The 115,343-nt window shown below is 67.0% G+C and carries 82 protein-coding genes (1 of these 82 cut by a window edge); 45 read left to right on the forward strand and 37 right to left on the reverse strand.

Annotated features, from left to right (window positions below; all coding sequences use genetic code 11):
* From F2Q65_RS04570 to F2Q65_RS04595, 6 genes are all read right to left on the reverse strand, one after another.
* Positions 1–1,277: the 5' portion of a GTPase/DUF3482 domain-containing protein gene (locus tag F2Q65_RS04570; RefSeq protein WP_150090887.1), read on the reverse strand. It extends 175 nt beyond the left edge of the window; only the first 1,277 of its 1,452 coding nucleotides appear in the window; its start codon is at positions 1,275–1,277; its stop codon lies beyond the left edge, outside the window.
* Positions 1,277–3,508, reverse strand: a complete 2,232-nt coding sequence (locus tag F2Q65_RS04575; protein ID WP_150090889.1) for a DUF2868 domain-containing protein — start codon at positions 3,506–3,508, stop codon at positions 1,277–1,279. The genes F2Q65_RS04570 and F2Q65_RS04575 overlap by 1 nt, the downstream gene beginning before the upstream one ends.
* Positions 3,509–3,673: 165 nt before the next feature.
* On the reverse strand, positions 3,674–4,300 hold the full coding sequence (locus F2Q65_RS04580) for a Rieske 2Fe-2S domain-containing protein (RefSeq protein ID WP_150090891.1): 627 nt from the start codon (positions 4,298–4,300) through the stop codon (positions 3,674–3,676).
* A gap of 464 nt (positions 4,301–4,764) precedes the next feature.
* On the reverse strand, positions 4,765–6,921 hold the full coding sequence (locus F2Q65_RS04585) for a nitric oxide reductase activation protein NorD (protein ID WP_150090893.1): 2,157 nt from the start codon (positions 6,919–6,921) through the stop codon (positions 4,765–4,767).
* Positions 6,922–6,929: 8 nt separating this feature from the next.
* Entirely contained in the window at positions 6,930–7,748 is an 819-nt protein-coding gene (locus F2Q65_RS04590; RefSeq protein ID WP_150090895.1) for a CbbQ/NirQ/NorQ/GpvN family protein, read from the reverse strand.
* Between the two features lie 106 nt (positions 7,749–7,854).
* Positions 7,855–9,267: an FAD-dependent oxidoreductase gene (locus tag F2Q65_RS04595; RefSeq protein WP_150090897.1), complete on the reverse strand. Its 1,413-nt coding sequence runs from the start codon at positions 9,265–9,267 to the stop codon at positions 7,855–7,857.
* 372 nt (positions 9,268–9,639) lie between these two features.
* On the opposite strand from F2Q65_RS04595, the gene ileS reads away from it, so the two are divergent.
* Genes ileS through F2Q65_RS04620 form a run of 5 tightly spaced genes read left to right on the forward strand, consistent with a single transcriptional unit; the run spans position 9,640 to position 16,177 of the window.
* The gene (gene ileS / locus F2Q65_RS04600) at positions 9,640–12,513 is read left to right on the forward strand and encodes an isoleucine--tRNA ligase (protein ID WP_150090899.1); all 2,874 of its coding nucleotides are present in this window, start codon (positions 9,640–9,642) and stop codon (positions 12,511–12,513) included.
* 28 nt (positions 12,514–12,541) lie between these two features.
* Entirely contained in the window at positions 12,542–13,069 is a 528-nt protein-coding gene (gene lspA, locus F2Q65_RS04605) for a signal peptidase II (RefSeq protein WP_150091092.1), read from the forward strand.
* Positions 13,066–14,184 (forward strand): transporter substrate-binding domain-containing protein, encoded by a 1,119-nt coding sequence (locus tag F2Q65_RS04610; protein ID WP_150090901.1) that lies wholly within the window; start codon positions 13,066–13,068, stop codon positions 14,182–14,184. The genes lspA and F2Q65_RS04610 overlap by 4 nt, the downstream gene beginning before the upstream one ends.
* A gap of 42 nt (positions 14,185–14,226) precedes the next feature.
* Positions 14,227–15,132, forward strand: a complete 906-nt coding sequence (gene rimK / locus F2Q65_RS04615; protein ID WP_150090903.1) for a 30S ribosomal protein S6--L-glutamate ligase — start codon at positions 14,227–14,229, stop codon at positions 15,130–15,132.
* On the forward strand, positions 15,119–16,177 hold the full coding sequence (locus tag F2Q65_RS04620) for a succinylglutamate desuccinylase/aspartoacylase family protein (protein WP_211353946.1): 1,059 nt from the start codon (positions 15,119–15,121) through the stop codon (positions 16,175–16,177). The genes rimK and F2Q65_RS04620 overlap by 14 nt, the downstream gene beginning before the upstream one ends.
* A gap of 35 nt (positions 16,178–16,212) precedes the next feature.
* On the opposite strand, the gene F2Q65_RS20150 is transcribed toward F2Q65_RS04620, so the two are convergent.
* Positions 16,213–18,927: a mechanosensitive ion channel domain-containing protein gene (locus F2Q65_RS20150; RefSeq protein WP_150090905.1), complete on the reverse strand. Its 2,715-nt coding sequence runs from the start codon at positions 18,925–18,927 to the stop codon at positions 16,213–16,215.
* 252 nt (positions 18,928–19,179) lie between these two features.
* Here F2Q65_RS20150 and F2Q65_RS04630 point away from each other — a divergent pair, with 252 nt between their 5' ends.
* Positions 19,180–20,244: an AI-2E family transporter gene (locus F2Q65_RS04630; protein ID WP_150090907.1), complete on the forward strand. Its 1,065-nt coding sequence runs from the start codon at positions 19,180–19,182 to the stop codon at positions 20,242–20,244.
* Between the two features lie 383 nt (positions 20,245–20,627).
* On the opposite strand, the gene F2Q65_RS04635 is transcribed toward F2Q65_RS04630, so the two are convergent.
* The 5 genes from F2Q65_RS04635 to F2Q65_RS04655 all read right to left on the reverse strand — a co-directional run bounded on the left by F2Q65_RS04635 (position 20,628) and on the right by F2Q65_RS04655 (position 29,314).
* Entirely contained in the window at positions 20,628–21,794 is a 1,167-nt protein-coding gene (locus F2Q65_RS04635) for a phospholipase A (RefSeq protein ID WP_246155971.1), read from the reverse strand.
* Positions 21,795–22,064: 270 nt separating this feature from the next.
* Entirely contained in the window at positions 22,065–25,190 is a 3,126-nt protein-coding gene (locus tag F2Q65_RS04640; RefSeq protein WP_150090909.1) for an efflux RND transporter permease subunit, read from the reverse strand.
* Between the two features lie 4 nt (positions 25,191–25,194).
* A complete protein-coding gene (locus tag F2Q65_RS04645; protein ID WP_150090911.1) occupies positions 25,195–26,316 on the reverse strand; it encodes an efflux RND transporter periplasmic adaptor subunit in 1,122 nt (373 codons plus the stop codon).
* Positions 26,317–26,630: 314 nt separating this feature from the next.
* Entirely contained in the window at positions 26,631–28,163 is a 1,533-nt protein-coding gene (locus F2Q65_RS04650) for a GntP family permease (protein ID WP_150091098.1), read from the reverse strand.
* Between the two features lie 92 nt (positions 28,164–28,255).
* Entirely contained in the window at positions 28,256–29,314 is a 1,059-nt protein-coding gene (locus F2Q65_RS04655; RefSeq protein ID WP_150090913.1) for a patatin-like phospholipase family protein, read from the reverse strand.
* Between the two features lie 255 nt (positions 29,315–29,569).
* On the opposite strand from F2Q65_RS04655, the gene F2Q65_RS04660 reads away from it, so the two are divergent.
* The 3 genes from F2Q65_RS04660 (at position 29,570) to F2Q65_RS04670 (ending at position 35,423) form a co-directional block, all read left to right on the forward strand.
* Positions 29,570–30,433 carry an alpha/beta fold hydrolase gene (locus F2Q65_RS04660; RefSeq protein ID WP_150090915.1) on the forward strand — a complete coding sequence of 288 codons (864 nt, stop codon included), beginning with the start codon at positions 29,570–29,572 and terminating at the stop codon, positions 30,431–30,433.
* 7 nt (positions 30,434–30,440) lie between these two features.
* The gene (locus F2Q65_RS04665; RefSeq protein WP_150090917.1) at positions 30,441–32,726 is read left to right on the forward strand and encodes a putative bifunctional diguanylate cyclase/phosphodiesterase; all 2,286 of its coding nucleotides are present in this window, start codon (positions 30,441–30,443) and stop codon (positions 32,724–32,726) included.
* Between the two features lie 138 nt (positions 32,727–32,864).
* Complete coding sequence (locus F2Q65_RS04670) at positions 32,865–35,423, forward strand: ATP-binding protein (protein ID WP_150090919.1); 2,559 nt, start codon at positions 32,865–32,867, stop codon at positions 35,421–35,423.
* Here F2Q65_RS04670 and F2Q65_RS20370 read toward each other — a convergent pair.
* From F2Q65_RS20370 to F2Q65_RS04690, 5 genes are all read right to left on the reverse strand, one after another.
* Positions 35,420–35,593, reverse strand: coding sequence for a mechanosensitive ion channel domain-containing protein (locus F2Q65_RS20370; protein WP_386116070.1), 174 nt, complete (start codon positions 35,591–35,593; stop codon positions 35,420–35,422). The two genes, F2Q65_RS04670 and F2Q65_RS20370, sit on opposite strands and share 4 nt — an antisense overlap.
* A complete protein-coding gene (locus F2Q65_RS04675; RefSeq protein WP_150090921.1) occupies positions 35,571–37,772 on the reverse strand; it encodes a cation:dicarboxylate symporter family transporter in 2,202 nt (733 codons plus the stop codon). Before F2Q65_RS04675 ends, F2Q65_RS20370 begins: the two co-directional genes overlap by 23 nt.
* Before the next feature lie 284 nt (positions 37,773–38,056).
* Positions 38,057–40,807: a hybrid sensor histidine kinase/response regulator gene (locus F2Q65_RS04680; protein ID WP_150090923.1), complete on the reverse strand. Its 2,751-nt coding sequence runs from the start codon at positions 40,805–40,807 to the stop codon at positions 38,057–38,059.
* Positions 40,808–41,136: 329 nt separating this feature from the next.
* Positions 41,137–42,543: an alpha/beta hydrolase family protein gene (locus tag F2Q65_RS04685; RefSeq protein WP_170265519.1), complete on the reverse strand. Its 1,407-nt coding sequence runs from the start codon at positions 42,541–42,543 to the stop codon at positions 41,137–41,139.
* Positions 42,544–42,551: 8 nt separating this feature from the next.
* Positions 42,552–45,083: an alpha/beta hydrolase gene (locus F2Q65_RS04690; RefSeq protein WP_170265520.1), complete on the reverse strand. Its 2,532-nt coding sequence runs from the start codon at positions 45,081–45,083 to the stop codon at positions 42,552–42,554.
* An 86-nt stretch (positions 45,084–45,169) separates the two neighbouring features.
* On the opposite strand from F2Q65_RS04690, the gene F2Q65_RS04695 reads away from it, so the two are divergent.
* Together F2Q65_RS04695 and F2Q65_RS04700 are read left to right on the forward strand one after the other, a co-directional pair.
* Positions 45,170–46,312, forward strand: coding sequence for an alpha/beta fold hydrolase (locus tag F2Q65_RS04695; RefSeq protein WP_150090928.1), 1,143 nt, complete (start codon positions 45,170–45,172; stop codon positions 46,310–46,312).
* The gene (locus tag F2Q65_RS04700) at positions 46,305–46,922 is read left to right on the forward strand and encodes a hypothetical protein (RefSeq protein ID WP_150090930.1); all 618 of its coding nucleotides are present in this window, start codon (positions 46,305–46,307) and stop codon (positions 46,920–46,922) included. The genes F2Q65_RS04695 and F2Q65_RS04700 overlap by 8 nt, the downstream gene beginning before the upstream one ends.
* 107 nt (positions 46,923–47,029) lie before the next feature.
* Here F2Q65_RS04700 and F2Q65_RS04705 read toward each other — a convergent pair whose 3' ends face one another.
* From F2Q65_RS04705 to F2Q65_RS04740, 8 genes are all read right to left on the reverse strand, one after another.
* Positions 47,030–48,421, reverse strand: a complete 1,392-nt coding sequence (locus tag F2Q65_RS04705; protein ID WP_170265521.1) for an OprD family porin — start codon at positions 48,419–48,421, stop codon at positions 47,030–47,032.
* Positions 48,422–48,859: 438 nt separating this feature from the next.
* Complete coding sequence (locus tag F2Q65_RS04710; protein ID WP_170265522.1) at positions 48,860–52,162, reverse strand: mechanosensitive ion channel domain-containing protein; 3,303 nt, start codon at positions 52,160–52,162, stop codon at positions 48,860–48,862.
* Between the two features lie 227 nt (positions 52,163–52,389).
* Positions 52,390–54,267, reverse strand: a complete 1,878-nt coding sequence (locus F2Q65_RS04715) for a glycine betaine ABC transporter substrate-binding protein (RefSeq protein ID WP_170265523.1) — start codon at positions 54,265–54,267, stop codon at positions 52,390–52,392.
* The gene (locus tag F2Q65_RS04720; RefSeq protein ID WP_150090937.1) at positions 54,264–55,829 is read right to left on the reverse strand and encodes a BCCT family transporter; all 1,566 of its coding nucleotides are present in this window, start codon (positions 55,827–55,829) and stop codon (positions 54,264–54,266) included. The genes F2Q65_RS04715 and F2Q65_RS04720 overlap by 4 nt, the downstream gene beginning before the upstream one ends.
* A gap of 318 nt (positions 55,830–56,147) precedes the next feature.
* The gene (locus F2Q65_RS04725; protein WP_150090939.1) at positions 56,148–57,563 is read right to left on the reverse strand and encodes an NAD(P)/FAD-dependent oxidoreductase; all 1,416 of its coding nucleotides are present in this window, start codon (positions 57,561–57,563) and stop codon (positions 56,148–56,150) included.
* A 220-nt stretch (positions 57,564–57,783) separates the two neighbouring features.
* Complete coding sequence (locus F2Q65_RS04730) at positions 57,784–59,316, reverse strand: esterase/lipase family protein (protein ID WP_150090941.1); 1,533 nt, start codon at positions 59,314–59,316, stop codon at positions 57,784–57,786.
* Positions 59,317–59,394: 78 nt separating this feature from the next.
* On the reverse strand, positions 59,395–59,628 hold the full coding sequence (locus tag F2Q65_RS04735) for a glycine zipper family protein (RefSeq protein ID WP_150090943.1): 234 nt from the start codon (positions 59,626–59,628) through the stop codon (positions 59,395–59,397).
* 67 nt (positions 59,629–59,695) lie between these two features.
* Entirely contained in the window at positions 59,696–60,082 is a 387-nt protein-coding gene (locus F2Q65_RS04740; RefSeq protein ID WP_170265524.1) for a Rap1a/Tai family immunity protein, read from the reverse strand.
* Between the two features lie 376 nt (positions 60,083–60,458).
* On the opposite strand from F2Q65_RS04740, the gene F2Q65_RS04745 reads away from it, so the two are divergent.
* The 6 genes from F2Q65_RS04745 to ppk2 all read left to right on the forward strand — a co-directional run bounded on the left by F2Q65_RS04745 (position 60,459) and on the right by ppk2 (position 70,850).
* A complete protein-coding gene (locus F2Q65_RS04745; RefSeq protein WP_150090945.1) occupies positions 60,459–61,988 on the forward strand; it encodes an alpha/beta hydrolase in 1,530 nt (509 codons plus the stop codon).
* On the forward strand, positions 61,988–62,692 hold the full coding sequence (locus F2Q65_RS04750; protein WP_170265526.1) for a DUF481 domain-containing protein: 705 nt from the start codon (positions 61,988–61,990) through the stop codon (positions 62,690–62,692). The genes F2Q65_RS04745 and F2Q65_RS04750 overlap by 1 nt, the downstream gene beginning before the upstream one ends.
* A gap of 48 nt (positions 62,693–62,740) precedes the next feature.
* Entirely contained in the window at positions 62,741–64,687 is a 1,947-nt protein-coding gene (locus tag F2Q65_RS04755; RefSeq protein ID WP_246155973.1) for an autotransporter assembly complex protein TamA, read from the forward strand.
* Entirely contained in the window at positions 64,687–67,299 is a 2,613-nt protein-coding gene (locus F2Q65_RS04760) for a translocation/assembly module TamB domain-containing protein (protein WP_150090949.1), read from the forward strand. The genes F2Q65_RS04755 and F2Q65_RS04760 overlap by 1 nt, the downstream gene beginning before the upstream one ends.
* 97 nt (positions 67,300–67,396) lie before the next feature.
* Complete coding sequence (locus F2Q65_RS04765) at positions 67,397–69,658, forward strand: ATP-binding response regulator (protein WP_150090951.1); 2,262 nt, start codon at positions 67,397–67,399, stop codon at positions 69,656–69,658.
* A 247-nt stretch (positions 69,659–69,905) separates the two neighbouring features.
* The gene (gene ppk2, locus F2Q65_RS04770; protein WP_150090953.1) at positions 69,906–70,850 is read left to right on the forward strand and encodes a polyphosphate kinase 2; all 945 of its coding nucleotides are present in this window, start codon (positions 69,906–69,908) and stop codon (positions 70,848–70,850) included.
* A 95-nt stretch (positions 70,851–70,945) separates the two neighbouring features.
* Here the strand turns inward: ppk2 and F2Q65_RS04775 are convergent, their stop codons facing one another.
* Positions 70,946–72,145 (reverse strand): alpha/beta hydrolase, encoded by a 1,200-nt coding sequence (locus F2Q65_RS04775; RefSeq protein WP_150090955.1) that lies wholly within the window; start codon positions 72,143–72,145, stop codon positions 70,946–70,948.
* Positions 72,146–72,480: 335 nt separating this feature from the next.
* On the opposite strand from F2Q65_RS04775, the gene F2Q65_RS04780 reads away from it, so the two are divergent.
* Positions 72,481–73,278, forward strand: coding sequence for a substrate-binding periplasmic protein (locus tag F2Q65_RS04780; RefSeq protein WP_170265527.1), 798 nt, complete (start codon positions 72,481–72,483; stop codon positions 73,276–73,278).
* Between the two features lie 63 nt (positions 73,279–73,341).
* On the opposite strand, the gene F2Q65_RS04785 is transcribed toward F2Q65_RS04780, so the two are convergent.
* The gene (locus F2Q65_RS04785; protein ID WP_150090959.1) at positions 73,342–75,180 is read right to left on the reverse strand and encodes an SLC13 family permease; all 1,839 of its coding nucleotides are present in this window, start codon (positions 75,178–75,180) and stop codon (positions 73,342–73,344) included.
* A gap of 125 nt (positions 75,181–75,305) precedes the next feature.
* Between F2Q65_RS04785 and F2Q65_RS04790 the strand changes: the two genes are divergently transcribed.
* From F2Q65_RS04790 to F2Q65_RS04835, 10 genes are all read left to right on the forward strand, one after another.
* A complete protein-coding gene (locus F2Q65_RS04790) occupies positions 75,306–77,660 on the forward strand; it encodes a putative bifunctional diguanylate cyclase/phosphodiesterase (protein ID WP_281290991.1) in 2,355 nt (784 codons plus the stop codon).
* A gap of 81 nt (positions 77,661–77,741) precedes the next feature.
* The gene (locus tag F2Q65_RS04795; protein WP_150090963.1) at positions 77,742–79,163 is read left to right on the forward strand and encodes a dihydrolipoyl dehydrogenase; all 1,422 of its coding nucleotides are present in this window, start codon (positions 77,742–77,744) and stop codon (positions 79,161–79,163) included.
* 595 nt (positions 79,164–79,758) lie between these two features.
* On the forward strand, positions 79,759–80,421 hold the full coding sequence (locus F2Q65_RS04800) for a Na+/H+ antiporter subunit E (RefSeq protein ID WP_246155980.1): 663 nt from the start codon (positions 79,759–79,761) through the stop codon (positions 80,419–80,421).
* Complete coding sequence (locus F2Q65_RS04805; RefSeq protein ID WP_150090967.1) at positions 80,418–80,696, forward strand: MrpF/PhaF family protein; 279 nt, start codon at positions 80,418–80,420, stop codon at positions 80,694–80,696. Before F2Q65_RS04800 ends, F2Q65_RS04805 begins: the two co-directional genes overlap by 4 nt.
* 1 nt (position 80,697) lies before the next feature.
* Positions 80,698–81,054: a cation:proton antiporter gene (locus F2Q65_RS04810; RefSeq protein ID WP_150090969.1), complete on the forward strand. Its 357-nt coding sequence runs from the start codon at positions 80,698–80,700 to the stop codon at positions 81,052–81,054.
* Positions 81,051–82,052 (forward strand): hydrogenase subunit MbhD domain-containing protein, encoded by a 1,002-nt coding sequence (locus F2Q65_RS04815; RefSeq protein WP_150090971.1) that lies wholly within the window; start codon positions 81,051–81,053, stop codon positions 82,050–82,052. Before F2Q65_RS04810 ends, F2Q65_RS04815 begins: the two co-directional genes overlap by 4 nt.
* Positions 82,049–82,414 carry an NADH-quinone oxidoreductase subunit K gene (locus tag F2Q65_RS04820; protein WP_150090973.1) on the forward strand — a complete coding sequence of 122 codons (366 nt, stop codon included), beginning with the start codon at positions 82,049–82,051 and terminating at the stop codon, positions 82,412–82,414. The genes F2Q65_RS04815 and F2Q65_RS04820 overlap by 4 nt, the downstream gene beginning before the upstream one ends.
* Positions 82,411–84,042 carry a complex I subunit 5 family protein gene (locus tag F2Q65_RS04825; RefSeq protein ID WP_246155975.1) on the forward strand — a complete coding sequence of 544 codons (1,632 nt, stop codon included), beginning with the start codon at positions 82,411–82,413 and terminating at the stop codon, positions 84,040–84,042. Before F2Q65_RS04820 ends, F2Q65_RS04825 begins: the two co-directional genes overlap by 4 nt.
* On the forward strand, positions 84,039–85,724 hold the full coding sequence (locus F2Q65_RS04830) for a complex I subunit 5 family protein (RefSeq protein ID WP_150090975.1): 1,686 nt from the start codon (positions 84,039–84,041) through the stop codon (positions 85,722–85,724). Before F2Q65_RS04825 ends, F2Q65_RS04830 begins: the two co-directional genes overlap by 4 nt.
* 357 nt (positions 85,725–86,081) lie before the next feature.
* A complete protein-coding gene (locus F2Q65_RS04835) occupies positions 86,082–86,648 on the forward strand; it encodes a Uma2 family endonuclease (protein WP_150090977.1) in 567 nt (188 codons plus the stop codon).
* A gap of 296 nt (positions 86,649–86,944) precedes the next feature.
* Here the strand turns inward: F2Q65_RS04835 and F2Q65_RS04840 are convergent, their stop codons facing one another.
* The 4 genes from F2Q65_RS04840 to F2Q65_RS04855 form a co-directional block, all read right to left on the reverse strand.
* Entirely contained in the window at positions 86,945–87,472 is a 528-nt protein-coding gene (locus tag F2Q65_RS04840; RefSeq protein ID WP_150090979.1) for a hypothetical protein, read from the reverse strand.
* A gap of 354 nt (positions 87,473–87,826) precedes the next feature.
* Complete coding sequence (locus tag F2Q65_RS04845) at positions 87,827–88,330, reverse strand: DUF1269 domain-containing protein (RefSeq protein WP_150090981.1); 504 nt, start codon at positions 88,328–88,330, stop codon at positions 87,827–87,829.
* A 32-nt stretch (positions 88,331–88,362) separates the two neighbouring features.
* Entirely contained in the window at positions 88,363–89,469 is a 1,107-nt protein-coding gene (locus tag F2Q65_RS04850) for a phospholipase A (protein ID WP_246155976.1), read from the reverse strand.
* Between the two features lie 14 nt (positions 89,470–89,483).
* Positions 89,484–90,605, reverse strand: coding sequence for a baeRF11 domain-containing protein (locus F2Q65_RS04855; RefSeq protein WP_150090983.1), 1,122 nt, complete (start codon positions 90,603–90,605; stop codon positions 89,484–89,486).
* Between the two features lie 413 nt (positions 90,606–91,018).
* On the opposite strand from F2Q65_RS04855, the gene F2Q65_RS04860 reads away from it, so the two are divergent.
* The 16 genes from F2Q65_RS04860 to F2Q65_RS04935 all read left to right on the forward strand — a co-directional run bounded on the left by F2Q65_RS04860 (position 91,019) and on the right by F2Q65_RS04935 (position 108,127).
* Entirely contained in the window at positions 91,019–91,945 is a 927-nt protein-coding gene (locus F2Q65_RS04860; protein ID WP_150090985.1) for a cation diffusion facilitator family transporter, read from the forward strand.
* 192 nt (positions 91,946–92,137) lie between these two features.
* Positions 92,138–92,977 (forward strand): response regulator transcription factor, encoded by an 840-nt coding sequence (locus tag F2Q65_RS04865; RefSeq protein WP_150090987.1) that lies wholly within the window; start codon positions 92,138–92,140, stop codon positions 92,975–92,977.
* 490 nt (positions 92,978–93,467) lie between these two features.
* On the forward strand, positions 93,468–94,817 hold the full coding sequence (locus F2Q65_RS04870; RefSeq protein WP_170265529.1) for an FAD-dependent oxidoreductase: 1,350 nt from the start codon (positions 93,468–93,470) through the stop codon (positions 94,815–94,817).
* Entirely contained in the window at positions 94,814–95,767 is a 954-nt protein-coding gene (locus F2Q65_RS04875) for a phosphate acetyltransferase (RefSeq protein WP_150090989.1), read from the forward strand. The genes F2Q65_RS04870 and F2Q65_RS04875 overlap by 4 nt, the downstream gene beginning before the upstream one ends.
* 20 nt (positions 95,768–95,787) lie before the next feature.
* Entirely contained in the window at positions 95,788–96,435 is a 648-nt protein-coding gene (locus F2Q65_RS04880; protein WP_150090990.1) for a CoA transferase subunit A, read from the forward strand.
* A gap of 33 nt (positions 96,436–96,468) precedes the next feature.
* The gene (locus tag F2Q65_RS04885; protein WP_150090991.1) at positions 96,469–97,119 is read left to right on the forward strand and encodes a 3-oxoacid CoA-transferase subunit B; all 651 of its coding nucleotides are present in this window, start codon (positions 96,469–96,471) and stop codon (positions 97,117–97,119) included.
* Between the two features lie 68 nt (positions 97,120–97,187).
* Positions 97,188–99,056, forward strand: a complete 1,869-nt coding sequence (locus F2Q65_RS04890; RefSeq protein ID WP_150090992.1) for an SLC13 family permease — start codon at positions 97,188–97,190, stop codon at positions 99,054–99,056.
* A gap of 144 nt (positions 99,057–99,200) precedes the next feature.
* Entirely contained in the window at positions 99,201–100,571 is a 1,371-nt protein-coding gene (locus F2Q65_RS04895) for a V-type ATP synthase subunit B (protein WP_150090993.1), read from the forward strand.
* A gap of 51 nt (positions 100,572–100,622) precedes the next feature.
* Positions 100,623–101,228: a V-type ATP synthase subunit D gene (locus F2Q65_RS04900; protein ID WP_150090994.1), complete on the forward strand. Its 606-nt coding sequence runs from the start codon at positions 100,623–100,625 to the stop codon at positions 101,226–101,228.
* Positions 101,225–103,030: a V-type ATP synthase subunit I gene (locus F2Q65_RS04905; protein ID WP_150090995.1), complete on the forward strand. Its 1,806-nt coding sequence runs from the start codon at positions 101,225–101,227 to the stop codon at positions 103,028–103,030. Before F2Q65_RS04900 ends, F2Q65_RS04905 begins: the two co-directional genes overlap by 4 nt.
* Positions 103,027–103,473 carry an ATP synthase subunit C gene (locus tag F2Q65_RS04910; protein WP_150090996.1) on the forward strand — a complete coding sequence of 149 codons (447 nt, stop codon included), beginning with the start codon at positions 103,027–103,029 and terminating at the stop codon, positions 103,471–103,473. Before F2Q65_RS04905 ends, F2Q65_RS04910 begins: the two co-directional genes overlap by 4 nt.
* On the forward strand, positions 103,470–104,213 hold the full coding sequence (locus tag F2Q65_RS04915) for a hypothetical protein (protein WP_150090997.1): 744 nt from the start codon (positions 103,470–103,472) through the stop codon (positions 104,211–104,213). Before F2Q65_RS04910 ends, F2Q65_RS04915 begins: the two co-directional genes overlap by 4 nt.
* Positions 104,214–104,228: 15 nt before the next feature.
* Positions 104,229–104,903 (forward strand): DUF2764 family protein, encoded by a 675-nt coding sequence (locus F2Q65_RS04920; protein WP_150090999.1) that lies wholly within the window; start codon positions 104,229–104,231, stop codon positions 104,901–104,903.
* A gap of 30 nt (positions 104,904–104,933) precedes the next feature.
* Positions 104,934–106,790, forward strand: a complete 1,857-nt coding sequence (locus F2Q65_RS04925; protein WP_150091001.1) for a V-type ATP synthase subunit A — start codon at positions 104,934–104,936, stop codon at positions 106,788–106,790.
* A gap of 77 nt (positions 106,791–106,867) precedes the next feature.
* Positions 106,868–107,476, forward strand: coding sequence for a DUF3611 family protein (locus F2Q65_RS04930; protein ID WP_150091003.1), 609 nt, complete (start codon positions 106,868–106,870; stop codon positions 107,474–107,476).
* Positions 107,477–107,614: 138 nt separating this feature from the next.
* On the forward strand, positions 107,615–108,127 hold the full coding sequence (locus F2Q65_RS04935) for a DUF3124 domain-containing protein (protein WP_170265531.1): 513 nt from the start codon (positions 107,615–107,617) through the stop codon (positions 108,125–108,127).
* 322 nt (positions 108,128–108,449) lie between these two features.
* Here the strand turns inward: F2Q65_RS04935 and F2Q65_RS04940 are convergent, their stop codons facing one another.
* Together F2Q65_RS04940 and F2Q65_RS04945 are read right to left on the reverse strand one after the other, a co-directional pair.
* Positions 108,450–108,761, reverse strand: coding sequence for an efflux RND transporter permease subunit (locus tag F2Q65_RS04940; RefSeq protein WP_246155978.1), 312 nt, complete (start codon positions 108,759–108,761; stop codon positions 108,450–108,452).
* A gap of 127 nt (positions 108,762–108,888) precedes the next feature.
* Positions 108,889–110,334: a lytic transglycosylase domain-containing protein gene (locus tag F2Q65_RS04945; protein WP_150091009.1), complete on the reverse strand. Its 1,446-nt coding sequence runs from the start codon at positions 110,332–110,334 to the stop codon at positions 108,889–108,891.
* 337 nt (positions 110,335–110,671) lie between these two features.
* On the opposite strand from F2Q65_RS04945, the gene F2Q65_RS04950 reads away from it, so the two are divergent.
* Entirely contained in the window at positions 110,672–110,902 is a 231-nt protein-coding gene (locus F2Q65_RS04950; RefSeq protein WP_150091011.1) for an acetyltransferase, read from the forward strand.
* Positions 110,903–110,993: 91 nt separating this feature from the next.
* Here F2Q65_RS04950 and F2Q65_RS04955 read toward each other — a convergent pair whose 3' ends face one another.
* The 4 genes from F2Q65_RS04955 to F2Q65_RS04970 all read right to left on the reverse strand — a co-directional run bounded on the left by F2Q65_RS04955 (position 110,994) and on the right by F2Q65_RS04970 (position 115,158).
* On the reverse strand, positions 110,994–111,710 hold the full coding sequence (locus F2Q65_RS04955) for an anaerobic ribonucleoside-triphosphate reductase activating protein (protein WP_150091013.1): 717 nt from the start codon (positions 111,708–111,710) through the stop codon (positions 110,994–110,996).
* A 14-nt stretch (positions 111,711–111,724) separates the two neighbouring features.
* Positions 111,725–111,916, reverse strand: a complete 192-nt coding sequence (gene nrdD, locus F2Q65_RS20155; protein WP_150091015.1) for an anaerobic ribonucleoside-triphosphate reductase — start codon at positions 111,914–111,916, stop codon at positions 111,725–111,727.
* A 2-nt stretch (positions 111,917–111,918) separates the two neighbouring features.
* Positions 111,919–114,015, reverse strand: a complete 2,097-nt coding sequence (locus F2Q65_RS04965; protein ID WP_150091017.1) for a ribonucleoside triphosphate reductase — start codon at positions 114,013–114,015, stop codon at positions 111,919–111,921.
* A gap of 438 nt (positions 114,016–114,453) precedes the next feature.
* Entirely contained in the window at positions 114,454–115,158 is a 705-nt protein-coding gene (locus F2Q65_RS04970) for a transposase (RefSeq protein ID WP_150091019.1), read from the reverse strand.
* Positions 115,159–115,343 lie beyond the last annotated feature (185 nt).

Consider the following 115,343-nt stretch of genomic DNA (forward strand, 5'->3'; position numbering starts at 1 on the left):
TTGCTCACCGGTCGATCCGGGACCCGGTTCGGCGCATCCTCGTCAGCGGCCTTGCGCCCGTGGGACCAGTTCATGGCCTGGGCACAGTAGAGCAGCACCCGATCCAGCAGCACGAACGGGAAGCGCGGATTGGTCACCGGCCCCATGCTGAAGCGTTCCACCCCCAGGGTGCGCTGGATGTCCACCTTGGCCAGCGCCGCGCCGCCCAGGATGCCGAGCACCCCGCCGGCGGCGGCACCGATAAGGGCGCCGGCACCGAACGACAGCCCGCCGACGCCCAGGTCGATGGCACCGCCTGCGGCCGCACCGGCGGCGGCGCCGGCCACGGCCAGCTTGCGCTGGGTCAGGCCCAGGGCATGGCCCACCTCATCGGAGAACAGGTCCTTGCTCAGCAGCGAATCCGGCGGCAGGTCCCAGACGTGGTGACGAAAGTTGGCGCGAATCTGCTGGCGGGCATCCAGTTCCAGCTTGCGCAGGCCGTCCTGGAAGGCGCGCACCAGTCGCAGGCGGATCGCCTCGCGCTCGTCCTCCGAGCCCAGGTCGTCGACCTTCACCACCCGGGTGACCTTGAAGGTCAGGGCATCGCGCATCAGCTCGATGATGACGCCGGCTGACTCGTCGATGCGTCGCTCCCAGTCGTGCTCGAAGGTGCGGATGGTCTCGTTCAGCATGGGCTCCCAGCGCTGATCGATGGTCTTCAGCGCACTGAGCAGCGCCACCCGCTCGGCGTAGGTGGCCCGGTGGGCGTTGAATTCGCGCACGGCGTTGAACGACTTGTTCAGCGCGTCCTGCCAGGCGGGCATGTGCCGGTCCACCGTGGTCAGGTTGTTCAGGATCGCCATCCGCGGCCGGCCGGTCAGGCGCAACAGTTCCATCTCGGTGCGGTCCTTCTCCTTGATGCGCTTGGAGCCGTCCACCACCAGGATGATGCCGGCGCCGTTAGCCACCGGCCGCAGCAGCGCGCAGTCGTGGCTGAACAGCGGGTCATCGCCGTGTTCCGCCAAAAAGGCGCCGGCCAGATCGCGCTCTTCCGCATGGGCCTGAAACCATTCCAGGATGTCGCTTGGATTCTGGAAACCCGGCGTATCGATGAACACCATGATGGTGCGCCCGTCGATCACCACCGGATACTCGTCGGAACGGGTCGTGGTGCCGGCGCGCTTGTCGATCTCGATGCGGTCGTTCTCGGTCAGCGTCGCCACCACCGAGGACTTGCCCGCGTTCGGATGCCCCATGATGGCCAGAACAGGGATCGTCTCCGTCGCTTGGACCGCCATCACACTGCCTCCTCATTGGGCCCGGTCAGCATCTCCAGACGCAGATACGGATCGCCCAGTTGCTCGATCTTGCGCTGCCAGTCACCAAAGTCGAAGGCCGACAGCGGCGGCAGCGGGTCATCGCCCTCCGGGTCGCCCACCAGGGTCAGCAGCATCTGCGCCTGTTCGCCGGCCGCGGCCCGCACGGCACGCAGAAACCGCAGGCTCTCGGTAATCGGGGGTTGCGACCCGTCCTGCAGCAGCGCCACCCGCGCCGGCGGCGCCTGCCAGCCGGCGTCATGGATCAGCCCCAGCGCCTGCTCGGCCATCCGGCGGCCGCCGCCGAAGGTGGCCGATGCCGCCACGCGCCAGCCGCTCTGCTCCAGCAACAGCCGTTGCAGCCGGCCGTGGTCTTCCGCCTCCAGCACATCGGCCACGTCCACATGGATCAGCAGGATGCAGGCATCCGCCGCGATCTCCGGCAGCGCCGGCTTCCGGCCCGGAGACGTGGCGCCCGGCGCCAGACTCGGGCGAGCAGGCGGCGCCGGCCTTGGCTGCGGTGCTGGCTTCGGCTCCGGCCTTTGTTCGGCCTTGCGCTCGGGCTTTGGCTCGGGCTTGGATTCTGGCTTCGGCTCCGGCTCCGGCTTCGGTTCTGACTCAGGCTTCGGCTCGCCCTTTTGCGCAGGCTTGGGTTGCGGCTTTGGCTTTGGTGCCGGCTCGCGCCTTTGCGCTGGCGTTGGCTTTCGCTGGGGCGCCGGTGTCGTTTCGGGCTGCAGCGCCAGTTCCGGCCTTGGCGCTGGTTTCCGCTCGGGCTCCAGCTTTAGTTCCGGCTCGGCTGCCTGCTCGCGTTCCGGCTCCGGCTCCGGCTTGGGCTTGGGCTCGGGCTCGGGCTCGGGCTCGGGTTCAGGTGCTGGCTTTGGCTCGGTTTCCGCTTTCGGTGCCGGCTCTGCCTCTGGTCCTGGCTTCGGCTCTGGCACTGGCTTCGGCTCAGCCGTCGTCTCCGGTGGTGCCGGGGGTTGCTCTCGCGGGGCGGCGCGTTCCGTCGTCAACGGCTGCAACGGCGCCGGGATCGGCATCTCCGGGCCCGCACCGCTGTCGCCCCGGGTCTCCAGGCTCGGTGTCAGCATGCGTGCGTACAGGGCCTGGGTACGCTGATGGGTGAACGGCAGCTCCGCCAGGGTCCGCCGCTGCTTTCGCAGCGACAGCCCCAGCAACGCCAGGCGCGGCAGCAGGCCGTAGGTGAACACCGCAAGCACCAGGAACCAGCGCCAGGAGCGCAGGTTGTCGGCATCGAACAGGAACAGCGGGTCCTTCAGCGCGATGCGCGTGCCGGCCACCTGCTCCAGGGTCGGCACGCCGACCCCTTCGCCGAACAGCCAGCTCCACGGCAGGGCGATGACATGGGCAACGGCATGGATGGTCTCGGGCCCGACGTTCAGCGCCGAGCCCCAGCCGAAGGCAAGGTCCGTGAACCACTCCAGCGCGACCGTGATCAGGATGGCGCCGACATTGAAACCGATGCCGAACACCTGCACCGGAATCAGCATCGGCAGATAGGCCGCCGGCCCGTACAGGGCATAATGGCCCTGCAGCAGCCCCTGCCGGGCCTCGGCCCGCTCACGCACGTCCGGCGGCACATGCGCGAGGCGCTGTCGCTGCACCCAGCGCGCGGTGCGGCCGAACAGCGGCTTGATCAGATGCCCCAGCAGCGAGAAGTCCTCCACCGCGGCACGGATGACGCCACGGCGCCGCGCGTACCAGAGGCCCACCGTCAGCCCCACCAGCAAGAGCTGCACCAGCACCAGCACGAAGATGTACCAGGACACGTTGACCGGGTGCTGACCGTCGTAGTGCAACAGCGCGGAGGCCACGCCAACGCCGACGACAAAGCCGCCCACACCCAGCCAGGTGGTCACCAGACGCTGGCCGCGGGCATACACGGCCCCCGGCAGGAGGCCCCGCAGGGCCGGATCTTCAGCGCGCCGACGGGTGCTCAACCAGCGCCGCAGCGCCTGACTGCGATGCCGCGGGGTGTGTTCCGGAACCTTGCCGCAGGCGGCCTGGATGCGCTCGCGATACAGGCCCCGATCCCGCTCCGCGAGCCGACGCCGCTCTGCGGCCGACTCGCGTGCACGCCGCTCGTCCTCGTTGACGAAATAGTCGAAATCGATCAGGTCCGGCACCGACCACTGGTCGCTGTCCGGCTCGACGGGGATGTCGGCGTCGCCGCGCGGGCGATTGAAGGGGTCCATATCAGGCTCCGACCGGATGGATCGAGTCAAGGTATACCGGCCGGGAGCCAACGATCAAGCATCGGCACCGGCCATGTCAGGCCGTCTCCACCCGGTTGCGGCCCTTCTGCCTGCCGGCATGCCGTGCCGAATCGATGCGGGCTCGGCATCGCACAGCGGGTGCCTCTACCACCGGGCGAACAGACGGCCATCCTCGATCTTGGTCTCGAAGGCCTTGAGCGGGTGCTTGCCCTTCTCGATGCAGTCGCCGGTGCGGATGTCGAACTTCCACTGGTGCTTGGGGCAGGTCAGGGTCAGACCCTCCAGCGCCAGGTGCGGGATATTGGTGACCTGATGCGGACAGTGCGAGTCGTAGACCTTGCACGACTCGCCCTCGCGATAGACGAAGACGCTGCGCGCGCCGCAGTCCACGCGCCTGACCTCGCCGTCGGCCAGGTCGGCGACGGCCATCAGGTCACGCCACTGGGGCTGGGCCGCGATGAGCTCGGGGGAGAACTCCGGGATGCCCATCTCCAGCAGGATGTCCGTGGCCCAGACGATCTTGGCCAGACCCAACGCCGGAAAGGCCATGAGCAGGGCGTCGATGATCTCCAGCGGCGTGCAGCCGTCGCGCAGGGCGCGGGTCAGATACTGCTTGAAGCCGTTCTCGGTCTGTGCATGCACCTTGGTGATGACCGAGATGAGATCGCGCGTCTTGGGGTCGAGATGCTTGCCGCTGTCCTTCAGGAACTTGAAGTAGTGGCCGAGGGCATCACCGCGCACTTCGACGAGATAATTCAGGGCGTCGCTCATAGGGGCAGGGTCCGGATGTTGGTGGTCGGAAAAGACGGATGCAGGCGCGCGGCACCGCAAGACGCGCATAATAGTACCGGAAAGGCGCAGCCGGGCGGCGCTGAACTCTCCCGGGTGCGCCGGACTGGGGAGGACGAGGCCGGAAACGTCAGACAACGCCCGATCAGCTGGTCGGCAGCAATCGCCCTGGCAATCCGCCATCACAAATTTGCTTGCAGCTCGATAGCCGGAGGCCGACGCTGCATGCGCTTACTGCGAACCCTGCCCGGCCTTCTGCTGCTCGCCCCGGCCCTGGCTGCAGCGGCGCGCCCCTAAGCCGCCCTCGCCGACTCGACCACCGTCGGCTTTCGCCGGGTCCAGGCCCAAGCCATGGATGGCAGGCCCTTGCATGACTCCGACTCCCGAGCTCCAGCGACATTGCCGTCCGTGGCGTGGCCTCCGCCATCCCGGAGCAACCCCCAGGCTCAGCTGGCAATGCGCCGATAGATCTCCGACACCTTGGCCGGCAGCCGGCTGACATCGGCGACCACGGTATAGTTGGCGGCACCGTACATGTGCGGCAGATACTCCGCGCCGGCCTCGTCGATGGTGATGCAGAACGGGTGCACACCGTCCAGGCGCGCCTCGAACAGGGCCTGGCGGGTGTCCTCGATGCCGTAGTCGCCGCGGTATTGCGGATCGTAGTCGTCCGGCTTGCCGTCGGAGAGCGTGATCAGCAGCTTGGTGCGCGCTTCCTGCGCCTTCAGCAGTGCCGTCAGGTGGCGGATGGGCGCACCCATGCGCGTATAGTCCTTGGGCGCGATTGCGCCGATGCGGGCCTTCACCTGGTCATCGTAGGGCTCGCCGAAGCACTTGACGGGATAGACCTCGCAACGCTTGCGCGTCCAGCCCGAAAAACCATAGATGGCAAACCGGTCGCCCAGCGTGGTCAGGGCCTCGGACAACAAGATCAACGCTTCGCGCTCGGCGTCGTTGATCCAGCCCCTGGTGGAGCCTGACATGTCCACCATCAGCGCCACGGCGATGGAACGCTCCTCCTTGTGCTGGCGCAGAAACAGCCGCTGGGTCATCTCGTGGCCCGCCCGCATGTCCGCTTGGGCCTCCACCAGGGCATCGATGTCCACATCCTCGCCATGGGGCTGACGGCGCAGCGTCCGGTCCTCGCCGCGCAGCACCTCGAAGGTGCGCCGTATGGACTTGATCAGGCCCCCATACTTGCGCACCGTCTGCTGGTGAAAGACCAGGTCTGCGGCCGGCAGCGCATGCTCCCGCAGCACACACCAGTCCTTGCGATGGTGCTGGCGGCTGAAGTCCCACTCGTCGTAGAGAAAGGCCCCTTCCTCGTGGTAGGTGCCAGCCCAGACCGAATCCGCATCCCTGGCCTGCTGCAGCGCCCGCCGCCGGTAGAGGCCGGGACCCGCGGCGACCAGATAGTCCGGCGGGATCTCGCCCAGATCCTGGATGATGCTCTCCATGGTGGAGACCAGATCCTCCGGCGGGGCCACGGGCTTGCCATCGAGAAACAGCTCGAAGCGCACCCCGTTCGGGGCCTCGGGGTCGTCGTGACGACGCGCATCCAGGCGCGCGCGGCTGTCTTCGCGCAGCTCGGCACCCGCGTCCGCATCGTCATCGGCTGCAGCGTCAGCCGACACGCCGTCGTGCTCGTCCACCAGCCGCGCCAGCGCGATGCGAAAGCGGTCGCGGTCCAGTGCGGCACGGACGGCCAGACACGCCTGCACCGCCGCTGCATCCAGCTCGCCGCGGTAGCAGCAGGGGTCGGCGGGCAGATCGCGCAGGGCGACGGCCAGCCGCAGGGTGTCGGCGACGTCGGCCCCGGGGCGGGTCAGCGCATCCGCCCGCCGGTGCAGGGCCGCATCCACTTGGTCCAGCCGCTGTCGCAGTGCGGCCATGTCACGGTGCAGGCCCGGCAGGTCGCGGGCCAGACAGGCATCCAGCCGGATCGTCTCAAGGGCGTGGAAGCGCTCCAGGCCGGCGGCATCCAGGGTGCCGTCCTGCACCGCCCGCAGCAGGGCGTCGCCACGCCAGGTGCCATACCAGTTCTGCGCCCACTGATGCACCGCCATGGCCTTCAGCAGGCGCAGATTGGACGCCTTGTCCGGCAGACGGCCCACCACCGGCGGCAGGAAGATGTGCTCGGTGTCGGTGAAGCAGCGCGCATGCCGGGCAATCTGCAACGGCCGCCCGTTCAGGCCGCAGATGAAACGCTCCAGCACCGGGGCCTGCTCCTCCAGCACCGCCCCAGCAAGCTTCTCCTGCCGGTTGGCGGCGAAACCGGCCACGTCCTGCAGCGCGCGGATGGCCGGCATCTGGCCCTTCTTGTCGTACAGGTCCATGGCATGGAGCAGCCAGGACTGCACCGCCTCCAGGTCCATGCAGCGCACCGCCTCGGCGGCGAAGGCGGTGAACTGGTAGGCCAGTTCGGCATTGTCGCGGGCCACCACGGCCCCCCAGTGCAGCACGAACTCCTGCTCCGCCCGGGCGCAGGCGGCCAGGTCATGGGCGGGGCCGGCGGCGGTGCGTCGCGACGACAGCGCCGGATCGAGGTAGACGTCCATGCGCTCCTCGAGCACGCTGGCCGACAGTGGCGCGGCATCGCGCACGGGGGGCTTCAGAACAGCGAGGCCGACAGCTCGTTCACCGCCGACAGCATGTCGGCATCATCTGTCAGCGCTTGGGCGATGGCACTGCGACAGGCCACTACCGGCGCCACACCGGAGGCGATCAGTTTGCCCGCATGCACCAGCAGCCGCGTGGACGCACCTTCGTCGAGGCCCTGGCCTTTCAGATTTCGCGTCATGTGCGCGAACTTCACCAGTTGCCGCGCCTGCTGCTCGTCGATGCCAGACTCCCTCTGCACGATCGTCTGCTCCAGCGCGGCATTGGGATAGTCGAACTCCAGCGCTACGAAGCGCTGACGGGTGGACTGCTTCAGGTCCTTCAGCACGCTCTGGTAGCCCGGGTTGTAGGAGATGGCGAGGCAGAACGCATCCGGCGCCTCCAGCAGCTCGCCGAGCTTCTCCATCGGCAGCACGCGACGGTCGTCCGCCAGTGGATGGATCACCACAGTGGTGTCCTTGCGCGCCTCGACGATCTCGTCCAGGTAGCAGATGCCGCCGGCGCGCACCGCCCGCGCCAGCGGACCATCCACCCAGATGGTCTCGCCCCCCTTCACCAGGAAGCGCCCCACCAGGTCCGACGAGGTGAGGTCGTCGTGGCAGGACACGGTGATCAGCGGCCGCTTCAGGCGCCAGGCCATGTGCTCCATGAACCGCGTCTTGCCGCAGCCGGTGGGCCCCTTGAGCAGGATCGGCAGGGCATTGCCGTAGGCGGCCTCGAACACCGCGATCTCGTCCGCGACCGGCTCGTAGTAGGGCTCATCCTCGATAAAGTGTTCCTCGGGCTTCAGGACCCTCAGCTCGTGCTGCACCGGCGGCCTCCTCGATGGTGGGATGATGCGGATTGCGTCTTGTGATTGACGCTTCGCAAAGCTCGAGTGTGGCGGCCCTGACGCCGGCTGACAAGACCGGCGCCGGTCAGCTTGCCTCTGCCAGCGCTGCGGGTGCCACGCCGCGGGTGTCCTCGTGGCCACTGAGCAGGTCGCGCTCGAAGGCGTCCCAGTCCACGCGGGCGCCCAGGTGCTCCGCGACCAGGCGCATGTCCTGCTCGGCATTGCCCAGACAGCTGGTGCCCCCCGGCGACGGCGTCATGTTGAAGACGATGCCGTGGCCGTCGATGATCTTCACCTCGCCCAGCTTCAGTTCCCTGGTGCGCCGGTCGATGAGCTGCGGGCGCACACCGCCGAAGCCGTGGGCGTATTCGATATCGTTGGCGTTGATGTCCGGTACGATCTTGCGGATCTCCTTCACGAACAGGCGGCGGTTCAGCCCCGGCACCTCGTACAAGGCATTGCGCAGGATGTAGTTGCGGATGTCGCTCACCTTGAGCAGGTTCCACAAGGTGGCGGCGACATTGCGGTCCATGCGCAACACGCGGAAGAAGTCGCGGATGGTGGCGCGGTTGTAGCGTTCCAGCATCGGCAGCATCAGCGCCGTGGGGCCGAAGCGAGTCTTGCCCCGCTCCTTGATGTCGTGGTCGCCATGCACCGCAGCAAAGGGCAGGTTCGGATTCTGCACCGTGTAGACCTTGCCGTTGAGGGCCTCCGGCGCGAAGTAGAACGACCCCGCCACCGGCAGGCAGGAGTATTCCAGGCCGAAGCCCATCTGCTGCGCCATCAGCAGCGAATGGCCGCCGGCGCAGACCACCACGGAGCGCGCCTGCATGGGCCCGCGACTGGTGTCCAGCAGATACAGGGCGCCATCCTTGCGGATCTGCGTCACCTCGACACCGAACAGCTGGTTGATGTGCTTGTCGCCGAATCGCTGCTTGTCTCGATCCATGCGCACGCACTGATCGGAGAAGGATTCCGACAGGGCCTGGAAGTCCACCGCGCAATAGTCGTTCGGCGTGCCGGTGGCGACGATCTCGTCCTTGCGCCAGCTGCCGTCCACCAGCGCCACATTCGGCTCCAGGTCGGCGATCTCCTTGCGCGTGAGCAACTGCATGCGCGGATAGGCGTCCTTGAACACCTGGTAACGCTGGCGAAGATAGTCGCACTCCCGCTGGCCGACGCCCAGCACCATCTTCGGCATCCGCTGGATGATGCGGTCACGCTCCCGCGCCGGCAGCTTGGTGGCGTAGTTGACCACCATCGACGCCGTACGCTTCACCGCCAGCGCCTTGTCCAGGCTGTAGTTGGTCTCGATGTCGCCGCAGTGGATGGTCTGGCTGTTGTTGTGGGCATGGGAGTTGACCTGCGCCGGGCGGTCGTATTTCTCCACCAGCAGCAGGCGCTTCAGATCGGTGTAGCGGCCCAGCTCGTACAACAGAGCGGTGCCGCTGACACCGCCGCCAACGATGATGCAGTCGTAATGGGTAGAAGCAGTCATTCCGATTCAACTCCCGGCCGGCTGTGGCGGCCATCGCCGGGGGCGGGATCTGACCGTCCCCGGGTGGATGAAGGCGGCGGCACTGCATGTTTTTGTGCGCCGCAGCAAATGCAATGACATTAATGCCAGCGGCGAGCCTTGGGTTAGAAAATAATTTCAGTTTTATGTATTGTTTTTTTCGATAATGCTGACGCATCAAGACCCAAGCCCCGGCGCGCAGCTTTTGGTACTCTGATGAGAACCGCGGACCCGCGTGAACGGCCTGCCCGTGACGACGGCGCCGACGACCCGACCTTCGCTGACTTTCGCTGACGGGCTCCCTCGCCTCAGACCGGCACCGCACCGACGATGCACGCCCAGGAAACCAACCAAGTGACTGACTACAAGCACACCCTCAATCTCCCGAAGACCGGCTTCCCGATGAAGGCGAACCTGGCCCAGCGCGAGCCGGAGATGCTCAAGCGCTGGCAGGACGCGGACGTCTACGGTCAGATCCGCGCCGCCCGCACCGGCGCCGAGGCCGGCAGTTTCCTGCTCCACGACGGCCCGCCCTATGCCAACGGCGACATCCACATCGGCCACGCCGTGAACAAGGTGCTGAAGGACATCATCGTCAAGTCGCGCACCCTCGACGGGCTCGACGCCCCCTATGTGCCGGGCTGGGACTGCCACGGACTGCCCATCGAGCTGCAGGTGGAGAAGAAGAAGGGCAAACCGGGCCAGAAGATCTCTGCCGCTCAGTTCCGCGCCGCCTGCCGCGACTACGCGGCGCGGCAGGTGGACGGTCAGCGGCGCGACTTCCAGCGCCTGGGCGTGCTCGGCGACTGGGACCGGCCGTACCTGACCATGGATTTCCGCACCGAGGCCGACATCGTCCGCGCCCTCGGCCGCATCGTCGAGCGGGGCCATCTGCACAAGGGCTCCAAGCCCGTGCACTGGTGCATCGACTGCGGCTCGGCCCTGGCCGAGGCCGAGGTGGAATACGCCGACAAGGAGTCCGTTGCCATCGACGTGCGCTTCGAGGTGCTGGACGAAGAGGCCCTGTTCGCACGCTGTCACTCCGTGCCCAATGGTCACGGCGACGGGCCCATGTCCGTCGTCATCTGGACCACCACGCCCTGGACCCTGCCGGCCAACCAGGCCGTGGCGCTGAATCCGGAACTCGAATACGCGCTGGTCCAGACGGGACTTCAAACCGGCTTGCAGGCCGACGGCGACGGCCCCGAAGGTCAGGGCCGCGAGCGCCTGCTGGTGGCGGAAGGGCTGCTGAAGGACACCATGGACCGCTGGGGCATCGAGCACTATCGGGTTATCGCCTACGGCCGCGGCGATGCCTTCGAGGGCCTCAAGCTGCGCCACCCATTTTACGACCGAGAGGTGCCGGTGATCCTCGGCGAGCACGTCACCCTCGAGGCTGGCACCGGCGCCGTGCATACCGCTCCGGGCCATGGCCTTGAGGACTATGTGGTGGGCAGCCGTTACCAGCTGCCGGTGGACAACCCGGTGGGCGGCGACGGCCGTTTCGTCGCCGGCACCCCGCTGTTTGCCGGCGAGAACGTGTTCGACGCCAACAACCAGGTGGTGGAGCTCCTGAAGGCCCGCGGCGCCCTGCTGCTGGCCACACGCTTCCGTCACAGCTATCCGCACTGCTGGCGGCACAAGACGCCGATCATCTTCCGCGCCACGCCGCAGTGGTTCATCAGCATGGAGCAGAGCGGTCTGCGCACGGCGGCCCTGCGCGCCATCGGCGAGGTGCGCTGGATGCCGGACTGGGGCGAGTCGCGCATCGACGGCATGGTGCGCAACCGGCCGGACTGGTGCATCTCGCGCCAGCGCACCTGGGGCGTGCCCATTCCGCTGCTGGTGGACAAGGACACCGGCGCGCTGCATCCGCGCACACCCGAGCTGGTGGAGGCGGTGGCCCGGCGCATCGAGCACAAGGGCATCGAGGCCTGGTTTGAACTGACGCCGGAGGAATTGCTGGGCGACGCCGAGGGGGCGCGCTACCAGAAGGTGGGCGACACCCTGGATGTGTGGTTCGACTCCGGCGTGACCCACTTCAGCGTGCTGCAGCAGCGCGACGGCCTGCACGCCCCGGCGGATCTGTACCTCGAGGGCTCGGACCAGCATCGCGGCTGGTTCCAGTCGTCGCTGCTGACCTCCGTGGCCATGACCGGCCACGCGCCCTACCGGCAGGTGCTGACCCACGGCTTCACCGTCGACCAGCAGGGCCGCAAGATGTCCAAGTCCCTGGGCAACGTGATCAGCCCGCAAGCGGTGATGAAGACCCTGGGGGCCGACATCATCCGGCTGTGGGTGGCGGCAACGGATTACCGCGCCGAGATGGCTGTGTCCGACGAGATCCTGAAGCGCACCGCCGACGCCTACCGTCGCATCCGCAACACCGCCCGCTTCCTGCTGGCCAATCTGGCCGGGTTCGATCCGGCGCAGCACCTCGTGGCGCCGGCGGACATGCTCGCGCTGGACCGCTGGGCGGTGGACCGCGCCCTGGGCGTGCAGCAGGAGATCGCCGCCGCCTACCGCGACTACCAGTTCCACCTGATCTACCACCGCCTGCACAACTTCTGCGTGGTGGACATGGGCGGCTTCTACCTGGACGTGATCAAGGACCGTCAATACACGACCCAGACGGACAGCCGGGCACGCCGCTCCTGCCAGACCGCGATGTACCACATCGTCGAGGCCATGAGCCGCTGGCTGGCCCCCATACTCAGCTTCACCGCCGACGAGATCTGGCAACACATCCCCGGCGAGCGCCCGCAGACGGTGTTCACCGCCACCTGGTATCCGGGGCTGTTCGCGCTGGAGGACGGCGACGGCCTGGACCGGACGCTCTGGGCGCAGGTGCTGGCGGTGCGCACCGCCGTCGGCAAGCAACTGGAGACGGCCCGCACCCAGGGCCTGATCGGCGCCGCGCTGGACGCCGAGGTGGACCTCTACTGCGCGCCGCCGCTCAAGGCCGCCCTCGACCGCCTGGGCGAGGAGCTTCGCTTCGTGCTCATCACCTCCGCCGCCCGGGTGCATGCGACGACGGAAGCGCCCGCCGATGCCCGCGACACCGAACTGGAAGGCCTGGCGGCGCGGGTCACCGCCAGCCCCCATGGCAAGTGCGTGCGCTGCTGGCATCACCGCGCCGACGTCGGCACGCATTCCGAGCACCCCGAGCTATGCGGCCGCTGCGTCGAGAACGTCGCCGGTGCCGGCGAGGAACGCCGCTTTGCGTAGTCTCGCGGCGGCCTGGTCCAGCGCAGCCATGCGGCACTGGCTATGGCTGTCGCTGGCCGTGCTGCTGCTGGACCAGGCCAGCAAGTGGCTGGCGATGAACGCCCTGTCGCCCTATCAGCCGCTGGAACTCGCGCCCCATCTGCATCTGACCCTGATGTTCAATCCGGGGGCCGCGTTCAGTCTGCTGGCCGATGCCGGCGGCTGGCAGCGCTGGCTGTTCGCCGGCTTTGCGCTGCTGGTCACGGTGTTGCTGGCGCTGTGGATCCTGCGGCTGGGGCGTGACGAGCGCCTGCTGGCCATCGGCCTGTCACTGATCATCGGCGGCGCCATCGGCAACCTGGTGGACCGGCTCGCCATCGGTCACGTGATCGACTTCGTGCAGGTCTACCTGCCCTTCATCCCGCTGGCCATGTTCAACCCCTGGCCCGCCTTCAACCTGGCGGACAGCGCCATCACCATCGGCGTCGCGCTGCTGCTGATCGAGACCTTTCGCGCGGAGCGGAACCCGGAGCGGAATCCTGGGCAGAACCCTGGGCAGAACAAGGAGAACGCATGATGCGACGACGGCTGACCGCCTGGCTGCTGGGGGTCGGGCTCGGGCTGGGGCTCGTGCTGGGCTCTGCACCGGGGCTGGCACAGGCCACGGAGGACGCGCAGGACGCGGCCGACGACACCTGGCTGGTGGCCACCCGACACGCCCCGCCCTTCGCCATCGTCGACGGCCACGGCAACTGGAGCGGCATCAGCATCGACCTGTGGCGCGAGATCGCCGAACAGCTCGGCCTGGACTATCGCTTCGTCGACATGGGCCTGACGCAGATGCTGGACGCCATCGCCGAGGACCAGGCCGATGTCGCCGCCGCCGCCCTGACCATCACCAGCGAACGCGAGCAGCGGGTCGACTTCACGCACCCGTTCCACACCTCCGGGCTCGGCATCGCCGTCCACCGGCACCCCGGCGGCGAGGTGATCACGGTGCTCAAGGGCCTGGTCTCCGCGCCCTTCCTCGGCGTGCTGGCCGGCCTGAGCGCCCTGCTCGCCGCCGTCGGCGTGCTGATCTGGCTGGCGGAGCGTCGCAGCAACGACCAGTTCCAGTCCGACCCGGTACGCGGCATCGGCTCCGGGCTGTGGTGGTCGGCGGTGACCATGACCACGGTGGGCTACGGCGACAAGGCGCCGACGACACTGCTCGGTCGGCTCATCGGCATCATCTGGATGTTTGCCGGCATCATCGTCATCTCCAGCTTCACCGCGGCCATCGCCACCTCGCTAACCGTTGGCGCGCTGCATCACCGCATCAAGGGGCTGGACGACCTATATGCGTCCCGCGTGGCGACGGTGGGGGCGGACAGCACCAGCGCGCGCTTTCTGCAGGAGCACTCTGTCCGCCACAGGGTGGTCGACACCTTGCCCGATGCCCTGCAACAACTGGCCGAGCGGCAGCTGGATGCGGTGGTCTACGACATCCCCATGCTGCGCTACCAGATCGCCGCACAGTTCCCGGACCAGCTGCAGGTGCTGCCGCAGGTGTTGCAGCGGCAGGATTACGGCTTCGCGCTGCCCCAGGGGAGCCTGGCCCGGGAGGCCGTCAACGAGGTGCTGCTGCGCACCATCCGCACCGAGGCGGACTGGTCACCGGTGCTCGAACAATACCTGGGCCGGATGCACTGAGGCACCACGCCCTCGCCAGCCCCCTGACCGGATGCGAGCCGCATGAAGATCGCCATACTGTCCCGCAACACCGGACTCTACTCCACCCGGCGACTGGTGGAAGCCGCCCGCGCTCGCGGCCATGAGGCCCGCGTCATCGACGTCTTGCGCTGCTACATGAACGTCACCTCGCACGCCCCGTCCATTCACTACCGGGGCGAGGACCTGACCGGCTTCGATGCCGTGATTCCGCGCATTGGCGCCTCGGTGACCTTCTACGGCACCGCCGTGCTGCGCCAGTTCGAGATGATGGGCGTCTATCCGCTGAACGAGTCCGTGGCCATCACCCGCTCGCGCGACAAGCTGCGCTCGCTGCAACTGCTGTCGCGCAAGGGCATCGGCCTGCCCATCACCGGCTTCGCCCACGCACCGGATGACATCGAGGACCTGATCAAGATGGTCGGCGGCGCCCCGCTGGTGATCAAGCTGCTGGAGGGCACCCAGGGCATCGGCGTGGTGCTGGCGGAGACGCATCAGGCCGCCGAGAGCGTCATCGAGGCCTTCATGGGGCTCAAGGTCAACATCCTGGTGCAGGAGTACATCGCCGAGGCACGGGGCGCGGACATCCGCTGCTTCGTCATCGGCGACCGGGTGGTGGCGGCCATGCGGCGCCAGGCCAAGGAAGGGGAATTCCGCTCCAACCTGCACCGCGGCGGCAGCGCCAACCTGATCCGCATCACGCCCGAGGAGCGCTCCACGGCGGTGCGCGCGGCCCGCATCGTCGGGCTCAACGTCGCCGGCGTTGACATCCTGCGCTCCAACCACGGGCCGGTAGTGATGGAGGTGAACTCCTCGCCCGGGCTGGAAGGCATCGAAGCGGCCACCGGCAAGGACATCGCCGGGCTGATGATCGCCTTCATCGAGAAAGACGCCGGCACCGGCAAGACACGCACCCGTGGCAAGGGCTGAACCGCGGGCGGCGCCGCTGCGCATCGGCGACCGGGAGATCCTGGCTGGCCAGCGGCTGCGGGTGGACCTGCCGTTGCCGAGCCTGTTCACCCAGACCGCGGTCTTTCTGCCGGTGCACGTGCTGCACGGTCGCCGCCCGGGGCCGCGCCTGTGCGTGACCGCGGCGATCCACGGCGACGAGATCAACGGCGTATCCGTCATTCGACGCCTGCTGGCCAGCCCGGCGCTCAGGGGCCTGCGCGGCACCCTGCTGGCGGTGCCCGTGGTCAATGTCTATGGCTTCGTGCGCCACTCTCGCTACCTGCCGGACCGGCGCGACCTGAACCGCAGTTTTCCGGGCTCCGAAAGCGGTTCCCTGGCCGGTCGCCTGGCGGCGGCGCTGATGGCCGAAGTGGTCGCCGACAGCGATCTGGGCATCGACCTGCATACCGGCGCCGCCCATCGCGAGAACCTGCCCCAGATTCGCGCGCAACTCGACGAGCCCGGCATGCTGGCGCTGGCCCGCGCCTTCGGCGCGCCGGTGATGCTCAATGCCGACCTGCGCGACGGCTCACTGCGCGGCGAGGCCGCCGCCCAGGGGGTGCCGGTGCTGGTCTACGAGGCCGGCGAGGCGTTGCGATTCGACGAACTGAGCATCCGTGCCGGCGTGCGCGGCATCCTCAACGTGATGCGCCTGCTGGGCATGATCCGCGAGGGCTCCCGGCGCCACCGCCAGGTCCTGCACCAGCCGGTGGTGGCGCGCTCGAGCACCTGGGCCCGGGCGCACCAGAGCGGCATGCTGCGCTTTCTGAAACCCCTGGGCGCCCGTGTGCAGAAGGGCGAGAGCCTCGCCGTGGTGGCCGATCCCTTCAGCCAGCAGGAGGATCCGGTGCCGTCACCGGCCAGCGGCATCGTCATCGGCCGGGTCAACCTGCCGCTGGTCACCGAGGGCGAGGCGCTGTTTCACATCGCCCGCTTCGGCAAGACCGACATCGCCGCCGAGACGGTCGAACGCTTCCAGAGCCTGATGGAACCCGAGGACGACGTCTCCGAGCCGCTGGATTGAGGCCGGCCCGGTCATGAGCCGCGTCACAAGCTGGCTCAGACTGACGACAACCGCGGGTCCGCTGCGCCATCTGTGCGGGTCAGGAACAGCTTCTGCGCTGGGTAGGCCAGCTCGATGCCCTGGGCCTGCAGTTGCCGATACAGCGCCAGGTTGATCGCTTGTTGTCGGTCCATGTACACCGTATAGTCGGCGCCGAGCACGTAGTAGACCACCTCGAACTCGAAGCTGTAGTCGCCAAACGCAAACAGGTGGGCGCGATCGAAGCGCGTGGTCGGCTGGGCGCAGATGATCTCCTCCACCATCTTCGGGATCATCTCCAGCTGGTCGGCGCTGGTCTGGTAGGCCACGCGAACCTTGAACACCACACGACGCTCGTGCATGTGCTTGAAGTTGCGAATGGTGCTGCCCAGCAGATTGGTGTTGGACATGACCACTCGCTCACCCGACAGGCTGCGGATGCGGGTGGTCTTGACGCCGATGTTGTCGATGACGCCCACGGTGTCGCCGGCAACGACGAAGTCGCCCACCTTGAACGGCTTGTCCAGGATGATGGCCATGGAGTGGAACACATCGGACAGGATGTTCTGCACCGCAAAGGCCACGGCGATGCCGCCGACGCCCAGGGCGCCGATCAGTCCGGCCACCGGGTACTGGAAATAGGCCAGGATCGACACCACCACCACCAGCCAGACGCCCACACGCAGGAAGAACTGCAACAGACCGTAGCCGGTAACGGCGGAGGGGTCGAGCTGCTCCTTCTTGCTGCGCTGGCGCTGCACGAAGTCCACCAGCGCCGCGGTGGCCCAGAGCCCGACCTGGATGTAGAGGGCGATCACCAGCAACGTGCCCAGCCAGAGCCGGATCTGTCCCTGCGCCAGGCCGGACACGGTCATGGCGGCGTAGAAGGCCACGATCAGCACGAACAGCGGGTGCGTGTTCCTGATCAGCGCCAGCACCAACGCCCGGGAGCTGCGCCCGCCCGGATCGCTGTACTGGGCCAGCCGGGGCAGCAGACGGCGGCGCAATAGCAGCCGCAGTGACGAGACCGCCATCAGCACCAGCACGAAGACCAGGGCGCCGGCCACCAGATCACGGGTATGGATACCGTGGTCCTGGAACACGAACAGCTCGCGCTGCCAGAGCAGGTCCAGGTCGGCCTTCAGGCCGTCGATGCGTTGCTGCAGGGTGCGCTGGCTCACCGAGCGATCAAGCTGTTCGTGCAGCCGGCGGGCGATCGACAGGGCCTGGGTCATGGCCGCCAGCAGTTCCCGCGCATCCTGCTCCTGGGTCTTCAGGGCGGCGATCCGGTCCTGGACGGCGCGCTCGATCCCGGCAACCTCATCGCCCCTGGCGACGCGCCGTTCCAGCGTCAGTTGCTTGGCGCGCAGGCCGTCGAGCTCGGCCTGGGCGAAGGCCACCTCCTCGGTCAGGCGCTCGATCAGGGCGCTGGTGTCGCGCAGCCAGGCCGACCAGTGCTCCGGGGTCTCGCCCTGGAACACAGCGAAGCGGCGTTCGAGCAGGGTGCGGACGGCGTTGGCCAAGGTCGCCGCCTGGTGCAGATAGTCCGCCCCCCGGCGCGCGGCGGCCAGCTCCGCCTCACGCGCCAACAGCCGGGCCTCGGCCAGCGACTCGGCCTCGCTGTCAGCGGCCTGCTCACGCTGTCTGCGGGCGCTGAACAGGGCCAGCTCGGCGGCGTCGCCGGCGGCCACCCGCGCCTCGATCTGCGCCCGCAGTTCATCCTCTCGCGCCTGCAACTCTGCCAGCAGTTCGTCGCGCACCGCGGGGCTGAAGAACACATCCGTGGCCACGTACTCGGCACCGGCCTCCAGCCGCGCCAGCTGTCCGGCCGCCAGGGCCTGCTCGCGCCGGGCCAGGGCCAGCCCGCCTTCTGCCGCCTCGCGGCGCTGCAGCGCCACCAGCACCGTCAGGCGCGCCAGTTCCAGCGCACGCTCCAGTGACGGGCGCTCGGCGGCATCGCTGGCCGCAGCCAGCTGGTCGCGCGCCTGCCGCCGGGCCCGCACCGCATTCTCCAGATCCTGTTCTGCGGCCTCCAGCCGCCGCTCCGCCTGGGTGCGCAGACGCACGGCATCGTTACGGGCCAGCTCGGCGATGTCGCGCTTGGCCCGCAAGTGATCGAAGAAGGGCAGGCTGTAAGGCGGCTCGGCACCCAGATCGGCGGCAATGGCCGACTCCCCTCCGGCCCGCAGCGCCTCCAGTGCGGTCTCCACCTCGCGCACACGCGCGTCGATCTCCTGGATGCGCACCATCAGCATGGACTCCCGCTGCACCGCGGCGCGCAGTTCCCGCAACAGGCCGAGTCGGGGATCCACCGCCGGGGCAGTGACCGGCGCCGCTTCCGCTGCCGGCTCGCTTGTGGTCTCGGCGGCCTGCTGGTCGGCCTCGATGTCGGCGATGCGTCGGTCGATCAGGGCCAGCAGCGCAGCGAAGTCTTCGGACCCGATAGCGCTGGCGTCAAACCCGCGCAGGCCCACTGCCGCCGGGTCGAAGCCGAGTTCGAAGCCAACGTCAGAACCGGCATCCGGGCCGCCATCCGGGCCGGCATCCACGCGGCCGCCAGCGTCCTCGGCGGATGCAGGCCCCGCGGGTGCAGACGCCGCTGTCGCGCCCGCATCCGACCCGGCTTCGGTAACGGCTTCGGCACGGACCTCGGCACTCGCCATCGACAGGCCGAGCAACAACAGTGGAAGCAACAGAGATGGAAGGGTCTGGATGGATGTGCGCGTGGTCATGGGCGGGCCGTACTGAAATTGAGGATTGAAAGGGGAGCGGGTGAAACGGGGATTGGAGCGAGATCGAAGCGGTATCGAGATCGGGACGTCAGCGTGCCGGAGATCGGCCCGTGATCGCGACATGGGATCCGAGTATACCGGGGCCTGTTCGCCATTGGCACCGCACGCACGCCTTGTCGCCGACAGTCACCGGCGGATAGAATCAGTCAGAACCGCCGCCGTCACCACCACCCCAGCGTGGAGCGCACCCGCATGAGCCTGCCCGCGAGTTTCTCAGCCCCGGCCCGGGGGCTCATCGTCGCCGCCGCCATCGCTGTGCTGATCATCGTGCTGCAGCATGCCGCGTCGCTGCTGACGCCGGTGCTGCTGGCAGTGTTCATCGCCGTCATCGCTACCCCTCCGTTGCGCTGGATGCGCCGTCGCGGCCTGCCCAAGTGGCTGGCGCTGGCGCTGGTGGTGTTCGTCCTGGTGGAGATCGGCAGCCTGCTCGCGGTGCTGTCCACCGGCGCCCTGGAGGGTTTCCGCGACAGCATGCCGACCTACCAGGAGCGGTTCTTGGCCCTGAGCGAGAATCTGGGTTCCTGGCTGGAGGGACTGGGCGTGGAGGGCTCGCGCGCGGCGATCCCGGACCTGCTCGACCCGGATCGGGTCAACGGCCTGGTGCGCCTGATGCTGACCAACGCCGGCAGCCTGGTGGGCAACGGCTTGCTGGTGCTGCTGGCGACCGTCTTCATCCTGCTTGAGGCGCCGTCACTGCCGGCCAAGCTGCGGGCCGCGTTCAACCTGCCGGAACAGGGTCAGCAGCGGCTGATCAAGCTGGTCGGGCTGGTCAACCGCTACATGCTGATCAAGGCCCTGACCAGCCTGGGTACCGCGCTGCTGATCGGCATCTGGCTGTGGCTGCTGGACCTGGACTTCATCGTTATCTGGGTGCTGCTGGCGTTCCTGCTGAACTTCGTGCCGGTGATCGGCAGCTGGATCATGGGCATACCGGCGATCCTGCTGGCACTGGTGCAGGCGGACCTGCAGACCGCCATGCTCACGGCCCTGGGTTACATGATTGTCAACGTGGGCATCGGCAACATCATCGAGCCCCGTGTCATGGGCCACGGGCTGGGCATTTCCTCCCTGGTGGTGTTCCTGTCGCTGATGTTCTGGGGCTGGCTGTTCGGCACCGTCGGCGTGTTTCTGTCCGTGCCGCTGACCATGGCGGTCATCATCGCCCTGGACGCCAGCCCGCAAACCCGGCCCATTGCCATCCTGCTCGGCCCCGAGATCAAGGCGGAGAGCATGTCGGAGACCAGGGCCGAACCCTAGCCAACAACCTTCAGTTTCTTGCACGACAACCCCGAGCGCCCGCCCATGATGTCCTCGATGATGCGGCGGTCGATGCGTTCCTCAGCGGACCCTTCGACGATCAAGCTGGCCCTGGATCCGCCGCTGGTGTCCTGTTACTCGATCAGGTACGAGGCCGTCGCCATCGGTGCCAGTTCCCGCAGGCCGATCCCGTTGCTGTCGAAGTAGCGCCGACTGCCGGCGTCGACATGGCCGCCGACACGCTGGTGTCGGCGGCCATGTCGACCAGCGTGATCCTGGTACCCTGGCTGATGCCGTTCTGACCCGAGGTTCCACCGCAAGGCCGCAAGGCACGCAGAGAAGCCGGTCTCATGCTTCTTTGCGGTTCGAGTGACAGACTGTCGTTACAGCGCGTCGTTCAGGGCCACGCCGATACCGACGGTGTTCTGGCGCCAGTTGTAGTCGATCATCGTGTCGCCGTAGCCGCTGGTGCCGCGCACATAGAGGCGCACCGGACCCACCAGCTTCGGTGTCATCCAGGTCAGCTCAGCGGTTCCCTTGCCGGTGTCGGGATTGCCGCGGCCCATCAGCGAGAAGCTGTGGCCGCGCCACTTGTAGTAAGCGGTGATGTCGCCGTAGCCCATGTAGTCGGTGATGTCCGGATTGTCGTCATCCGAGTCCTCATCATCGATGCGCACCCAGGGCCGCAGCACGAGGGCAAAATTTCCTCGCTCGATGCCGATGGACGCAATCAGCCGGTCCCAGCTGCGGGAAATGGGATCGGAGCGCCCGTTGGACTGGTGAGCGTAGCCGACGTTGAGCAGATTCCAGTCGAAGCCGGCAAAGCTCAGGCCGGGGCGAAAGCTCAGCATCAGCTCTGGCATGTAGTTGGTGTCGCGGAAGGGGCTGGAGATGTCGTCGTTGTACACCTGCCACATGCTGGTCTGGGTATAGGCAGCCCAGATACCCCAGCGGTGATCCTCCGATGCCCACATGCGGAACTTGAAGCTGATCTGGAACCGGGCCTCGACGGAGTCCAGGTCCTCCTCCTCGCCGCTCAGGGCGGTGAACACCTTCTGGAAGGGTGCAGCGTTGATGTTGTCGGTGTAGTTGGCGAACAGCAGGTAGTTCGGCTGGTAGAGCGCGATCTTGTAGCGCTCGGAGTCCGGGTCGAAGCCCCAGGCCCGATCCAGCAACGAAGGCTCAGACGCGGCCACGGTCGGTCCGCCCGCCTGACCACCATTTTGGGTGCCGTATTGGCCGCCGTACTGCCCCTGAGGCGGGGCAGCGGACGCCGCCACCGGGGCCTCCATGGCCTCGGACGCGACGCTGTCCGCACGGGCTGCGGCCACCGGCTGGTGTCCGCTGAGGCGATCATAGCAGGCCAGACGAGCCTGATCGCCGCCGATGGCCGCGCATTCCGCCAGCGAGACGGCCGCCGCCGATGCGGAGCCGACGGGGCCGGCGACCAGCACGGTCGCAAGGCCCAGACCGAGCCAGCGTCCCTGTGGATTCGACCTCCTGAAAAAAGGATTTCGTGGGTCGACGCGAAACATCCGCAACTCGATCATGGTCCCCTCCTATCAGACGGCGTAACGCAGGATCGCCACCAGGGCCTTGAGTTCATCGGGCGTCAGCAAATCGAGATGCAGCATGGACAGTCCTGTTGGGTTGTTAGAGACATGCTGATTGATTCAGCATTTCCCGTGCGGGGCAGGAGGCCCCGCGATTTTTAGCGGCGCACGCCGCTGACAATGCAGCGATTCGGAAACCGCGTTTTCGAATCGCATGCCGATTTTTGGCCTGGATCGGATCAGGGAGGCCAATCAATCCGTGTCTCCCTAGAGCGACGTGGACGCGTTCGGGGCCTGCGGGGTCTTGCGGACCCGCTCGCGCAGGCCCTGGACGAAGACATAGAGCGGCGGGATGACGATGATGCCGATGAAGGTCGCCGCGACCATGCCGCCGAAGACCACCACGCCCAGGGCGAACTGGCTCACGGCGCCGGCGCCGGTGGCGAGCAGCAGCGGCAGCATGCCGAGGATGAAGCTCACCGCGGTCATGAGCACGGCGCGGTAGCGGATGCGCGCGGCGTCCGCGGCGGCCTGCTGGATCGGCCGACCCTCCTCACGCAACTGCTTGGCGAACTCCACGATCAGGATGGCGTTCTTGCTCGCGAGTCCGATCAGCATGACCAGACCGATCTGGGTGTAGACGTTGTTGTCGAGTCCGAGCATCCAGGTGGCCGCGAGTCCGCCGGCGCCGGCGATGACCACCGACAGGATGACCGACACCGGCACCGTCCAGCTCTCGTACTGGGCGACCAGGAACAGATAGACGAACAGCAGCGCCAGGGCCAGCACCACGGCCGCCTCGCCGCCGGCCTCGACCTCCTGGAAGGTGGTGCCGCTCCAGTCGATGGCGAAGCCGGGCGGCAACTGGTTCTGCTCGATGTCGCGCAGGACGCCGATGCCCTCGCCGGTGCTGCCGACGGGCGTCACATTCACGCTGGCGGCGCGGAACATGTTGAAGCGCCGCGTGCTCTCCGGCCCCAGGATGGGCTCCAGCGTCACCAGAGACTGCAACGGCACCATCTGGCCGCGGTTGTTGCGCACATGCAGCCGCGTCAGGTCCTCCGGGGTCATGCGGAAGGGCGCGTCCGCCTGCACGAAGACGCGGAAGGTGCGCCCGAACAGGTTGAAGTCGTTGACGTAGAGCGCGCCCAGATTCGACTGCAGGGTCAGGAACAGGTCCGACAGGCGCACGCCGAGCGTCTCGGCCTTCTCGCGATCGATGTCCAGGAACAGCTGCGGCGTGCGCGCGCTGAAGGTGGAGAAGGCGCGCTGGATGCCCGGGCTCTCGTTGGCGTGGATGATGAAGCCCTGCAACGCCTGGGCCAGCTCCTCCGGCGGCCGTCCGGCGAGGTCGAGCAGCTCCATCTCGATGCCGCCGGCGGTACCCAGGCCCTGGATGGGCGGCGCGGCGAAGGCGAACACCGTTGCCTGCGGGATGGCCAAGAGCCTGGGCTGCACGCGCGCGAGCACGGCCTCCGAGGTGCTCTGCGCCCCAGGCCGGTCGTCCCAGTGCTTGAGCACGGCGATGGCCAGGCCGCCGCTGGAGCGCACGCCGGCGAGCAGGCTGAAACCGGCCACCGTGAGCACGTGGTCGATCTCTTCCTCCGCGGCGAGCATCTCCTGCACCTGGTCCAGCACCTCCCCGGTCCGCGAGATGGACGAGGCGTCCGGCAGGGAGACGTCGATGAAGAAGTAGCCGGTGTCCTCGCTCGGGATGAAGCCGGTGGGGATCTTCTGGAACATCCAGTAGGTGCCGGCGCCCGCCGCGACGATGATAAGCACGGCGATGAAGGAGCGCCGCCCGAGCAGGGTCACGGCGCGAGCATAGCCGTTGCGGCTCCAGTCCAGAAAGTTGAAGAACCAGCGCAGCGGTCCACGCGGCTCGCGCGAGGGCCGCAACAGCAGGCCGCACAGGGCCGGGCTCAGGGTCAGGGCGATGATCGAGGACAGGGTCACGGCCACCGAGATGGTCACGGCGAACTGCAGATAGAGCTGGCCCGTGATGCCGGGCAGGAAGGCCGTGGGCACGAACACCGCGTAGAGCACCAGGGTGGTGGCGATGACGGGGCCCGTCACCTGCTGCATGGCGCGCTTGGCCGCCTCCTTGGCGCTGAGCTTCTCCTCGTCGATCAGGCGCTGGGTGTTCTCCACCACCACGATGGCGTCATCCACGACGATGCCGATGGCGAGGATCAGGGCGAACATGGAGACGGTGTTGATGGACAGACCGGCGGCGAGCAGGATGGCGAAGGTGCCGATGATCGAGCCCGGGATGGCCAGCACGGGCACCAGAGTGGAGCGCCAGTCGCCGAGGAAGACATAGGTCACCAGGATGACCAGGGCCAGGGCCTGCAGCAATGTGATGACCACGTTGCGCATGCTGATGCGCACAAAGTCCGTGGTGTCGTAGTAGATGTCGTACTCGAGATCCTCGGGGAAGCGCTCCGCGAGCTGATCGAGGGTGGCGTAGACCCGATCGGCCGTCTCCAGGGCATTGGCGCCCGGGGACAGATAGATGCCCAGGGCCGCGGTGGGCACGCCGTCGATCCAGGCATCGGCGTCGTAGGTCTGGGCGCCGAGTTCCAGCCGGGCAACATCGGCCAGCCGAATGGTCGAGCCGTCCGGATTGGTGCGCACCAGGATGCGCTCGAACTCCTCGGGTGTGGTCAGGCGGCCCTTGGCCTGCAGGGTGTAGGTGAAGGCCCGGCCCGCGTTGTCCGGCGGCGCGCCGAGCCGGCCCGCGGCGGCCTGCAGGTTCTGCCGGCGGATGGCGTCCACCACCTCGGCCTCGCTGACCCCGAGCGAGGTCATGCGCTGCGGGTCGAGCCAGATGCGCATGGCGTAGTCCAGCGGACCGAACTGGCTGGCATCGCCGACGCCGGGCAGGCGCGCAAGGGCGTCGCGGATGTTGATCTCCATGTAGTTGGAGAGGAACAGCCGGTCGAAGCTGCCGTTGGGCGAGAGCAGATTCACCGTCAGCAGCATGTTGGTGGACTGCTTGCGTACCGACACGCCCTGCTGCACCACCTCGATGGGCAGGGTCGGCTGGGCGAGGGCGACGCGGTTCTGCACGTTCACCGCGGCGATGTCCGGGTCGGTGCCGACGGCAAAGGTCACGTCGAGGCGGTAACGGCCCGAGTTGTCGCTGGTGGACGTCATGTAGAGCATGTCGTCGACGCCGTTGACCTCGGACTCGATGGGCGCGGCCACCGTCTCGGCGACGATTTCGGCGTTGGCGCCGGGATAGAAGGCCTGCACCGAGACCTGGGGCGGGACGATGTCCGGGAACTGGGCCACGGGCAGCACGCGCGAGGCGATGATGCCGGCGATGATGATCACCAGCGAGATCACCATCGCGAAGCGGGCGCGGTCGATGAAGAAGGCTGAGAACATCGAGTCAGTCCCCTTGGTGGATCGCGGACGACTGCGGTTGCATCTGGGGCTGCACGATCATGCCCGGACGCGCCTTCTGGATGCCCTCGACAATCACCTGCTGGCCGGCCTGCAGGCCCTCGCGCACCACCCAGTCGGCATCGATGCGCTCGCCGAGGTCGACGCGCGTGACCTGCACCCGGTTTTCCTCGTCCAGGGTCAGCACCAGGCGGCCGGCCTGATCCTGCTGCACGGCCACCTGCGGGATCACCAGCGCCTGCTCGGGCTCGGTGGCGCGCACGATCACGGTGACGAACTGACCGGGCAGCAGCACCCCGTCGGCATTGTCGAAGCGGGCGCGCACGCGCACGGTGTCCGTGGTCACGTCCACCTCGGGGTCGGAGAACTCGAAGCGGCCGGGCTCATCCAGCAGGCTGCCGTCGGCGAGCCGCAGATAGGGCGCGAAGTTGTCGTTCTGGGTCTGGCGAAAGGCCAGCATGGCGCGGTCGGTGATGGGGATGTTGACGAAGATGGGATCGATGCGCACCAGCCGCGCCAGGGGGCCGGAGCCGGGGCCGACCACGGCGCCCTCGGCGAAGCTGGCCCGACCGATGCGCCCGTCGAAGGGGGCGCGGATCTCGGTGTAGCCGAGGTCGATCTCGGCCTGCTGCTGGGCCGCCAGCGCGGCGCTGCGCGCGGCGGTGGCCTCCTGCTGGGCGGCGATGGCCTGATCGAGCTGCGCCTGGGTGGCGCCGCCGCGGGGCACCAGGGGCTCGATGCGCTCGCGCTGCAGGCGCGCGTTGAGCAGGGTCGCCTCGGTGCGCTCCACGTCGGCACGTCGCGCCGCGAGCGCCGCCTCGAAGGGTTCGCGCTCGATGCGGAAGAGCAGATCACCTTCTTCGACCGTGGCGCCCTCGTCGAAGGCGCGGTTCAGCAGAAAGCCGTTGACCCGGGCCACCAGGTCCACTGCGTCCATGGCCTCGACGCGGCCGACGAATTCCATGCTCGGCGTCACCTCGCGCAGGGTCGCGGCCGCCACCCCGACCGATGGCGGCGGCAGACTGATCGGCGCGGCCATCTCGGGCTGGTCGCATCCACCCAGCCCCATCGCCAGGATGACGACCGACAAGCCAAGGAGTTGTTTCATGATCAAGCCTCTTGCTTCTGGCGCATCGCGCCGATTGACAGCATTGCAGACAGTCGCCGGTGTTCTTGAAGGCCTGCGTCGGCCCGGTCACCCGCCTCGCTCAGGCTTCGAGGCAGGAGACTATGGGCGCGGGCCTGGCGTTGTCGCCATCCAGGTGCATCATCTTAGAAAGAGCAGTCATCCGCCCGCAACCAGCTGAACGCCCTGTTTCGCAGCCGATCCGCAAAAAACCAGCCAAGCGCCTGAACTTGCAGCGCCGGCGGCTGGTGGCTGGCGGCTTAGTTTCAGATTCATGCCAGCATTTTCATTCCGGATCAGAAAGAACCGAACAGGGTCCCGAGCACGATGATGCCAGCCAAGGCCACAAGGCCGCCGACGATGGCCACCATCACGATGTCCAGATAGCTCTCCTTGTGGGTGGCGCCACAGACCGCAAGCAGGGTGACCACGGCGCCGTTGTGCGGCAGGGTGTCCAGGGTGCCGGCACCGATCACCGCGACGCGGTGCATCAGGCCCGGGTCGATGCCGAGCTCGCTGGCCAGCTGCAGGTAGGTTGGGCCCAGGGCCTGCAGGGCGATGGTGAGGCCGCCGGAGGCGGAGCCGGTGAGCGCGGCCAGGATGTTGGTGGACACGGCCAGCGAGACCAGCGGACCACCCTCGATGCCCAGCACCCAGTCGCGCACCATCTCGAAGGCCGGCAGGGCGGCCACCACGGCGCCGAAGCCCACCAGGCAGGCCACGCTGACCACCGGCAGGACCGATGCGTTCAGGCCGGCGTCGACGCTGTCGCGCAGGCTGGTCAGGCGCTTCCAGTTGAGCGCGAGCAGGGTCAGGATGGCGGACAGCAGCGCGACGATCACTGACCAGATACCGCTGACCGCCGCCGGCGAGGTGGGCCCCCAGCGGTCCTCTCCCAAAAAGCCGAGATCCAGCCTGGGCAGCACCAGGAAGCTCATGCTCAGGTTCACGGCCACCACCACGATCAGCGGCAGAAAGGCGACCAGGGCCGAGGGCAGCTCCCGGCTGACCTCGCCGCCGTGGACCTCGGGCGGATCGAAGCTGCTCGCGACCGTGGCGCGGGTGCGCACCAGGGTATCCTCGGCGGCCTGATCGGCGATGGTCTCGGGGTCGGCTGCCGACACCGACGCTGCGGCCGGGGTCCGGTCCGAAGTCAGGGCCGAAGTCCGGGCCGGCGCCAGGGCCGGCAGGCCGTCATAGCCGATGCCGCCGCGGCGGGCGCGCGCCTCGGCCAGGCTCAGCCACCAGAGGCCGAACAACAGCATGATCAGGGCGGCGATCAGGCCCAGCCCGGGTGCGGCAAAGGGCGTGGTGCCGAGATAGGGCATGGGAATCGCATTCTGCACGGCCGGGGTGCCCGGCAGCGCCGTCATGGTGAAGGTGAAGGTGCCGAGGGCAACGGTCCCCGGGATCAGCCGCCGCGGGATGTTCGCATCGCGGAACAGGGATTGTGCCATGGGCACAAGCACGAAGATGGCCACGAACAGGCTCACGCCGCCGTAGGTCACCATCGCGCCCGCCAGCACCACTGCCAGGATGGCGCGGCGCGTCCCGAGCCGATTGCCCATGAATCGGGCCACCGACTGCACCGAGCCGCTGTCCTCCATGAGCTTGCCGAACAGGGCGCCGAGCAGAAAGATGGGGAAGAACTGCGCCACGAAGCCCGCCGCGGCGCCCATGAAGGTCTGGGTCCAGTGCGCCAGCAGCGGCTCGCCGGCGAACAGGGCCGCCACCAGCGCCGCGGCCGGGGCCAGCAGCAGGATGCTCCAGCCGCGGTAGGCCAGGGCGACGAGGAGCGCAAGCCCCAGCAGGATGCCGAGCAAGCCCATTGCCGATCCCATGGTGTCGGTGAAGAAGGAGAGTCCGAGCCAAAGGAGGATGCCGATGAGCCCCAAAGCCTTGATGATAAAACCCATTGCGGTCAGTTCTCCTCGAGCAGGTAGTTCAGATCGAAACTGCCGCGCTGCCCCAGGTCGGCGCCGTGCTGTTGCAGGAAGGTCTCGGCGCAGCGCCGGCCCTCGTCGCGCAGCATCAGAAAGAAGGCCCACTCGGCATTGAGCTTCGAGGAGTAGCCGAGATCGAGCATCGCCGGACTGGCGATCCGGTGCAGCCGCATGGCCGCCCAGCGCGCCCCCTCGCAATCGCCGGCATCGGCCACCCGGCGCAACAGGGCGATCATGCGCAGCTCCTTGAGCAGCGGCGCGTTGAAGGCGATCTCGTTCTCGCGGTTGAGGATGTCCCGGGCCGAGCGCGGCGTGCCGGGGCGCTCCACCGGGTTGATCTGAATCAGGATGGTGTCGTGGGCATCGGACTCGCGCACCAGCGGCGAGATGGTCGGATTACCGGAGAAGCCGCCGTCCCAGTAGGCCTCGCCGTCGATCTCGATGGCCCGGAACATCATCGGCAGACAGGCCGAGGCGAGCAGGGCGTCCGGCGTCAGCTCGGCATTGCGGAACACCCGCGGGCGGCCCGTGCGCACATTCGTCGCCGTGACGAAGACCTTCACCGGGGAGCCGGCCAGGCGGGCGAAATCGATCGACTCGGCCAGCACGCTGCGCAGCGGATTGAAGTCGGTGGGGCTCAGATCATAGGGTGAGAACAGGCGCGAGGCCAGGTCCATGGCGACGAAGGCCGGGGAGTTGTCCATGGTCCACTGGTCCATGAGGATATCCAGCGGGCTGCGGCGCAGCGGGCTCAGCAGCGCGGCCTCGGAGACACGTCGCCAGAAGCGCTCCAGAGCGACCCGCGCGCCTTCTGGTCCGCCCGCGGCATAGCCGTCGCTCATGACGGCCGCGTTCATGGCCCCGGCCGAAGTGCCGGAGATGGCCTCGACCGCGAGCCAGGGCTCCTGCAGGAGCCGGTCCATGACCCCCCAGGCGAAGGCGCCATGGGCGCCTCCGCCCTGAAGGGCCAGGTCCACCGAAACCGGCGCATGATCGGCGCCCGCGACGGGCGTGGAAGGTGATTCAGGATTGGCCATGGATGTTGCCTTGAAAAGCGAGGCGTCTGTGCAGCGCGCTCGGCGGTGCCCGGTTCTTGATAAGGCTATTCTGCCCTGAGGCCAGCGCCTGGGGGGCCGGCTCGCGACGATTGTTGCCGAGAGCTAACTAATAATTGCCATCAGCTCACTTCGGACTGTGGAACTGCCGGGTAATACCCTGGGCGAGCCAAAGCAGCAAGACCGGTTTTCAGCTAAGCGGCAAGACCGGATTCTGATCAGTCAGGGGAGAGGCAGGTGCCACGCATTCGGGCCGGAAACATCGCACTCAACTACCTCGAGCACGGCGGCGGAGACAGCGTTGTGCTCGCCGTTCACGGCAATCTGGGCTGTGCTCACTGGCTGGATCTGGCCATGCCGTTGTTGCCCCTCGGCATCCGTGTCATCGCGAGTGAATGGCGGGGCTGCGGTGCGTCCGACAAGCCGGAGCCGGCGGCGGATTTTTCCAACTACAGCATGGCGACGCACGCGGCCGACCAGCTGGCACTGCTGGATGCCCTGGGCATCGAGTCCTGTCACCTCTACGGCCACTCCACCGGCGGCATCATCGTCTCATACATGCTGACCATGGCGCCGGAGCGCTTTCGCAGGGTACTGATGCTCGATCCGGTCAGCCCCCTCGGGCTCGAGCTTCACCCGGCGCAGCTCGATGCCCTGATCGCCATGAAGCTGGAGCGGGATATCTGCTTCGCCGGTCTCGCCACGGCTGCGCCAACGCTGTTTCGGCCCGAGACCCTGGGCACCGGGCAGATGCCGGTCTTCTCGGAGTCGGCCGATGCCGCCCAGCGCGCGCTGTTCGAGCTGCTCGTCGACAAGACCCGCCTGCTGTCCGACGGCATCTGGTTCGGCACGCCGCGCAATCTCGAACAGGAGTGGCGCTCAGGAGACCTGGCCGGGCGCATGCCTGAGATGACCCAGGAGCACCTGATCCTCTACGGCGAGCAGGACCAGTGGATTCCCTCGGCGCACATGACCCTCATGGCCGAGCACCTGCCCAATGCCCGCCTCGAGCGCTTCGCCGGGGTCGGCCATTCCATGAACCTGGAGCAGCCGGAGCTGTTCGCTTCGATCTTTGGCGATTACTTTCGCGACGCTGGGTGATCGCCGAGTGCCTTCATCATCGCTGACCGACGATGGTCTGGTCTGGCAAGTGGCGCTCGTTGCGCTGCTCATGCTGGCGATCATGCTGTTGCGCAACCGGCGTCTGTCGGTCACGCGGGCGGCGCTTGCGGAGCGCGAGCAGCAGCTGCGCCTGATCACTGAGCACATCGAGGACTTCTTCTGGCTCAGTGACACCGACATCAGCCGCATCCTCTACGCCAGCCCCGCCTACGAGCGCATCTGGCAGCGCCCAATGACCGAGCTCTATGCCCGCGCGGAAGCCTTTCTCGAGGCCGTGCATCCCGATGACTGCCCGGCCTTGCTCGAGGCGCTGGCCGGGCATCGGCGTGGCGAGCCCTACGAGCACGAGTATCGCATTCGGCGCCCCGACGGCAGCCTGCGCTGGATCTGGGACCGCGGCTTTCCGATCCGCGACGCCGACGGTGTGGTGCGGCGCTATGCCGGTCTGGCCCGGGACATCACCGAGCGGCGCGCGCTGGAGGATGCGTTGCGCTCGCTCAACAGCGAGCTCGAGCGCAAGGTGGATGCGCGCACCGCCGAGATGCAGGCCGCCAACGCCGCCTTGCGCGAGAGCGAGGAGCGCTTCCGGCGGTTGTTCGAGGACGCGCGCCAGGCCATGGTGCTGTTCAAGGGGCGGCGCGTGACCGGCGCCAATCGCGCGGCCCTCGAGCTGCTGCGCCTTTCACGCATGGAGCAGTTGCTTGGACGCGTGCCGGAGGACTTCTCGCCGCCGTTGCAGCCGGACGGCCGCGCCTCGGCGGACAAGGCCTCGGAGATGCTGCGCCTGGCCTGCGAGCAGGGTCGGTATGACCTGGAATGGGCATTCCTTCGCGCCGACGGGGAGCCGGGTGTGCTGCAGGTAATGCTGACGCCCATGCGGCAGAACGGTCGCACCGAGGTGCATGCGGTCCTGGTGGACCTCACCGAGCGCAAGCAGGCGCAGGAGCGGGTCGACTATCTGGCCTATCACGACGCCCTCACCGGCCTGCCCAACCGCGTGCTCGGCCGCGATCGTCTGGAACGCGACATCCATGCCGCCAGACGCCACCACGCCGGCCTGGCCGTGCTGTTTCTCGACCTGGATCAGTTCAAGTACTTCAACGACAGCTACGACCACCAGTTGGGGGATACGCTCCTGCGCCGGGTGGCCGAGCGCCTGGCGGCGCACCTGCGCGGCGCCGATGCCCCCTGCCGGCTGGGTGGCGACGAGTTCATGCTGGTGCTGGCGGATCTGGAGACCGAACGCGCGGTGGCGGAGGTGACCGACACCTGCGAGCGCATTCTGGCCAGTCTCAGCGAGACCTTCATCGTTGGCGAGACGCAACTGTTCGTCTCCTGCTGCATCGGCATCGCCCTCTGTCCGGACGACGGCGACGATGCGGAAACCCTGATGAGCAATGCGGATGCCGCCCTGGCCGAGGCGAAGAAGGCCGGGCAAGGCAGCTACCGCTTCTACGAGCCGCAGATGAACCGCGAGCTGCGTCGCTTTGTCGAGACCCGCGATACCTTGCGGCTGGCCCTGCCGCGCGAAGAGCTGGTGCTGCACTATCAGCCGCAGATCGAGCTGGGAGCGGGGCGGGTGGTTGGTGTGGAGGCGTTGCTGCGCTGGAACCGGCCCGGCCATGGCCTGGTCATGCCCGGCGATTTCATTCCGGTTGCCGAGGGTAGCGGGCTGATCGTGCCCATGGGGCGCTGGGTGCTGAACGAGGCCTGCCGCCAGGCCGCCGCCTGGCATGCCGGGGGCCGGCCGGGTCTGGTGGTGGCGGTCAATCTCTCGGCGGTGCAGTTCGGCCAGGGATCGCTGGAGCAGGACGTGGACGCGGCGCTGGCATCCAGCGGGCTCGATCCCGCCTGCCTGGAGCTGGAACTGACCGAGTCGATGCTGCTGCGCGACGAGCCGGGTATTCTGGACCTGGTCAGGCGTTGGCGCACGCGCGGCATCCAAGTCTCCATCGACGACTTCGGCACCGGCTACTCGAGCCTGGCCTATCTGAAGCGCCTGCAGGTCAACAAGCTCAAGATCGACCGCTCCTTCATCGTCGACATGGCCGGCAACCAGGAGGATCGCGCCATCGTCCAGGCGATCATCGAGATGGCCCGCACCCTGCGCCTGAAGACCATCGCCGAAGGGGTCGAGGATGCCACGCTCGCGTCGCAGTTGCGGTTCATGGGCTGCGATGAGGTGCAGGGCTATCTCTACTCCAGGCCCTTGCCGGCGTCCGAGCTCGCGACCTGGCTGCGGCAATTCGACGACCGTTCCCGATCCCGCTGAACAGCATCCCGCCTTGGTCCCACTACAGCGGCTGATAACCCGCTGCGCAGGGCATTGCCTGCCTGATCGCTGCGGCTTGAGTGCCACCATGTTGACGCTGATTCATTCTCACCCGGTCAGCGACTCCGCAGGTTCCGCATGAAGAGAGTGGCGGTTGTTCTAACGGGCCTTGGGCTGCTGGTCGCCCTGTCGGCGCAGGCGCGCCTGTCCGAAGCGGACCGGGCGCAGCTGACGGAGCGCGAGCGCGCCTGGCTGGATGCCGGCCATCGGGTTCGCGCACGCGTTGCCGATTACCCGCCGTACATGCTGAAGGAGCAGCCACCGGCCGGTCTGGCGCTGGACTATCTCTCCCACATTGCCGAGCGTTTCGGCTTCGAGGTGGAGTATGTCGCCGCTGATACCCCGTTCTCGGAGGCCTTTGCCGATGTCGCCGGCGAGCGCCGGATGTACGATCTCCTGCCCACCTTCACCCGGACGCCGGAACGCGAACGGCAGTTCGCGATCACCGCGGATTATCTCAGCGCCCCCTGGGTCATCTTCGTTCGCCGCGATAGCCCGTACATCATCGGCCTGGAAGGCCTTGACGGCAAGACGGTCGTCATCGAGCAGGGTTTTCTGATCGCCAGCAAGCTCCGGCAGGACTTTCCGCGCATCAATGTCGTCGACGCGCCCACTTCTCTGGACGCCCTGATGGCCCTGGCCACGGGACAGGCGGACGCCTATGTCGGCAACCTGGCGGTTGGCACCTTCATGGTCAAGGAGCATCGGCTCAACAACCTGATGGTGGTGGCGCCCACGCCGTACGGCATCAATACCCAGGCCATGGCGGTGCGCGCGGACTGGCCCGGACTGGCGGACCTGATCACTCGGGGCATCGCCTCGATGAGCCGCGAGGACCATAACGCCATCCTGCGGAAATGGCTGACGCTGGAGATGCCCCCCCGCACCGACTACACCCTTGCGTGGACGATCCTGCTCGCCGCCTCGCTGGTGTTGCTGGCGGTCTTTTACTGGAACCGCCGTCTGGCGAGCGAGGTCAAGACACGACAGCAGATCGAGTCGCGCCTGAGAAGCTCTGAAACGCGGCTACAACAGGAAGCGGCCTCGCTGCAACAGGCGCAAACAGAACTGCAACACAAGAAGGAGACGCTGCAGGAGCTGAATACGACACTGGAGACTCGCTTGCGAACGGCGGTGGAGGACCGCACCCGCGCGCTGCGGGAGGCGGCCGCCCGTGCTCAAGAGAGCAATCAGGCCAAGTCGGCCTTTCTCTCGGCGGTGAGCCATGAGCTGCGCGCGCCCCTGCACGACATTCTCGGATACGCCCAGCTGCTGGCGCGCCAGGTACCACCCCAGGCCCGGAGCCAACTGGGCATCATTCAGGACAGCGGCAATCAGCTGCTGCGGCTGATCAACGACATCCTCGACTTCAGTCGGGGGGACGCCAAGCCCATCGTGATCGAGCGCGCACCGCTGTCGCTGAGGCAGCTGGCGCGGCAACTGACCGCGGTCTACCGGCCGCTGGCGGAGCGAGGCAACAATCGCTTCATCGCTCGGCTCGATCTCGGCGGCCTCGACTGGGTGCTGACGGACGATCAACGCCTGACCCAAGTGCTGCGTAATCTGTTGGAGAACGCCTGTAAGTTCACCAAAGACGGGCACATCGAGCTCGGTATCGAGCGTGCCGAGCCGCCCGATTCGGGGCCCGATGTGGCAATGGACTCGGCGGTGACGAGGGACGAGGGGGGCGTTGGCGCCGACGCCCTGGTGCGGTTTTACGTGAGCGATACCGGCGTGGGGATTCCCGAGTCCAAGCAAGCGACGATCTTTCAGCCCTTCCAGCGCTTGGAGCGGCACCGAGGCCTGCCGGGGATTGGCCTGGGGCTCGCGATCGCCCAGCAATTGACGGTTGCCATGGGCGGTCGGATCCTGCTGCGGAGCGATCGCGGCGAGACGGCTGGAAGCACCTTCAGTTTCGAGCTGCGCCTGCCCACCAGCACGGGAAGAGACCCGGACGCCGACGAAGACGCGAGCATCCTGGGGTATCAGGGACGCCGCCGGACCCTGCTGATTGCGGACGACCAGCCGACCAGTCGTCATTTTCTGGCGGAATGCTGCCGCAGCTGGGGATTCCGGGTCTTGGTAGCGGGCGACGGTGCCGAGGCCCTGGCGCATTTCCGGACAGCGGATCCTCCCGTGGATGCCGTTCTGGTCGATCAATTCATGCCCCGCCTCGACGGCTGGGGATTTCTGCACGAGGCGCGCTCCACCGAGCAGGGACACAGGCTGCCGGTCATCTTGATCTCGGCCGCGCCGGTGCAGCGGCCCGACGCCTTTCCTGAGGCGATGACCTTCGACCGATTTGTCATGAAGCCAGTTTTCGAACGGCAACTGGCACGGATCCTCGCGGAGGTCTTGTCGCTTGACTGGGAGTATGCGCCAGACGCCTCGAGCGCGGGCGGGTCCAAGCGCGAGCCTGTATCCCCAGCGGGCTCCTTGTCCGCGGAGGAGCGCGGCCGACTGCGCGACATGGTCGCCATCGGTCAGGTGATCGAGATTCAGCGCTGGGCCATCGAGATGGCCGAACAGCATCCCGAGCGCGATGCCCTGTGGCAGGGAATCATCGCCATGTGCAGCGCCCTCGACCTGTCGGCGCTGAGACGCCTGGCCGAGGCGGCGGACGACTTGGGTGACTAAGTGCGTAGGCTTGGCACACAGCGCCTGCCCGCGCGTAAACCGACCAGCGCCCCTCCTCCGCCCATGTTGTCGATGGTGGCGTTGGTGGTGACCGAGTTGGGCACCGAGAGCTGCGAGTCGTGGAAGGTGCGGATGCGGGTGGTGCGCTCAGTCGATCCACCCCAGCACATCGCGCGCGACGGACCAGCGCGGTTGGCGCGTGCTGCCCAGCTCGCCGAGCATCCAGAAGCGGTAGAGCGCGTCGACGGTGCCGTAGCCGCGCGCGTTGTTCAGCCAGGCGTTGAAGAAGTTCAGCAGGTGCGGGTCGAGGTCGCGCGCCAGGGCGTAGCCGAAGGGGGCCATGAGGATCGGCGTCGGCGTGCTCACATTGAAGCGCGGGAAGCGGATGGTCCAGGCCGCGGCCTCCTCGGCGGCCATGAGGATCGCATCGAAGGCCGGTGGCTCCTGGCTCAGGACCGCGTCCAGATTGCGGATATTCGGCAAGAACACGGGCTCCGCCTCGGGCAGCATGCGCTCGATGTAGCGCAGGGATGCGCGGTTATCGGTGGTCAGGATTCGCAGGCCGGCGGTGGCCTGGATCTGCTCCCAGGTCTCGAACTCGCGCCGCCGATGGTCCTGCACGATCAGGCCGATCGGGCTGTCGATGACCGGAACGCTCATGGCGAAGCCCATGGTCATCTCCGGCACGATCGGCAGCAGGGACATGAACAGATCGCAGGTGCCGTCGTTGAGCGCGGTCTCCGCGGCCTCGCTCGAGTCCACGGAGACAAAGACGATGTCCGCTCCGAGCATGCGCGCGAAACGGTGCGTCATTTCGATATCGAAGCCCACGAGATCGCCATCCCGGTTGAAGAACGACGACGGATAGTCGCTGTCGCGATAGCAGGCGCGCAGCACGCCCGTTGCCTGAATCCGCTCCAGGCTGCCCGGCGCTCCGGCCGGTGTCGGCGCCGGCTCGCGCAAGACGGTATGGGGCTGCGGCTCGCCGGCGAAGGACAGTCCGGTCAGCAGCTGATCCTTGGTGAAGGGGGCGACGAAGCCGTAGGTGTAGAAGGCGCGGATGCCGAGCAGGGTCCCGAGCACCAGCACCACCGAGAGGACGGCGAAGCGCAACAGCCGGCCGAGGCGCACCTGCAGTCGGCCCTCCAGGGCATAGGTGCCGATCAGGGCGATGGCGATGATGTGCATGCCGGCCAGCAGCGTGCCGAAGCGCGCGCCGATGACATCCACTGTGATGAACACCTGGAACAGGTCCGCCGGCAGCCGCAGCAGATCGAACAGAAAGGGCAGGGCCAGGATGGTGCTGCCAAAGAGACTGGCGAGCCCGGCGCCGGCGATCAGGGGATAGTCGCTGACGGCCACCGACGCGCCCACGAACCAGCCACCGAACAGCACGAATAGCAGCGACAGCACCAGGCCGAGATTCGGGAAGGGAAAGGCCGCCGGAATCAGGATGTCGATGGCCGACTCCTCCTGCTCGCTCGGCTGCTGCTCGCGGCCGTCGGTCTCGGCGATCAGGCGTTTGGCATCGGCCGCCAGCACCGGCAGCACGATCAGCACGTTGGCGGTGGCGAAGGCCGTGATCAGCGGGCCGCGGAAGGCGCTCACGACGCTGCCGTAGCCGAGCGGCGTCACCGCCGCGATGAGCCCCGGAATCACCCACAGGCTCAGGATCAGGGCCATGGCCACATAGATGACGACATAGACCTGCAGCCGGGCCAGTTCGGCGACGTCGATGGTGCCGGCCGCGGCCGCCGTGATGGCAAAGACGCCATAGGGGGCGAGCCGGCCGATGAAGCCGGTCATGGTCATGAGGGTATCGCCGGCGGTGGCGAGCAGGTCGATGAAGCGCTGCTTGTTGCCCACCCGGATCAGGGCCACGCCGAACAGGATGCTGAAGACCACGATGGCCGGCACCACGGCATTGGCCAGGGAGCCGAAGATGTTGGAGGGGATATAGAGGCCCAGGAAGTCCACCGGCACCGGCTCCTGGATCTGACTGGTGCTGAAGAAGGAGGCCGAGGGCCAACTCGGAAAGGCCAGGGGGCTGCTCAGCACCACCGCCAGGCCGATGACCCAGAGCAGCAGCAGCACGGCGCCGGCCTTGAGCCCAAGTTGTTTTGCCTCCGCCAGCGTGAGCCGCCCCAGGGAGGTGATCAGGGCCACCACCACGTAAGGGATGACCGTCACCTGCAGCAGCGCGATGAAGATGTCGCCGCCCACCTGCAGAAAGGCCACCTCTTCGCCGAAGAAGAGGCCGATCAGGAGCCCCAGGCCCAGTCCGATGAAGACCTGGGTGGCGATACTGAGTCGCCGCCGAGGACGCTCTTCGGTTGTGTGCTGGCTCATGGCATGTTTTCGACAAGCGTGGCGTCAAGCGGATGGAGCCGGCACCGCCCCCCGTCCGGAGGTCGGGTCGTGGAGGCTCCAGCAGGCTGCCGGATGCCGGCGGCAGATGCCCTGCGAAGACCTCCTGCGTGGGGCTCGACCGGCACCGGATGGCTGGGCCAGGTAACGGCTCGCAGGCGCATGGAATGCGCATTTCACGGTCGCACCCCTCCCCCTCCGGATCAAGCGCCGCAGGTAGGAATTCTTAGCCGCCAGAAATCCCTTCTAAGCAGAACACCGCATTGCTAGCCCTCGCCGGCGGCCCGGGCCAGACGCTGCAGACCGGGGAGATCGATGACGGCGCACAGATGCATGATCTCGCTCCATGCAGCCCTGTGCTCCGGATCCCGCTCGGCCATCTCCTGCGCCCACTGCTGGATTGCCTTGAGCTGCCCGATACTGAGCATCTCGAGAAAATGCGCGCGCTCCGCGGCCGTGCATGAGGCTGGGAGAGCGACCGGTGAGGCCGGATCCTGTGGGGATGACTCCTCGGCGTACTCCCAGTCCAGACCGAGGACGTCGCCGAGGATGACCGCCAGACGCGACTCCGAGAGTGGCTTGATGGCGAACTGATCGAACTGTACCGATTCGGGATAACCCTCGGGCCGTTGCTGCGGCGCCGCCGAGATCAGGATCACCGGCAGCTCGCTGCCTTGATCGGCTTCACGCACACCCCGCAAGAACCCCCAGCCATCCAGATGGGGCATGAATTGGTCGACGAGCGCGGCATCAAAGGCCGGATCGGCCGCGCGGAAACGTGCCAGGGCATCGGCGCCGTCGACCGCCAGGATGACCCTGAATCCCCAGGCCGTGCAACAATCGGCAAGAAACTGGCGGCTCGTGGGGAAATCATCGGCAATCAATAGGGTTCGACGCCGCCCGCGATAGCCGCTCGGGCGCTGCTCGGCATCCCACTGGCGCTCCGGTGGATCGCAGCTGGGCAGACGCAAGGTGAAGCTGAAGGTACTGCCATGGTGCTCGCCCTGGCTGCTGCGCACCTGGATCTTCCCGCCCATCGCAGTCGCCAGTTGTTGCGCGATCGCCAGGCCCAAACCCAGACCGGGGACGCTCTGATAGCGATCGAGCCGCTTGAACGGCTGGAAGATCGTATCTTGCTCCGACTCCGGAATCCCCGGGCCAGTGTCGGACACGCAAAACCACACCGAGGGGGCCGCGTCCGGCGTTCGCCATGGGTCGGTCAGCGTGATGGCCAGCTCGATACGTCCGCGCTGGGTGAACTTGCAGGCATTCTCCAGCAGATTCCGCAAGATCTGTGTCAGTCGCGGCTCGTCGCCCATGACCCACTCGGTCTCGCCAAGCTCGACCCGGGTCACGAGCCGATTGTCGCCTCGCGCCGCCAGCGGGCGGCAGACCTCGCCCAGATGCGCGGCCAGCCGACGCAGCGACAAAGGGGCAGGGACAAGTATGATCGGTCTGGCCTCGCCGCGGCTGAAGGCAAGGATATCGTTGATCAGATGCAGGAGCTTGTTACCGCCATCCTGGATGACGGCCAACTGCTCCTGAGCCTGAGGCGGGATCTGGCGAGCAAGCAATTGCGCATACCCCAGGATATCGTGCAGGGGTGCGCGCAGCTCATGACTCACCGTGGAAAGAAAGGCGGATTTGGCTTCGCTGCTTTCCTCCGCGCGCCGAGTCGCCTCGCGCAAGGTGCGCGTCTGCTGCTCCACCGCCGCCGCCAGGCGCAGGTTCTCTTCCTGCTGTCGGTCGATGAGCGCCTGGCGCGCGGCCTCCTCGATGGCCCGCAGCTCCCGTTCACGGGCGCGCTCGCGGCTGAGCCGGGCGAGCCGGTCCAGCACGATGACACCCAGGATCAGCCCCAGGGGCACCAGCCGGTAGAGCATCACCAGGACATCGTCATGGATGCGTGGCATCAGGCCGGTGGAGGTGAAGATCCGTACCATGATCTGCAGCCAGCAGCCGACCAGCAGGATCAGGACGCCCCACTGATACGGCCCCTGGCGACGCGGCGCGAACAGCACCGAGATGGGCCAGAGCAGGGCGATCACCAACGTCAGGCGCACCGCCACCCACCGCGTCAGCTGTGTCTCATCGGTCAGCGGCGTCGCAAAGGCCGCGACCAGGATGCCGCCGATCAGGATCCCGTAGAGGATGCGCCAGGCGCGATTGCGGTAGATCTCCAGGAACACCAGCGAGGCCAGGGCGAAGACGGCGATGGTCAGTGCCCCGGAGATGGTGAACAGGGAGATCATGTGCGGGCGCAGCCCCGGCCAGAGGCTAAGCACCAGCGGGATCTCGTAGGACAGCTCGAAGAGGATGATGCATCCCAGCCAGACGCTCGCCAGGGTGAAGCGCCAATCGCCCCATGCGAGCAGCACGACCATGATGGCGAGGACGAACCCGGCAAAGAGCAGATACAGATCCCGGCGTGCGCCCTCCTTCGCCACGAAGGCCTCGGGCTCCACGCTGCGCACCGTCAGTCCGAGAAAACTGCGGTCCTGCACGCGCAGCAACAGGGTTTGGGTCTGTCCCGGTGCCAGCTCGATGGCAAAGGTGGGCTGGATCTTGGCGACCTCGAGGGCCTCGCGCGCGACGCCGAGTCCGGCGCGCTGGTGCGTCGAGACAGCTCCCGTGACCGGGTCGATCAGGAACAACTGCACGTCCCGCAGCTGCCAGGGCAGCAGGACGAGCCAGCGCGAGAGCGGGGTCTCACCACTATTGCGGATCGTCCCGAGCAGCCAGACGGTTGTCGGGCGATAGGCCGAGCTCAGGTTCTCTGGGCTCGTTGCCTCCCAATCCGTAGACTGAAGAACCTCTGCGATGGTCAGTGGCTGCCCCGGGGTTTCCTCGTGCAGCCACAGCGCGTCCGTCAGCACGACCCCGTCTCCGCCACGCGCCAAGTCGATCGGCTGCATGGGCGGCAACGCCCACGCCCGACCGCATCCCAGGCCAATGATCAGGACGATGATCAGGGCGAGCCGCACGCACCAGCCTCCGGCGCCATCTGTCGTCGTCATCGTCACTCAGGCTCCGCTGATCCTGGAAAGAGCAGACAGCCACCAGCCACCAGCTGAAAGCCTTGTTTCAGAGCCGATGTCCGGCCGGCGGCCTTTCACCCAACGGGTGATCGCCCGATCCGTGAAAAAATCGACCAAGCGCTTGATTGGGCGGCGCTGGTGGCTGGTGGCTGGAGGCTGACGGCTGCATTAGGGTAACGGTTGTCCGCGGCTCACGCCAGGACTGGTGCTCGATGGCAGCGGCGTGCCAGGGCAACGCAGATGGGGGACGACACCCTGCCGGCCGCCCGGCGGCGGCCTGCAAGGCGCAAGATCCTGGCGGACCTGATCTACTTGGAGAGTCCGGCCGGGCGCTCCTCCGCGCCGGCCTGCCCGCTCGCGGCCCCGACGCCGGCATCGGCGATCCCGGGCAGGCGCGTGGTGAAGCGATCGTCGATGAAGGCGCCGATGGTCTCCTTGAGCACGTTGGGCGCGCGGAACACGGCATAGTGGGCGGTGGGATCGGCGAAGCTGGCGAAGTCCGCCCCGTCTACGGCTGCCGCCGCCTTGCGCGCATTGTCGGGCAGCAGCCACTTGTCGGTGTCGATATGCACCACCAGGGTGCGCGCCTGGATCCGCCCGAGCTCATCGTTGATGTTGTAGCGGAAGCCGGCGTCGTTGCGGTACCAGAAGTCCACCGCGTCCTCGTTCTGGGTGCGCGCGATGAAGGCCGCGGTCTGATGGCCCTCGGGCTCCCAGTGGAAGACCTCGCGCTCGACTTCCGCCCAGGGCTGGGCCGTGCGTACCTGGAAGGTGAAGCCGGTCAGCTGCAGGCGCGACCACATGAACTGCAGGCCCTGGCGCGGATGCTGATCGACCGGCAGGTGGTAGTAGTCGCCGTCGGTCTCGCGCCAGACGGGATCGCTCTCCAGCGCCGCCTGGGCGAGCAGGAAGGTCCAGGCGCCGACGGGATCGTCGCCGTCGGAGGCCGTGGTCCCGCCGATGGGCAGGATGGCGCTGACGTATCCGCTGGGCGAGTGCATCACGCCCCAGACCCAGGCCTGGGTGGCCCCCATGGACACGCCCGTGACCACTTCGACCTGCGCGATGTTCAGGTGCTCGCGCAGCAGCCGATAGTTGGCCTGCACCATGTCGAAGTAGCTGTAGGCCGGGAACTTGCGCCCAAGCCCGTCCGAGGGCTTGGAGGCGCCCCAGAGGCCGAGCGCATCGAGAAAGACCACGTAATGGCGATCGGTGTCGATGACCCGGCCCGGGCCGACGATGGCGCCCCCGGAGAAGTCGTTGCCGGCCTGACCTTCGTACCAGAAGTTGTACATATTGGTCGCGTCGCCGGAGTAGAAGGTGTTGATCACCACGGCGTTGATGATCTCGCCGGCGTCGTTGTGCCTGGGTGTGCCGACGGCGATGTAGGCGACCCGAAGCGGGTCCGCGCCGAGGGATTCCAGCGTGGTGCCGCCGGTGCCGCCGTCGTGCCAGCTGGCCGGGTCGGCATCGAGATCGTAGCGGCCGCCGAGACGGAAGTTGGGGATGGCGTAATAGCGCTTCAGGTGGTCCAGGGCCATGACGCCGGAGCTCGGCGTCAGCGCGTCCGCCGGGGGCTCGGTTGTCCGCGGCGTCGTGCCCTCAACGGCGGCCAGGATCGTCCCCGGAGCCGCCAGAGTGGCCCCCAGGATGGCCGCCAGCGCCAGAATCATCGCGGAACCGCTAAGACGGGTGTTCGCATGCGTTATCTTCATCGCAAACCTCACTTGGCCAGGCCGGCCGGTTGATCCGAGGTCGCCGCGGGCGTCGCGGCGGCCGGCGGCGCAGCGCCGTTGATCAGGGCATCGATCACCGCTGGTGTCATCGCATCCACCTGTCCGGTCTGCATGAAGCCGACCACATCGCGCGCAAACTCCAGGGGCACGTCGGTATGGATGAAGTGGCCCACATCCGGATAGAGCTTGATGGTCGGCGCATTGCCCGCGGCGGCCATGCGCTCGCGGAAGGGGATGATGATGTCGCGGGCCAGGTCGGTCAGCCCGTTCAGCGAGGTGCTCGGGATGAACGGCTCACGCGCGCCGAAGGCCAGGAAGATCGGTGCCTCGATGTCCGGCAGACGCTTGTACAGCGACTGCTCGTCCTCGATGTTGTTCTCCGCGCAGATGGTGAAGAGGTCGTAGATGAACAGGAAGGCCCATTGCTCGAATTCGCGCGGGTTGCCGCTGATCATGGCGATGCGCTGATCCGTGTGCAGGCGCGCATATTCGGTGTCGTTGACGAAGTAGCCCAGCGGGCTCGGTACCGCGTTCCCCGCCTCGTCGCGCGTCTTGAAGTAGAAGAAGTCGCGGACGTTTTCGGGCGTGCGGTCCAGCTCGACTTGGACCAGCCCGAGGGGATCATAGGCCGCGTGCCACTGATCGAGATCGTAGGCGATGGCGATGTCGCACATGGGCAGGGACTGCTCGCCGAGCTGGAAATGCTTCGGATACTCCTCCAGACCGGCCGGTCCCTCCAGGATCAGCCCACGCACGGCCTCGGGATAGCGCAAGGCATAGCCGAGCACCGTCTGGCCGCCCAGGGAGTGGCCGTAGTACCAGGCGTTCTCGACCCCCAGCTCGCCGACGATGAGGGCGTGGAAGGCATCGCGCACATCGTCGAGGGTGCGCGTCTGGGGCCGATCCAGATTGCCCGGTCCGGACACGCCGGCCAGGGGCATGTCCGGCACGATGACGCGGAATCCGCGCTCCACCGCAAACCGCATCAGATGTCCATAGTGTCCGCCGAAGGCCCCCTTGCCGTGCACGATGACCAGCGTCGGCGGGTTCGGCTCGTTGCCGCAGTATTCGTCCATGTAGCCGATCTCCCACTCGACGCCGCGCCGGTCCGCCACCTTGGCGAACTTGACCGGGAAGGGCATGACCATCTCGTCGAGCCAGAACGACCGCTCCGGGTCCGGCTGCCTATTGACCCGCGGTCGGCGGTAGTTGCTCGCCTCGCAGACCACCCCCTCGTCGGCCGTGATCCCTGCCGAGCGCATGAACGAGCTGAAGGTCAGGTCGTCGGCCAGCACATTGGGTGCCTTGAACACCGCATAGTGGGCGATGGGAGACGGGAAGTCGGCATAGAGGCCGCCCGGGATCAGCTCGGAGGCCTTGCGCGCCTCGCTGGCCTTCAGCCAGAGGTCATTCTCAACGTGTACTACCAGGGTGCGTGGCTGCATCTTCGGCAGTAGCGCGTCGAGGTTGTGGCGCTCGCCGACCGTATCGCGATACCAGAGATCGACGGCGTCGAACTGGGCAGCGAGCCGTTGCAGACGGGTGCCGGCGTCCGGACCCAGGCGCGGGTCCTGGCTCCAGGTGAAGACCTCCGTGGACACCTCATCCCAGCCGAGGGACTGGCGATGGGAGAGATCGAATCCGGTCAGCGAGAGATTCGACCAATGGAACTCGACCCCCTTGTTCGGGTGCTCCGCCTTCGGCAGGTGGTAGTAATCGGCGTTGGTCTCGCGCCAGACGGGATCGGACTCCAGTGCGGCCTTGGCCAGCTGGAAGGTCCAGGCCGCCACGGAGCCGCCCTCGCCATCGGTGGCCGAGGCGCCGCCGATGGGCAGCACGGCCTCGACGATCTCCGGATACATCAGGCCCCAGTAATAGGCCTGGGTCCCACCCATGGACACGCCCGTGGACAGCACCACGCGGGCCACGCCGAGGTGCTCGCGCAGCAGGCGATAATTCAGATGCACCATGTCGTAGTAGCTGTACATCGGGAAGCGGCGTGCGAGCCCGTCTGAGGGCTTGGATGCGCCCCAGAGGCCGAGCGCGTCCACGAAGATGACATAGAAGCGGTCGGTATCGAACAGCAGCCCGGGGCCGACCAGGGCGCCGCCCGAGAAGGCATTGCCCGCGCCGCCGGCATACCAGTTCGAGTACATCGAGGTCGCATCGCCGGAGAAGAAGGCGTTGATCACGATGGCGTTGATGATCTCCCCCTCGGCGTTGCGCTCGGGCGTGCCGACGGCGATGTAGGCCGTGCGCGCCGGCGCAGCGCCGAGCGACTCCAGCGTGGTGCCGCCGACCCCGCCGTCCTTCCAGGCGTCGGGATCATCGAGATCGTAGCGGCCGCCGATGCGAAAACCGGGTACCTCGTAGGTCTGTTTGAGCGCATCGAGCTCGGGCACGGCCGAGCGCTCGGTGATCGATGCCTGGGCATGGGCCGTGACGATCGGCGACGCGGTCAGCAGCGCTGACAGCAACCAGCCGATGGTCCGGCGGGGACCCCGCCTGAGTCTCTTCATGTCAAAAACCTCCGTCATGCGATGTATTGAAAGGTGTCCGGCTCGATTCACCGCTAACGCAGCGTGCGCAAACCAGACGGAACGCAATGCTGGAACCGCTGCGCCTGTTCCAACCGAGCGGCCTGCGACTGCCCCGCGGCTTGAATCTGGGGCGTCAAAGGCGATCTGAAGCAATTCATGAGAAAGACCTGTATCATTCGAGCAATCGCAATCGACCAATGGAAAACACCATGCCAAGCGTTCAATGCGGGCGTCATCGAATTCACTATGAGCTAAGAGGCGACCCAGGCCGGCCCGTCATTGTATTCCTGAATGGCCTCACTCAGAATGCCCGTTTGTGGGAAGACTATGCGGCTTATTTTGTCCCCCGAGGCTATCGCGTCCTCGCCTACGACATGCTCGGCCAGGGGCGCTCTTCCAAGCCCGTTATCGATATCCAGCTGAGGCATCACGCGGAGCTCCTCGACTCGCTTCTAAATCGGCTCGAGCTCGAGACCGTTCATCTGGCCGGCATCTCCTTTGGTGGTTTCGTGGCGCTCGACTTCGCCATTCGATATGGCCATCGCCTGCAAAGCCTGACGGTGATGAGCACCTTTGCCGAACTGACGCCACAACTGGAATTTCTCGGCGCCATGCTGCTGCAGGGCCTGACCGAGGTCGGCATGCCCTATCTGCAGCAGATGCTTTATCCGATGAACATGAGCTCCGCCTGGATCGACGCCAATCGCGCGCGCATTCCATCCATGATGCGCAACGGCTATATCGGCAACGATGCCTATGCCATGCAGAATCTCATGGAGTCCTTTGTCGAGCTCGAGCCCTTGACGCCGGGTCTTTCCGGCATCGAGGTGCCGACCTTGATCATGAATGGCGAACATGATTTCTTTACCCCGCGCGAGTGTCATGAGCGCATCCGGAAAGGGATCGAAAATTCCCGATTACTGATCATCCAGCAGGCCTATCACGCCTTTACCATTGAGAAACCGGCCGTGACCATGCGGCAATTGGAGGTCTTTCTGAGTCAGGTCACAGACGGTCGCTGGAAAGGCGATCAAAGTGTCTGGGTGGCCTCCGACGACCCCGGCGCGGCCCAGCAATGGCTGCCTTGCATCGGCGACTGGATGCGCGCCGTTCAATTCGCGAGCCCCGATGCGACCAAGTCCGATGCCGTGGTCGGCCTGGATAGCAGGCATCAAGTGCATTCCCAGGAGGGCAACGATCATGATTGAGCCAATCCTCTATGATCAGGCGCGCGAGCGCATCGAGTCGGATGGCCTGACAGCCGATGTTCAGACCAAGATCGCCCTGTTGCTGAGCGGGACCAAAACCGGCAATGCCGCATACCATTCCTGGGTGCAGTGGATGGCGCGTCTCGATGCCGCGCAGCAATCCGCGTTCACGCAATACTCCCGAGAACTCGAGGCCATTTCGCTGTTGCTGCGCACCACCAGTTGGTCGATCAATCCCGCACTCCCGCTTCGAGGCAACCAGATCATCTCGCCCTTGGCCATGGCCTGGGGTCAGATCCTCCTGCCTCCGCCGGGGCCAGCATTGAATCCGGATGCCGCCTTTCGCGGCCTGGCGCTGGGCCATGCGCAACTTGCCCGCATTCGTTTCGCACCGGTCATTCCCGACGCAGTCGATCCGCTCGATCCCTTCGTCGTCGCCCTGCGTCGCATCGAGCAGGAAAACGCCCGCATGTTGCAGTTGCAGATTCGCCTGTTGAAGTCCATGCCAACAGAGACTCCACTGGAGGAGCGCGAGTCCCGCATCGCGGCGTATCAGGACATGGTTGACGGCGTCTTCAGCCAGTTTCTCAGCTGGTTGGCCGCTAACTGAGCGCTTTAGCGGCGCAAGCCGCTGAAAATGAAGCGATTCGGAAACCACGTTTTCGAATCGCGTGCTGATTTTTGGCCAGGAGGCCAATAAATCAGCGTCTCCTGGGCTCAGAAGAACGGGATATTCAGCCCGATATCGAAGCGGATGTCTTCGGTCATGGCATTGAGCGATCGAATGGCACCCTCCGAGGCGACCCATTGGTCACCCTTCTGCCAGACCTGCGCATATCTGGCCCGGACGCGCAGGTTCTTGAATGGCCCGTCCTGAGGGAAGATGTAGATCAGATCCGCCGCTGCCTCATTCCAGTCCGCCAATGGGAGATTGGGACTGCCGTCGACATTGCGGTTGCTGCGCTCGCCGTAGGTGATGTCGAAGGACAGGTCCTTCAGGCCCCAGCTGCTGAAGTCGATGACCGTGCCCAGGATCCAGGTATGCTCGCCGGCGGCCGAGTTCTCGCCCACCCGCTGGACGAGATAGGACGGACCGATGGAGTAAGGTGAGCGAATCTGCGCCCGTTCGCTCGTGATGCCGGCCATGCCATAGGGGATCCACCAGGGAAAGGGCCGGCCTTCGAGATAGATGCCGCCGTAATTGGTGCTGAATCCGCGACCAGGCTGCCCATTGATGCCCGAGACCAGGCTGTCGCCGTTGGAATTCTGGTGCATCCACTGGGTGCCGACACGAAAATATCTCCGGTCATCGAAGCGGAAGACATGATCGAGATCCAGGTAGCCCATGTTCAGCAGGTCGTCGACCATGTGGTACGAAGCCGAGAGCATGGTATCCGGCCCCGGCTTCCAGTTGACCTGCACATAGGCCATGCCGTCGGTCTCGCCCTGCTTGGCAGCGTCGGGCCAGGTCAGCAACTGATAGACCGCCTGGTAGAGGTTGCGGAACTCGATGTCGTTGACCTGCTTCATGTCGGTCACATAACCGGCATGATAGCGAAGGTTGCCGTCGAGCAGCCTGCCGTTGAGCGTGACCGCCTCGTAGGTGATGGGGTGCATGCCGCGGATATCGCGACGGCCGATCATGCTCTGGTCGAGCTTGTTGAAGAAGCGATAGACGTCGGTCATGAACCACTGGTTGTTGATCGATTGACGGCCGATCACCAGCGCATGCTCCTGGCTGTCGTCTTCGTAGCTCAGCTTGGCGTAGGCCTCGGCGAGGACGCTATAGCCGTCCTGATAGGGGTCGCGCAAGATGAAGTTGTAGGGATGCTCCTCGGGGGCATCCAGCGGCACGGTGAAATACAGTGAGCCGCCGACGGAGAGCAGATTTGCGAGCTTGCCCGTGGTCCCATAGAGCCAGCCACCGACACCGGCACCGCGTTGATTGAACTCGGGTAGCCCCGGCTCATCGCCATGGCTGGAGCGCCTGAAATAGGCGGAGCGAAAGAAATAGCCCGCCGAGGCGTCGTCCCAAAACGGTCGATCGGCCGTTGTCAGGGGCTCCGCAAGGGCCGGCTCCTCGATGCCTTCCGGCTCCGTCGGCTGCAAGGCCGATGCGGCATTCGAGGATAGGCAAAGCACGACCCCCAAGCCCGTCAAAAAGACGCTTGTGCGGTCCAAGTGCAAACAGCGCATTCGAGGCGGTTGTCTTTCCAGCATTCGGCGCATCTCGTCTCAGCCTTGGCTCGACCAATTGAGCTGACGTTCCGGCGGTTGCCGTCGAGTATCAGCCTTGATTGCAGACTTCTATTTTGCACTGAGGCTGGATCGTTGAAAGTACCAATACTGACGATTGTTACTGCCGGCTGAGTTTTCGTTGCGCAAAGCTGTTTAGGGAAGCGCTGATCTATTCGGTGCTTCCCGTGCGGGGCAGGAGGCCCCGCCATTTTTAGCGGCGCACGCCGCTGGAAATGCAGCGATTCGGAAACCGCGTTTTCGAATCGCGTGCGGATTTTTGGCCAGGATGGCCAATGAATCAGCGCCGCATTAGGTCAGCGGAGCATCGCGCATCCTGACATCGCGTCGTGGCAGGCCGATGGGGATACCGGCTTCGCGCAGCCGCCGGTCGATGGCGTTGACCAGATCGCCGCGGATCCTGAGCCGGTCGGCGATGGTCGGCAGGAAGACCCGCAACATCAGTTCCAGTCCGCGCTCACCCAGGTTTTCGACCGTGATCACCGGCGCCGGGTCAGTCATCACCCGCGGGTCCGCCGCGGCCACTTCGCCGAGGATGCGCAGGGCCGTCTCGGTGTCGCTGCCGTACTCGATGCTGACCAGGATATCGGCGCGGTTGATCTGGTCGGACAGGGTCCAGTTGATTACCTCGCTCGTGATGAGCTGCTTGTTTGGGACCAGCAGCTCGCGCTGATCCAGGGTCCGGATGGTGGTGGCACGGATCTCGATACGGGCCACCACGCCGGTGTTCTCGCCGACGCTCACGGTGTCGCCAACGCGGATCGGCCGTTCGAACAGGATAATCAGCCCGCTGATGAAATTGGCCACGATCTCCTGCAGGCCGAAGCCGATACCCACGCCGAGCGCGGCCACCAGCCACTGCACCTGCTGCCAGCTGAGTCCGAGCCGCCCGGCCACCGACAGGGTGGCAACGGCCATGACGGCGTAGCCGGTCAGCGCGATGATGGTGTAGCGACCGCCGGCACCGATGCCGGTGTTCTTGAGCAGCAGGATCTCCAGGAGCGCCGGCAGGTTGCGTACCGCAATCACGGTTACGGCGACGATCAGCAGCATCACGCCCAGATCCGCGACCGTCACGGGCAGAAGGTCCTCGCCGCCCTCCCCCACGCCCGAATTGCCCCAGAGCGGGATGCGCTCAAGCACGTTCAGTGCCGGCAGCACGTCCGCCCAGAGCACCCAGAGCCCGACGCCCGCGCCGAGCGCGATCAGGGCATTGACCAGCCGACGGGTCTGGACATCCAGGGCCACGAGGTCGACGGTCTCCTCGTCCGTCTCACCGGCGTCCGTCCGCGCCCGGGCCTCGGCACTGGTTTCGGTATTGGCCTCGGCCTCCGCCATGGCCTCATCCTGCCGCTGCGCCTCGCGCCGGGCCCGCCGCTCCAGGGCCACGCGCAGCGCGAGCTCGCGTCGGGTCACCAGCAGCCAGCGCACGATGGATTGCTGCAAAACCACCAGCCCGAACAGCAGCCACAGCTGACCAAGCCAGAGGTCGAACAGGGTCACCGCGGTGTAGTGGAAGCCGGCCAGCGTCAGGATGGACAGCATCAGCGGCACCGCCACGGCCAGTGGATACCAGAGGTGGCGCAACCGATTGGCGAGGCCGTTCGGCGTCTCGGCCAGGAGGTCCCGCAGCAGCCCGTGCCGCGGATGCAGGGCCACGGCAACCAGCAGCGCAAAGCCCAGCGTGACACCGGTCAGGGCCAGGCGGCCGAGGGTGGCGGCCTGGAGTTCGCCGAGGGTGCTCATCACGGCCGCGACGAAGGCCAGCGGCAGCAGGGTCCAGATGGCGATATCCAGGGAGCGACGCAGCCGCCGCAGCACCAGGGTGCGCCAGCGGAAGTGACGCTCCGCCACACCGCCGGACATGCATAGCATGCGAAAGGCGCGCAGGCAGAACAGCGGTGGCGCGATGCGCAGCAGGCCGTTGCCGACGGCGTAGGGGAAGGCCTCCGGGCTGGGCGCGCTGATCAGGATGAGCCCGAGCAGGGCCAGCAACAGCGACACCGGCGCCGCCAGAAGCAGCGTCAGCAGGATGGCGCCGAGGGTGTAGGCAAAGCGGTCTTTGCTGATTCTCCGCAGCGGTGCCGCCGTGGCGCGGATGCGCTGCCGCAGCCACCGGTCAAAGACCAACAGCAGCGCGACCACGAGCAGACCGACCCACCAGCTCCAGGCAGCGGCAAGACCGGCGGCCAGGGCCTGCGCCACCAGCAGCCAGTTGCTTGGGCTCACCAGCTCGGCGATGACCCGCGGCAGCGCGTCAAAGCCCTGCTCGGTCACAGGTACATGACTTCGCGTCCACAGTAGACGCTCATCCAGGAAGGCGCGATAGTCCAGGATGACAGTGCGCAGCGACTCGGCGGCCAGGTCCAGCTCCGCAAGCGCACGCAGATGCCGTTCTTCGGCCTCGATTGCGCCCTCGAGCAGGTCGACGCGACGCCTGATCTGCTCATCGAGCTGCGCCTCGAGTGCCTCGGCCGTGACGGGGTCCAGCTGGGCGAGCTCGGCACCGAATTGCCCCGCGGCACCGGGCCCGAGCTGAAGCAGTTCCTCGCGCCATTGTAGTTGGGCAAGCGTCGCCTCGGCCTCTGCATCCGCGCGCTCGGCAGCTTGCTGCCTCAGTTCCCGGACGCTTGGCAGCCGCTCGCGCCGGTCCACGAGCGCACGTCCCATGGCGCGACTGATCCCGGCGGCGGCGATACGCCGACGGTCGTTGTCGAATGCCTGCTGCAGGGCGCGGCTGGTCGTCGCGGTCTCGGCGCTGGCGGCCTCCGCCGCCGCCGCCCGGGCCTTGATCTGGTTGATGGTCTCGGCCACCGCGGCATTGGCCCGCACCAGCGCCCACACCTGGGGATGGGCATCCGCGGCAGCCTCCTTGGCGGCCTCGATCTCGGCCAGGACCCGATCGGCCTCCGCGCGCCGGCGCTGCTCTTCCTGCGCCTGCAGCCAGGCCTGTCGGGCCAGGGCGCGATCCAGGGAAAGCCTGGCCTCGTCGCGCTGCGCCAGGGTCAGGGCGCGGCGGACGTCGGCGCCGAGCAGTTTCTGCTCCAGCACCAGGGCCTCGGCACGCAGGCGGTCGCGCTCGCTCTCCAGCAGCCAGTAACGGGTCAGCGCCTCCGCGCCTTCCGCGCCGGCGGCCAGTGCGCCCGCGAGCTCGTCCTCCAGGTCCAGTGCCCGTTGGCGCAGCTCGGCGAGCCCACGGAACCAGCCCGGCAGGGCGTCAGCCTCCTCGGCCAGCGCCTGCTGCAGGGCGTCCAGCCGCTCCTGTCGCGTCGCGACCTCGGCCGCCTCTTGCACCAGCAGGCGCCGCACGGCGGCAAGATCCGCGTCAGCCGGCAGTTCGACGGGGGGCTGCGGCAAGGGTTCCATGGCGGACAAACGCGCGCGGATGGACTCGGCCTGACCCGGTGCCCGCGCCTGCCGCTCCTGCAGCCTTGCCGCCTCGTCCTGCGCCGCCGCCTGTGCGGCCAGATTGTCCAGCACCCGCCGATACTGGCCCAGCAGGCGCTCCCGCTCCTCCTCGGCCAGATCGGTAGCGGCCTCGGCCTCGGCCATCCTGGCCTCCACCACCGCGGGGTGTGCGGCAAGGGTGGCCATGGATCGCTCGAACCCGGGAGCGGAGGGCGATCCGTTATCCGGCGGCGGAGACGGTGCCTCCGACCGGGCCGGGACAACGGGCGCGACCAGGAGCAGGAACAGCAACAAGGGCGCGATCACGCAGGTGCCAACGGTGTCCTGCCTACGCCCTCGGTCCGTGCCCCGCCACACCTGTGCCCACTGCCGGTGCCGGCGGACCGTACCGAGCCACCCGCGCATGAGCGCGTTCAGACGGGCGCTCTCCGATACAGCAACCAGACCAGCCAGCCGAGCAGCGCGACGACGAACAGCGTCAGTACCGAGACGGCGGGCGAGGGGTTGATGCGGGCCGGCGGGCTGGGCAGCTCGGGCGCCAGGGCGGCAGCCTGCGGCAGGATCGGGTTGATCTGGCCACGGGTGTTGAGGGCGGCGTTGATCGCATCCACTGACTGGTTCGTGAGCGGCAGGGCGGTCGGGATGAAGTTGGCCCCCGGACCATGGTTGCCGATGGCCGAGTCCGGCAACGGCGCCGGGCCGGCGAGCACGAGCTGGGTGACCAGCGTCTCCACCGGCTGGCGGAGCTGCGGATAATCCGTCGTGCTCAGGCGCGCACCCTGCAGGTAGGGGAAAACGATCCGGTTGCTGCCGCTGCTCCAGTCGCCAACCGACAGCAGCGTCAGCCCTCGTTCGAACAGCTCTAGCACCGTCCAGTTGCCGATGGGCTGCATCAGCAGTGCGATGTCCGCCGCGCTGGCCAGCATGGCATCGGCCAGGGCCTGGGCATCCGCGCCTTCCACTGGCACCAGTTCCGCGTCGAGCCCGTAGGCATCGATCATGGATTCGGCCGCGCGATAGCCGCTCGACCCCTCGGCGCTGGTGACGATGCGACGGGCCTCTTGCAGGTCGCCCACATCGGGTCTTAGCGCGAACAGGTGCAGGTAGCTGTTGCCCACCAGAGCCACGGCCTCGACGCCCGAGCGCAGCGGCGGCTGGCCGGTGAGGGGATCGATCGAGCCTGGGGAGAAGAAGGCCGGGGCACTGACCAGGGCGACACGCGCATTGCCGGCCTGGACCTCGCCAAGCGGGTCCGGCGCCGGCACCAGCCGCACGTCACGGGCCGGGAAGGAGCGGCGTAATGCCCGCAGTACCGCCGCCGCCTCACCGTCGGCGTTCGCCGAGGGAGAGATGGCCACATTCAGCGCCTGCCGCGGGGCCTGGGCCGCGAACCCTTCGATCAGGCCGAGCCGCATCAGCTCCGCGCGGGCCACCACGCCAGGGTCTTCTCCGCGCAGGACCACCCGGCGCTGCAACGTGCGGATGCGCTCATCGGAGATGCGGCCGGCAAGCTGCCCGAGCACCGTGGCCAGGGCCGGGAAACGCGCCAGTGCCTGCTCGCGGTACAGCAGCGCGGCCTGCTCGTTCGGGAAGAATGCCAGATCGTCCTGCAGGACGCGGAGATCGAACTCCTCGATCTGCGGATCGGCGCGCGTGATCAGGCTGACATCGATGCGTCGCTCGATGAGCATGTCGTACAGCCCCGAGCGCTCCCGCAGGGGCACCTCCAGGACCGAGCCAAAGCGCATGCCATACCGGCGCAGCAGCGGTTGCAGGCCGTCGATGGGGCGCTGCTGAAACTCGTCGTCGACGCCCAGGCTGAGCTGGGGAGCACGGCGGGCGAGATTGGAGATGGTCTTGATGCCGAGCAGACGTGCCCGGTCGTTCAGCATGGCCAGGCCATAGTCGTTGTCGAAGCCCAGCGGCTCGCTCCAGCCGAGCCCCAGCGGGGCGAAGCGCTCGCGCACGCGCGCCAGCGCGGCGTCCGGATCACGCAGCTGCGCCTGCCCGAGCATGGTCAGGCCCGTCCCGGTGTATTCCGGGTAGATGTCGATCTCACCGCGCTTCATTGCCTCCAGCGTCTGCCGGGTCGTGCCGAGCCCGATGCGACGCAGAACCGGGATGCCGGCCTCCTCCGCCAGCGCCGCGACCATTTCCGCCACGATCTGGTTCTCCGGCGACTGCTTGCCGCCGACGATCAGCGGCGCGCGATCGCGCCCGCAGCCGGATGACAGCAACAATCCGAGGATCAGCAGGGTGGCCGCCAGTCGCGAAAACAGGGTCGGATTCATGCCGCATGCCCCCCATCGCTGGATTCCGGCTCGGCCCGGTGCGCCGTTGCCGTGCATCGCTCACCGCGGATCTCGCGCAGGAAACCGACCACCTGCAGCAGCAGCACCACAGAGAACGGCACGGCGCCGGTCACGGCCATGGCCTTGGCCACGTCCACCGAGCCGCTGAACAGCGTCGCCACCGTGAGCACGGCCACCAGTGTGCCCCAGATCAGCTTGTAGGCCAGGGCCGGGTTCAGGCTGCCGCTGCTGGTCATCATCGACAGCACGAAGCCGCCGGAGTCGGCGGAGGTGACGAGGAAGATGAAGATCAGGAACAGGGCGACGAAACCAAGCACCTGCCCCAGCGGAAAATAATCCAGGAAGACGAACAGCGCCCGGGTCACGTCCTGGAACACCAGCTCGGCGATGCCGCCGGCGCCGACCAGCTCGATGTAGATGCCGGCACCGCCGAGGGCCGCGAACCAGAAGATGGAGAACAGCGTCGGCGCCAGGATGACCCCGGCGCAGAACTCACGGATGGTGCGGCCGCGGCTGATGCGGGCGATGAAGATGCCGACAAAGGGGCCCCAGGCGAGCCACCAGATCAGGTAGGTCAGGGTCCAGCTGGCGGTCCAGTCCTGCTCGCCCTCGAACGGCAGCAGGCGGAAGGCCAGCGCCGGGAGCTGTGTCAGGTAGGTGCCGATGGCATCGATGAAGGTCTCGAAGATGAACGCGGTGGGTCCGAACAGGGTGATGAACAACAGCAGCAGGATGGCGACGATCATGTTGATGTTGGACAGCAGCTTGATGCCGCGATCGACGCCGACGGCGGCGGAGGTCATGTAGGTGGCGTACATGATCCCCATGATCAGCAGCGACATGCCGAGGTTGATCGGCGTGCCCACCAACTCGCCCAGCCCGGCGCGGATCTGCAGCGTGCCCATGGTCAGCGAGCCGGCCAGGCCGAACACCACGGCAACCACGCCGAGCACGTTCGCCACGCCGCCGATGCGGCGACCCGTGTTGCCGGGAAACAGCCATTCGATGGGGGTCGAGATCATCGGCCGCGCCCCCTTGCGGAAGGTGAAGTAGGCGATCACCAGGGCACAGATGCCATAGGTGGCCCAGGCATGCAGCCCCCAGTGCAGGTTGGTCAGGGCAAAGGCCCGTCGGGCGGCCTCCGCCGTCTCGCCGGCCATGCCGGGGGGGGCGCGAAAATGGTACAGGGGCTCGGCCACGCCCCAGAAGATGAGCCCGGCGCCCATGCCGCCGGCGAACAGCATGGCAATCCAGGAGGTGGTGGAGAACTCCGGTTCCTCATCATCGGCGCCGAGCTTGATGTGGCCATAGGGCCCGAAGGCCATGTACCCGGCCAGGATCAGAAAGCCGGTGCAGATCAGCAGCCAGTACCAGCCGACCCCGGTCAGCATGAACGTGGTGAAACCGAGCGAGGCCCCGCTCATGCCCTCGGGGTCGATCAGCCCCCAGGCGCCGAACGCAGCCACGAACAACAGGGACAGAATGAAGACGCGATCGAGTGTCACGCCGGCAATCGTGCGCTGGGTCGCGGACTTTGCCATGCATTTACCTCCGCTTGATTGAACGCTGATTCGCAGGCCCGGTCACGCCGAATAAAGGGGCGACCGCTGTGGGCGAGTGTCGGGGTTGCCGACCTGCATCTGAAAAGCTGGCGACCGGTCAGACGGCGCCTGCGCGTTCCTGAATCTTAATGGAGCCGCCAGCCGCCAGCTGAAAGCCTTGTTTCACAGCCGATTTTCGGCCGGTTGCCTTTTACCCAACGGATGATCGCCAGATCCATGAAAAACTCGGCCAGGCGCTTGACCGGGCGGCGCTGGCGGCTGGCGGCTGGCGGCTGGCGGCTGGTCTCTCGTTCCAGGTTAAAACGAGATCAGCTTGCTCGGCTGCAGACGCGCGCGCAGCGCCAGCAGGGCGCTGCCGATCGGAACGGCAATGGGCGCCAGATGGCGGCCGAAGGGCAACGGCAACTGCGGAATCCGGCACAGCATCTCGAAATCGTCGTTGCGGCCCTGGATCGCATCGCTGATGGCCTTGCCGATTCGCACGGTTTGCGCCACGCCGTGACCACTCCAGCCGAAGACACTGTAGATGCTGTCGTCGATACAGTGGGCGGCGGTCGCCCCACGGGCGGTCAGATCGGCGGCGCCGCTCCAGACATAGTCGATCTGAAAGGCCGCTTGCTGCGGAAACAGATAATGCAGGCGCTGCTCGAAGTAGCGCCTGGCCTTCTCGATCGACCAGCGCGATCCGCTTCCGGCGCCGCCGAACAGCAGGCGCTCCTCGCGCACGCGGCGGTAGTAGTCGATCTGCAGCGAGGTGTCGTACAAGGCCATGTCAGTCGGCATCAGCGCGGCGCTGCCGCCTTCGATCGGCGCGGTCACGGCGACATAGCTGTAAAAGGGGATGGTCGCGCGCGCCTCCCGTGCGAGCAGACCATGGGTGGAGACATGGGCCGCAATGACCAGCCTCCTGGCCTGGATGACACCGCCGTCGGTGATGACCTCGACCCCATCGGCCCGGCGTCTGATGGCCGTCGCCCGGGTCTGCTCGAAGACTCGCCCGCCGCTGCTGACCAGCCCATGGACGAGCCCCAGATTCAGCGCCAGGGGGTGCAGATGACCACCGATCGAGTCGAGCACAGCGCCATGGTAGGCAGCGCTGACGACATGCGCCTGGAGCGCCTCGCGCGACAGCAGCTCGGCGCTGGTGTCACCGAGCCGCGCCCGGGCCTCGATGCCGTGCTGCAGGGCTGTCAGGTGCCCGGGGTGGATCGCCGCGGTGAGATGACCGGGCTTGAGGTCGAGCTCCAGCGCCAGGCGCTCGGCGAGGGCCTTGATCAGGTCCATGCTTTCGTGCGCGGTGAAGCGCCAGAGCCGCCTGGCCTCGTCCGGCGAGAAGTGCTGCAGCATCGTCTCGGCCTCCCAGCGCGCCAGGCCTGGCGTGAGCTGGCCGCCGTTGCGTCCGGAGGCGCTGGCGCCGACGCTGTCCTGCTCGATGAGCACAGTATCGACGCCGGACTCCGCCAGGTGCAGCGCCGCCGAGGCCCCCAGCAGTCCGGCGCCAATGACGACGGCCTCGCAGCGGATGTCCTCGGTCAGCGGGGGCCAGGACGGGGGTTCAGCGAGCGAGGCGCGATAGTAGTTTTCGCTGTCGCGGCGCTGCGGCTGGCGTCGCTGCCAGGACCAGTCGGCCAGGCTGTTGCGCCAGCTGGGTTGATCTGGCCCGGACTGATCTGGCCTGGGTTGATCGCGCAGGCGTGGCTTCGGATTCGACATGCGGGGGCTCCTCGCAACGGCACTTTCTCCACTAAGGCTCCATAAGGCGCCCTCAGGCTCCACCAGGCGCCCTCGGGGTCAGCACCGCATGGTTTTCGCAGACGCGCATTCTGACCCAAGGCCGTTCCAGGGTCGGCACCCACGGCCGGGATAGTTTCGGACTGCTGAGTTTCTCTCCTTCAGCGCTCACTTCAGCGGGGCACGGAGAACGCCGGTTAAATCAGCCTTTGCCCGGGGCTCCTGGGGGCTCCGGGGGGGGCTCCAGTTCCAGGCGCAGGATCCGCTTGAGCTCGTCGACGGCGTCCGGATGGCTGATGCCGCCATGGTCGGTGGGCACGACGCGCTCGGACTCGGCCGCCGGCAGATGCGCGCTGAAGTAGGGAACGACGCCGTCGGAGCTGCGCGAGAGCTCGCCGCGGCGGCCCCGATTGCCGATCACCGAGTGCGCGGGCACGCTCAGCGCTGCCTGGTCGAGGGCCTGCAGGAACGGCGACTCGGGCGAGAGCCCCTGGATGCTGGTCGGAAAGCGGCCGTAGCCGGCCGGCCCTGCCAGGCTGTCCATCGCCGCACTCAGCTCCATGCGGATCCAGTTGGGCAGGCGGATCAGGCGCGAGAACCAGACCGCGAGACTGAAGGTCGCCAGATGGCTGCCCCGGTGGGGCGTAAACATGAAGACCACGCGGCTGACATCGGAGCGCGGCTCGAAGATCAGCGCCCGGGCGACGGGGCTGTGACTCGGCAGCTGCGAGACACCGGGGAGCACCCGCTCGGCGTCGCTCGGGTCGAGTCCGGTGACCTGCGCCCGCGACAGCACCCCGCCCATGCTGTATCCGACCAGGACGATGGGCTGATCCAGGGCATGCGCGCGTGACGCTGCGTCCAGGGCCTCTCGCAATTGCAGTGCCGACAGGGGCACCGGCTGGGCGGTCGGATAGAAGAAGAACCAGATCTGGTAGTGATCGCGGATGACCGCGTCCGCCATCAGCTCGCGCACCAGTCCGTCCCACATCCGCGGAGTCGTCATGAGTCCGTGCACGAGCACCAGGGGACGCTTGTCCGGCTCGAAGGGCTGCAGAAAGCTCAGCCGCGACTGGCCCGCGAAGCGGTCCGCCCGCAGCAGATAACGCAGGCCGTCGAAGGGGCTCGGACCCATGGACCGCGTGGCATCGAAGGGGGCCGACAGGTCCATGGCGACCGGATAGGCGCGCTCGCCGAGATCGATCGATTCCACGCGCAGGGGGTTGGCCAGCGCCAGCTCCGGCTGTCCCTGCTGGTTGCCCGGCAGGGCAAGGGCCGTCATGGGTACATGGAACCCTCCGATCGGCGCATTCGCACCGCCCGGCACGATATGGCCGACGGCAGGCACGCCGAGCCCGGATCGTTGCAGGCCGGAAGCCGTTTCTGGCTGGTATTTGACCAGGCGAATCGAGGCCAGGTCCTGGGGCTCGCGCCAATCGGGCGCGTTGGTCGCCGCCCATTCGATTCCTGGCTCCGCCTCGCCCGCCGCGGCGGCCGGCAACACGCGCCTGAGATTACGCTGGTATCTGGCAAGGGCGCGCTGGGTCTCGGCTTCGGTGCTCTGCGCTGAGCCCAGCACGTTCAGGGACCGTTCGATGCGCTCGGCCGAGGTCGCACGTGCCGCTGGCGGCGGGACGGTTTGACAGGCGCCCAGGGGCACGATCAGCGCCGACAGGAGGAATGCCCGGATATACCCCCTGGGTAATGGCCGAGGACAGTGTTCGGGCTGCGGCATGGCGGGCACAGTACCCCTTTGCGGGCGGCCCGACAAGCCGAACGAGCCGAGCCGGAATCGGCTCGGCTGCGGCCTGCGTCAGTCGATGTTGCCGCGGCGATGCTGGTCGAACAGGAATCCGCCGACGGCACCGGCGCCGGCGCCGATGGCAGCGCCGCGGCCGGCATTGCCGCTGAGGGAGCCGATGGCGGCGCCGCCGGCGGCACCCATCAGGGCGCCGCTGCCGGCACGGCTCGTCGTGGTCTCACCGCAACCGGCCAGCGCCAGCAGTGCGATGAGTGTGAGCGGGATCGAAAGGGCATTACGAGTCATGAGCGTATCCTCAGAGTACGAGAGCGCGGAGTCATCGCTGGGCCTGGCCCGGCATGGGATGGAGCGATCAGCGGCACGGATAGGCAGACGCCAGTGCCCTCACCAGCCCGACAACCGGCTGTTCGGCCATGAGCGTGGCGTCATCTTTGTGCGTCAGCGACCAGCGCAGGAAGGCCTTGCGCCCGTCCTCGATGCTCGTGCCCTTCGGGTAGCAGATCAGGCGTTGGAGATTCTTGCGATCGGACACGCCGTCGTGATACTGCACTGTGGCCTCGATGAAGCCGGTACAGGCGAGCTGCGCCGGCGAGGCCGCATCGGCGGAGCAGACCGCGTACAGGTCTTCCGTGGTGTCGAAGGCGAGATCCGATGCGTCCAGTGCGGCGGCGGAGCCGGCGATGGTCAGAAGCAGCAATGCGGTGGCGTTGCGCAGGCAGGAACGGGTGGTGGTTGGCACAGTGAAACTCCGTAAACAGTGAGACGCTTGGTGAAATCACCCGACGGGGCTGCTGCGGGCACATCCCGCGCGAGGGCATGCCGGATTGCCGGTGATGACAGTCCGGTGCGTGCGCCAGGCCAGTCCCGAAGCCCCGGGAACTCGAGGGAGGCTACAGAATCGCTCGAGACCCAAGTAAGCTTGTCGGGCAAAATTCCTAGCAAGCGGGCGACGGCCTCGGCGCGTGTGTCACTTGGTCGGTCCATGACCCGCCCCGGTCTGCTAGGCTGGCGTCTGCCGGCTGCCCGCAGCCTCTGCTCGTTGCTGCCGGCGCTCGCCTTTGCGGCGACGCCGCATCAATCTTCCTCTCGACTCAAGCACGATCAGGACGCCCCCTATGCGCCGCACGCTACGCATCTTGAAACGCCTCGGGGCCTGGGGCGGCATCGCGCTGCTCGGATTCCTCATCGGCGTGATCGTCCTCTACATACTCTGGGTGCGCAGCGGACCACAGACGCAGCTCTGGCATGACGTCGAGCTCGAGCAGGAATTCAGCACCGATCGAGCGGATACCATCAACGACCTGGGGCAGTACCTGGCACTGGAGGAGCGGGTCTTCAGGGAACTGGACGAGAAGGTCTATGCGCACACGCCGACCGGTCCGGATCAGGCCCTGAACCGCTTCAGTACCGGCAGCGGGTCAGACCCCCGGGCGCGCGAGCCGAACTGGAACCGCACCTTCGAGCTGATTCCTCCGCAGCCCCGCGGCGGCGTCCTGCTGTTGCACGGCATGTCCGATGGTCCCTACAGCCTGCGCGCCCTCGGGCTGGCGATGGCGGAGCAGGGTTACCAGGTGCTCGGCCTGCGCATGCCGGGGCATGGCACGGCGCCGGCGGGCCTGCTTTCGGTGACCTGGGAGGACATGGCCGCTGCCACGCGCCTGGGCATGGCGCATCTCGCGGAACAGCGTGCCGGGCAACCGCTGCACATCGTTGGCTACTCCACGGGTGCGGCGCTGGCGGTGGACTATGCGCTGGAGGCCATGGCGGCGCGGGATGCCGAGGGCCAGGAGGATGCGCGGGTTCCGGTGCCGGCGGGCCTGGTGCTGGTCTCGCCGGCGATCGGCATCACCCCGGCCGCTGCCGTCACGCCCTGGCTGGTGCGCCTGTCCAGGCTGCCCGGCCTCGAACAGGTAGCCTGGACCACCCTTTTGCCCGAGTTCGATCCCTTCAACTACAACGCCTTCTCGGCCAATGCGAGCCTGCAGGTGCATCGCATGACACGCTCGGCGACGGCACGGTTGCAGCGACTGGCCCGCCAGGGCCCGATCCGGGGCTTCCCGTCCACCCTGGTCCTGCTCACCGAGGTGGACGCCACGGTCTCGCCGGATGCCGCCGTGGACAATCTGCTCGGCCTGCTGGCCGCGGAAGGGCATGAGCTGTTCCTCTACGACCTCAACCGGCTCGGTGTCGTATCGCCCCTGCTCGTGGCCGACACGGCTCAGTTGAATCAGCGCCTGCTCGGTGACGACCGCCTGCCCTTCGCGCTGACCCTGATCACCAATGCCGCCGCCGACACGCGGGCGGTGGTCGCCCGGCGCAAGCCGCCGTTCAGCCCCGCGCCGACCGAGACCGAGGCACTGGATGCGCAATGGCCAGAGGACACCATCTCGCTGTCGCATGTGGACCTTCCGTTTCCGCCGGACGACCCCCTCTACGGCCGCTACCCGCCTAAGGACAGCCATGAGGTCTTTCTGGGGCAGGCGGCGTTCCGCGGCGAGCGCGGGGTGCTCAAGATCCCGGCCCAATGGCTCTTGCGACTGCGCCACAACCCCTTCTACGACTATCAGGAGCGGCGCGTGCTGAGCTGGATCGACGAGGCGAGCCGGCGCGCCACCCGGTCAGAAGCCCAATCATCGGAGAATTGATGGATTCCAAAGCCTCTCGCAACCTGCTTGGCGCATTCGGTGCGTCTCTTCTGCTCACTTCGCTCGGCCTCTGCCGACCGGCACTCGCCGACCAGGTGCTGCTGCATAACGGCGATCGGCTCAGCGGCAGCGTCCTGCGCCAGGCCGGCACCCAGCTCAGACTGCAGACAGCCTATGCGGGCGTGCTCGTGATCGACTGGTCCCAGGTCCGCGAGGTTCGGCTCGACGAGCCGGCCGAGGTGCTGCTCGCTGACGAGACCCTGGTGCAGAACAAATACACCCGCAGCTTCCCGCGGACGCGCTGGTACGGCGCCGCCTGGCTGGACCTGGAGCACGACCGCTTCGCCGATATCCGGCTGCGCTACCACACCGGCCCCGCGGTCGGCTATCGCCTCCTCGAAGGCGGCGCCAGCCGGCTCAGGGCCGAGATCGGCCCCGTCTATCTCACCGAGGACTACTACAGCAACCTCGATCAGGACTTCTGGGGCTCGGGCCTGTTCCTGGACTACGAGCAAGACCTCTGGGGCGAGGCCCTGGAGCTCTATCACCGCAATGTCGCCTTCGTCGCGGCCACCGACAGCAAGAACCTCCGGACCTCCCGGACCGGTCTGCGTGTCCCGCTCGTGGCAGGCTTCATCGACCCGACCACCGAGACCAAGACCACGGATACGACCCTAGGCCTGAAGCTCGGCTATCGGTGCTAACCCCCGCGCGACCGTCTGGCCCGGAGATCGCTTTATGGTCGCGCTACCGTGACGGGCCGAGCCCCCATCGCGCTGGGGCTGGCGCTCGGTGTCGGCGCCCTGATGGCGGCCTGGCTGCCGGCCAGTCCGGTCCTGGCTGCCGCCGAGCAAGGACAGCAGAAGCAACATCAGAATAGCTTGCCCTACCTTGTGCGCATCGAGCCCGTCGGCGATGCGCGGCTGGACCAGATCCTGCAGGAGGCCTCCATGCTCATGGCCTTGCGGGACGAGGCCGCCGTGGGGGCCTTTGCGCTGATCGCGCGCGCGGAGCAGGACGGCGACCGGCTCGACCGGGTGCTGCGCAGTTTCGGCTACTACGATGCCGTGATCCAGATCCGCATCGATGCGCTGACCCTCGACCACCCCGGCCTGGTGCCGATGCTCCTGGAAACTGCCCCCGGCGGGCCGATCCAGGTGTCCATCACCATCGATACGGGGCCGATCTACCGGCTCGGCCAGGTCACGCTGGCAGGGCGGCTGCCGACGACGACCCGGATCGAGCCGGGGCTGACCATTGGCGAGCCGGCCCAGGCGGCGCCGATCATTGCGGCCGGCGAGGCACTCCTGCTGGCCCTGCGCGAGGACGGCTTCCCCTTCGCCCGGGTGCCGGCACCTGAGGCGATCGTCGACCATCACGCGCGGACGATGGTCGTCGTCTACCAGGTCGAGCCCGGTCCGCGGGCACCCCTGGGAGAGATCGACATCATCGGGCTCCAGCGCCTGCGGGAGGGCTTCGTGCGGCGCCGGCTCGGACTGCGGCCCGGCGAGCGCTACAGTCCGACCCGGCTGGAGGCCGCGCGCCGGGCGCTGACGGCGAGCGAGGCCGTGGCCTCGGCCCGGCTGACCCCGGCCGCGGCGCCGGATGCCCAAGGGCGCGTGCCCCTCAGGCTCGAGGTGGCCGAACGGGCGCCGCGGGTACTGCGGCTGGCTGCCGCCTATTCCAGCGATGAGGGCGGCAGCCTGGCGCTGACCTGGATCCACCGCAATCTCTTCGGCGGCGCCGAGCGGCTCAGCCTCGGCGCCGAGCTGAGCCAGATCTCCGCCGGGCAGCTCGGTGACATCAACGATTCGGCCACGGCGGCCCTGCGCCTGCCCGATGTCTGGCGCCGCGATCTCGACCTGGAGCTCAGGCTCGGCGCCGTCAGCGAGCGACTCGACGCCTACGACCGCGATGCGGTGACGGTGTCGGCACTGCTGGAGAAGCGCCGCTCGGCGCGTCTCTTGCTTGGGGCCGGCATCGGCTTCGAACGCGCCTCCGTCCAGCAGGACGGCCCCAGTGAGGACTTTCAGCTGCTCTCCCTGCCCCTGAGCGCGCGCTGGGATGGCCGCGACGACCGGCTCGACCCGCGCCGCGGCCTGCGACTGGAGGCACAGCTTTCGCCGACGGCCGTGCTGCAGGGGGGCGATCAGGCGTTCGTGCGCGCGCGCCTGCTCGCCACCGCCTATCTCGATCTCTCCGGGCCCAATGTTTCTGACCCGGTCACCCGCGGTCAGGTCGCGTCCTCCTCCAACGCGCCAGGTCCGCCGCTGCTGGGCCGCCGGGTGCTCGCGGCGCGCCTGGCACTAGGCCGCATTCTCGGGGCGGACGCCTCCGCGGTGCCCCCGGACTGGCGCTTCTACGCCGGTGGCGGTGGCTCGGTGCGCGGCTACGCCTTCCAGTCCGTCGGTCCGCGCACCGCGAGCGGCTCGCCCGCCGGCGGCGACGCGCTGTTCGAGGGCAGCCTGGAGCTGCGCCAGCGCCTCGGCGCGCGCTGGGGGCTGGCGGGCTTCGCGGATGTCGGCGCTGTCTCCGCCGACGGTTTCCAGGGCCTTGACGATCTCGCGATCGGTGTTGGTCTCGGCCTCCGTTACCACACGCTGGTCGGTCCCGTGCGGGTGGACCTCGCAACGCCGCTGACCCAGACCGAGGACACCGCGCCGGTGCAGCTCTACATCGGCATCGGGCAGGCCTTCTGATGCATCGGCGGCGACTCTCGCGGTTGGCGACACGGGTGCTCAGGCGCTTGCTGGCCCTGACGGTCATCGTCGCCCTGGCGGCCGGGCTCAGCAGCGAGATCGGCCTGGGCCTGGTCGCGCGCGCCATCGGCGCCGCCAGTGGCGAGCGGGTCCAGATCAAGGGCCTGAGCGGTGCCCTACCCTTCGCGCTGCGGGTCGAGGAACTACGGCTCGCCGATGCCGACGGGCCCTGGCTGAGGATCGAGCGCGCTGTCCTGGAGCTTGCGCCGCGCGCGCTCCTCGATGCCACCCTCGCCGTCCACTCGCTCAGCGCCGGCGCGGTCGACCTGCTGCGATTGCCACCGGCCGGTGGCGGCGAAGGCGGCGCATGGCCCCTGGCGCTGCAGCTGGACCGGCTCGACATCGAGCAACTGCGCCTCACGGCCCTGGGCCCGGGGCTGCCGGTGCTTTCGATGCGCGGTGGCGCGGCCTTGTCGCGGATGGGGCAGCTCGAGCTCGAGCTTGCCTTTGGCACGCATGATGGGTCCGGCCCTCGGCTGGCCGGCACGCTGCACTATGCCTCCGGGCAGACATTGTCCTCGGGCGAACTTCGGCTCGACTCCGAACTCGCGCTCGATGACCTCGGAGCCTCTGGTCTCCAGGCGCGCCTGCGGCTGCACGCCCAGGGGCCGATCGAGCGGCTGAGGCTCGATACCGACGGCAGCGTCCGCCTGCCGCAGCGCGCCGAGGACAGCGAGCTGCGCCTTGTCGCGGCCGGCGATCTGGCGCCCTTCGACCGGCGGCTGCAGCTGCACGGGCTGTCGCTGGACCTGACGCATCAGGGGCTGGCTCATGGCCTGCGGCAGCGCGGCACGGCGCTGGTCGCTCTCGACGCCGGCCTTGCCATCGAGGACCTGCGGCTCGGGCTGCTGGCGCCGACACCGGCTGGTCCGCTCGGGCCAAGCGGTGAGCTCCGGCTGAGCGGCCGGCTGACGCCGGCATTCGCCCTCGATGCCAATGTCAGCGAGCTGCCGGTTCCGGTCTTGCTGCGCTGGCTGCCAGTCCCGGCACACGCGCTCGACGGCCTGATCGGCCTGGAGCTGCGACTGCAGGGCACGCCGAAGGCGCCGCTTGGGACGCTCGACCTGCAGGCCCTGGGGCTCAGACCCACCGAGGGCGTGGCGCGCGGCCTGCCGGCGGGCGACCTGCGGCTTGCGCTGCGCATCGGCGAGCAGGCCACTGCCGTCGACGCACGAGCGTCCGCTGGTGCGGGCAGCCAGCTGGATCTGAGCGGAAGGATCGGCGGCTCGCCGTTCACGGGGCTCGGTCCCCTGGCCGTGCGGGCGCGTGGCCAGGTCGATCTCGGGCTGCTCACACCCCTGCTCGCGGCCGGTGGGCGGCAGCTGGACGGTCAGCTTGGATTGGATCTCGGCATCGGCGGCCGCCTGCATGCACCCCGTCTCGATGGTGTCGCGCGGCTCAGTCAGGCGGCCTGGCGCGACCGCCGGCTCGGGCTGGCGCTGACCGACATCGACGGTGCCATCCGCCTGGCCGGCGATCACCTGGAGATCGAGCGCCTCAGCGCCCGCGCCGATCCCGGTACGCTGACTCTCAGCGGGCGCCTGGGCTGGCGTGCGCCGGATTGGCCGGTGGACCTGCGGCTCTCGGCCAGCGATGCGAGTCCGATCGAGCTCGACTGGCTCCGCCTGCGGGGCGATGCGGATCTCCGTCTGCAGGGCGCGCTGGCCAGGCAGGCCGAGCTCGGCGGCGCGCTGCGTTTCAGCCGCGTCGACCTGCGCATCCCCGAGCGGCTCCCGGTCACGGTGGCGACACTGGAGGTGCAGGAGATCGGTGAGCGCCGGCAGCCGCGCCGGGCTGCGCGTCGCGCCATCTGGTCGTCCGGCGCGGACGGCCCCGCGGCGCTGAGACTGGACCTTGCCATCAGCGCCCCGGGCTCGGTGACCCTGCGCGGGCGCGGTATCGACGCCGAGCTCGGTGGCGAGGTGCGCGTGGGCGGGGACCTCGGCCGCCCCGCCATCGCCGGCGGCTTCGGCCTGCTGCGTGGCGACTATACGCTGGCGGGCCAACGGCTGCGCTTCACGCGCGGGCGCATCGGCTTCGACGGTGCCTCGGCACTGGATCCCACGCTGGATCTGGAGGCGCGCGTCAGCACCGCCGGCGCCACGGCCATCCTGGCCGTGCAGGGCACGGCGCGCGCGCCGAGCATCCTGCTCAGCGCGGAGCCGGAGATGCCGCAGGACGAGGTGCTCGCACGGCTGCTCTTCGGCCAGTCGCTGTCCAGGCTCTCGGCGCTGCAGCTCACCCGCCTCGGCCTCGCGGCGGGCGCCTTCGCCGGTATCGGCGGCCAGGGGCCCGGACTCCTGGAGCGCGTCCGCGCCGGTCTTGGCCTCGCGCGCTTCGATATCGACAGCGACGCGCGCCGGCCGGATGATGTCGCCCTGGAGGGTGGCCGATACCTGAATGAGCGGGTCTATCTTGGCGGACGCCAGGGCGCGCGGACCGGTGAGGCACAGGGCGTACTGCGCATGGAGGTGAGTCCGCAACTGCGCCTGGAGACCGATGTGGGCGCCAGCGGCGCACGCGCCGGCGCCGCATTCGAGCTGGAGTATTGAGGCCGGCCCAGGATCCCGCGGCTTGCGCTGACCGCCGGCCCGCCCTCGGGCCGATTGATGGCTAAATCTTTCGCCGTGAGCCCTTAGAATCCAGATCATGGACGGTGATCCCAAACCCTTCTCGCTGCGCACGGTACTGGCCTGCCTCTGGCGGCGCGGCCATCGGGCGTTCGCCGACAGCCGCATCACCCCGCTGATCGTGCTACTGCTGATCCTGGGGCTGCTGCTGCCGATGGTGGCGACGGGCTACTTCATCTTTCGTTCCGAGCTGCGCGCGCTGCATGAGCAGTTCGACGAGGAGCTCCATCGCACGGGGCAGGTGCTGGCGCGCTCCAGCAGCAGCCTGCTCTGGAACCTGCAGCGCGACATTGCCGAGGCGATGCTGCAGTCGCACCTGTCCGACGAGCGGATCTGTGAGATTCGCATCCAGGACAAGCTTAGCGGACGGGTCTTCGTCGAGCTGCACAATGCCCACTGTGAGGGCGCCCGGCACGAGGTATTGACGCCGATCTTCAACGGCAGCACCGAGATCGGCACGGTAAGGCTGTTGATGGGCGACGGCTGGCTGCAGACGCAAATCGCGGGGCGGGTGCGAGAGCTGGCGCTGCTGTTCGGCCTGCTGATGCTCGTGCTGCTGTCGATCGTGGTACCGGCCCTGGTGTTCAAGGTCATACAGCCGTTACGGCGCTTGAAGCAACAGACCGGCAAGCTCTCTGGAGGCAACCTGGCGCTGGCCTTCGAGTGGCGTCAAGGCGACGAGATCGGTCAGGTGGGCCGTGCCATGGACGAGGCCCGCCGCAAGCTGAAGGAGCTGCTCGAGGAGCAGACGCGGCAGGCCGCGCGGCAGGCCATCATCGACCAGCAACGGGAAGAAAACCTGCGGCTCTCGGCCGCCGTCGAGCAGCAGACCCGCTCTCTGCGCGAGGCCATCGCCCGCGCCGAGGCAAGCAGTCAGGCGAAATCGACCTTTCTGTCCACAGTCAGCCATGAGCTGCGCGCGCCCTTGCATGACATCCTGGGCTATGCCGAACTGCTGAATCGCAAGGCGTCGCCGGAGGCACGCGATCAGCTCGCCGTGATCCAGCAGAGCGGCCAACAATTGCTGCGTCTGATCAACGACATCCTCGACTTCAGCCGCGGTGAGGCCAAGCCGATCGTGCTCGAGCCCGTGCCGTTGTCGCTCTCGCGCCTGGCCGACCACCTGGCGAAGGTCTATCGCGCGCGCGCGGCCCAGGGCAACAACCGGCTGATCACCCGGATCGACACCGGCGCGCTGGACTGGGTGCTGGCCGATGAGCGGCGATTGATGCAGATCCTGCGCAATCTGCTGGAGAATGCCTGCAAGTTCACCCAGAACGGTCGCATCGAGCTGCATGTCCAGGCGCTGCCGCGGCGGCCGGCGGAGGACCCGGCGCTCTGCCGGGTGCGGCTGTGCGTCACCGACACCGGGATCGGCATCCCGCGCGCGCAGCGACGGATCATCTTCGAGCCCTTCAACCGGCTCGATCGCCATACCCGCATCGGCGGGCTGGGTCTGGGGCTGGCCATTGCCCAACAGCTGGCCCGCGCCATGGGCGGGCGCATCACGCTGCTCAGCGCGCAAGGCGCGGACTCCGGCAGCCGCTTCAGCCTGACCCTGCGCCTGCCCATCAGTGTGGCGGACAACGCCCAAGTCGATGCGCCCAGGCCCATCCTCGGCTACCGCGGCCGGCGCCGGACCCTGCTCATTGCCGACGACTTTCCCACCAGCCGCGGCTATCTGGCCGATTGTTGCCGGGCCTGGGGCTTTACCGTGCTCCTCGCCGAGGACGGGGCCGAGGCCCTGGAGCAGCTCCGCGCCGCCGAGCCGCCCGTGGACGCCGCGCTGGTCGATCAGTACATGCCACGGCTCGATGCCTGGGGCTTCCTGCGCGGCGTGCGTGCGTCCGCCGCCACCGCCCGGCTGCCGGTGGTGCTGATCTCGGCGGCACAGATGCAGCGGCCCGAGGCCTTACCCGAGGCGATGGCCTTCGACGCCTATGCCATGAAGCCGCTCTCGGAGGCACGTCTGGCGCAGCTGCTGCAGGCGACTCTGGGGCTGGAGTGGGACTATGCGCAGCCGCCCCCGTCTGACAAGGGCCCGCGGGCGCACTCCGCAAAGGCGCCAGTGCCGCGCCCCGCGGCCGTCTCCGACGCCCAGGTCGAGGCCTTCCAGCGCATGCTGGCCCTCGGACAACTCTCGGCCATCCAGCAGTGGGCGCGGGGCATGGCCGAGCAAAGTCCGGAGCAGGCGCCACTCTGGCAGGACATCGCGCAGCGCTGCTCCAGCGTGGATGTCCCCGGACTGCAACGCCTGGCCAAGGCGTGGCAGGAGACCTGAGCTGAGTCGACCGGCCGCAGACCGGCAGCGCGGTTGCGGCGCATACTCTTGCCCTCGGCTCAGTTTTGCTGGTCGGATGCGTATTTGAGACCGCCGGATTGCAGGATGATTTAGCACGAGATGTGACAGGATGCGCCCTGAGCTGTTCTGGGCAACGGGCGCAAGACATCCAGTTCCATCGCCCCTGGGTCCTCGCCGACAGGGAGGGGCGGTTCGAGAATCGGCAAAAACAGATGAGGAGGCGAATATGACCCAAGCCAAGTCCGATAAGAAGAAGGCAAAGCGGAAGGAAAAGACCAGGAACAAGCATCAGGAGAAGGCGACGCACGAGACCAAAGTGCCGCAGCAGGCCGCCGCGCAAAGTCCAGACGACAGGTCGGCGCCCGAGCCGCCGGACACAGCGCAGACAGCGCCCGCAAAGCTCTCGCGCAAGGATTACGAGCGCGAACTCGCCAAGCTGCATGTGGAACTGGTCAAGCTGCAGGAATGGGTGCGCCACAAGGGGCTCAAGGTCTGCGTCGTGTTCGAAGGGCGCGACGGGGCGGGCAAGGGCGGCGTCATCAAGGCCATCACCGAGCGCGTGAGCCCGCGCGTGTTCCAGGTCGTCGCGCTGCCGACGCCAACCGAGCGCGAAAAGACCCAGATGTACTACCAACGCTACGTGCCTCACTTCCCGGCCGCTGGCGAGATCGTGCTCTTCGACCGCAGCTGGTACAACCGCGCCGGGGTGGAGCGTGTCATGGGCTTCTGTCCCGAGGAAGAGGTCGAGCACTTCCTGAAGATGACTCCCATGGTTGAGCACGCGATGATCGACTCCGGCATCCTGCTGATCAAATACTGGCTGGAGGTGAGCCAGGAGGAGCAGCAACGGCGGTTGGAGGCGCGTATCAACGACGGGCGCAAGATCTGGAAGCTCTCGCCCATGGACCTGGAATCCTACCAACGCTGGTACGACTACTCCCGCGCCCGCGATGCTATGTTCGAGGCGACCGACACCGAGGTTGCCCCCTGGTTCGTGGCCCATTCCGACGACAAGCGCCGGGCGAGGCTCAATGTCATCCGGCATCTGCTGAGCAAGATCCCGTACAAGGAGCTGCCGCGCAAGCCGATCGAGCTGCCCAAGCGCAATAAGCCCCAGGGATACCAGGAGACCGAGCACCCCTTGAGGCTGGTCCCGGCCCACTACCACTGAAAGGGAACTGCTGATTTATTCAGCATTTCCCGCGCGGGGCAGGAGGCCCCGCCATTTTTGGTAGCGCCGCTGCGGTTTGAATTTGAAGCCGCTGGCTAACGGCCGCGGGTCAGCACCGAGTAGTGCTTGCCGTCCGGGGTGCGCAGCTCGTAACGCTCCCGGTTGCTCGGGACGCCGCTGTTGGTCAGGCGCAAGAAGATGTCGTCGAAATACTCCGGGATCTCCAGGCTGAAGTTGTGGAAGTTGCGCGTTCGATTCACCGGCGTGACGTCGACCAGCTGCACCCGGCCGCTGTCGTCGCTGTCAACCAGCTGCAACAGCTGCTCCACCTCTTCGACCAGCTCCGCATCGGCCTTGTCGAGGGTGCTCTGTCCGAGACGGCGCTGCATGTTGACCACGCGGCTCAGGAGCAGGGCACGGTCGTTGGAGGAGACGTAGATGGTGGTGTCCTCCACCAGGGCCTTGAGCTGCGCCTTGAAACGGGTATTGAAATGCTCGTAGCCGACATCCGGGGCGGTGAGCACGACATCGGTGATCTCGCGCTCGGCATCGGCCAACGCCGGGTCCGCCGCAAGCACGTCCATGGCATCCACAACCACCTGCGCACCGAGGCTGTTGGCCAGGACCCACAGGCGCTCTGGTCGCACTTCGTCGATCAACAGTCGCAAGGTGGCGGCCAGCTCGGCACCGGACGCGGTCGCGACCCGCCGGGCCTCGCGATAGCCTCGCAGCGTATCGCCCTGATTGCTTGGCCAGTCGAACACCATCACTGGCGCATTGATATCCAGGATATGGGCAAGGAAGGCGGTGCCGCGCATGGCATAGTCGAAGTCGGTGCGCAGCCCATGCACGATCAAGAGCAGCCCGCGATGCGGCGATGTCGAGACCATGCCGCGCATCTGCTGCACGAAGGCGGTGCGGTCGAGCTGGGTCAGGTTGCTGATGCGGATCTCTTCGTCCAGAAACCAGCTGTTCGCGTCGAGCCACATGCCGAGGCCCAGGGTCGGTTCGATCTCGGTGTCGAAGGAGCCGAAGTGCAGCTCCGCGGAGCGCTGATTGCCGAGGCGCGCGTCCAGGGGTCCGGAGCCGGCCTCGGCAACCCGGTTGCTGATGAAAAAGAAGCGATAGATATCGTCCTGCCCCACGCGCGCGACCTGCATGCGCCTGAACTCGAACGCCTCGGCACGGCTCAGGGCCTTGTTGGTCGAGATGAAGAAGGCATAGCCAGCAAAAACCGCAACCAGGAAAAGGATCAGGGCCAGGATCCAGACCAGTCGTTTCGTTGTCGCTCTCATCGCCTGACATCCTCATCTGGGGGGCTAGACGGAGACATTCCGTGAAGCATACCGTTCGTCGCGTCAGCAGAGGGTAGTCCGCGCCTCCATCGCGAACAAGCCTCCAGGGGGGGGCAATGCCAAATTCAAACCGCAAGAGGTCAGCCAGGGTTTTCACACGCTTCTCTGCGTGGGCGTTGCGTTCTCTGCGACCCTGTGGTCAATCGAGCCGCGACAAGGCGGCAAATCTGGAATTGCTGCCCGGTTGGCCGACATGGCGATCCGCGCGACAATCACCAGGGCTCGCCGCACGGCACCCAGGCGAAGACGCGTCCATCCGGAGATTCCGCATCAGCATGACCTCGACGACCCTGTCTTTACATCGTGCCATCCTGGCCCGAGCGCGCCGTCTCGCGGCCATCTGTTGCCTGTTGGTCTGGGCGCCGGTGCTGGCCGGTCCCCTGCAACTCATGACCGAAGACTGGCCACCCTTCAATTACGAGAAGGACGGCGAGGTCAAGGGCATCAGCGTGGCCATCGTGCGTGCGATCCAGCAGGAGATCGGCGACGACTCGTCCATCCGCATCCTGCCCTGGAATCGCGCCTATGCGCTGACACTGCATACGCCGGGCACTGCGCTGTTTTCGGCCGTGAGGCTCGAGGAGCGAGAGGCCCTGTTCAAGTGGGTCTCTCCGCTCATGGAGACCGAGTACTACTTCTTCGAGAACCGCGATGCACCGACGGGTATCCGCTCGATCGAGGACGCCAAGCAGGTACCGATGATCGCCGCCAGCATCAGCACCAACTCGGATTACATCCGGCTCTCGGCCATGGGCTTCACGAATCTGTCGCAGCTCGACACCATCTCCAGCCCGGCCAGACTGCTGCTCTACAAGCGGGCCGACCTTGGCGTGATGAGCCCCTTGACCCAGCGCTTCCAGGAGTTCCAAGCCGGCATGCCCGATCAGTTGGTCAACACCGGCGTGCTGGCCTATTCACAGCCGCTCGCGATCGCCTTCAATCTCAAGACCGATGACGCGCGCATCCGTGTCTGGCAACAGGCACTCGACGGGCTGCGGCGCTCGGGAGCGTTGAAGCGAATCACCGCAGAGGCCCTGGAGGAGGCGGAGGCCGACTACGCGATTGCGCGCTGAGCCTCTAGCCATTCGGGCGTTCTTGCGTCGCCAGCGGTGTCTCGCCACGGCCTCGGGGACCGGTCAGTACAGCGGCAGCAGCCAGGGCACCATGAGTACGCTGATGGCCATGGTCAGCAGCGTCAGGGGCAGACCGATGCGGATGAAGTCGACGAAGCGATAGTTGCCCGCGGTTGCGACCATGGTGTTGACGGGTGAGATAGGCGTCATAAAGCCCGTGGAGGCGGCGAGCGCAATGATCATGGCGAAAGGGTAGGGCGAGGCGCCCAGGGCCTCGGCGACGGCGAGCCCGACAGGGGCCAGCAGAAGCGCATTGGCGGTGTTGACGATGAACAGGCCAAGCACGACGGTGATGGCGAACAACAGGGCCATGACAGCATAGGGGCCGGCATCGCCAACGGCGTAGGTCAGGGCGTCGGCGGCCATGGTAACGCCGCCGGTGCGCTCCAGGGCCAATGCAAAGGGCATCATGCCCACGATCAGGACGAGCGTCTTGAGCTGGATGGACTTGTAGGCCTTTTCCAGGCTGATGCAGCGGAAGAACACCATGAGCACGCAGCCGATGAGGGCGGCCTGCACGTTGGCCACCACGCCCGTGGCCATGAGCACGACCACCAGCAGCAGCGTGAGAACCGCATAGGGTGCGCGCTTGGCGCCGGGCAGATACTCGTCGAGCTCCCGTGGCAGATTCAGCACGATGAGATCACCGGTCTCGCCCTGCAGCCGACGGATCGTCTTCCAGGGGCCGGCCAGCAGGACGGTATCGCCAACCTGAATCCGTTGCTCGCGCAGTCCGTGGGGCTCCAGCGCCTCGCTCGCGCGCCGCATGCCGACCACCGTCAGCTCGTAGCCCGTGAGCTGCTCGGCCTCCGCGACGGTCTTGCCGATGAAGCGCGAGGACTCCGGGATCATCACCTCCAGCATGCCCACGGCCTGGGACTTGTCGACGAAATACCGTCCGGTCTGGGGCAGGATGTCGACGCCATAGCGCCGGCCCATCTCGTCGAGATCGAGCTGCGTGCGCTCGAGGTCGACGTCGATGAGTAGCACGTCGCCGGCCTGAAGCATCCGTTTCGGTCGACGCCGCAGTAGCTGGCGCGACCGTCCGACGCCGCGCTCGATGAGGATGATGCGAATGCCGGTGGTCCGGGTCAGATCCAGCTCGCGCAAGGTCTTGCCGAGCAAGGGCGAGTCGGGGCGCACGCGGACCCGGTACTCGCGCTCGGCGAGCCGGTAGCGCTCCACCCATTGCATGAGGTTCGGCCGATGGCGTCGACGGGCGGATGTGCTGTCGGCTGGGCGCAGCCAGCGCTGGGCAAGCAGCATGTAGAGGGTCGCGACGAGCAGGATGGGAAGGCCGAAGGCGGTGAACGAAAAGAAGTGAAAGCCGTCCGCGCCCGTGCGCGTCAGCTCGTAGTTGACGACGAGATTGGAGGAGGTCGCGACCAGGGTCATCATGCCGCTGATGAGCGCCGCGTAGGCCATGGGCATCATGAGCTGGCCTGGGGCGAGCCCCTGCTGGCTGGCGATGCGCAGCACGATGGGAATGAAGATTGCGACGACCCCGGTGGTGCTCATGGTGGAGCCCAGCAGTCCGACCGCAAGCATCAGCATCACCAGGAGCCGCCAGCGGCTGTTGCCGGCGTGTCGCGTGATCCAGTCGCCGATGCTGCGCGCGACGCCCGTGCGCGCCAGGGCATCGCCGATGACGAACATGGCCGCGATCAGGATGATGTTGGGATTGCTGAAGCCGACGAGCGACTCCTGCACGCTGATGACGCCCGTGAATGGCAGGGCAAGCATCATCAGCATGGCCACGGCGTCGGCCGGCGGCCTGTTGATGGCGAACATCAGCACCGCGGTGCCGAGCAGGAGCAGGACAAGGATCAGGTCAAGAGTCATCGCTTCGTTCGACCGAATACATCGTTCATCGCAAGCGTACCGGATCATCAGGTGCCGGAACCGACCGAGGGCGTCGAGTCCTTGCTGAGCGCCCAGTATTTCATGTTTCAAGCTCACTTTGGTCGGTGCAGCTCTTGGATCATAAGGGAGTTGGTACAGGGCGCACCTTCCGAACACCTGTTTGGAGGTTGGGCGGGTCGGTCAGGAACAACCCCAGACCCACCCGCAATGGCGATCGATCTGGATCTTCCGCGCCCCCAGCCGCATCGAGACGGACTCCGGAGGCATCGATCAGCAAGCTAGAAGACAAGGCACAGGGGCCGGTCGAGACCGCGCGGGACATCCTGCGGTTTTTCCAGAGCATAGACGACCTGCTGCTGGTGGCCACGCCGGATGGTCGAGTCTTGTTCTCAAACGCGGCCATCCAGCGCAAGCTCGGCTTTAGCGCGGAGGACCTCTCGCGCATGCATGTACTCGATGTTCACCCCGAAGGCATGCGTCGGAAGGCGGCCGAGTTCTTCGCCGCCATGTTTCGCGATGAGCGGGAGTCCTGCCCGCTGCCCTTCGCGACCAAGGCGGGTACCCTGGTGCCCGTTGAGACCCGCGTCTGGCGGGGCCGTTGGGGCGGCGTCGACTGCATCTACGGTCTGAGCCGTGACCTCAGCGCGGAGCGGGAGGCACAGCAGCGTTTCGAGGCCCTGTTTCGCCGTAACCCGTCCATAATGGCCCTGACCGCGCTGCCGGATCGGTGCCTGTACGACGTCAACGACGCCTTTCTGACCACGCTCGGATTCACGCGGGCCGAGGTGATCGGCAAGCCCGGCGACGCGCTCGATCTCTTTCCGGATGCACCAAAGCAGCACCACCTAGAGACCTTGCTAGAGCTTGGCGAGTGCTGCAGGGACGTCGAATTGCAGGTGCGGCGCAAAGATGGCGCCATCCTCCAGTGTCTCTTCTCCGGCGAGCGCATCAGCATCCAAGGACAGGAGTACCTACTCACGGTCTTGGTCGATATCACCGAGCGCAAACGCATGGAGGCGCGGTTGCAGCAGATCCGCCAGGCGCAGGCTCAGGCACGGATCGACTTTCTGGCCTATCACGATCCACTCACTGGCGTGCCAAACCGGGTGCTCGGGCAGGACCGACTGCTGCAGGCTATCGGTCTTGCGGACCGTCACCGCACCGCACTGGCCGTACTCCACCTGGATCTGGACAAGTTCAAGTACTTCAACGACACCTATGGCCATGCCCTCAGCGACGCGCTCCTGAAGCAGCTTGCCGAACGCCTGAACATGCGGCTCGGTCAGGCCGATACGCTGTGTCGGCTGGGGGGCGACGAGTTCATGCTGGTGCTGGGGGAGCTGATTCCAGAGCAGGTCATGGGCCAGGTTGCCACGATCTGCGCAGATCTGCTCGAGCGCGTTGCCGATCCCTTCGAGATCGACGGCCGGCAGCTTCATGCCTCGCTGAGTATCGGTGTGGCCATCTATCCCCAGGATGGCGTTGACGCCGGCGTCTTGATGCGCCACGCCAACACCGCGCTTGCCGAAGCCAAGAGCGCCTCGCAGCACAGTTACCGGTTTTTCGAGCCGCAGATGAATCTGGCCCTGCGGCGGTTTGTCGAGACGCGCGACGCCTTGCGCGTTGGTCTTGAGCAGGCAGAATTCGAGTTGTACTACCAGCCACAAATCGATCTGCTCAGTGGGCGGGTCGTCGGCGCCGAGGCCTTACTGCGCTGGCGCCGTGACGGCCAGCGGCTGGTTCCGCCCGACGACTTCATCCAGGTGGCGGAGGAAAGCGGTCTGATCGCATCCATTGGCCGTTGGGTGCTGCAGGAGGCCTGTCGTCAGGCGGCCATCTGGCATGCCTCCGGCTGGCCTCATCTGAGTGTGGCCGTCAACCTCTCGGCGGCGCAGTTCCGACAGGCAGACATCGAGCAGGACGTTGCCGCGGCCCTCGACGCCAGCGGCCTCGACCCGCGCTGTCTCGAGCTGGAGCTGACCGAGTCCCTGTTCATGCAAGAGGTCGAGAGCATCTCGGAGATGCTCATGGGCTGGAAGGCGCGCGGTATCCAGTTGGCCATCGACGACTTTGGCACCGGCTATTCGAGCCTGGCCTATCTGAAGCGCTTCCAGGTGAACCGGCTCAAGATCGACCGCTCCTTCATCGCCGACATCCTCCATGACGAGCAAGACAGGGCCATCGTGCAGGGCGTGATCCAGATTGCCCGTGGTCTGGGCCTGCAGACCCTGTCCGAGGGCGTAGAGACCTCGCGGCAGGCGGCGCAATTGAGGCGCATGGGCTGCGACATGGCGCAGGGCTATCTCTATGCCAAGCCACTGTCGGCGCCGCAGTTCGCGTCCTGGCTGAGGCATCGCGCGGGGCGTTCCACTGCCGGGCCGAGCCGAGACGAGCCGCCATCGGTCGTTTCGACCTTCGGCGGGCAACCTTCGGATCAGACCGCGCGGATGCGGGCATGAGGCGCGTTCTTTACGTCGCCCGCGAGGCCCCTGTTTCAGTCCATACCAGATTCCGTATATCGATGTGCCTGGAGTTGACACATGCAAGAACGCCTTGTCGATGTCGCGATCATTGGCTCGGGCAGCGCCGGGCTTGGCGCCCTGGCGCAGGTCCGTGCCGCGGGGAGATCCTTCGTGCTGATCAATGGCGGGCAGCCCGGGACGACTTGCGCTCGAATCGGCTGCATGCCCTCGAAGGTCATGATCCAGATCGCCGAGGAGTACTACCGGCGCACCCATTTCGGGCAGTTTGGCATCGATGGCCATGACGCGCTGAGCCTGGATATCCCGGAGGCCTTGGCGCATATGCAGGGGCTGCGCGACGGCTTCGTCTCAGGCGTGATCAGCCGCAGTACCGCCAACCTTCCGCCGGATGTTTTCATCCAGGAGCCTGCCCGGCTGCTCGAGCCGACCTTGATCGAGGCGGGTGGACAGCGCTTTCGCGCGCGTGCCCTGGTCATCGCGACCGGCTCGACGCCCTTGATTCCGGCCCATTGGCGGCAGTTTGGCGACCAGGTCATCAGCACCGACCAGGTCTTCGAGCTCCCAGACCTGCCTGGGCGCATGGCGATCATCGGACTGGGCACCATCGGTCTGGAGCTTGGCCAGAGCCTGGCGCGGATGGGCGTCGAGATCACGGGCTTCGACCAGATCGAGCAGGTCTCGGGCATCGCTGATCCCGAGGTCAATGCCTGCGCTATCGAGCTGATGCGGCGGGAATTTGTGCTGCACCTCGGCGCTCCGGCGGAGATCGAGCCCGACGGCCAGGCGCTGCGTGTCACTGCCGGCGGACACAGTGTCGTGGTGGACAAGGTGCTCTGCAGCATCGGTCGCCTGCCCATGGTCGAGGGCCTGGGGCTGGAGGCCCTGGGGCTGCCGCTGAACGCCCGTGGCGTGCCGCCCTTCGATCCCCATAGCATGCAGGTGGGTGATCTGCCCGTCTTCCTGGCTGGCGATGTCACCGGCGAGCGTCAGGTCCTGCATGAGGCCGGCGATGAAGGCCGAATCGCCGGCTACAATGCGGCCCATGTCGATGAGCCGCCGCAGCGCTTCCAACGCAAGACACCGCTCTACATCAATTTTTGCGACCCGAACATCATCGCGGTCGGTGCCCGCTTCAACGAGATCGATAGGGGACGGTCGGCCGTGGGCGAGGCCCGCTTCGCCGCCGTCGGTCGTGCCCGGGTCATGGGGCAGAACCGCGGCCTCATTCGCGTCTACGGCGAGCGCGACAGCGGGCGGCTGCTGGGGTGCGAGATGATCGGCCCCCGTGGAGAACATCTCGCCCATCTCCTCGCCTGGAGCATCGAGCGCGGTGCCACTGTCGGAGAATTGCTGCGTATGCCGTTCTACCATCCCGTCATCGAGGGTGCACTCAAGACCGCCCTCCTTGACCTCCATGGCAAGGTCGCTGGGCACTGCCCCGGTCCGCTCGTGGAATCCGCGCTGCTGGAGGCTGGCTGAGCAATTCGATAATGCTAAAAATAGAGCAGTTTAATGATCTTTACGCTTGGCCCGATTGGGCACTCGGAGAGTGCCGCCATGCTGAGAAAGGGTGACTGTCATTGCCGATAATTCGGTTGCATCGCGATGTACTCCCGGCGTTTCGTGGGCTTGGGGTCTACGGGAGGCGCAGGGCTTCGAGTCTGGTCAGTGGGCTGATGCGGGGAGCGGGCGCCTCAGGGGTTCGGCTCTAGGGAGAGTCTTTTAGGAAATGCTGATTTATTCGGCATTTCCCGTGCGGGGCAGGAGGCCCCGCCGTTTTTAGCGGCGCACGCCGCTGAAAATGAAGCGATGCGGAAACCGCGTTTTCGAATCGCGTGCTGATTTTTGGCCAGGAGGCCAATAAATCAGCGTCTCCTTTATGGGATTCACCTACTGAGCCGGGCTGATCATTTTCTAAGCCATGCGTATCTCAGTCGGCAATTCGGTCCCGTTCCGTACAGGCCCGTATTGCGACTTGGTGAAGATGCCTCTATGCTCACCGTCACCATCGGGTTTACAAGGTCGAGAAGAGTCAAGGAGCCTCTGAGGTAGGAGTGATCTGCGCATGGATTCGATGACGAGCCCTCAAGAGCGTCTCGTTGTCGGCGAAGGTACGGCTCCCGCCAATCCAGGGCGAAGCCCCCGGGCCGCCGTCGCGTACTCTGTCGATCGGCCTGGAGCCGATCGGTCCTGGTCATCGTGGAGCGGACGTGCACTGGGGCGCAGGCTCCGTCCAATACTGGGACGAGCGGCCCTTTTCTTTGGCATCTGGCTGATCCTTTCGGCGCCGGACCTGGGCGCTCTGCCCCTTGATCCCCTCGCGGCCACCGCCGATCTCGTCATGGCGGTCATGGCCGCGACGATCGTTACCTGGGTCAGCCTCTGGGCCTTACCGCCCGGGGCGCGCGCCTGGCGTCTCAGCGTGCTGTTGCCGTTGATCGGGCGATTTTTGACGCAGTCGGTGCTGGGCGGTATCGACGTGGCGCGCCGGGCCTTCCATCCGCGCCTGCCGCTGCGGCCAGGCTGCATCGTCTTTCCGACGCGGTTGCGGGCAGCGCAACGGCGAGCCCTGTTCGAGACCCTGACCAGCGCGATGCCGGGGGCGATCGTGGCCGGCACCGATGCCCAGGGCCGGCTCATCTATCACTGTCTCGACACCCGGCTGCCGGTCGCCCAGGGGCTCGCCCGCGACGAGCAGCTTCTGTTGCGCCTGTTTCGCGAGGACCTGCCCCGATGAGCCTGTCTCAATTCCTCTCCGGCGCGGCCCTGTTCGTGCTCGCGACCCTGGTCGTCGCGCTGGCGCGTCTGCTCTCCAGCCGACGAGCCGTGGACTGGGTGCTGGCCGAGCAATTGCTCGGCACCGCCGGCATCGCGGCCCTGCTGTTGTTGGGCGTCGGCACCGACAGCCCGGGCGTGATCGACCTGGCCCTGCTGATCGCGCTGCTGGCGAGCATTGCCACCATCGCCTTTGCACGCCCCCTGCGCCGCCGTGGTTCAGGTCGCGGGGTTTGACATGTCCGCGCTGGCAAACCTGTTCACGGTCATTCTTGTCTCCCTCGGGCTGCTGTTCTTTCTCGCCGGGTTGGTCGGGCTGCTGCGATTCCCCGATCCGCTCTCGCGCCTGCACGCCCTAACCAAGGCGGACGTCCTAGGGCTTGGCCTGGTGGTGATCGGGCTGCTGCCGCAGGTGGCCTGGCCCTTTGCCGCGCTCAAGCTGGTCGCGCTCTGGGTCCTGGTCGTTATCGGCGGAAGCATCGCCGGGCAGCTGGTCGCGGCCATCGAGTTGGGCGCTGCCGATGCGAGCGCCGACGGGAATGTCGATGGGAAAGCCGACAGGAACAGGCACGGGCCCGAGGAGGACGCGCCATGAGCGTCGGCATCGGCCTGCTGACCGATGTGCTTCTGTCGGGCACGGTGCTCATGCTCGGGCTCTGGGTCATCCTCACCGCCGATCGACTGCGCGCGGCGATCGGCTTTCTGATCTACGGGCTGCTGGTGGCCCTGGTCTGGGTGCGCCTGGGCGCGCCGGATGTGGCGCTGACCGAGGCGGCCATCGGCGGTGGCATGATCGGGCTGCTGGTGCTGGGCGCGAGCACCCGGCTACCGCCGGAGCCGCCGAGATCCCCGGGGGCCCCGGCACGGCCGCGGCGCTGGATACTCCATGTGATTGCTGCGGCGCTGTCGGCAACGGTCGCCCTTGGGCTGGCCCTGGTGGTGCTGGGGCTGCCGGAGCCCGCGCCCTCGCTGGCGGCAGCGGTGGCCGCCGAACTGCCGGCGACGGCCCTGGAGAATCCGGTCACCGGGGTGCTGATGGCCTTCCGCGCCGTCGACACCCTGTTCGAGACCGTGGTGCTGGTGCTGGCCCTGATCGCCTTCTGGTCGCTGATTCCGGACGCTGGCTGGAGCCGGCGCCCGGACTGGCTGCCGCTGCCGCATCCACCTCCGGCCCTGGTGCTGCTGGCGCGGATCCTGTTGCCGATCGGCGTGCTGGTGGCACTGCACCTGTTCTGGATCGGCGCCAGCCTGCCGGGGGGCAAGTTCCAGGCCGGCGCGCTGCTGGCCGCGCTCTGGGCCCTGGTCATGGTCGCCGGGCTCGCGCGCCCGATTGCCGCGACGGAGCGGCTGGTGCGGGTGCTGGCCGTGCTCGGCCCGCTGGTGTTCTTCGTCATCGGCCTGGGCGGCCTCTGGCTGGCCGGTGACTTTCTGGCCTATCCCGAAGGTCTGGAGAAGCCCTTGATCATCATCATCGAGGTGGTGCTGATGCTGTCGGTGGCCGTGATGCTGGGGCTGATCCTGGCCGGACTGCCCAGCGCCGACACCGCCGTGCGGGCGCCGAAGGCCCGCCCTGGAACGGAAGGACAGCCATGAGCCAGATCACGCTATACGGGCTCCTGGGCTCGGCGCTGGTCGGGCTGGGGCTCTACGGGCTCATCGTCAGCGCCGATGCGCTGCGCAAGCTCCTTGCCTTCAATCTGCTCGGCAGCGGCGTCTTTCTGCTCTTCGGTGTCATCGCCCGGCGCGGCGCGGGCGCCGGCTTCTCTGGCGATCCCATCCCGCAGGCATTGGTCATCACTGGCCTCGTGGTCGCCTTTGCCGCCACCGCGCTGGCCGTCGGCCTGCTGGTGCGACTGGGGGAGACCGCCGGGCTGGAGGACGTCGACGACGCGCCCGCATCCCCTCGGTCGGCCGCGCCCGAGGATGCGCCCGGCTCGGCGGGAGGCCCGCAATGAGCGCGGGTCTGATGGACTGGGCCGGCCTGATGTGGATGCTGATGCGGGCCCTGATGCAAGCATTGGTCGGCTGGTCCGACGCCCTGCTGGTGGCCTTGCTGGTGCTGCCGGTGCTGGCGATGCTGCTCGGCTTCGCGCTCGGCGGTCGGGCGGCGGAGCGCATTGCCCTCTGGACCCTGCCCCTCGGGCTCGCCGTGGCGCTGGCGATCGGCGCGCTGGTGCTGCATCAAGGCATGCCACTGGAGTACGCCATGGGCGGCTGGGCGCCGCCGCTCGGCGTGGCGCTGCGCGTGGACGGGCTGTCCGCCGCCCTGCTGCTGACCACGGCGCTGGTGATCACCGGCGTCGGGCTCTATGCCCGCGCGGATTTCGCGACCCCGTCCGGGGTTGCCGAGACGCGGGCGTCGCTGGCCTTCTGGACCCTGCTGCTCGGGCTCTGGGCGGCGCTCAATGCCGTCTTCATCGGCCGGGATCTGTTCAACCTCTATGTGGCCATCGAGCTGCTGACCTTCACGGCGGTGCCGCTGGTTTGCCTGAAGGGCAGCCCCGAAAACCTGCAGGCGGCGCTGCGCTACCTGTTGTTCGCGCTGCTCGGCTCGGTGCTCTACCTGCTTGGCGTGGCCCTGCTCTACGGCGCCTACGGCACCCTCGACATCGCCCAGCTTGCCGCCGCCGTGCGCGGCTCCGCGGAGCCGGCCGCGCTGGTGGCGGTGGTGCTCATGACCGCGGGCCTGCTGGCGAAGACCGCGCTGGTGCCGCTGCATCTGTGGCTGCCGCCGGCCCATGCGGGCGCCCCGGCAGCCGCCAGTGCGGTGCTCTCGGCGCTGGTGGTCAAGGGCTCCTTTTATCTGATCTTCAAGCTCTGGCTGGACCTGCTGCCGCCCCAGTATGGGCAGCAGATCGCCCAGGGGCTCGGCGCGCTCGGCGCCCTGGCCATCCTCTTCGGCGGCGTCCTGGCCATCCGTCAGACCCGGCTGAAGATGCTCATCGCCTACTCCACCCTGGCCCAGCTCGGCTATCTGTTCCTGGTCTTTCCGCTCGTGCTCAGTCCGGTGACCCTGCTGGCCGCGACGGGCGAAGGGACGCCTCCGGCCTGGACCGGCGGCGTTCTGCAGCTGGTCTCCCATGCCTTTGCCAAGGCCTCCATGTTCATGGGGGCGGGGCTCATCGCCATCGCCATGGGGCATGACCGCATCGGTGAACTGGGTGGCCTCGTGCGGGTGCTGCCCGTGACCCTGACCGCCTTCGCGCTGGCCGGCCTGTCGCTCATGGGGCTGCCGCCGAGCGGCGGCTTCGCCGCCAAGTGGCTGCTGCTGCGGGCCGGGCTCGAGACCGGACAGTGGTGGTGGATGCTCGTGATCCTGGGTGGCGGCGTGCTCACCGGGACCTACCTCTATCGGGTGCTGGCCGTGGCGGGCTTCTCCGGCGGCGAGTCGGCACCGCGGCCGTTGCAGCCAGTGGCGCGCTCGCGGGAGCTCATCGTGCTGGGTCTGGCACTGGTCTCGCTCCTGCTCGGACTGCTGCCGCTGTCCTCCTTCGAGGTGCTGAAGATCGGCCGTGAGGGCGATGAGACGGCGGCCGTCGAGGCCCTGACCCAGCCCGCCATCACCGGAGCAGTCTGGCCATGACCACAGCGGTGGTAAAACTGCAGTTGCTGCTGGTCCTTGGTCTGGCGACGCCCCTGCTCGCCGCCCTGGCCTGCTTGCTGCGTCCGGTGCGGCGGCGGATGTGGCGATTCCTGGGGCTGATTCCGCTCCCGGCCCTGGCCGCGGCGGTGCTGATAGTGGGCCTGATCGCTGACGGCGAGGTCGGCGCAGTCAGGCTGTCGCTGGACCCGGAGGGACTTGCCATCGGCCTCGTCGCCGACCGCGCCGGCGCTGTGCTGCTGGGCGTGGCCGCGTTGCTCTGGGCCGCGGCGGGCGTCTATGCCGGGCCGATGCTGCGGGACTCCCCGAACCGCGGCCGCTTCACCCTGTTCTGGCTGCTGACGCTGACCGGCAGTCTGGGGGTCTTCGTGACCGCCGATCTGCTCAGCTTCTATCTGACCTATGCCCTGGTCAGCCTGGCCGTGTTCGGGCTCATCGCCCATACCGACACCGCCTTCGCCCGCCGCGCCACCAGCCTCTATCTGCTGCTCGCCATCCTCGGCGAGATCGCCCTCCTGCTCGCCTTCGTGCTGCTCGCGGACGCGCATCCGGGCACCAGCCTCGATATCGGCAGCACGGTGGCGGCGCTCGGCGATTCGCCCTGGTACGCGATCACCATGACCCTGCTGCTGATCGGCTTCGCGCTCAAGCTGGCGCTGGTGCCGGTGCATGTCTGGATGCCGCTGGCGCACACCGCGGCGCCCTTCCCTGCCTCGGCCATCCTCAGCGGCGTCGCCGTCAAGGCCGGCGTCATCGGCCTCATCCGCTTCCTGCCGTTGGAGACCGGCGCAGCCGTCGGGGGCCCGATCTGGGGTGATGCCCTGCTCATCCTTGGCCTGACGACGGCCTTCTATGGCGTGGCCATGGGCATCACTCAGGACTACGCGAAGACCGTCCTTGCCTATTCCACCGTCAGCCAGATGGGCCTGATCGCCGCGGCGACCGGGCTCGCGCTGCGCGGCGCCGAACCCGCCGCGGTGTCGCTGCTGACCCTGTACGCGGTCCATCACCTGCTGGCCAAGGGGGCGCTGTTCCTCGGGGTCGGGGTCATGACCGAGGCCGTCACCGGCCGCCGCTGGCCGGTCCTGCTCATGGCCGCCCTGCTCGGCCTGGGCATCGCCGGCCTTCCGCTGACCGGCGGCGCCGCGGCCAAGCTCGCCCTCAAGCCGCTGTTCGACGAGGCCGGGCTCGGCCTGCTCGCGGCCCTGTCATCCGCCGGCTCCGCGCTCCTGATGCTGCACTTCGCGCGCCTGCTCTGGCGCAGCGAGCGCCCGGCGGTCAGCGATGGGGCGTTCTGGCGCCTGCTGCCCTGGTGGGTCATGGCGCTCGCGGCGCTGCTGCTGCCCTGGACGTTATTGCCATTGCTCGGTCTGGGTGCCCCTGAGACCTGGCTGGCCGCCTCACTGGCCCCGACCGCCCTCTGGAAGGCGCTCTGGCCGCTGTTGCTTGGCGTCGCAGCAGCGCTGGCACTGGGCCGCTGGGGCCACCGGCTGCCGCGGGTGCCTGCCGGCGACATCCTGGTGCTCGGGGCGCCCGCCGCGCGCCTTGCCGCTGCCATCGGCGCCGCCGCCGAGGCGCTGGACACGCAACTCCGTCAGTGGCAAGTCGCCGGCATCATGCTGCTCCTCATCGCCCTGCTGCTCTGGGGCGCCGTGGCGCCTTGAATCCTCTGCCTAAATGGAGCAGTCTGCGTCCAGCCGCCACACGCCAGCGGTGCCAAGTCAGGCGCTTGGCCGATTTCTTCACGGATCGGGCGCTCACCCGTGGGGTGAAAGGCAAAGGCAAACTAGCCCCGAACGACTTGGATCCAGCCTGAGGGCGTCCTCTCGACGGTCTGGCGCCGATTGAGCGACCGTCGGACGCAGTTTCGATTGTCGATGCGGGATTACAGGGTCTGAACGACGCGTTCAGCCAAGCCGGTTGAGCGAGCGCAAAGCCACTTGCTGCTACGCATGGTGGCTGAGCCTTGCCGAATCGACCGGTGTAAAATTCTCAGGAAACTTGAGTTTCGGAGAGGGTACATGCCACAAGCCGCGCTGCAACAGCCATTCGACCCTGAGGCCTATCTGGCCTGGGAGGCCGAACAGCCCGACAAGCACGAGTATTGGCGCGGCGAGGTCTTTGCCATGGTGGGGGCACGGCGCGAGCATGTCGTGGTCGCTGGAAACCTCTACGCCAGCTTGAAGCAGCGCCTGCGCGGCGGCCCCTGCCAAGCCTATATCTCAGACATGAAGCTGCGCGTCGCCGCTGCGGAGGCCTACTTCTACCCAGATGTCACCGTCTCCTGCGATCCGCGCGATCATTCGGCAGAGGGCTATCTGGAGCATCCCACGCTGATCATCGAGGTCCTGTCCGAGGGCACCGCCGCCTTCGACCGCGGCGACAAGTTCGCCGCCTATCGCACCCTGCCCTCGCTGCAGGAATACGTCCTCGTGGATATCCCCGCGCGGCGGCTGGAGAGCTTTCGCCGCACCGGCGCCGTCGAGTGGCTGCTGCATGACTACCGGGCCGAGGATGACGACTGTCGCTTCGCGTCCCTGGATATCTCGATCCCGTTCGACGAGATCTTCGAAAACCTGACGCCATGACGGTGACACCAACCGCCTTGGCCATCACCCAGCGCCGTGGCCGCGGAGCGGAATTGCCGAGCATGTTGCTGCGGCTTCAGCCGCATGCCGAGCGCTCGCAATGGCCGGCCCGAGCAGCCACGCCGGCGCCACCAAGGCCGCGCCTTTCGACTGCATGTCGCTGAACAGCGCGTACTTGTCGAACGCATCCTCAAAGGTGACGAGATCGGCATCGAGACTTCGACGATGAACGGCCTGCAGAGCCAGCGCGGTCTGAAGATACCCGCGAGCCCTGCAGACAGTCGAGCAGCGATTGTTTAACCGCAGGCGCCCGTGCAGCGCACGACCACGCGCGCGCAGTTGAGGGTGGCGATTTCGGGTGCCGATGAGGCGAGGGTGCCGCTGCCGGTATGCACCTGGCTGGCGTTGTTGCACTGGGGCCGAGGGCTGGTGAAGGCTGTCGGCGTGGACCAGTTGACACCGGAGCAGTCGGCATTGCCGGTGCCGAAGCGTAGCCCGACCTCGTAGCTGGCGCAGCGCAGGCGAGGATGCGTGACCTCGACGCGCAGGGTCCAGTCGCCGCTGGGCGTGAGGCTGCCGCGCACGCCGGGGGCCTGGAAGTTGCGTGCCGCTGTGGTCGGGGCGGAGCCGGATGCAAGCAATGGCAGGTCAAATTGACGCACCAACCGCGCGGTCTGCCCAGCCTGTTCGGTCTCGCCCTGGCTTGCATCCTGGCTCATGTCGGTTGAGGCGCAGCCGAGCGTCATCATCGCCACCGTGACCAAGGGAAGTAGCCTGATCGAACCGCTGAAGCGGGTGCGCAAGTTTGGTTGTGAGTCGCTCATTGCCGTCTCCTGAAGCTTGATTGCCTCGGATTATACCCATGGCGTGTCGGAATGCCTTTGGGTAGCCCAAGGAGACGCCGTCGCCGGGCGTCCTCGAAGTGCTCGCGCCGCTCGAGCCAGATCCGCAGTCGGTTGGCGCAATGCGAGGCCGAAGCCATCTTCGGGCGCCAGCATGACCTCCGGGAACCAGAGATCGAGCTGATCGTGGACCAGCGTTCGCAGCGCGCGCTCTTCGGACGGGTGCAGCTCGGCCCGGAGGGTCCAGGCCGCTGCAATGAGCAGCAGAACGACGGCGCCCTGGATCAGACGCCGCCGGGGTCGACGCGGCCAACTCGAGGAGTCAGCCAAGAAGGGTCAGGCCGTGGTGCCCTGCTCTTCGAGGAAGGCGCGCAGGGTGTCTTCGCGATCCTTGTCCAGCGAGGTCTGCAGGACCTTGCCCTTGCCCTTGAAGGCGGACAGGCCCTCGAGCACCTTGTCCGCGGTGACCTTGCGTACCAGGATGAACACGGCGGCGCAGCCGGGTTTGAAGTTTTCGGCCAGCTCCTTCATGAACCTGTCGTTGATGCCGATATCCGACAGCCGCCCCGACAGGGCGCCGGCACCAGCACCGAGCGCCGCGCCCAGCAGCGGATTGAGAAAGAGCATGCCGATCAGCATGCCCCAGAAGCCGCCGCCGACGGCGCCGGCCGAGGTCAGGTTGACGGCCTGATGCAGCTTGACCTTGCCCTTTTCGTCCCTGGTGGTGACGACGACGTCTTCGAGGTCGATCAGGTAGGACTTTTGCAACTTGGCAAGTTCCGCGCGCAGCTCGAAGGCCAGTTGGTCATCGGGAAAGGCAACGACAATCAAATCGCTCATGACAGGCTCCGTTCTCTCTGGTTAAGGATGGTTCACAAGGAATCGTTCAGGGCGATGCCGGCACCGATGGTGTTCTGCCGCCAGTTGTAGTCGATCAGGCTGTCGCCATAGCCGGTAAAGCCGCGCAGGTAGAAACGCAGCGGGCCGAGCAGCTTGGGCGTCATCCAGGTCAGCTCGGCCGAGCCCTTGCCGGTGCTCGGGTTGCCGCGACCCATGAGCGAGAAGCTGTGGTCGCGCCATTTGAAGTAAGCGGTGATGTCGCCGTAGCCCATATAGTCGGTGATGTCGGGGTTGTCGTCGTCCGAGTCTTCGTCGTCGAGGCGGATCCAGGGGCGCAGGATGAGGGCGAAGTCGCCGCGCTCGATGCCGAAGCTGACGATGAGCCGGTCCCAGCTTCGCGAGATGGGATCGGAGCGACCGTTCGACTGGTGGTTGTAGCCGATGTTCAGCAGATTCCAGTCGAAGCCGGCAAACTGGATGCCCGGCCGGTAGCTGAGCATGAGCTCGGGCATGTAGTTGGTGTCGCGAAAAGGGCTCGAGATGGCGTCGTTGTAGACCTGCCACTGGCTCATCTGGGTGTAGGCCGCCCAGACGCCCCAGCGCCGGTCCTCGGTGGCCCACATACGGAACTTGAAGCTGATCTGGAAGCGGGCCTCGATGGAGTCCAGCGCCTGGTCCTCGACCTCCAGCGCATTGAAGATGGGCGTAAAGGGGTGCTCGTTGATGCGGTCCGTATAGTTCGCGAAGAGCAGGTAGTTACGCTGATACAGCGAGATGCCGTAGCGCACCGAGTCCGGGTCGAATCCCCAGGCCTTGTCGATCAGCGACGGCTCACGCAGGGGCTCGGTCACTCGCCGCCCTCCGGCATCCGGTGCCGCGGCGGCCGACAGGGGCGCCGAGACCGGCTGGCTGTCGGTCACGGACATGGGCGCCGCTGGACCGCCGCTGAGGCGGTCATAACAGGCAAGGCGCGCCTGGTCGGACAGGATCGCGGCGCAGTCGGCGAGCGCGGTCGTTGCAATCGCCGCCTGAGCCGGATTGCCGGCCCAGGGCGCCAGCATCGCGAATAGCAGCAGACCGAGCCCCCAGGTCTCCGGTCTCGGCGCGCAGACGCGATGGTCATTGGAAGGACGGGTCATATGGCCCCGTAAGCTTAGACGGCGAAGCGCAGTATCGCGGCCAAGGGCTGATTGTCAGGAATGTCCCCCTGCCGGACGCTCAGCACCTCGCCGCCGGACAGGAGAACGCGGCGCGCGATCTCGTCGATCACGCCATAGGACTCCGCGCTTGGTCCGTCGCCCAAGGCCACCTTGCCATCGACCTCATCCAGAGTGCCGTGGACGACATGATCCATGTCGACCAGCAGGCTCTGCACGGCGCCGAAGGTCGCCGCGCGTGCGATCTGCACCAGATCGCTGGTGGCTCGGCCCGCGTTGCCGCGTTGACTGAACAGCGCGTGCCAGTCGTTGAGCTGGGCGCGATGCTGCGCGTCGATGATATCGCGCGCTGCGGCAGCCAGCTCCGCGTCGGACTGCCGCTCCGGGTTGCCCTCGATACCGCGCTCGAGCAGGTGCGGGTAGCTGTTGACCGAGCGATAGATGGCGCCGAGGCTCTCCACCGAGGCCAGGATCAGCGGGGTCGTGCCACCGGCGATGACGCCGCGCAGGGCCGCATCGACCTGCCGCGCGTACTGGCGCAGCCGCACCTTCTTGCCCTCGGAACCGCCGATGCGGCCGCGGTAGGAGCGCATCGCGATGGTCGACTGGCCCACGGCTGAGGCGGCGTCCTTGGGTAGCCCCTCGACCTTGACGGTCGTCGCCGGTAGATCGCCCGAGACCTCGACCAGGCGCACGCCGCCGTCAGCCAGGGCCAGCACGTAGGCGGCATGGCAGAAGCTGATGGAGCGCAGCAAGGGCTTCAGATGCACACGATCAGAGACCTTGACAATGGGCTCCAGCGCGGTGGGCACGCGGTAGGTGCGCAGATTGTCCGGCGAGACGTAGATCACGAGTCCGTGGGCCTGATAACGCCAGAAGCTATCGTCCTCGATCAGGTCGTCGAGCTCTTCGATCAAGGGCCAGATGCGACGCTTGTCGGCCGCAGCGGCCTCCATCTGATCAAGGGCCTCCTTGGCGAGATTTTTCAATTGGATGCGGTCGGCGTCCGTCTCTGGGCTCACCGGCGTGGTTGGCAGCGCGATGGAGACGACGAGGTCGTTGCGGTAGTTGGCCAGCGCGTGGAGCTCGTCAGGTGTGGGGAGATCTAGGTAGAGCATCGAGTGTCCTGATATCACTGCTAAGGGAGTGGTTCAGCGTCAGCCATGCTGGGCGCTGGGCCGGCAGCTTGGTACGAGCTCGGGCCACCCCTGGATGGCCGTTCTGATCACCAAGCCCTGGGCCGCCAAGCCTTTGTTCGGGTCGGGTCGATAAGTTTTAGGGCAGCTTCGGGCTGGTGCCGAACGACGCGGCGCAGTCCGGGGTACAACATCCACCTATGATCCGTTCCCTGCCGCCCGCGAAGTGAGCAGGTAGAAGACAATACTGAGCCGCGAGTCTCAATTGCACGTCAAGGCGCAGCATCCGATGCACCAAAGGGGCAAAATTCCGCCCTTGAGCTACCGCTCGGTGTTGCAGCTGCGACCCGCGCGGGAGCCTTCTAGCGTCATCATGAACCTGAGCGAGCACGTCCATGAAGATCGAACGCGTCATGCGCTTACGCAGCGCGCTGGAGGCGCGGCTCCTGTGGCTGTCGGTGGCGGCAACCGCCCTCATTGCCGGGCTTGGGATCCTGCTTGGCCTCATGGCACGCTCACCGGCGATCCTCTTCGATGGCCTCTTCTCGCTCATCGATGTCGCCATCACCTGGCTGACCTTGAAGGTCGCCCAGCTCGTTGCAACCCAGGGTGACCACCGCCGCTTTCAGTACGGCTTTTGGCACCTGGAGCCCCTGGTCATCGCGCTGAAGGCGTCGGTGTTGATGGTCTTGGTCGCCTACGCCTTCTTGAGCGCGGTCAACAGCCTGCTCAAGGGCGGCTACGAGCCCGATCTTGGCATTGCGCTGGTCTATGCGGGCCTGGTGGTGGTCGCCTCCTTCTCCATGTGGTGGTGGCTGCGGGGCCAGGCCGAGCGCATCGACTCGGGGCTGGTTCGGCTCGACGTGAAGGCCTGGCTGCTCTCGGCGCTCATCACCACGGCGCTCCTTGTCGCCTTTGGGGCCGCGCTCGCCATGCGCGGGACGGCCGCGGTCGACTACGTCCGCTATGTCGATCCGCTGGTGCTCGCGCTGGTCGCGCTTGTGCTGCTGCCGATGCCGTTTCGCGAGGCCCGCGAGGCCTTTGGCGAGATCCTGCTGATGGCCCCGACCGACGTCGACGCGCATGTGCGCGCGGTCATGCAGGAGTGCATCCGCCGCCAGGGTTTCCTGGACTTTCGCAGCTATGTCTCGAAGTCCGGGCGCGCCTGCTTCATCGAGATCTCGGTCCTGGTGCCGCCGGACCTGAGCCTGCCGGTGAAAACCATCGATGCGCTGCGTGCCGAGATCGGCGCGTCCATCGGCGGCGCTGGGCCGGACCGCTGGCTTACCATCGTCTTCACCGCCGATCCGGGGCAGCTGTGAGCCATGGCATCGGCCGCCGCAAGGGCCGGTGAATCGGCCTCGACCCGGTAGCGCGGCGGGCGGAATCGCAGCGGAAAGTCAGCATTGAGCACAAGAAACTGGGCTGTCAGCGCAGATCGTCAATTCAGACCTCCAGACGCCTGTGATCTGCGGCACAATGAACACCGTGAAGTCCTCGAAGCCTGTTCATCCATGCCAGATACGCCCACGCGAATCCTGATCATCGACGACCAGCCAACCTCTGTCGGCCTTCTCTTGGCCTATCTCGCCGACAGCGGTCTCGATCTGCTGGTCGCGCTCAATGGTGAGGATGGCCTGCGTATCGCCCGCGAGGGACGGCCCGATCTGATCCTGCTGGATGTGCACATGCCCTCCATCGACGGCTTCAGCCTCTGTCGGCAGCTCAAGGCGCAGAGCGACACGGCGCAGATTCCGGTGATCTTTCTCTCCGCTGCCATCGAGACGGAGGATAAGCTCCAGGGCTTTGCCGCCGGCGGTGTCGATTACATCACCAAGCCTTTCTCGGCACAGGAGGTGCTGGCGCGGGTGTTCGTCCAACTGGGCGAGCAACAGCAGCTGAAGGTGCTCTCCACCCAGGCCATGGAGGCGACTCTGAGCGTGCCCTCAACGGCCTTCGTGGAACGCCGGGAACGCAGGCTGTTCACCGAGGCCGTCACGCTCCTGACCCGACAGCTCACCGACCCGCCCAACCTGGTCGAGCTGGCGCGCCGCGTTGGTACCAACAAGCAGCGGCTCACCCAGATCTTTCGTCAGCAGGTCGGTATGAGCGCCTTCGAGTACCTGCAAGAGCTGCGCCTGGAGCGCGGGCGTAGCCTGCTGCGCGACACCGACCTGCAGGTGCAGCTGATTGCCGAGCAGGTCGGCTATCGCAATGCGGGCGATTTCACGCGCGCCTTCCGGCGGCATTTCGGCGTTACCCCGCGCCAGTATCGGCAGGGTCGGATCGACGCCGAGCCCAATGACCCTGTGCCGTGCGACGCGTTTAGCGCCGACAAACTCGATGGCGAATAGAAACCCCGAGCCCCCTGAGGAGACGCTGATTTTGGCCAGGATGGCCAACAAAGCAGCGTCTCCTCAAGGATCATCCTTGCTAATGAAAAAACTTTATTAGATGTGCAAGGCCATGACAGGCAGGGCATCCAAGCCATCCCGCGAGTCCGGATAAGTGCTGGTACCCGAGCGTCATCGTCAGTCCTTGCCCGCGACTGAGCAGTGCGACTCAGAAAGTCAGCCTTCAGCCAGAATGGGGCGGTCGCAGGCGCACGGCACTCACGAAAGCGGGCACAATGGGTGCTGTGCCAATGAACGGTTGCAGGATCGCTGTAACGGATTAGAAACAGGCCGGCTAAACATGAAGCTGGGCATGAAGCCGGATGGAACTGGCAGGGGGATGCAGATGCCGGCCATGCCCCCCAGGGCGGATGTCCAGAGCGGCATCCCGGGCAGCGGCCCTGGCCCATCAACCAGAGCAAATTCCAGACGGGTGGAGTCGAGCGAGCTTATGAGATTGATCATCATCGGCGCCGTTGCCGCCGGCATGAGCGCGGCGAGTCAGGCGCGCCGCAGAAGCCCCGACAGCGAGATCATCGTCCTGGAGAAGACCCAGGACGTCTCTTATGGTGCCTGCGGGCTGCCCTACAAATTACCGCCGTACGAGTGCATGGAAGATCTCCAGGTGATGTCGGCCGAGCGCTTCCGTGCCGAGCGCAACCTCGACCTGCGTCTGGGGCATGAGGTCACGCGCATCGACCCCGCGGCGCGCAAGGTCTTCGGCACGAACGCCGAGGGAGCCTTTGCGCTCGGCTACGACAAGCTCATCCTCTGCACCGGGGCGCGGGTCTGGGCACCGCCCATTCCGCGTCTCGCCGAGTTCTGGGGGCACGGTGCCTATGCGCTGAAGACCCTGGAGGACGGACGCGTCATCAAGGCCGCCATGGGTGCAAAACCGCCCAAGCGTGTGGTTGTCATCGGCGCCGGCTATATCGGACTCGAGGCGACGGAGAACTTCGCCGAGATGGGTGCCAAGGTCACGGTCGTCGAGGCCCTGCCGCAGATCCTGCCCTGGCTGCCCGAGAGCCAGCGCGAGCGCCTCGTTCAGGGCGAGGCTGCCGCGCATGGGGTCGAGATGCTGGTGGGAACCCGGGTCGAGGCGCTCAAGCGTGCTGGCGAGGCCATTCGCATAGAGACCTCCGGGCGGACTCTGGAGGCCGACCTGGTCCTGGTCGCCACGGGCGTGCGGCCGGAGGCGGAGCTGGCCGCGGCGGCCGGGCTCAAGCGCGGTGCTGCCGGTGCCATCGCAGTGAACGATTATCTGCAGACCTCGGACGAGCACATCTATGCCGCCGGCGACTGCGCCGATGCCAGGCATGCCCTGACCGGCCAGTCGGTCTGGTTTCCGCTGGCCCTGCGGGCCAACCGCTCGGGCAAACTGGCCGGCGACAACGTCATGGGCCTGGAGCGCCCGGCGCCGCCGGTGCTCGGCACGGCCGTGTTCAAGTTCTTCGGCCTGGAGGTGGCGCGTGTTGGGCTGTCGCAGCAGGAGGCGGATGACGCCGGCCTGAGCACGGCCTCGGCCGAGATCGTCTCCTCGACGCGCGCCGGCTACTATGGCGGGGGTGGCAAGCTCTCGGTCTGGCTGCTCGCCGAGCGAACGACGCGTAAATTGCTGGGCTGCTGCATGGTCGGCCCGGAGGCGGCGGCGCACAAGATCGATACGGCCGCGGCGGCGATCCATGCCGGCATGACCGTCGAGCAGGTCTACGACATGGACCTGGCCTATGCGCCGCCCTTCGGCCCCTCCTGGTCGCCGTTGCTGATCGCGGCCTCGCGACTGGGCAAGGTGCTGGGATGACGGCGCCGGAACGCACCCACTTTCAGCGCCTGATCGGCGCCGTCGCGTCCGCCCCGCCGGTGGTCATCGCCGTGGCCCATCCCTGCAACGCTGCCGCGCTGGCCGGCGCCGTCGATGCCGCGCAGGCAGGCATCATTACACCGCTGCTGGTCGGGCCGCGCGCCAGGATCCTCGCCGCGGCCCAGGCGGCCGGCTTCGACCTCTCGGCCTATGCGATCGAGGACACCGAGCACAGCCAGGCCTCGGCCGAGCAGGCGGTGGCCCTGGTGCGCGCAGGCCGTGCCGAGGCCCTCATGAAGGGCTCGCTCAGCACCGACGAGCTGCTCGCGGCCGTGGTCCGGCGCGACACCGGTCTGCGCACGGGCCGGCGCCTGAGCCATTGCTTCGTCATGGACGTGCCCGGGCACGCCAAGCCGCTGATCATCACGGATGCGGCCATCAACATCTTCCCGACCCTGGAGGAGAAGGTCGATATCGTGCAGAACGCCATCGATCTGGCCCGCTGCCTCGGCATCGAGACACCCAAGGTCGCGATCGTCTCGGCGATGGAGAAGGTCAATCCCAAGCTGCAGTCGACCGTCGAGGCCGCCGCCCTCTGCAAGATGGCCGATCGCGGTCAGATCACCGGCGCGCTGCTCGACGGCCCCCTCGCCCTCGACAACGCCATCGACCCGGAGGCCGCTCGCATCAAGGGCATCGCCGGACCCGTCGCCGGTGAGGCCGATATCCTTGTGACCCCCGACCTGGAGGCCGGCAACCTGCTCGCGAAGAGCCTGGCCTTCCTCATGGGCGCGGACTCAGCGGGCATCGTCCTCGGCGCCAGGGTCCCCATCGTGCTCACCAGCCGGGCCGATACGGTGCAGAGCCGGCTCGCCTCCTGCGCCGTCGCCGCCCTGGTGGCGCAGCGCCGCAAGGCGTCTGCGGCATTGGCCGGGGCATTGGACGGCTGAACCTTGCGGAGGCATCCAGCATGAAACGCATTTCGCTAGAAGAGGCGGTTGCCGCCATCCCGGACGGGGCGAGCCTTGCCGTCGGCGGCTTCGTCGGCGTTGGCACCCCGGAGCGTCTCTGCGACGAGCTCGTGCGTCAGGGTCGGCGCGATCTGACCCTCATCACAAACGACACGGCCCGGCCTGGTATGGGCGTCGGCAAGCTCATCTCTGCCCGCTGCGTGCGCAAGGTCATCACGAGCCACATCGGCTTGAACCCGGAGACGCAGCAGCAGATGCACGCGGGCTCGCTGGAGGTGGAGCTGGTGCCCCAGGGCAGTCTGGTGGAGCGCATCCGCTGCGGCGGCTTCGGGCTTGGCGGCGTGCTGACGCCAACCGGCCTCGGCACCCTGGCCGAAGAGGGCAAGCGGCGGATCGAGGTCGAAGGCAAGGACTATCTGCTGGAGACGGCGCTGACAGCCGACTTCGCCCTGGTGCACGCCATGTACGCCGACTACAGCGGCAACCTGCACTACCTGCTGACGGCGCGCAATTTCAATCCCATCGTCGCCATGGCCGGCAGCAGGGTCATGGCCACGGCCGATCACATCGTCCCGGTGGGCGTGATCTCGCCCGACGATGTCATGACGCCTGCCGCGGTGGTCGACCACATCGTCGCGAATCATTGAGGGGGCGTGCATCCCCGAATTACACGAGTGCCAATGAATCCACAAACACTCATCGCCAAGCGCGTCGCCCTCGAGCTGCAACCTGGCATGCTCGTGAATCTGGGCATCGGTATCCCGACGCAGGTCGCCAACCATGTGCCAGCGGGGATCGACGTCTTCTTTCAATCCGAGAACGGGCTGATCGGCACGGGTCCCGTCCCGGAGCCGGGCTTTGCGCATCCGAAACTCACCGATGCCGGCGGGCAGGCGGTGTCTGCGCTGCCCGGGGCCTGCACCTTCGATAGCGCCTTCTCCTTCGGTCTGATGCGGGGCGGTCATGTCGACATGACCGTTCTGGGCGGCCTGCAGGTCGACGGCAGTGGGCATCTGTCCAACTGGATGATTCCGGGCAAGATGGTGCCTGGCATGGGTGGGGCCATGGACCTGGTCACGGGTGCCAAGCAGGTGGTGGTTGCCATGCAGCACACGGTCAAGGGCAAGCCCAAGATCGTATCCCAGTGCAGCCTGCCCTTGACCTCGGTGAGGCCGGTCGACCTCATCGTCACCGAGTTGGCCGTCATTGCTGTCGTCGCGGGCCGCCTGCGTCTGCAGGAGGTCGCGCCCGGTGTCGGTGTCGATGCGGTGCTGGCCGCGACCGAGGCGGTGCTCGAGGTGCCAGACCATGTGCCGACCATGCCAATCTGACAGATGCGCATGGATTCGCTCATCGACATGCCGGCGCCTCGTTCGGCACGGCGCTGCGGGGAGACCGGATGAGTCTTGATCTCATGCTGGTGCTCGGGCTGCTGATCGCCGCCGTCGCCATGTTCAGCCTCGGGCGGCCCCGCGCCGATGCCGTGGGCCTGTCCATGATGGTCGCGCTGCCCTTCACCGGTGTCATCGAGATGCGCGAGGCCCTTGCCGGCTTCAGCAACCCGAACATCATCCTGATCGCGGCCATGTTCGTGATCGGCGAGGGGCTTGCGCGCACCGGTATCGCCAAGGGGCTCGGCGACTGGCTGGTCGCCCGCGGCGGCAAGAGCGAGACGCGGCTGGTCGCCATGCTCATGCTCATGGTGGGCGCGCTGGGCTCGGTCATGTACTCCACGGGCGTGGTGGCCATCTTCATCCCGGTGGCGCTGCGCATCGCCCAGAGCACCGGCATGTCGCCGTCGCAGGTGCTGATGCCGCTGTCCTTTGCCGCCCTGATCAGCGGCATGCTGAGCCTGGTGGCGGCGGCGCCGAATCTGATCGTGAACTACGAGCTCGTGCGCACGGGCACCGAGGGCATGCACTTCTTCACCCTCACACCCATCGGCCTGCCCATCCTGCTGCTCGGCGTCGCCTACATGATGTTCGCCCGGCGCTGGCTGAAGGATGACCGCACGGCTGGCGGCGCGAGCGGTCCAGCGGCGGGCAAGCAGGCCAGTCTCGGGGATTGGGTTGAGGCCTATGGCCTTGCGGACCGCGAGCTACGCGTGCGCGTGCGCCCGGGCTCACCGCTCATGGGTCAGCCCCTGAGCAGGATCCAGGGCCAGCTCGGGCTGGAAGCCGGGCTAGAGCCTCCTCCGCAGCCCGTCGTGCTGGCCATCGAGCGCAAGCGGCCCTTGCGCGCTGCTTTGATCGCGCCCGATGCCGCGACCGAGATCGCCGCCGGCGACATCCTGCTCATCGACAGCCCGACCCCGATCGCCGAGCCTGCTGCCCGGTGTCAGGCGCTTGGGCTCGAGCCCCTGCCGCTCTCGGGCGCCTACTTCACTGATCGGGCCCAAGAGGTCGGGATGGCCGAGGTCATGGTGCCCGCCGAGTCGCGCCTGCTGGGCAAGACGCTCGCTGAGCTGCGCCGGCTCAGTGCGCTCGATCTCAGCGTCATCGGGCTGCGTCGGGGCCAGACGGCCCATACCCCCGAGCAACTGCGCGAAGACCGCCTGCGGCCAGGCGATACGCTGCTGCTGGTCGGCCCCTGGAAGGCCATCAGCCAGCTGCGCGGCGACCGGCGCGACCTCATCGCCCTGAACCTGCCGAAGGAGTTCGACGAGGTGCTGCCGGCGGCCAGGCAGGCCCCCTTCGCCCTGCTGGCGCTGGCCGTCACCGTCGGTCTCATGGTGCTCGATCTGGTGCCGGCGGTGCAGGCCGCGCTCATCGGCTGTCTGCTCATGGGCCTGTTTCGCGTCATCGATCTCGACAGCGCCTATCGCGCCATCAGCCTGCGCACCCTGGTGCTCATCGCGGGCATGCTGCCCTTCGGCATCGCGCTGGAGCGCACGGGCGGGATCGATCTCGCGGCCACCACGCTGGTCGCGCTGCTTGGCGAGGCGGGGCCCTACGTCATCCTGGCCACGCTCTATCTGGTCACCGTCCTGATCGGCCTGTTCGTGGTCGCTGCCGCCAACGCGGTGCTCGTGATCCCGGTGGCCTTGGCCCTGGCCGCGGAGCTTGGCGCCTCGCCCTATCCCTTTGCGATCATGGTCGCGCTGGCGGCGTCTTCGGCCTTCATGACGCCCATCGCACCGCCGAACGCCATGGTCGCGACTGCGGGTAACTACCGGTTTGCAGACTACCTGCGCATCGGGCTGCCGTTCGTCCTGATCGTGATGAGCGTCTCTCTGGTGTTGGTGCCCTGGCTATTTCCATTTTATTAACAGATTCTTATAGGCGCATGTTGCGGTCGTCCCTGGTTGCCTCCCGATAGAAAGAGGCCCTAGACTGACTTGAGTCCCGTCGCCGTGAAGCAGCGGGACCACCATGGCAGACACCGCGCGCAGACAGACGAGGAAAGAGGTCGCATGTCCCAAAGCCTTGTACGCTACTCGAAGGTCGTCGCCATCGTCGGCGATCTGCTCAAGATCTCGGTGCCGGCAGCAGCGGCGGCGGATGCCCAGGCCGTTGCCTACGGCGATCTGGGGCTGGTGGAAGACCCCGGCGGCTTCAAGTCCCTGGCGCGCGTGATCAAGCTCGAGGGTGAGCTGGTCTCGCTGCAGGTCTTCGCCGGGACCAAGGGGCTCACCACCCGTGCCTCGGTGCGCTTTTTCGGCCATCCCATGCGTGTCACCTACTCGGCCAACGTGCTCGGACGGGTCTTTCGCGGCGACGGCACCCCCTTCGATACCGGCCCGAGCCTGTCGCAGGACCCGAAGATCGAGATCGATGGCCCATCCGCCAACCCGGCCCGGCGCCTGCTCGCCTCGAAGATGGTGCGCACCGATGTGCCCATGATCGACATCTTCAACTCCCTGGTGGAGAGCCAGAAGATCCCGATCTTCTCGGTGGCCGGCGAGCCCTACAACGCCCTGCTTGCACGCATCGGCATACAGGCCGACGCCGACATCGTGGTCTTCGGCGGGCTGGGTATGATCTTCGATGACTATCACTACTTCGTGCGCCGCTTCGAGGACGCCGGCGTCTTCGCACGCACGGTGATGTTCGTCAACCTGGCCTCCGACCCGGTGGTGGAGCGGCTGCTGGTGCCGGACATGGCGCTGGCCGTGGCCGAGCGCTTTGCGGTGGAGGAAGGCAAGCGCGTGCTGGTGCTGCTGACCGACATGACCGCCTATGCCGATGCCATGAAGGAGGTGGGTATCGCCATGGAGGCGGTGCCCTCCAACCGCGGCTACATGGGCGACCTCTATTCGCAGCTCGCGCGCCGCTACGAGAAGGCCGCCGACTTCAAGGACGGCGGCTCGCTGACCATACTGAGCGTCACCACCATGCCCGGCGGCGATGTCACGCACCCGGTGCCCGACAACACCGGCTATATCACCGAGGGCCAGTTCTATCTGCACGACCGCATGCTCGATCCCTTCGGCTCCCTCTCGCGCCTCAAGCAGCATGTGATCGGCAAGGTCACGCGCGAGGACCACGGCCAGATCATGAACACCATGATCCGCTTCTATTCGAGCGCCCGCGATGCCGAGCAGAAGCAGGCTATGGCCTTCGACCTGTCGGAATTCGATCTGCGGCTGCTGAAGTTCGGCAAGCTGTTCCGCGAGCGATTCATGGACATCGACGTCAGCCTGCCGCTGGAGGCGGGTCTGGACCTCTGCTGGCAGACCCTGGCCGAGTGCTTTGCACGCGACGAGCTGCTGATGAAGGAGAGCCTCATGGACAAGTATCTGCCGCGGCTCGATGACGACGAGCGCCTGCCGACGGCGGCCTAAGGCGGCCCTAACGCGGCCCCAACGCCGTCCTAACGCAAGCGGATCAACACCATGTCGCGCGTCAGCCTCAGCAAGACCTCGCTCGCCAAGCAGAACCAGGCGCTGCGCACCTACGAGCGCTTCCTGCCCTCGCTCGACCTCAAGCGCCGCCAGCTCATGGCCGAGCGCGCCAAGGAGGTGGCCGCGCAGCAGCAGACCCGCCAGCGCATCGCGGCGCTGCGCGAGCGCGTGCGCGAGACCCTGCCCATGCTCGCCAATACCGAGGTACCGCTCGACGACCTGGTACGTCTGCGCGGGCTGCGGCTTGGGGAGGAGAACGTCCTCGGGGCCCGTCTGCCGCGGCTGGAGGAGATCGATATCCAGTTAGCCGACTACGGCCTCCTCGGCAAGCCGCACTGGGTCGACACCCTGGTGGAGCTGCTCGCCGAGATGCTGCGCCTGCGCGTGGAGGAGGACCTGCACGATCAGCGCATCGCCGTGCTGGATGCGGCCGTGCGCAAGGTCACCCAGCGCGTGAACCTGTTCGACAAGGTCCTGATCCCGCGCACGCGCGACAACATCAAGCGCATCCGCGTCTACCTCTCCGACGCCGAGCGCGCGGCCATCGTGCGCTCGAAGATCGCCAAGAACAAACGCCTGCGGGAGTCCCTCGCATGAGTATCCTGAGCTTGAACCGCCTGACCGTCGCCGGTCTCGCGGGCGACAAGGACGCGGTGCTCCAGGCGCTGCAGGACCTGGGCTGTCTGCACCTGATCCCGCTGCGCCCGGCCCCGCGCGAGCCCGAGAAGGAGCCCAGCGGCCACGCGGTGGAGGCCTTGCAGGCCCTGCGCTATCTGCAGGACGTGCGCGACAAGCGTCGACAGGTGCGCGATGCGGCCGGCTTCGACCTGGAGGCGACGGTTCGCGCCGTGCTGGCGAATCAGCAGCGCCGGCGCGAGGTCAGCGACCGACGCGATGCCCTGGCCGTGCGTGCCGCGGAGCTCGAGCCCTGGGGCGATTTCCGCCTGCCGCCCGAGGCCGACCTGGCCGGGCGCAAGCTCTGGTTCTATATCCTGCCCCGGCGCCAGCTGTCTCAGCTGGAGGGGCTGGAGCTGCCCTGGCAGGTGGTGCATCGCGACAATCGCCATGCCTGGGTGGTGGTGATCCATGCCGAGGAGCCGCCGCGCGACGCCCTGCCCGTGCCGCGCACCAAGACCGGCGCCCTGAGCCTGTCGGAGGTGCGCCGCCGGCTCGAGGCCGCCGAGCTGGAGATGGAAGAGGTCCAGGCCGAACATCAGGCGCTGACCCGCTGGATCTTCCTGCTCTCTAGCCATCTCGCCGAGGCGGAGGATCAGGCACAGCTGCTCCAGGCGCATGCCCAGACGCGCGACGAGGACAGCCTGTTCCTGGTCCAGGGCTGGGCACCCGATGCCGCGCTGGAGCCCGTGCAGGCGCTGACCGATGCGCGCGGACTGGCCCTGCTCGTGGAGCCGGCCAATCCCGAGGATGCGCCGCCGACGCTGCTGGACAACCCGCCAGCCATCGCCGCCGGCCAGGACCTGGTGGCCTTCTATCAGGTGCCGGCCTACGACGCCTGGGACCCCTCGCGCGTGCTCTTCTTCTCGTTCGCGGCCTTCTTCGCCATGATCCTGTCCGACGCGGGCTATGCCCTGCTGCTGGGCATCCTGCTGTTGCTCTACTGGGGTCGGCTCGGGCGCAGCGAGCTCGGGCAGCGCATGCGCGTCCTCTCCGCCACCCTGGTCGGCACCTCCACGCTCTGGGGCGTGCTGGTGGGCAGCTATTTCGGCTTCGCGCCCGCGCCCGAGGGCGTCCTGGGGCAACTGCACCTGCTCGACCTCAACGACTTCGGCACCATGATGCGGATCTCGGTGGGAATCGGCGTGGCGCATCTGATCATGGCCAATCTGGAGATGGCCGGGGCGCAGCGTGGGCGCGCCGCCGGGCGCGTGGCCATCGGCTGGATCGCTGTCATGCTCGGCGCCTTCTCCCTCTGGATCACCCAGGGCGCGGCGGTTCCGGAGTGGGTGCCGGTGACGGCCCAGGCATTGATGGGAGTCGGCTTCGCGGTGGTGCTGCTGCTCGGCAGCGATCGGCGCATCGATGGCGTCAAGGCCTTCTTTCTGCGCATCTTCGACGGCCTGAGCAGTCTGGCCAGGGTCACTCAGGCCTTCGGTGATGTCCTGTCCTATCTGCGCCTGTTCGCCCTCGGACTCGCCTCGGCCTCCATGGCCATGACCTTCAACGGCCTCGCGCGCGACGCCGCCACCGAGCTGCCCGGCATCGGCCTGCTGCTGGCCATCCTGATCCTCCTCGCGGGACATACGCTCAATCTGCTGCTCGGGCTCATGAGCGGTGTCGTGCACGGACTGCGCCTCAACTTCATCGAGTTCTACAACTGGGCGCTGGCCGGCGAGGGCTATCCCTTCAAACCCTTCAAACGGACGGAGTTGCGTGAATGAATGAATTTGTCGTTGCACTCGGCTGGGCCGGACTCTTCGCCCCCATGGCCCTGGGCGCCATGGGCAGCGTCATCGGCTGCGCCGTGGCCGGACAGGCGGCCATCGGTGCCATGGTGGACACCGAATCCGGCTACGGGCGCTATATCGGCGTCTCGGTCATGCCTTCATCGCAGGTCATCTATGGCATCGTCGTCATGTTCAGCCTGCAGCGCGACGTGACCCCGGAGACGGCGCCGGCGCTGTTCGGCATCGGCATTCTCGCGGGACTCGCGCTGCTGGTCTCGGCCATGCGTCAGGGACAGGCCTGCGCCTCGGCGATCCATGCGAGCAAGACCAAGCCCGAGATCTTCGGTCTGTCCCTGGCGCCGGCGGCCATTGTCGAGGGCTTTGCGGTCTTCGCCTTCGTCTTCGCGCTGGTGCTGGCGGGAGGCATTCCGGGATGAGCAATGCCGCCAGAATTGATAGTGGCAAAAGCGACGATGGCAGAAGTGACCGGGGCACGCCGGGCGGGCACGCCTCCTCGGGCGTCGAGGCCCTGATCGAGCGCCTGCGCGACGAGGGGGTCCAGGTCGGTCGCAATGCCGCCGAGCGCATCGAGGCCGAGGCCCACCACGAGGCGGCGCGGATCCTGCGCGAGGCCGAGACGCGCGCAAAACAGATCCGCGAGACCGCCCGGCAGGAGGCCGAGGCGCTGCAGAAGGGCGGCGAGGAGGCCTTGCGCCTGGCCATGCGCGACACGGTACTGCGTCTCAAGGCCGACCTGGCGGACCGCTTCAGCGACGAGGTGCGGCGCCTCATCGCGGCCAAGATGGAGCAGGAGGCCTTTCTGGAGCGTCTGATCCTGGAGGTGGCGGCCCAGGCGCGGGCGCAGGCCGGCGTCGAAACCGGTCAGGCGGTGGAGGTCGCGCTGCCACGGGCGCTGGTGGGGCCGGAGGAGCTGCGGCGCAACCCGCTGGAACTGCGCGAGGGCTCGCTGTCGCACTTCGTGCTGTCGCTGGCCGGCAACGTCCTCGCCGAGGGCGTGACCTTCGGCGTCTCGGCCGATCCGAACGGGCGTGGCATCCAGCTTTCCCTGGTGGGCCAGGAGGTCCGGATCGACCTGACCGACGAGACCGTGGCGGCGACACTGCTGGCGCACCTGCAGCCGCGCTTTCGCGCCATCCTCGAAGGCATGGTCAAGTAAGGGAGTGCAGAGACCTTGGCCCACTCCGACCGCTATGCGATGCTGCTGAGCGCGCTGCCCTACCATGGGCCGCTGTTCGGCGCGACCCAGACACCGCTGTCGCGCTTCCGTCTGAACCAGCGCCTGGCGCTGCTCGCCGAGGAGGAACTGCGCTGCCTGGAGGATGCGCGCCGCCTGCTCGAGTGGGCGCAGCAGCCGCCGGGGCGCCCGGATGCGCAGGCCGTGCGCGAGGCGCAGGGCGTGATCGAGGGCATGAGCAACGGCTTCGTGCGCGAGCTCGTGACCTGGCGCCTGGAGATGCGCACCCTGGTTGCGGCCATGCGCCACCGCCATCGCGGCGAGGCCGCACCGCGGGAGCGTCATTGGGGCTTCGGCCGCTGGGTCGGACACCTCATGCGCCACTGGAACGAGCCCGCCTTCGGCCTCGAGCGCGCCTTTCCATGGCTGCCCGAGGCCGAGCGGCACCTGCGCACCGGTGCCGCCGCCGAGCTGGAACGCCTGCTGCTTGGTGTCGTCTGGGACCGCCTGGAGCGGCTCAGCGATGGTCATTATCTCGACTTCGAGGCGATCGTGATCTATGTCCTGCGCTGGGATCTGATCGCACGCTGGACCACCTACGACGGCGAGCACGCGCTGCAACGCTTCGATGCGCTCGTCGAGCGCGTCTCCATTCCACAGGCCGGGCGTTAGGCCCGGCCCCGATCACAGGATCTGTCCAAGATGTCCGAGGATGCAGCCATGACACCGTCCGAGACCGGACGCCGGGACGCGCCTGCCCGCGTGGTCGCGGTGCAGGAAAGTCTCGCCACCATCGAGGCCGGCTGGGAGGGCGGGCAGCGCCGGGCGCTGAAGAAAAACGAGGTGGTGCTGATCCTGCCGCACCGCCAGGCACCCGACGGCCGTCAGGAGCGCCTGAAGGCCGAGGTACTGCGCGTGCGCGGCGACCTGGCGGATGTGCAGGTGTTCGAGGACACGCGCGCCGTCGCCATCGGCGACCCGGTGGAGCAGACCGGCGAGATGCTCTCGGTGATCCTCGGCCCCGGCCTGCTCGGCCAGGTCTTCGACGGCCTGCAGAGCCCCCTCGACAAGGTGGCCCTGGAGCATGGCGTGTTCCTGCCCCGCGGCGTCGATCTGCCGCCGCTCGATTGCGAGCGCCGCTGGTCTTTCGTGCCGGCGGTGCAGCATGGGGCGCGTCTGCGCGCGGGCGGCGTGCTTGGCACCGTTGCCGAGGGCCGCTTCACGCACAAGATCATGGTGCCCTTCGATGCGGCCGGCGAGGTGGAGGTCACCTGGATCCAGGAGGGCAGCGTGACCCTGGACACACCGGTCGCGCGCATCCGCGACCAGCAGGGCCAGGAGCGCTCGCTGGATCTGAAACAACGCTGGCCCGTGCGGCGCGCGCTGACCGAGCACATGCTGCGCGAGCGCACGGTGGAACGGCTCTATCCGAACGAGCCCATGACCACCACCATGCGTATCGTCGATACCTTCTTCCCGGTGGCGCGCGGCGGAACTGCGTGTATCCCTGGTCCGTTCGGCGCGGGCAAGACGGTGCTGCAGCATGCCCTTGCAAAGCATTCCGACGTCGACATCGTGTTAGTGGTGGCCTGCGGCGAGCGCGCGGGCGAGGTGGTGGAAACCATCCAGGAGTTTCCGCGCATCACCGACCCGCACACGGGCGGCTCGCTCATGGACCGCACCCTGATCATCTGCAACACGTCATCCATGCCGGTCGCGGCGCGCGAGGCGTCCATCTACACCGGCATCACCATCGGCGAGTATTACCGCCAGATGGGCTACCACGTGTTGCTGCTGGCCGACTCCACCTCGCGCTGGGCCCAGGCCATGCGCGAGACCTCGGGGCGGCTGGAAGAGATCCCGGGCGAGGAGGCCTTCCCGGCCTATCTGGAGTCGGCCATCCGCAGTGTCTACGAGCGCGCCGGTCTCATCCGTACCGCCGATGGCAGCCAGGGTAGCCTGACCATGATCGGCACCGTTTCGCCGGCCGGCGGCAACTTCGAGGAGCCGGTGACCCAGGGCACCCTGAGCACGGTCAAGAGCTTTCTGGGGCTCTCCTACGACCGGGCCTACCGGCGCTTCTACCCAGCCATCGACCCGCTGATCTCCTGGTCGCGCTACCTGGAGCAGTTGTCCGACTGGTACGCCCAGCACCTCGATCCGGCCTGGACCGAGCGGGTCGAGGTACTCAAGCAGCTCCTGGTGCGCGGCGATTCCGTGCAGCAGATGATGCAGGTCACCGGCGAAGAGGGTATAACAACCGAGGATTATGTGGTTTATCAGAAGGCGCTCTGTCTCGACATGGTCTTCCTGCAGCAGGATGCCTTCGACGCGGTCGACGCCTCGGTGCCCATGGAGCGCCAGAAGCTCGTGCTTGATCGGCTCTGGTCGATCCTGGAGCAGAATGACAACTACCCGGACAAGGAGGCGGTACGGCAGCATTTCAACCGGCTTATCGGGCTGTTCAAGAACTTCCATTACGCAGCGAGTGCATCGCCGGATTATCAGCGTCTGCTCGACGAGATCGATGTACTGATCCGTTCCGGTGGCCGGGCGTAAAATCGAACGACGTGACACGCCCGTACCCATGTTTCTGTCGCTGAGTTCAATCAACTCTTGCTGAGGGTCTATCAATCATGAATTCTGGCTTCGTTGCTTCCTGTCAATGGCCGCCGGCAAATCCCGAACGGCTTGCGGCACGATTCTCCCGACTCGGCTGGATCGGCCTTTACGTTCAGCTCGCGTTGCTGACGGTGCCCGTCTTGCTGGCAGTCTATGTGCTGTTTTTCGCGACCCCCGACTCCGCCGCACGCAAGGGCGTCGATCTCAGCAACTACCTGTCCTTCGGCAGCTTGCTGGTGGCAGTCTTCACGGCCTACTGGTTCTTCCACTACACCAGGGTGGCCAAGCGGATCGCCGATCCCGCCAGCATTCCGCCACTGACCTCACTGGTGAAGACCGTCTGGATCGGCATCTGGGCCGGCTCGATCGGTATCTTCTTCTCCATGTTGCTGCTGTTCGGGGCCGCCTGGCGGATGCTCTTCATACTGCTCGCCAATCCCCAGACCGGCATCATGGTGGCCCCGGCCATTGGCGGCAGTCCGGCGCAGGCCATCTCGGCGATCGACGGGGTGAGTCTTACGTCGCTGCTGATCATGCTTGCCGTGGAACTGCTGGTGCTCGGCCTTTCGCTCTGGCTGCTCTACCAGACCACCCGTCCGACGCCAGAGAAGGCGAAGGCGTGACCGGACTGCGATCCGTGGCACGGACGCCCGTTTCCGCCGCGGGCTGGACCGATGCGCGATAACCTAGACAGCGGTGGTCCGGATCGGAATCCGAGCCAGCATCCGAGCCGCCCTGGGCGCGACCTGGGGCGGACTGCCATGGCGACGGCGGCCGTGATACTGCTGATCATCGGCCTGGGCGTGATTGCCAACAAATTGCACGAAATCGACGATCAGCTTGCCTACGCCGCCCTGGGCGGGGCGGCGGAAGGCAGCAGCTTGCCAGCCGAGGTGGCGGCAAAAGGCAGGGCCGTCTACGTCCCTGCCTACTCACAGCTCTACTCGGACGATGGCCGCGCCGTCCCGCTGAGCATCAATCTGAGCGTCAGAAACACCGATCCGGAGCATCCGATCCGCATCGACCAGGTGCGTCTCCACGATGATCACGGCGACGGCATGGACGAACTGGTCGATGAGACAAGGGTGCTGGCGCCAATGGCAACCGCGTCATACCTGATCCAGGGACGCGATCTCAGCAACGGATCGGGGGCCAATTTCGTGGTCGAATGGTCAGCGCAGGAGCAGATCAATCGCCCGATCATCGAGGCCATCATGCTTGGTCCGGACGGGGTGGCGTTCAAGAGTCGCGGCGAGCCGATCGAGCGCCGTTGAGGATCCGCCGCAAGCCGGTAGCAGCTAGCAATTAAAACCGCAAAGGCGCAGAGAATGCAGAGACCAGCCAGAGTATTTGTAAGCGCTGCGTACGCTTTGCGCTCTCTGTAACTCTGCGGTCAACCACGCCGCGGCATACCAGCCACCAACCCATGGCGCTGTTTGCGGATGCCCGACGGGTCATCCTAAGAAAGAGCAGCAAGCCACCAGCTGAAAGGCTGATTCCAAAGCCGATTCCCGGCCGGTTGCCTTTCACCCAACGGGGGATCGCCCGATCGGTGAAAAATCTACGATATCCATCGGGCTTGGTCGTGGTCAGTGGTCAGTGGTGAGTGTGGAGTGGCCAGCTGGCGTCGGTGCCGAGTGGCTGGGTCGACGCCAGCTGGATCCTTGCGCGCCCTCTAGTCTTGCTCGCGAGTCCGAACAGGTTGAAGTCGTTGACGTAGAGCGCGCCCAGATTCGACTGCAGGGTGGTCAGGAACAGGTCCGACAGGCGCACGCCCACCGTCTCGGCGACGATCTCGGCGTTGGCGCCGGGATAGAAGGCCTGCACCGAGACCTGGGGCGGGACGATGTCCGGGAACCGGGCCACGGGCAGCACGCGCAATGCAGGATTGCGCGGACTATTTGCCACCGCCCTTGGGAGCGGTGTGCAACCGGAAATTAAAACCGAGCACGGTCATGCCGTGACAGTACTGGCGGCATCACCAGCGCAAAGGTAGACTCACCCGGCAACCCCGCTGGTACACACCTGCCAGGGATCAGGACGTCGGCACCTTCAGCTTCTGCCCCGGACGGATCACGGTGTCCTGTGGACCCATCGCGTTCAGCTTGCGCAGCTCCGACACCGTCAGCCCGTTCTGCACGGCCACGCGATACAGCGTCTCCTTGGGCTTGACCACATGGTAGCGAACGCTGCTGCTGGTCGACCGGGCCACGGCCGGCTGGGACTTGGCGATGGCCAGCTTTCTAGGCGCCGGGGCCGCTTTCGCCACCGCCGGCGCCGCCGGCGAAGGATGGCTCGCCACACGCTTGAGGGAGCCCGCCGGCAACCAGACCGTGGAGCCCGCCGGTAACTGGGCGACGCCCGCGCGGGCGCGGTGCTGCCAGTGCAGGTTCAGATCCGCCAGCTGGTGGCCGGCGACGCCGTAGTGGCTGGCGACATGGTGGGCCGGCATCGGGTGGCGCAGCACCAGCCGGTCATGCGTCCAGGGCTCTTCGTAGGCCAGCCCCTCGGGGAAGTAGCGCTCGGCGTTGCTGGCCACCTCGCGCGCGGCAATGAACTCGGAATAGAAATTGCGCGAGGCGAAGCCGAAGTACGGCCCCTGGTAGCGCTCGACGATGGCGCCGATGTCGTCGCCGTGGATCGCCTTGGCCTTGGCCATGCCGCCCTGACCGTGGTTGTACGAGGTCACCGCCAGCGGCCAGCTGCCGAGCCGGTCGTGGGCCTCGGACAGATAGCGGGCGGCGCCGTCGGCGGCGAGGATGGGATCGAAGCGCTCGTCGACCGTGCCATTGACGGTCATGTAGATGCGCCCGGTAGCGGGCATGAACTGCCACACACCGCCCGCGCCCACCGACGAGCGGGCATTGGTCTGGAAGGACGATTCCACGTGAGGCAGATAGGCCAGGTCCTCGGGCACGCCGTAGCGCGACATGATCTCGCGGAATTCGGCGTCATAGCGGCCACTGATCTCCACGCCGCGCTTGAAGCGCTCGCGCAGGCCGCGCTGACTGCGCACCCGCTCGTCGGCGCCGGCCAGCGCCCCGACGCCGCCGGCCTGCTTGAAGCTGTCCAGCAGGGCGCGGTCTTCCGCATCAAGCGGGCGGCCGTCGCGCACCCGCTGCTGCAGTGCCTGCACGCGCCCCTGGTGGTGGGCCTTGCGGCTGGCGATCAGCGCCTTCTGGGCCGGGGTATAACCCGCCTGAATCGGCTCCGGCAGCCGGACCACCTCGTAGATGATGTCCATGTAGCGATCATCGTGGATGGCCACATCCGCGCGGCTCCACACCCCATACACGTGTCGCCAGAACTCGACATTGTCGCGGATCTCGTCTGGCACCGGGAAGGTGTCGTTGGCGCCGTACCCGCGGCCCTTGTCGAAGGTGTCCAGCCGCGCATTGTTGCCGGCACACCCCCCAAGGCCCAGCGCCAGAGCGACCACCAGCAGACAGCCGAACAATCGGCCAGGACGATGTGCGTGCATGCCCCGATCCCCCTCGTGCAAGCCAGACTCAACGATCTTTCGTGCTCCGCCGCACCCCGCAGGAAGCGAACACGACCGGCGGATCACTGCCCCCAGACCTGATTTTTACCGACATTCGTCGCATAAACAAGGGTTGGCGACGGTTTTTTAATTAACGAGACACACCACCGGCCCGCCCGCGGGCCGGCTGACATGGGGCCACCCGTACAAAGGCCCGCCGCATCGCCTACATTTAAAGAGGAAAGACATCAAGGGGAATGCTGATTTGTTCAGCGTTTCCCGCGCGGGGCAGGAGGCCAATCAGTCAGCGCTTCTCGAATAAACACAGGAGGCCAGCATGTATCTCAAGCATCGCAACACAGGCAGACTGGTCGAGGTCCTCGGGCTCGGCGACCTCTACAATCCCATGCACACCGCACTGATCGGGCGCTACCACTACGGCGAGGAGGTGCAGGAACCGGAGCGGTTCGACAAGAACGATCTGGTGTTCTGCTCCGGCGAGGATCTGCCTCGCTGCTGGATCGACGTGCACTACCGCGACGAAGAGGCGCGGCACCATCACGGCTGAACGGACGCGAGCAGAGAAGATCGGATGCAGGCAGAGAATGACAGGCCAGGCAGCCAGGCCGGCAATATGCCCAGCAAAGCGGGCAGGCCGGTCAGCGTGCCCGGACGGAAAAGTGCCGCATGGCCGGCGGAGGTGACAGGTCTGCAGCCAGTGGCGGGGGCACCGCGGCCGGCAGCGCCTTGAGGGATGCATCGAGGGCATGCGTGGTGTCGCAGTGCTGCAGCACATAGCGCTCGACGCCGGTGTCGGCCAGACGCTGCATCAGGCGTTGCAGGTAGCCTGCGTCGTCTAGCCCCGGCAATGGCGTCGTGCGGACCTCGTGGGCCACCCCGGCGTCCAGCAACAAATCGAGGCTGCGCCAGGCCCGCTCGCCGGAACCCGGCACGCCGGTGACTGCCGGGTAGTCTGCCGGCAGCGCCTTGATGTCCAGCCCAACCCAGTCCACCAGCGGCAGCACCGATGCAAGGCGCTCGGGGTACGGGCCGCCCGTATGCAGCCCGATCCGGAAGCCCAGGGCGCGAATGTCGGTGATGGCATCGGCGAGCGCCACCTGCGCCGTCGGTTCGCCGCCACTGAGCACCACGGCGTCCAGCAAGCCGCGACGGCTGGCCAGAAACGCCATGACCGCATCCCAAGGCAATTGCTCCGCCTCTTTGGCGGCATCCAGCAGATGCCCGTTGTGGCAGTAGCGGCAGCGCCAGGGACAGCCGCGACAATAAACCACCGCGGCCAGTTCGCCGGGATAGTCGATGGTGGTCAGCGGCGTCAGGCCGCCGACCGCAAGGGTTGCCGCGGACGATCCGGTCAAGACGGTGCGCCCGCTCAGGCCGCCTCGCGCGCGGCCTCGCACTGAACGGTCCCCTGCGGCTGCTCGCAGAAATAGGACCGCTCGGCATGCTCCGAGCGCTTGCCGCTGTTGAAGGCGGAAACAGGACGATGATAGCCCATGACGCGGGTCCAGACCTCGCAGCGGGTACGTTCCTCGTCGTTCAGTTCGATACGGTCATTGCTCATTTTCATGCTCCTGCGTGGGTTGTCTCTTCGGTCGATGGCTGCGCGACGATCTGCGCCTTCCGCTTCCTTGCCAGCAGTTCCTGATCGCACAGCGGACAGAACTCGTGCTCGCCGGCGATGTAGCCGTGGTGTGGGCAGATAGAGAAGATCGGCGTCACGGTGATGTAGGGCTGGCGGAAGTGCTCGAGCGAGCGGCGCACCAGCCGCTTGCAGGCGTCCACGGAACTGACCTGCTCGCTCATGTACAGGTGCAGCACGGTACCGCCGGTGTACTTGGACTGGAGTTCCTCCTGCATCGCCAGGGCCTGGAAGGGGTCGTCGGTGTAGCCCACCGGCAATTGCGAGGAATTGGTGTAATAGGGCGCCTGGTCGGTACCGGCCTGCAGGATGTCCGGAAAGCGCTTCCGGTCCTCGCGGGCAAAGCGGTAGGTGGTGCCCTCTGCCGGGGTCGCCTCCAGGTTGTACATGTGGCCGGTCTCCTCCTGGAACTGCACCATGCGCGCGCGCACATGATCCAGCAGGCGGCAGGCGAAGGCCTTGCCCCAGGGGGTGGTGATGTCCTCGGCGTCGGCGGTGAAATTGCGGATCATCTCGTTGATGCCGTTCACGCCCAGGGTACTGAAGTGATTGCGCAGGGTGCCCAGATAGCGCTTGGTGTAGGGAAACAGACCCGTGTCCATGTGGCGCTGGATCACCTTGCGCTTGAGCTCCAGGCTCTTCTTGCCCAGCTCCATGAGCTGGTCCAGCCGCGCGTAGAGGCCCTTCTCGTCGCCCCGGTGCGTGTAGCCGAGCCGGGCGCAGTTGATGGTGACCACGCCGAGGGAACCGGTCTGCTCGGCAGAGCCGAACAGACCGTTGCCGCGCTTGAGCAGTTCGGTCAGGTCGAGCTGCAGCCGACAGCACATGGAGCGGACCATGTTCGGCGAGAGCTCGGAATTGATGAAATTCTGGAAATAGGGCAGCCCGTACTTCGCCGTCATCTCGAACAGCAGTTCCGCGTTCTCGCTGTCCCACGGAAAGTCTTCGGTGATGTTGTAGGTGGGGATCGGGAAGGTGAAGATGCGACCCTTGGCATCGCCCTCGGTCATCACCTCAATATAGGCGCGGTTGATCAGGTCCATCTCGGCCTGCAGTTCGCCGTAGGTGAAGGGCTGCTCGACGCCACCGATCACCGGCACCTGCTCGCGCAGGTCCTCCGGGCAGACCCAGTCGAAGGTGAGGTTGGTAAAGGGTGTCTGGCAGCCCCAGCGGCTGGGCACGTTGAGGTTGTAGATCAGCTCCTGGATGTACTGCTTGACCCGCGGATAGTCGAGACCGTCGATGCGCACGAAGGGCGCCATGTAGGTATCGAAGCTGGAGAAGGCCTGGGCGCCGGCCCATTCGTTCTGCAGCGTGCCGAGAAAGTTTACGATCTGCCCGATGGCGCTGGACATGTGCTTGGGCGGACCGGCCTCGACCTTGCCGGGCACACCGTTCAGGCCCTCGGTCAGCAGGGTGCGCAGCGACCAGCCGGCGCAGTAGCCCGCCAGCATGTCGAGATCGTGGATGTGGATGTCGCCTTCGCGGTGCGCCTCGCCGATCTCGGGCGAATAGACATGACTGAGCCAGTAGTTGGCGATCATCTTGCCCGAGGTGTTCAGGATCAGCCCGCCCAGGGAATAGCCCTGGTTGGCGTTGGCCGCCACGCGCCAGTCCGAGCGGTCCAGATACTCGTTGATGGAGCTGGCCACGTCCACCAGGGTGCGGCGGTCGGCGCGCAGCTTGGCACGCTGCTCGCGGTAGACGATGTAGGAGCGGGCCGTCTCGAAGTGGTTGGCACTGATCAGCGTCTGCTCCACCACATCCTGGATAGACTCGATGTCCGGCAACCGTGTCTGACCCGACGCCCCGTGGCCCGATTCACCGCCATGACGATGCGCCAGCACCTTGACCGCCTGCGCCGTCAGCAACTGCGCCTCGAGTTCGTCGAACTCGCCGGTCGCCCGCCCCGCCTTCAGGATGGCCGCCTGGATCTTGGCCGCGTCGAAAGGCACCTGCTGCCCGTCGCGCTTGAGGACGCGGATCGGCAGGGTCGCAAGATTGGAGCGGCTGTTGTCCATGGCAGTGGTGAATCCCGGGGAAGACACAAGATATAGTGCCGGAGATTATAGATACCCCAAGATATAGCGTGCAAGCGCAGAACCGCTTTCTTGATCCAAAGCAACTCAAGGCCGATAGTCACGGGAAATATTTATAGTGACAGTATACTTATTACGACAACATGGCCAGATGGGCATCAAGGGGACGGTATATCGATCCGTTAACATGACAGAGGCAATGTTATAGTGACAGTGTACCAATCTAGATCACATCATCACGGGCGGTCATTCCAGCGCCAAACTCGATGACTGCGAACCAGATCCACCGGCCAATGAATGAGACAGTCCATCAATCCTGGCCCCGGTCAGCTCGCACAAGCGGGTCGCCCGCGCCTGCGGGCCGCCCCGCAGGTAGCGGCGAGAAATGACGGTGACAATCAGTGTGACGGTATAGGTTTCTCAATCCTTGCTGGAACCGGCCAACAGCTCATCCGTCTGCGCATCACGACTCCGAGGCTTCGGACCCGGCTTCTGCGGTCGAAGCACGCGTCCGAGACGGTTTTCGACGTCCGTGACGAATGCATTCGAACCCAGGGGCCGACCCGTGCGCGAATGCCGATGGAACTGTTCCGGGTCCTCTTCGGCGTCCGTATCGGCCAGGAAGCCTGCCCAGTCGCCCACCAGGTCCAGCAACGGGCGAACCCGTACCAAGGCATCGTCTTCGCCGCTCAGATGGGCGCGTGCGCTCGACCATGGCCACTGCTCGGGCGTCGCGCAAAGCCCGGCACGCACCGGATTTCGCTCGACATAACGCGAAGCAGCCAGCAGATGCGGCTCATCCATCACGAACGAGTGAAAGCGTTCCTGCCAGAGGTGCCCGCACCAGTCCTGGCGCGCATTGATCATGCGCGTATAGCGCCGATGCGTCTCGCCCAACGCACAACGTAACCCGTCTTCCGTCGTCGGCACCATCACTAGATGTACATGGTTCGGCATCAGACAGTAGGCCCAGATCTCGGTGCCGCAACGCCGGCAGGATGCTGCGAGCAGGTCGCGATAGGCGACATAATCCGTGTCATCGAAAAATGTCGATTCGCCACGATTGCCACGCTGCGTGATGTGATGCGGTAAGCCGGGTACGACGACCCGCGCGATTCTGGCCACAGGCTTTTCCTCCGAATGGGAGTGGGATGCATATACCGCCCCCGGGGCGGGCTATCGGGCGAGTATATGGGGAAGCTTAGTATACTGTCACCTAATCTAGGGTACGATAGGCCGCGATAGGGCCGTCACCGCAGCAAGGTCCTGTAATGCATGCAAGAATACGAGCAAGTTTAATATACCGTCAC

Source organism: Thiohalocapsa marina (genome assembly GCF_008632335.1).
Taxonomy (GTDB): Bacteria; Pseudomonadota; Gammaproteobacteria; order Chromatiales; family Chromatiaceae; genus Thiohalocapsa; species Thiohalocapsa marina.

Coding starts and splice junctions, on each gene's coding strand:
- F2Q65_RS04575 (WP_150090889.1), bottom strand. CDS start 3,508: ATGGACCCCTTCAATCGCCCGCGCGGCGACGCCGACATCCCCGTCGAG.
- F2Q65_RS04580 (WP_150090891.1), bottom strand. CDS start 4,300: ATGAGCGACGCCCTGAATTATCTCGTCGAAGTGCGCGGTGATGCCCTC.
- F2Q65_RS04595 (WP_150090897.1), bottom strand. CDS start 9,267: ATGACTGCTTCTACCCATTACGACTGCATCATCGTTGGCGGCGGTGTC.
- lspA (WP_150091092.1), top strand. CDS start 12,542: ATGCGGCACTGGCTATGGCTGTCGCTGGCCGTGCTGCTGCTGGACCAG.
- F2Q65_RS04610 (WP_150090901.1), top strand. CDS start 13,066: ATGATGCGACGACGGCTGACCGCCTGGCTGCTGGGGGTCGGGCTCGGG.
- rimK (WP_150090903.1), top strand. CDS start 14,227: ATGAAGATCGCCATACTGTCCCGCAACACCGGACTCTACTCCACCCGG.
- F2Q65_RS20150 (WP_150090905.1), bottom strand. CDS start 18,927: ATGACCACGCGCACATCCATCCAGACCCTTCCATCTCTGTTGCTTCCA.
- F2Q65_RS04630 (WP_150090907.1), top strand. CDS start 19,180: ATGAGCCTGCCCGCGAGTTTCTCAGCCCCGGCCCGGGGGCTCATCGTC.
- F2Q65_RS04635 (WP_246155971.1), bottom strand. CDS start 21,794: ATGATCGAGTTGCGGATGTTTCGCGTCGACCCACGAAATCCTTTTTTC.
- F2Q65_RS04640 (WP_150090909.1), bottom strand. CDS start 25,190: ATGTTCTCAGCCTTCTTCATCGACCGCGCCCGCTTCGCGATGGTGATC.
- F2Q65_RS04645 (WP_150090911.1), bottom strand. CDS start 26,316: ATGAAACAACTCCTTGGCTTGTCGGTCGTCATCCTGGCGATGGGGCTG.
- F2Q65_RS04650 (WP_150091098.1), bottom strand. CDS start 28,163: ATGGGCTTGCTCGGCATCCTGCTGGGGCTTGCGCTCCTCGTCGCCCTG.
- F2Q65_RS04655 (WP_150090913.1), bottom strand. CDS start 29,314: ATGGCCAATCCTGAATCACCTTCCACGCCCGTCGCGGGCGCCGATCAT.
- F2Q65_RS04670 (WP_150090919.1), top strand. CDS start 32,865: ATGAAGAGAGTGGCGGTTGTTCTAACGGGCCTTGGGCTGCTGGTCGCC.
- F2Q65_RS20370 (WP_386116070.1), bottom strand. CDS start 35,593: ATGTGCTGGGGTGGATCGACTGAGCGCACCACCCGCATCCGCACCTTC.
- F2Q65_RS04675 (WP_150090921.1), bottom strand. CDS start 37,772: ATGAGCCAGCACACAACCGAAGAGCGTCCTCGGCGGCGACTCAGTATC.
- F2Q65_RS04680 (WP_150090923.1), bottom strand. CDS start 40,807: ATGACGACGACAGATGGCGCCGGAGGCTGGTGCGTGCGGCTCGCCCTG.
- F2Q65_RS04685 (WP_170265519.1), bottom strand. CDS start 42,543: ATGAAGATAACGCATGCGAACACCCGTCTTAGCGGTTCCGCGATGATT.
- F2Q65_RS04690 (WP_170265520.1), bottom strand. CDS start 45,083: ATGAAGAGACTCAGGCGGGGTCCCCGCCGGACCATCGGCTGGTTGCTG.
- F2Q65_RS04695 (WP_150090928.1), top strand. CDS start 45,170: ATGCTGGAACCGCTGCGCCTGTTCCAACCGAGCGGCCTGCGACTGCCC.
- F2Q65_RS04700 (WP_150090930.1), top strand. CDS start 46,305: ATGATTGAGCCAATCCTCTATGATCAGGCGCGCGAGCGCATCGAGTCG.
- F2Q65_RS04710 (WP_170265522.1), bottom strand. CDS start 52,162: ATGGCCACCCTTGCCGCACACCCCGCGGTGGTGGAGGCCAGGATGGCC.
- F2Q65_RS04715 (WP_170265523.1), bottom strand. CDS start 54,267: ATGAATCCGACCCTGTTTTCGCGACTGGCGGCCACCCTGCTGATCCTC.
- F2Q65_RS04720 (WP_150090937.1), bottom strand. CDS start 55,829: ATGGCAAAGTCCGCGACCCAGCGCACGATTGCCGGCGTGACACTCGAT.
- F2Q65_RS04725 (WP_150090939.1), bottom strand. CDS start 57,563: ATGTCGAATCCGAAGCCACGCCTGCGCGATCAACCCAGGCCAGATCAG.
- F2Q65_RS04730 (WP_150090941.1), bottom strand. CDS start 59,316: ATGCCGCAGCCCGAACACTGTCCTCGGCCATTACCCAGGGGGTATATC.
- F2Q65_RS04735 (WP_150090943.1), bottom strand. CDS start 59,628: ATGACTCGTAATGCCCTTTCGATCCCGCTCACACTCATCGCACTGCTG.
- F2Q65_RS04745 (WP_150090945.1), top strand. CDS start 60,459: ATGCGCCGCACGCTACGCATCTTGAAACGCCTCGGGGCCTGGGGCGGC.
- F2Q65_RS04750 (WP_170265526.1), top strand. CDS start 61,988: ATGGATTCCAAAGCCTCTCGCAACCTGCTTGGCGCATTCGGTGCGTCT.
- F2Q65_RS04760 (WP_150090949.1), top strand. CDS start 64,687: ATGCATCGGCGGCGACTCTCGCGGTTGGCGACACGGGTGCTCAGGCGC.
- F2Q65_RS04765 (WP_150090951.1), top strand. CDS start 67,397: ATGGACGGTGATCCCAAACCCTTCTCGCTGCGCACGGTACTGGCCTGC.
- ppk2 (WP_150090953.1), top strand. CDS start 69,906: ATGACCCAAGCCAAGTCCGATAAGAAGAAGGCAAAGCGGAAGGAAAAG.
- F2Q65_RS04775 (WP_150090955.1), bottom strand. CDS start 72,145: ATGAGAGCGACAACGAAACGACTGGTCTGGATCCTGGCCCTGATCCTT.
- F2Q65_RS04780 (WP_170265527.1), top strand. CDS start 72,481: ATGACCTCGACGACCCTGTCTTTACATCGTGCCATCCTGGCCCGAGCG.
- F2Q65_RS04785 (WP_150090959.1), bottom strand. CDS start 75,180: ATGACTCTTGACCTGATCCTTGTCCTGCTCCTGCTCGGCACCGCGGTG.
- F2Q65_RS04795 (WP_150090963.1), top strand. CDS start 77,742: ATGCAAGAACGCCTTGTCGATGTCGCGATCATTGGCTCGGGCAGCGCC.
- F2Q65_RS04800 (WP_246155980.1), top strand. CDS start 79,759: ATGACGAGCCCTCAAGAGCGTCTCGTTGTCGGCGAAGGTACGGCTCCC.
- F2Q65_RS04805 (WP_150090967.1), top strand. CDS start 80,418: ATGAGCCTGTCTCAATTCCTCTCCGGCGCGGCCCTGTTCGTGCTCGCG.
- F2Q65_RS04810 (WP_150090969.1), top strand. CDS start 80,698: ATGTCCGCGCTGGCAAACCTGTTCACGGTCATTCTTGTCTCCCTCGGG.
- F2Q65_RS04815 (WP_150090971.1), top strand. CDS start 81,051: ATGAGCGTCGGCATCGGCCTGCTGACCGATGTGCTTCTGTCGGGCACG.
- F2Q65_RS04820 (WP_150090973.1), top strand. CDS start 82,049: ATGAGCCAGATCACGCTATACGGGCTCCTGGGCTCGGCGCTGGTCGGG.
- F2Q65_RS04825 (WP_246155975.1), top strand. CDS start 82,411: ATGAGCGCGGGTCTGATGGACTGGGCCGGCCTGATGTGGATGCTGATG.
- F2Q65_RS04830 (WP_150090975.1), top strand. CDS start 84,039: ATGACCACAGCGGTGGTAAAACTGCAGTTGCTGCTGGTCCTTGGTCTG.
- F2Q65_RS04835 (WP_150090977.1), top strand. CDS start 86,082: ATGCCACAAGCCGCGCTGCAACAGCCATTCGACCCTGAGGCCTATCTG.
- F2Q65_RS04840 (WP_150090979.1), bottom strand. CDS start 87,472: ATGAGCGACTCACAACCAAACTTGCGCACCCGCTTCAGCGGTTCGATC.
- F2Q65_RS04845 (WP_150090981.1), bottom strand. CDS start 88,330: ATGAGCGATTTGATTGTCGTTGCCTTTCCCGATGACCAACTGGCCTTC.
- F2Q65_RS04850 (WP_246155976.1), bottom strand. CDS start 89,469: ATGACCCGTCCTTCCAATGACCATCGCGTCTGCGCGCCGAGACCGGAG.
- F2Q65_RS04855 (WP_150090983.1), bottom strand. CDS start 90,605: ATGCTCTACCTAGATCTCCCCACACCTGACGAGCTCCACGCGCTGGCC.
- F2Q65_RS04860 (WP_150090985.1), top strand. CDS start 91,019: ATGAAGATCGAACGCGTCATGCGCTTACGCAGCGCGCTGGAGGCGCGG.
- F2Q65_RS04865 (WP_150090987.1), top strand. CDS start 92,138: ATGCCAGATACGCCCACGCGAATCCTGATCATCGACGACCAGCCAACC.
- F2Q65_RS04870 (WP_170265529.1), top strand. CDS start 93,468: ATGAGATTGATCATCATCGGCGCCGTTGCCGCCGGCATGAGCGCGGCG.
- F2Q65_RS04875 (WP_150090989.1), top strand. CDS start 94,814: ATGACGGCGCCGGAACGCACCCACTTTCAGCGCCTGATCGGCGCCGTC.
- F2Q65_RS04880 (WP_150090990.1), top strand. CDS start 95,788: ATGAAACGCATTTCGCTAGAAGAGGCGGTTGCCGCCATCCCGGACGGG.
- F2Q65_RS04885 (WP_150090991.1), top strand. CDS start 96,469: ATGAATCCACAAACACTCATCGCCAAGCGCGTCGCCCTCGAGCTGCAA.
- F2Q65_RS04890 (WP_150090992.1), top strand. CDS start 97,188: ATGAGTCTTGATCTCATGCTGGTGCTCGGGCTGCTGATCGCCGCCGTC.
- F2Q65_RS04895 (WP_150090993.1), top strand. CDS start 99,201: ATGTCCCAAAGCCTTGTACGCTACTCGAAGGTCGTCGCCATCGTCGGC.
- F2Q65_RS04900 (WP_150090994.1), top strand. CDS start 100,623: ATGTCGCGCGTCAGCCTCAGCAAGACCTCGCTCGCCAAGCAGAACCAG.
- F2Q65_RS04905 (WP_150090995.1), top strand. CDS start 101,225: ATGAGTATCCTGAGCTTGAACCGCCTGACCGTCGCCGGTCTCGCGGGC.
- F2Q65_RS04910 (WP_150090996.1), top strand. CDS start 103,027: ATGAATGAATTTGTCGTTGCACTCGGCTGGGCCGGACTCTTCGCCCCC.
- F2Q65_RS04915 (WP_150090997.1), top strand. CDS start 103,470: ATGAGCAATGCCGCCAGAATTGATAGTGGCAAAAGCGACGATGGCAGA.
- F2Q65_RS04925 (WP_150091001.1), top strand. CDS start 104,934: ATGTCCGAGGATGCAGCCATGACACCGTCCGAGACCGGACGCCGGGAC.
- F2Q65_RS04930 (WP_150091003.1), top strand. CDS start 106,868: ATGAATTCTGGCTTCGTTGCTTCCTGTCAATGGCCGCCGGCAAATCCC.
- F2Q65_RS04935 (WP_170265531.1), top strand. CDS start 107,615: ATGGCGACGGCGGCCGTGATACTGCTGATCATCGGCCTGGGCGTGATT.
- F2Q65_RS04945 (WP_150091009.1), bottom strand. CDS start 110,334: ATGCACGCACATCGTCCTGGCCGATTGTTCGGCTGTCTGCTGGTGGTC.
- F2Q65_RS04950 (WP_150091011.1), top strand. CDS start 110,672: ATGTATCTCAAGCATCGCAACACAGGCAGACTGGTCGAGGTCCTCGGG.
- nrdD (WP_150091015.1), bottom strand. CDS start 111,916: ATGAGCAATGACCGTATCGAACTGAACGACGAGGAACGTACCCGCTGC.
- F2Q65_RS04965 (WP_150091017.1), bottom strand. CDS start 114,015: ATGGACAACAGCCGCTCCAATCTTGCGACCCTGCCGATCCGCGTCCTC.